The sequence below is a fragment of the Amycolatopsis sp. lyj-109 genome (assembly GCF_046548995.1).
GTDB lineage: Bacteria > Actinomycetota > Actinomycetes > Mycobacteriales > Pseudonocardiaceae > Amycolatopsis.
On sequence record NZ_JAJPWR010000022.1, the window covers coordinates 57,672 to 152,075 of the forward strand.

A 94,404-nucleotide genomic window follows, 5' to 3' on the forward strand; every position below is an offset into this window, starting at 1 on the left:
CAACAAGGGTTTGCGGCCGATCCGCCTCGGCAAACGTGCTGAGAGCGCTCCCAATTCGGGGCCAAAAGGGGGCCGCGGTGATCTTGGTGCGGATTTCCGGAATCCACCCCAACGGCGGCGTCCGGCCTCACCGCGTGGTGGCGCAGCGCGACCGGGACAAGTCCTGCACCCCCAAGGCATTCGGCCGTTCAGGAACGTTCAGTCGGGAGGCCGGACGCCCCGGCCGCGGAAAACGGACCACCGGATCGGTGCGCGTCCGGGTCGCTCTTTACAAGCACGACACACCGGGGTTACCTTTCCGGCGGCTGGAAGCGCTCCCATGCCAGGTCGCCTCGCCAGAACGCGGCCACCACCCAGGGGCGTCGTGGCGCAGGCCACGGCGCCCCTGTCCGCGTCCCCACGAGGAGCCACCCCATGAACAGGTTCGCCGGCGCCCTGGCCGCGCTCTGCCTCGCCGCGGCGGGCACCACCGCGATCGTCCTGGCCGGGCCGGCCGCCGCCGCGCCCGCGTGCTCGGTCGCCTACCGCGTCAACCAGTGGCAGACCGGGTACACCGCCGACATCACGGTCACCAACGGCGCCACCGCGGTCTCCTCCTGGACGCTCACCTGGCACTACGCCGGAAACCAGTCCGTCACCTCCGCCTGGAACGCCACCGTACGCCAGACCGGGACCGCGGTCACCGCGCAGAACCTGTCCTACAACGGCGCGGTGCCCGCCGGCGGCACCGTCTCCTTCGGCCTCCAGGGCACCTACAGCGGGTCCAACGCCACGCCCACGGACTTCGCGCTCAACGGCGTCTCGTGCGGCGACCCCGCTCCCCCGACTTCGACCACACCGACCACACCCACCACACCGACCACGCCCACCACCACACCGACCACGACGACGTCCGGGCCGCCGCCCGCCGGCTGCACGGGTGCCACGATCTGCGACGACTTCGAACAGCAGACCGGCAGCACCCCGGGCGGCCGCTGGACCATCGGCGCGGCCAACTGCCAGGGCACCGGCACGGTCGCCGTCGATACCGCGGTCGCGCACTCGGGCAGCCGCTCGGTCAAGGTCACCGGCCAGGGCGGCTACTGCAACCACGCGTTCCTCGGCACCAGCCTCACCGGCACCGGTTCCGGCCCGCTCTTCGGCCGGTTCTGGGTCCGGCACACCACGCCGCTGCCCACCGGGCACGTCGCCTTCATGGCGCTGCGCGACACCGCGGACGGCGGCCGCGACCTGCGGGCCGGCGGCCAGAACCGGGCCCTGCAGTGGAACCGCGAGTCCGACGACGCGACGCTGCCCGCGCAGAGCCCGGCCGGGGTGGCCCAGAGCGTGCCACTGGCGACCGGCACCTGGTCGTGCTTCGAGTTCGAGGTCGACGGCGCCGCGGGCAAGCTCCGGACGTGGCTCGACTCCGCCCAGGTGCCCGGCCTGGTCGTCGACGGCGTCCCGACCCCCGACATCGACCAGCAGTGGCTCGCCAAGACCTGGCGCCCGGCCTTGACCGACCTGCGCCTGGGCTGGGAGAGCTACGCCGGCGACGCCGACACGCTCTGGTACGACGACGTGGCCGTGGGCTCCTCGCGGATCGGCTGCTGACGACGCCCACCTACTTGGTCGTCACCGGAGCAGGAAGGGCCAACTCACCGCTCCCAGCGGCCAACTCACACACCGGAACGGCCAACTCGCCGGGCACGTTGTGAGTTGGCCGTTCCGGGGGGTGAGTTGGCCGTTCCGGCGGAGGTTGTGGTCGGTGTTGCTGCTTGCAGGGGCGGCCGCCGAAGGTCCGCTACCCGCCGAGGACGCGCTCGATCTCGGCCAGCTCCTCGTCGGTGAACTCGAGGTTCGCGGTGGCCGCGACGGTGTTCTCCAGCTGCGCGACGCTGCTCGCGCCGATCAGCGCGGAGGTGACGCGACCCTGCCGCAGCACCCAGGCGATGGCGAGCTGCGCCAGCGTCTGCCCGCGCCGCTTGGCGACGTCGTCCAGCGCGCGGACGGTCGCCAGGGTGTCCTCGGTCAGCCGGTCGCCGGTGAGGAACGGGCTGGCACCGGCCGCGCGGGAGTCGGCCGGGATGCCGTCGAGGTAGCGGTCGGTCAGCAGGCCCTGGCTCAGCGGCGAGTACGCGATCGAGCCGACGCCGTGGGTGTCCAGGGTGTCCAGCAGGCCGTCCTCGACCCAGCGGTTCAGCATCGAGTACGACGGCTGGTGGATCAGCAGCGGCGTCCCCAGTTCCTTCAGCGCGGCGAGCGCGGCCTCGGTCTGCTCGGGCGAGTAGTTCGAGATGCCCGCGTACAGCGCCTTGCCCGAGCGGACGGCGGTGTCGAGCGCGCCCATCGTCTCCTCGATCGGCGTGTCCGGGTCCGGGCGGTGCGAGTAGAAGATGTCGAAGTGGTCCAGCCCGGTGCGGGCCAGGCTCTGGTCGAGGCTCGCCAGGAGGTTCTTGCGCGAGCCCCACTCGCCGTACGGGCCGTCCCACATCAGGTAGCCCGCCTTGGACGACACCAGGATCTCGTCGCGGTACGGGCGGAAGTCGGCGGCGAAGTGCCGTCCGAAGTTCGCCTCGGCCGACCCGGGCGGCGGGCCGTAGTTGTTGGCCAGGTCGAAGTGCGTCACGCCGAGGTCGAACGCCCGGCGCAGCACCGCGCGCTGGACGTCGAGGGGCTTGTCGTCCCCGAAGTTGTGCCACAGGCCGAGCGACACGGCGGGCAGCTTCAGCCCGCTGCGCCCGGCCCGCCGGTACGGCATGTCCGCGTACCGGTCAGCGGCCGCGACGAAAGGCGACATGGTGCTCCTTAACAAGAGGGGCCGGCGATTGCAGCTGTGAATTTACGCAGTCTATCCGCGCGCGAGCAGCGCGCCGGCGAACGACGCCGACGGCGGCAGCTCGGGCAGCAGGGTCGCCTGATAGGCGTGGTAGACGTCCGGTTTGCCCGCCCACACTGTCGCGGCAGGACGGTTCTCCGGGTTGAGTTCGTGGTGCCACGAACCGAGTTCGCGGTCGACGAAGCAGGCTTCGGCGTGCGCGCACCATTCCTCGAACCGCGCCAGGTAGGCCGGGTCGCCGGTCTGCTGGTGCAACGTCCACGCCGCGGCCATCGCCTCGGTGACCACCCAGTGCAGCCGGGTGCGCACCACCGGCGTCCCGGCGAAGTCGGTCGTGTAGACGAAGCCCGGCCGCCCGTCGACGGCCCAGCCGTACCGGACGGCGGTCTCGAACAGCGCGGCCGCGTCGGGCACCAGCCACGGCGGCGCGGCGTCCCCGAGCGCCCGTCCGAGGTGGACGGCCAGCCGCGCCCATTCGAAGAGGTGCCCGATGGTCGCCCCGTACGGACGGAAGGGGTGGGCGGGTTCGTCGCGGTTGAACTCCAGCCGCAGGCGCCAGTCCGGGTCGAAGTGCTCCGGGAGCAGCCAGCCGTGCGCGCGGGCCTCGCCGTGGATCAGACGCTCCACAATGGACAGGGCACGCGCCGCCCACCCGGCGTCGCCGGTGACGTCGGCGGCGGCCAGGAAGGCCTCCACGGTGTGCATGTTGGCGTTGGCGCCGCGGTAGTCCTCCAGGCGCGTCCAGCCGCGGTCCCAGACGTCGGCGACCAGCCCGGGCCCCGGTTCCCAGAACCGGCGTTCGACGATTTCAAGGGCCTCGGCCAGCAGTTGCCGCGCGCCGTCCGCACCGGCCGCGGCCGCGCTCGCGGCCGCCAGCACCACGAAGGCGTGCTCGTAGGCCCGCTTCTCGTCCAGGGCCGTCGAGGCGTACCAGCCGCCGTGCCGGGCGTCCCGCAGCGGGCCGGTGAGCGCCGCGACGCCGTGTGCGACATGCTCGCCGGTGTCCGCGCCCCGCACTGCCGCGAGCGCGAAGACGTGCGTCATCCGGCAGGTGATCCAGGTCTCGACGGGCCGGTCGAGCACCGGCCGCCCGGCGTCGTCGAGCCAGGCGAACCCGCCGCCGGGGTGCGCCGCGCCGCGGGCGAAACCGAGCAGCCGGGCGGGTTCGGCACGCACCCAGGCGGGAACCGAGGAGGGACTGTCCACTCTCTGCCTTTCTCCACGGGCGCGCCCCGTTCGACGGCCCCCGCCAACGTAGGCCAAGGCACCCGCTCCGGCCATCGCGGGCTGTTCCGGAAGTGACCGCCGCCGCGTATTCTGACCTTGGAAGCGCTCCCAGTCTTCGACGCACGCAACCCAATGAAGGGACTGACGTGAACAGGAGACGAAGTACCATCCTCGCCGCCGTCACCGTGCTGCTGGCGAGCCTGACCGCCATCCTGGTGAGCACCGGCACGGCCGAGGCGCACGGCGCCATGATGAAACCGGGCAGCCGGACCTTCCTGTGCTGGCAGGACGGGCTCAGTTCGACCGGCGAGATCAAGCCCATCAACCCGGCCTGCGCGGCCGCGGTGGGCGTCAGCGGGGCCAACTCGCTGTACAACTGGTTCGGCGTGCTGCGCTCGGATGGCGCCGGGCGCACGCGCGGGTTCATCCCCGACGGGAAGCTGTGCTCGGGCGGCAACCCGGGCTACGCGGGCTACGACGGGGTCGGCGCCTGGCCGCTGACCCACCTCACGGCCGGCGCGCAGTTCGACTTCTCGTACAACGCCTGGGCCGCGCACCCGGGCTGGTTCTACACGTACGTGACCAAGGACGGCTGGAACCCGAACCAGCCACTCACCTGGGACTCCCTGGAGGACCAGCCGTTCCTGACGGTGGACCACCCGCCGGTGACCGGCCAGGTCGGCACGGTGGAGGGCCAGTACAAGTGGAGCGGTGCGCTGCCGACGAACAAGTCGGGCCGGCACATCATCTACTCGGTGTGGAAGCGCTCGGACAGCGCGGAAACGTTCTACGGCTGCTCGGACGTCACCTTCGACGGCGGGCACGGCGAGGTCACCGGCGTGAAGGAACCGGGCACCGGCACGACGACGACGCCCACCACCCCGACCACCCCGACCACGCCCACGACCCCGACGACGCCCACCACCCCGACCACACCCACCACGCCGACCACCACGACGACGCCGATGCCGTCGGGTTCGTGCATGGCGATGTACGAGATCACCAACACCTGGAGCGGCGGCTACCAGGCCACGGTGACGGTGATGAACCACAGCACGAGGGCGTACACGAGCTGGCAGGTGGGCTGGACACTGCCCGCGGGCCAGACGATCGCCAGCGTGTGGAACGGCACGCTGAACCAGTCCGGTTCGGCGGTCACGGTCCGCAACGCCAACTGGAACGGCGGCATCGCGGCCGACGGCACGGCCAACTTCGGAATGGTCGTCAACACGACAGGAGGAAGCGCGGCACCGTCGCCGACCTGCCAGGGCACCTGAAACGTCCTGAGTGGACAGTCCAGGAGGGCCGCTTCGGGGAACGTTCCCCGAAGCGGCCCTCACGCGTTGGCGGGGCCGGTGCTGCCCCGGGTGACCAGCCGCGGCCGGGACGTGTGGACGTCACCGGCCCGCTCCCCCGCCAGCACGTCCCGCAGCACGGACGCCGCGAGCGACCCGAGCTCGGCCAGCGGGCGCCGGATCGCGGTGAGCGCCGGGCGGACCAGCCGGCAGAGCGGGGTGTCGTCCCACGACACCACCGAGAGGTCCTTCGGCACCGCGAGCCCCAGTTCCCGCGCGGCGACGAGCGCGGCCACCGCGAGGTCGTCGGTGTCGCACAGCAGGGCCGTGGGCCGGGGGCGCGCGGCCAGCACCCGGCGGACCGCGTCGGCCGAAGGTTCCGGGTGGACGGTGCCCGGGTGCGGCAAGCCCGTCGCCGCCGTGGTGAACGCCCGCCGGCGCGCCGCGGGGTCGGCGAACACCGCCGCACCCGCGATGCGGACCACGCGCCGGTGTCCCAGCGCCGCGAGGTAGGCCAGCGCCTCGGCGGCACCGGTGACGTCGTCCACGAGCACCGAAGGCACCCCCGGCACCCCGCCCGGCCCGCCGAGCACCACCGCCGGCAGGCCGATCCGGACCAGCTCGGCCGCGCAGCCCGGCTCGGTGAGCAGCACCCCGTCGACCTTCCGCTCGGCGCGCCAGCGGCGGTAGGTGGCCAGCGCCGCGTCGCGGCCGTGGGCGACCTGCAGCAGCAGTTCGCCCTCGAAGCCGTCGAGCAGGGCCGGGACGAACGCCTCCAGCCGCCGGTCGAGCACCATGCCGAGCGCCCCGGACCGGCCGCCGGACAGCGCCCGCGCGGTACTGCTGGGCGCCCACCCGAGCTCCCGGGCGATCTCGGTGATCCGCCGCCGGGTGGCCTCCGAGACGCCGGGGCGGCCGTTGAGGGCGTAGGAGACCGCGCCCTTGGAGACGCCGGCCTCCTTCGCGATGTCGGTGATCGTCGGACGCTTCATCGCACCCTCTCTTCGCACCACAAGTCCGGGCACCTCAAGTTCGGGCAGCACCGCTCCGGGTACCGGGGCCGGACCCCGCGGTCCGTGTCCGCACGGACACCCGCCGTCGCGCACCTTGACACCCGCCGCACCGGGAAACGAGACTCGCCCCGGGAGCGCTCCCAGCCAACGGGGGCCGGGCGCGTGCCGCGAATGGGGAGTGCGCGCGCATGAGGCAGATCCGAAGACCGGCGGCCTTCGCCGCCGTCGCCGTCCTGCTCTTCCTGATCGGGGGCTGCGGACCGGGCACGCCGGAGCGGATCACGCTCACGATGGCCACGTTCGGCCAGTTCGGCTACGAGGACCTCATCCCCGGCTACGAATTCACCCACCCCGGGCTCACCATCCGCCAGGTCCGGACCGAGCAGGGCGGACCGTACCACGAGGACCTGCTGGGCAAGCTGCAGAAGAACCAGGACCTCGCCGACGTCCAGGCCGTCGAGGAAGGCCACCTCGCCGACGTGCTCGCCCACGCCGACAGGTTCGCCGACCTCGCCGAGATCGGGCCGCCCGACGTCAAACCCGGCCGGTGGCTGGAATGGAAGTACGAAGCGGGCCGCAGCAAGGACGGCAAGCTCGTCGGCTACGGCACGGACATCGGCCCGCTGGCCATGTGCTACCGCAAGGACCTGCTCGACACAGCCGGGCTGCCGACCGACCCGGGCTCGGTGAAGACGATGTTCGCCACCTGGGACAGTTACTTCAAGGCCGGCGAGAAATACGTCAAGCGCTCGCACGGCAAGCCGTGGTTCGACTCCTCCGCGCAGGTCTTCAACGCCAAGGTCAACCAGCTCCCGGTCGGCTACCTCGACCGCGAAAACCACTCGACACTGGAGACGAACACCGCACTGAGGGACGCCTGGAACCAGGTCACCACCGCGGTGAAGCAGGGGCAGTCGGCGGGGCTCACCGCCTTCGCCGACGACGGCAACAACGGCCTGCGCACCGGCGCCTTCGCGACGAAGGTCTGTCCTTCGTGGATGCTCGGCGCCATCGAACAGCAGGCCGGGGTCGGCAACGCGGGCAAGTGGGCGCTCACCGACGCCTTCCCGGACGGCGGCGGCAACTGGGGTGGTTCCTACCTCACCGTGCCGGCCTCGAGCCCGCACCAGAGGGAGGCCGCCGCGCTCGCCGCCTGGCTGACCGCGCCGGAGCAGCAGCTGCACGCGTTCCGGGTGAGCGGGAACTTCCCCAGCCAGGTCGACGCCTTCACCTCCCCGGACCTGCTCAGCGAGATGAACGGCTACTTCGGCGGGACGCTGAGCGGCCAGGTCTTCGTCGCCCAGGCCCGCAAGGTCGGGAAACCGCAGTACAAGGGGCCGGGTGACGGCAAGATCCAGGAGACGGTGATCGCGCCGTCGCTCAAGGCCGTCGAGCAGGGCGCCGACCCGGCCGTCGTCTGGCAGCAGGTGCTGACCGGGGTGCACCGGCTCGTCCCCTGACCGGAAACCCGCTCGGCGGAGCCCGCCGGACCGGGCAGGGTGAGGGACATGCTCACTCCCCTGCCCGCCCCCTGGCGGCACTTCACGATCCGGCACCCCGGCCCGGACGACCACCTGCCCGTGCTGGCCGTCCTCGACGACTGGTGGGGCGGTCTCGGCGGCGAAGCGGGCTCCCGCCAGCGGGCGCTGCTGCTGCCGAAACTGATGTTCCAGCACTTCACCGACAGCAGTTTCCTGGTGACCGCGGACGCGCGGATCGTCGCGTTCCTGATCGGCTTCCTCTCGCCCTCTCGGCCGGCCGAGAGCTACATCCACTTCGTCGGGGTCGAGCCCGCCGAACGCGGCCGCGGGCTGGGCGCGGCGCTGTACGAGCGCTTCTTCGCCGACAGCGCCGCGCACGGGCGCTCGGTGGTACGGGCGATCACTTCGCCGCAGAACAAGGGTTCGCACGCGTTCCACACCCGGATGGGGTTCGTCACCGAACCAGGGTCGAAGGAGTTCGAGGGGGTGCCGGTCCAGCCCGACTACGACGGGCCGGGACTGGACCGGCTGAGCTTCCGCAAGGACCTCTGACACGCCGGAGGCGCGCCCAGGAGTCCGGCCCGAGGCCTGTGCGGACGCCGGGCCGGACCCCGCCGTCCCACCCCGGACGGTCAGGCGTCCGGGTGGGACGGCGCGGCGAGCGGCCCGGCGGGACGGGCCGCTGCCACCGTGGTGGAGGCCGGGCCGGGCGGCGGCTGCGCGGCACCGCCCGGCCCGGGGTCTTTACTGCACCGGCGGGTAGGCGTTCTGGACCAGCTGCTCGAACTGGGTCTCGAACCACTTGCCGGACAGCGGGGCGTTCGGCAGGGCACCGGTCAGGTTGCCACCGTTGGCCTGGTCACTGCCGTGGAAGGTCGGGTCGCACATCGGGTCCGCGCCCTTGCCTTCGTCGTTGGGGATCTGCTGGCTCGCGCCGTCGGACTCACCCGGCGGCTTGATCCAGACGTAGGCGTCGAAGTGCGGTGCCGGGGAGACCGTCGGACGCAGGCCGAGGCCGGCGCCGCTCTGGTTGCACCAGTTGCCGCGGTGCAGCCGCCGGTCGATCCGGCCCGAGTCGACGTAGGCGTCCACAGTGGACCCCGAAGCCCCGCTGGGCCGGGCCGCCCCGCCCCAGCCGTTGCGCGAGGTGTCGATCAGCATGCCGATGCCGCTCGGCAGGCCCGCCGACACGAACGCGTTGTACATCGCCGTGCCGAACTTCGACTCGTCGAAGTACGGGTTCCACTGGTAGAACTTGGCCGACTTGAGCGGCTGGCCACCCACGTTCAGGTTCGAGTCCGGCAGGTACGGTTCGGTGACCGGGGTGTAGTTGGCCGTGGAGCTGATGAAGCCGTCGATGCTGTTCACCCCGGCGGTCGTGCCCTGGAGCAGTTGCTTGACCTGGTTGACGAACGGGCCGAAGTTGCTGTCCCAGCCGAGCCACGCCGAGTGCGCGATGTCCAGGTAGTTGTAGACGTTGGAGATCGCGTGCAGCTTGTTCAGCGCGTACTGGATGCCCTGCACGTACACCCCGGTCGACTGCGCCTCCGCGCACTTGGGCGTCGAGGTGTTGGTGATCAGGTTCGGCATCGAGTCCGGCTCGACGACCGTGACGATCCGCAGCGGCGCGTACTTCGCGTCGGCCATGATCGACGCGATCGGGTCGATGTACTCCGCCTTGTACCGGGCCAGGCCGTTCTCGGCGGCCTTCAGCTCACCGTTGGACGCCAGCGCCGCGCAGTCGCGGTTGGGCAGGTCGTAGACGACGATCTGGATGGTCACCGGCGTGCCGCCGCTCGCCTGCGCCAGCGCCGCGTCCAGGTGCCCGCGCAGGCCGCGCGAGTCCGCCGTCCCGGCGATGGCCGCGATCCGGTCCAGCCACACCGCGGTCGAGGTGTTCGCCACCTTGGCCATCTGGGCGCCCAGTGTGCCGCCCTTGGCCGCGGCCGCCGCGGACACCTGTCCCGACCAGTCCGGGTTCACGTACCCCTTCGCCCCGGCGTACGGGTTTTCCACGTGGGTCCCGGGCCGGGGCGTGGTGGTGACCGTGGTCGGGGTGGTGGGCGTCGTCGGCGTCGTCGGGGTGGTCGGGGTGGTCGGCGTCGTGGTGACCGTCGTCGGCCCCGTCGGTGTCGTGGTCGTGGGCGTGCCGTCGCAGTGGGCACCGTTGAGCGAGAACGACGTCGGGATGGCGTTCGTGCCCGAGTACGAGCCGTTGAAGCCGAAGTTGGCCGTGGCGTTCGAGCCCAGGTTCCCGCCCCACGACGGGTTCTTCGCGCTGACGTGCTTGCCGCTCTGGCTGAACGTGGCGCTCCAGCCCTGCTGCACCTGCTGGTTGCCGCCGAAGTCCCATTCGACGTTCCAGGACGAAACGGCGTCACCCAGGTTGGTCACCGCGAGGTTCGCGGTGAAGCCGGTGTCCCACTGGTTGACCGTGTAGGTGACCTTGCAGCCGGTGGCGGCGCCCGCCGGACTGCCCCCGGCCACCAGCAAGCCGGCGGTCATCGCCGCCGCCGTCACCGAGGACGCCACGGCGAACCGTGACTTCCTCTTCGCGGACCAGAATTCACTCCTCATCGAGTGCGCTCCTTAGTGTTCATCGGTGGGGTGGGTCAGGTGGTGCAGGCGGTCGCGCCGACGGCGAAGCCACTCGGCGTGCCGGTCGAGGCGCCGGTCGCCTGGATGCCGATCGACACGGATGCCCCGCCGGCCAGGTCGGGCGCCCAGGCGGGCGCCTTGGCGCTCGCCTGCTGCCCGGTCTGCGTGACGGTCGCGTTCCAGCCGCCGGTGATCTGCGTCCCGGACGGCACGGTCCAGCCGAGCGCCCAGTTCTTCAGCGCCGAGCTGCCGGTGTTCTTCACCGTCACCGTGGCGATGAAGCCGCCCTGCCAGGTGTTGTCGACGTGGTAGGTGACCGCGCAGCTCGCCGCGGGCGGCGGGTCGGTCGTGCCGCCGCCCGAGCCCACCGGCGGGATCAGGTACGGCTGCAGGATCGCCTGCTTGGTCTGGTTGACCGTGGTCCAGTCGTCGTTGAGGATGCCGCCGGTGTCCCCGGAGTTCGGGTTCCAGGACCAGTAGGTGAAGCTCATCCCGCTCGTCCCGGTGCCCGCGTACTTCATCAGTTCCTGCAGCCAGACCTTGTCGCGCGGGTCGGCGAGCGTGCTGCCGAACTCGCCGAGCAGCACCGGCGCGATGTTCTGCTTGTGCAGGTAGCCGAAGAAGTGGTCCCACAGCGCGGGCAGGTTCGCCGGGAACGCCGGGTCGGAGAACCACTTCTGGGCGAACACCGACGTCGCGTACTCGTGCGCCGAGTACACCAGCTTGTCCGGCTTGGACAGTCGCACCGGGAACTGTTTCGCCCCGGAGAGGTTGCCGCCCCACCAGCCGCACTGCGGGTCACCGGTGCCGCTGACGCAGTCGACGCCTTCGACGACGATCAGCCAGTCCGGGTTCGCCGCGAGCACGGCGTTGCCGGCCCGTTCGGCGGCGAGCCGCCAGTCGGTCGCGGTGTCGCCGCAGCCCCAGCACGCTCCCCCGCCGCCCTGGATGGCGTGCGGCTCGTTGTGCAGGTCCGCGCCGATCACCGTCGTGTTGCCCTTGTAGTGCTGGGCCAGCATCGTCCAGTCGGAGATCCAGCGGCTCTCCGAATAGGCGCTGGTGTACCAGAGCGGGGACTGCGCGCCGGAGTCCGGCCGGTGCCGGTCCAGGAGCACCCGCATGCCCTTGACGCCGGCGTAGGCGACGATCTTGTCGAGCACCTGCAGCCCGGACAGGCCCTGCAGGTCCGGGTTCTGCACCTGGTCGATGCTGACCGGCTTGGACCCGGCGTCGAAGAGCTGGTTCGAGTACGGCAGCCGGAGCGTGTTGTACCCGAGCCCGGCCATCTGGTCGAGCATGTCCTTGTAGTTGCGGCTCCACAGCCCGTGCGGCGAGTAGTTGCCGGTCTCGGCGCCGAACCAGTTGATCCCGGTCATCCGGACCGCTGCCCCGGTCGCGTCGACCAGCTGGGCGCCGGAAGCGTGCCAAAACCCGGCACCGGTGCCGCCGAGTGCGGCACTTTCACGTGAAAGTGCCGCTCCCAGGTGGGCACTTTCACGTGAAAGTGCCCGGGAGGGGGCCGCGGTGGCCGGGGACGCCGTGAGAACGGCGCCCCCGACCAGTGCGGCGACCACCAGCGAGAGCAGTCGCTTCATCAAGTGCCTCTCAGCCGAACAGGGCGACGTGCGCGGCGAACGCCGTGGCGATCTCCGACTGCGCCCAGAACCGGTGGTAGGTGAACGTCGGCGCGGCGCCGCCGTCCAGGTAGGCCTGGACCTTCGGCCACTGCGGGTCGCTCTTGTAGAACGACCGGATCGACAGGAACGTGGAGTTCGCGTTGATCGGGTCGCCGTTCGGCATCGTGCCCGTCCAGCCCGAGGGCACGTACAGCCCCTGGTCCGTACCGGCGTTGTACTTGTCGTCGAACCGGTCGTAGTCCGACCGGGTCTCCGGCACCGCGATGCCCTTGGTGTCCGTGTTCGCCGAAAGCGCCGTCAGCAGCTGCTCCCCGACCGTCTTGGCCTGGGCGTTGCTCGACCCGGACGCGTAGTAGAGCAGCGTCTTGGCGAGCGAGGCCGCGACCCCGACGTCCTGGCTGTAGTTCTTCACCGCGACGTGCAGGCCGGTGTTCGCACCCGGGCTGGTGGAGCTCCAGGTGTCCGGCTTGCCGCTCCAGGTCAGGTCGGACGGGATCTGGAAACTCCCGCCGGCCCCGACCGTGGTGTTCGCGATCGCCCAGGGCACCCACTTGTCGAGGATCTTCTTGGCCCGGGCGTCGTTCGTCGCCTGGTAGTACTCGGCGATGCGTTCCATACCCCAGGTCTGGAAGCCGAACCACTGGTTGCTCGGCGGGTCGTGCCAGACCGGCTGCCAGTCGTAGTACATGCCGTAGAAGGTCGGCGTGCCCGCGGGCGGGGTGGCGTACGAGCCGTCCCAGCTGTTGGTCGCACCGCCGGCGAGACCGCCTTCGGACGACTGCAGCCACTGCAGGAACTCCATCTGCCGGCCGAGGCTGGTCGCCCAGTCGGTCGCCCCGGTGGCCGAGGTGACCTTCAGGCCGGGATCGGCCGACAACGCGTACGCGGCCAAGGGGTTCTGGTAACCCTGGTGTGCCGCGCCGTCCCCGATCCGCCACGCCCAGGAGCTGGCCGTGTCGGCCGAGCCGCCCCACGCGTAGTACCACGAAATCAGGTAGTGCTCGCTGTCCTTGCCGGTGCCGGCCGGGCAGCTCGACGCGCCGACGCAGTTGCCGATCTTCTTGTAGTACTTGTCGAACAGCGAGTACCGGAGGTAGTCGCCCATCTTCGACGCCTTCTTCAGCACCGGCGCGATGTCGGCGCTCTTGCCCTGCGCCTGGGCCCACTTCTCGGCCTGGAAGGCCACCTGCACCACGCGGGCGTCCGCGTCGGGCGCGTCGGTGTACTTCCACTGCTTGGCGTAGGAGGAGTCACCGGTGAACAGGTCGAGGTACCCGTTCTTGCCGCCGAACTTCAGCAGGTCACAGCTGGGCTGGGTGACCGTCTCCCAGACCGACTCCTGCGAGCCGCGCTGGAAGGTGTTGATGAACGCCGGCGCGGTGTTGGTGCCGTCCTCGCAGTGGCCGAACTTGTAGATGTTGTCCACGTCGAGCAGCCAGTGCATGCCGTAGACGTCCGGCGAGCCGTAGGCCGCCTTCAGTTCCGCCGCGATCGGGTCGGCCCCGACCGGGACACCGGTCTGCAGCTGTGACGGGTAGGACTTCGGGCTCGGGTACTCCGCCGCGTACGTGGCCGGCTTGCTCGCGTTGTAGCCGGAGTTGCCCGGCTGGTCCGCCGCCGACGGGATCGCGTACGTCTCGATCGACGTCCAGGCCTGGTTGAACGGGGCCCAGTCGCCGGTCACCCGGCCGTAGGACGCCTCCAGCCACAGGTAGTAGCTGAACGCCTCCGACGTCGTCTCGTGCCCGTGGTCGGGCGCCTCGACGATCAGCGTCTCGATCGAGTGGTAGGGCACCAGGATGCTGCCGAACTTGCGGAAGTAGCCGTTGTTCGGGTCCTTGATCTTGTTGTACTGCGTGAGGAACGCGAGCTGGTAGTCCGAAGTGGACGACGAGATCTCGTTGACCGCCACCGTGGCCGCGGTGTAACCGCTGCTGCTCGCGGTGAAGGTCGCGCTGCCCAGCGCGCCCCCGTTGTCGGCACTGGTGACCGTGACGTTCTGCGGCACGTTCCAGTTCGCCGCGGTGAACGTCAGGGTCGCCGGGCTCGCGGTGAGGTCCGTGCTCCCCGCCGTCCGCGCGACGGCGACGGCGACCGAACCCGTCGGGGCGCCGGCGAGGGAGACGGCGAAGGTCGTCGTGCCGCCCTGCTTGACCTGCGCGGTCGCCGGGGTGGCCACGATCGTCGGCCCGGAGAGCACCTTCACGCTGACCGGGCTGGACGTCGTGCTCGCGCCCTTGTTGTCGTACGCCTTCGCCGAGATCGAGTAGGTCCCGGCCGGGACGCTGCCCCAGCTGCCCTCGAACGGCGCGGCCGTGTCGGTGGCCAGCAGCGTGTCACCGGCGTAGAACTCGACCTTGCTGACCGTGCCGTCGCTGTCGGCGGCCGTCGCGGCCAGCGGGATCGTCGCCGGGGCGTAGTAGGTGCCGGTCGAGGACGGCGCCGTCAGGGTGACGGTGGGGGCTTTGTTGGCCCCGGTGCACGAGGTGCCGTTCACCGAGAAGTCGGTTGGAGGGCGGTTGGCCGAGCCCTTCGAGCCGTTGAACCCGAACGACGTGCTCGCGCCCGTGTCGAGGTGGCCGTTGTAGGACATGTTCGTCGCGGTGACCGCGGCGCCGGACTGGGCGAACGTGGCGCTCCAGCCCTGCTGGACCTTCTGGCCGTCGAGGAACGTCCAGCCGACCTTCCAGCTGTCGAAGGGAGCTCCGTCGTTGCGCAGCGAGACGTTCGCGGTGAACCCGGTGTCCCAGTCGTTGGTGGTGTAGGTGACGGAACAGGCGATGTCGGCGCCGAGCGCCGGTGGTGGGGCGACCACCGCACCCGTGACCGCCAGCACGGCCGAGGCCAGTGCCAGCGCACGGGCGCGCTTTCGAGGAGAGGAACGCATGGCTGCGGAACTCCTTTGTCCGTAGGGAGCCAGCGATCTGGGAGCGCTTCCAGGCGCAGACGGTAGCCAGCCGGAAACCTGGATGTAAAGAATCGAGTCAGAAGGACACCGAGGTCCGGAACGTCACTTCTGCGCGTCCGGCGAGCGGTGGCGCACTGAACACTCCTGAACAGCCGCCCCCGATGGTTGTCACGTCACTCTTTCGGAGCAGCGAAGTGGTGACACACCGTTTCATGAAACGTTATTTAGCGCCGAACGTGTACACCTGGGTCGGAAAGCTCCCACCCACCGGGGAATGCCCGCCGATCGAGCACACGAGGAGCTCGCCGCGACCGGGCACCCCGGCACGCGCCCAGGTGGACGACACGCGTGTCCGGATGGACGACACGCGTGTTCGGCCGGGCACGGCGGGTCAGCTCGAGGCGCGGACCGCCAGGGAGACCGGGAGGATGTGCTGCCGCGGCTTCAGGTTCTGGTCGTCGAGCAGCCGCATCAGGGTCTCGACCATGGCGTGGACCTGCTCGCGCGGGTCCTGGTGGACCGACGTCAGGGGCGGGTCCATGGCCGGAGCGAGGGTCACGTTGTCGTCGAAGCTGACCACCGCGACGTCGTCGGGGATGCGGCGGCCCGCGCCGCCCAGGGTGCGCAGCGCGCCCACCGCCATCATGTCGCTGGCGACGAACACCGCGTCGAGGTCCGGGTGCCGGGACAGCAGGGCCGACATCGCGTTCGCGCCGCCCGAAAGGGTGAAATCGGCCTCTTCGACCAGGTCGGCGGGGTCGATCCCGGCGTCGAGGAGGGTCTTGCGCCAGCCGGCGAGGCGATCGATCGGGGCGCTCTGGTCCTGGGGGCCGGCGATCGTCGCGATCCGGCGGCGACCGGCCGCGACCAGGTGCTCGACCGCCAGGCGGGCGCCGCCCTCGTTGTCGAAGTCGACGACGTGCACCCCGCGGCGGATGCCGGCCGCCTGGCCGCCGAACACCACCGGGATGCGCAGCAGCCGCAGCGCCTTGGGCAGCGGGTCGGCCCGGTGCGGGGCGAACACCAGTGCTCCGTCGACGTGACCGCCCTCGAGGAACCGGACCGTCCGGCTCAGGTCCTCGCGGATGTCACTGAAGATCAGCACCATCTGGCGGCCGACGTCGGCGAGCTCCCGGTAGCCGGCCCGCATGACGGCCGCGCGGTACGGGTCGTCGAGCAGCCGGGACTCCGGCTCCGACAGCACCACCGCGACCGCGCCGGTCCGCCGCGTGACCAGCGACCGCGCCGCCTGGTTCGGGGAATAGCCCAGGTCACGGGCCGCGGCCAGGACCTTCTCGCGCGCCGCCGCGCTGACGTACGCGTCGTCGTTCAACGCCCGTGACGCCGTCGACCGCGACACACCGGCGAACGCCGCGACGTCCTCCAGTGTCGGCCGTTCTTCATCCCCTGCTCGAGGCCCCACGGCACCGCCCTCGCTCACCCTCTGCAACTCTGACGGACTCAGCTTAACGTTCACGCTCCTCCGCGTCCGGGAGCGCTCCTCGCAGGAAACACTCCGGTTACGAACCCTTGACACCGGTGAACGCCCCCAGCAGACTCTGCCACACCTGGGAGCGCTCCCAGATCGGCTCCCAGCAGTGAGAGCGCTCATTCCCGTCAACAAGGTGGTTGGACACGTGAGAACGATCCGGAACGGCCTGGTCCTGGCACTGGGCATCACGATGACGGCGCTCGGCGCCTCGGCCTGCAGCGGGGGCGGTGAACAGCAGCCCCCGGCAGCGGCGAACCCGAACGAGCACGTCGACCTGACGCTGGCGACGTTCACCGAGTTCGGCTACGAGGGCCTCATCCCGGAATACGAGCGGCTGCACCCCAACATCAAGATCACCCACCGCAAGACCGGTCAGGGCGGCCCCTACCACGAGGAACTCGTCACCAAGATGGCCGCGGGCTCGGGCCTCGCCGACGTGACGGCCCTCGAAGAGGGCCACCTGTCGGACTTCCTCGACAAGGGTTCGAAGTTCAACGACCTGAGCAAGATCGGGCCGGCCGACGTCACCCCCGACCGCTGGCTGAACTGGAAGTACGACGCCGCCAAGACCAAGGACGGCAAGCTCATCGGCTACGGCACCGACATCGGCCCGCTCGCCATGTGCTACCGCAAGGACCTCTTCAAGGACGCCGGTCTGCCGGACGACCCCGAAGCGGTCAAGCCGCTGTTCGCCACCTGGGACAGCTACTTCGCCGCCGGTGCGGACTTCGTGAAGAAGAGCAACGGCAAGGCCTGGTTCGACTCGGCCTCGCAGAATTTCAACGCCATGGTCAACCAGCTCCCCGAGGGCTACATCGGCACCGACGACAAGCTGGCCGTCGAGAAGAACCAGGGCCTCAAGGACGCCTGGACCAAGGTCACCGACGCGGTCGCCAAGGGCGAGTCGGCCAAGCTCACCGCGTTCAGCCCCGAATGGGAAGCCAGCTTCAAGCAGAGCGCGTTCGCCACGAAGGTGTGCCCGGCCTGGATGCTCGGCGTGATCAAGGAACACGCCGGCCCGGAGCTCCAGGGCAAGTGGGCGGTCACCGCGGCGTTCCCCGGCGGCGGCGGCAACTGGGGTGGCTCGTACCTGACCGTCCCGACGCAGTCGAAGCACCCGAAGGAGGCCGCCGAACTCGCGGCCTGGCTGACCGCGCCCGAGCAGCAGATCAAGGCGTTCCAGGCCAAGGGCACCTTCCCCAGCCAGGTCAAGGCGCTCACGGACCCGGCGCTGCTGAACTACACCAACCCCTACTTCGGCGACACGAAGGTCGGCCAGCTGTACGCCGAGCAGGCGAAGAAGGTCCAGAAGCCGCAGTACAAGGGCCCCGGCGACGGCCAGATCCAGGAAAACGCGTCCAGCCCGGCCCTGCAGGCGGTCGAACAGGGCAAGCCGGCGGCGGACGCGTGGAACCAGATGGTCGAAGCCGCGAAGAAGATCACGCGCTGAGCCGATGACCGTCCTCGACAAGGTCGCGCCAGAAGGGAGTAAGGCCGGGGAGCGCGTGTCTCCCCGGCCCACCTTCCGTCATCGGTTGAGCCGGTGGGACGTCAAGGTCTCGCCGTACCTCTACATCGCGCCGTTCTTCGTCCTCTTCGGGATCGTCGGCCTGTTCCCGCTGCTCTACACCGCGTACGTCTCGATGTTCAAGTGGGAGGCCGGGGCCGACCACCCCGACTTCCTCGGCATCGGCAACTACACGGAGCTGTTCGCCGACACGCAGTTCTGGAACGCGCTGGTCAACACGATCAGCATCTTCCTGCTCTCCAGCATCCCGCAGCTCGTCATCGCGATCCTGCTGGCGGCAATGCTCGGCGCCCGGCTGCGCGGCGCGACCGGCTGGCGCGTGGGCATCCTGCTCCCGTACGCGGCCAGTCTCGTCGCCATCGGCATCATCTTCGCCAACCTGTTCGGCTCGAAGTACGGGCTGATCAACGGCGTGCTGCAGACCATCGGGCTGGACCCGGTCGACTGGCAGGCCAGCCGCTTCGGCAGCCACGTCGCGATCGCGATCATGGTGAACTGGCGCTGGACCGGTTACAACGCCCTGATCGTGCTGGCGGCCATGCAGGCCATCCCGAAGGAACTGCACGAGGCGGCGTTGATCGACGGCGCCGGCACGTGGCGCCGCTTCTGGAACGTCACCTTGCCGCTGCTGAGGCCGACGCTGATCTTCATCACCATCACCTCGACGATCGGTGGCCTGCAGATCTTCACCGAGCCGAAGCTGTTCGACGCCATGCCCGGGTCGAACAACGGCGGCTCCACCAACCAGTTCCAGACCGTGACGCTGTACCTCTACCAGACGGCGTTCCAGAACGCCGACCTCGGCTACGCCTCGGCGATCGCCTGGGTGCTGTTCCTGATCATCGTGCTCATCGCGCTGGCGAACTTCTTCATCACCAGCCGGATCGCCAGCACCCCGGCGGTGAAGGTGAAGAAAAAATGACCACAATCCAGAGTGGACTGCGCAGGAGCGTCGCCACGCTCGGCAAGCCACGCAAGTCGACCTACATCGTGCTGGCGATCTTCGTGCTCGGGTCGCTCTTCCCGTTCTACTGGTCGTTCCTGGTGGCCAGCCGCGACAACGGGATGCTCACCGACCGCATCCCGCCGTTCGTGCCCGGCGGAAACTTCTTCGCCAACGCCGCGCGGGTGTTCGACACCGTGCCGTTCTGGAAGGCCCTGGGCAACAGCGTCATCGTCTCGGGCACCGTAACGCTCACTACGGTGCTGTTCTCCTCGCTGGCCGGGTTCGCCTTCGCGAAACTCCGGTTCCGGGGGAGCAACAAGCTGTTCGTGTTCATCGTCGTCACGCTCGCGGTGCCCACCCAGCTGGGCATCATCCCGTTGTTCATCGCGATGTCCGAACTGGGCTGGACGGGGAGCCTGGCGGCGGTGATCGTGCCCAACCTGGTCACCGCGTTCGGCGTGTTCTGGATGCGGCAGTACACGCTGGACGCGCTGCCGTACGAGCTCGTCGAGGCCGCGCGCGTCGACGGCTGCAGCATGATCCGGATCTTCTGGAACGTCTGCATGCCCGCGGTGCGCCCGGCCGCGGCGATCCTCGCGATGTTCACGTTCATGATGTCGTGGAACGACTTCCTGTGGCCGCTCGTCGTGCTGGACGCCGGCAACCCCACCGTCCAGGTGGCCCTGGAAAAGCTGCAGAGCGGCTACTACGTCGACTATTCGCTCGTCCTGGCCGGCACGACCCTGGCCACCATCCCCATCCTCATCGTCTTCGTCCTCCTCGGCCGCCAGATCGTGGCCGGGATCATGCAAGGTGCCGTGAAAGGGTGAACATGTCCGTACATCCCGACAGCGTTCGGGCGGAGACCGCGTTGATGTTCCCGCCTGGCTTCGTCTGGGGCGCCGCCACCGCGGCGTTCCAGGTGGAAGGAGCCACGACGGCCGACGGGCGCACCGATTCGGTCTGGGACGTCTTCGCCCGCCGCCCGGGTGCGGTCCGGGGCGGCGACAACGGCGAACCGGCGGCCGACCACTACCGTCGGTACTCCGAAGACGTCGGGCTGATGCGCCGGCTCAACCTCGGTGCCTACCGCTTCTCGCTGGCCTGGCCGCGGGTGCGGCCGGACGGCGGCGAGGCGAACACCGCCGGGCTCGGCTTCTACGACCGGCTGGTCGACTGCCTGCTCGAGTCCGGGATCCAGCCGTGGGCGACGCTGTACCACTGGGACCTGCCGCAGGCGCTGGAGGAGAAGGGCGGCTGGACCAACCGGGACACCGCCTACCGGTTCGCCGAGTACGCCGAAACGGTGCTGGAGCGGCTGGGCGACCGCGTCGCCAGCTGGTCGACGCTCAACGAGCCGTGGTGCGCGGCGATGCTCGGCTACGCGGGCGGCATCCACGCGCCCGGCCACACCGACCACCCGGCGGCCGTGGCCGCCACGCACCACCTGCTGCTGGGCCACGGCCTGGCGATGGACATCATCCGGCGGCACGCCCCGGACGTCCCGGCCGGCATCACGCTGAACCTGTACCCGGTCGTCCCGCACGACCCGGCGAACGTCTCCGACGTCTCCGCGGCCCGGCGGATCGACGGCCTGCAGAACCGGTTGTTCCTCGACCCGGTGCTGCGCGGCGGCTACCCGGACGACCTGGTCGCCGACCTCGAGCCGTTCGGGCTCGGCTCGGTCGTGCGCAACGACGACGCCGCGGTCATCGCCGCGCACGTCGACTGGCTGGGCGTGAACTACTACCGCGACTACCGCGTCGCGGGCCGTCCGGTGCCGGGCAGCGAGCCGGCGGGCCCCGAGTGGGTCGGCGCCGGCGACGTGCACTTCGTCCCGGACCCGGCGGCGCCCCGCACGGACTCCGGCTGGGAGGTCCAGCCGGCCGGGCTGACCGAGTCCCTGCTGCAGGTGCACCGCGGCTACCGGTCGCTGCCGCTGTACATCACGGAGAACGGCGCGGCCTACCCCGACGTCGTCTCCGACGGCGGTGACATCGTCGACACCGACCGCGTCGCGTTCCTCGACTCCCACCTGCGGGCCTGCCACGACGCCATCGCGGCCGGGGTCGACCTGCGCGGGTACTTCTACTGGTCGCTGCTGGACAACTTCGAGTGGGCCGAGGGCTACGCGAAGCGGTTCGGCCTGGTCCACGTCGACTACGCGACCCAGCGGCGGACGCCGAAGCAGAGCGCCCACTGGTACTCCCGGGTGATCGGCCTCAACGGGATCGGCTGACCCAAGCGCCCCAAGGCGGCCTTGGTTGCGTCTGACGCACCGAAGGCCGCCTTGGGTGCGTCAGACGCACCGAAGGCCGCCTTGGGGCGCTTGAGCCGGGGCGTGCAATCCGGGATCGCCGTTGCCAGACTGGCCGGTATGGGACTGCGCAGCGAAGCTTGGTTCAACAATCCCGCCGACCCCGGCATGACCGCCCTCTACCTCGAGCGGTACCAGAACTGGGGCCTCACCCGGGAGGAGCTGCAGTCCGGCCGGCCGATCATCGGGATCGCGCAGACGGGCTCCGACCTCACCCCCTGCAACCGCCACCACCTGCAGCTGGCCGACCGGACGCGCGAAGGCATCCGCGAGGCGGGCGGGATCGCCATCGAGTTCCCGGTGCACCCGATCCAGGAGACCGGCAAGCGCCCGACCGCCGCCCTCGACCGGAACCTTGCCTACCTCGGCCTGGTCGAGACGCTCTACGGCTACCCGATCGACGGCGTCGTGCTCACCACCGGCTGCGACAAGACCACCCCGGCGTGCCTGATGGCCGCCGCGACCGTCGACATCCCGGCGATCGTGCTGTCCGGCGGCCCGATGCTCAACGGCTGGTTCAACGGCGAGCGCACCGGGTCCGGCACGATCATCTGGAAGGCGCGGGAACTGCTCGCCACCGGTGAGATCGACGACGCCGGGTTCATGGACCTCGTCGCGTCGTCCGCGCCGTCGCCGGGGCACTGCAACACGATGGGCACGGCGTCCACGATGAACGCGCTCGCCGAGGCACTCGGGATGAGCCTGCCCGGCTGCGCCGCCATCCCGGCCCCGCACCGCGACCGGGCGCGGATGGCCTACCGGACCGGGCTGCGGATCGTCGAGCTGGTCCGCGAGGACCTCAAGCCGTCCGACATCCTGACGCGCGAGGCGTTCGAGAACGCCATCGTCGTGAGCTCCGCGATCGGCGGCTCGACCAACGCGCCCATCCACCTCGGCGCGATCGCCCGGCACATCGGCGTCGACCTGCCGCTGGCCGACTGGCAGCGGCTCGGCCACGCCGTCCCGCTCCTGGTCGACCTGCAGCCCGCGGGCAAGTACCTCGGCGAGGAGTTCCACCGCGCGGGCGGCGTCCCGGCCGTGGTGCACGAGCTAATGCGGCACGGGCTGATCCACGAGGACGCGCCCACCGTCAACGGCCGCACCCTCGGCGACAACTGCCGCGACGCCGAAGCCGGCGACCGGGACGTCATCCGGACCTTCGGCACCGCCCTCACCCCCGACGCCGGGTTCCTGGTTCTCAAGGGCAACCTGTTCGACGCGGCGATCATGAAGTCCAGCGTGATCTCGCCGGAGTTCCGGCGGCGGTACCTGGCCGGGGGTGTCTACGAAGGCACCGCGGTCGTGTTCGACGGCCCCGAGGACTACCACGCCCGCATCGACGACCCGGACCTCGGCGTGGACGAGCACACGCTGCTGGTGATGCGCGGCACCGGCCCGCTCGGCTACCCGGGTTCGGCGGAGGTGGTCAACATGCGGCCGCCCGCGGAGCTGATCAAGCGGGGCGTGCACGAGCTGCCCTGCCTCGGCGACGGCCGCCAGTCGGGCACCTCCGGCTCGCCGTCGATCCTCAACGCCTCCCCCGAGGCTGCCGCGGGCGGCGGCCTCGCCGTGCTGCGGACCGGGGACCGGGTCCGGATCGACCTCGGCGCCGGCACCGCGGACGTGCTGATCCCCGACGACGAACTCGCGCGGCGCCACCGGGAACTGGCCGAGGCCGGCGGCTACCCGGTACCGGAATCGCAGACGCCGTGGCAGGAGATCCAGCGGTCGATGACCGACCAGCTGTGCGACGGCATGGTGCTGCGCCCGGCCGTGGCGTACCAGCGCATCGCGGCGACGAAGGGAATCCCCCGCGACAACCACTGATTCCGTGCTTCGCCCCCGCGAAAAAGGGGTATCCCCACCGATAGCCGAGGCGAGGAGACCGCCATGCTCCCGGATCGAGAACGCCACGCCCTACGTGAAATCGAGGCGGAGCTGCGCGCCAGTGATCCCGCGTTCGCCGCCGCCTTCAACGGCCGCAAGCTGCACTCGCCCAAGCGGCCGAGCCTGCTGCTGGTGCTCTGCGACGTCACGGCGGTGATGATGCTGCTCGTCGGGCTGTTCGCCCGCGACGCCGCTCTCGTGCTCTGGGGCACGGTGAGCGCGGGTGCGCTGGTGGCCTGGCACATCGCCCGCGCCGAGTCGATCCGTGAGTCCACTGAGGACGGTGCCGCGCCGGCCACCGGAGCACGCTGAGGCCTTCTGATGCAGTATGGCCGCCCCCGGGAACTCGCACCGGGGGCGGCCGTACTGCGTCAGGGCGCCACTCAGTCGTAGGAGAGGGCCTCGACCAGCTCGCCGGTGCTCGGGTTCGACAGCGCCCGGGCCACGTCGGCCTGCGCGACGATCCCGACGAGGTCGTGCCCGTCGATCACCGGCAGCCGGCGGACGCGGTGCTCGGACATCGTGCGCAGGATCTCCTGGGCGTCGTCGTCCGCGCCGATCGTCACGACCTCGCCCTGGGCGAGCTCGCCGGTGTGGACCGCGCGCGGGTCCTTGCCCTCGGCCAGCACCTTCACCACGATGTCACGGTCGGTGATCATGCCCTTCAGCCGGTTGTCCTCGCCGCAGATCGGCAGGGCACCGACGCCTTTCTGCGCCATCGTGACCGCGGCGTCGTGCACGGTGTCGGACTCACGGGCACAGGTCACGTCCGACGTCATGATGTCGCGTGCGGTGGTCATCGTGAACTCCTTCCTCTGGGCTCCGGTGCCGGCTACCCGGGCCGGGCACGTTTACCCGTGCCCCGGACGGGAAATTCCGGGCACATGCCGGATTCCCGCGGCGCCGATCCGCCGGACACCACCGACCTCGGCCGGTTGCGGTCGGCGGCGTCCTGCTGCCAGGGCTGCCCCCTGTACCAGGACGCCACGCAAACCGTCTTCGGCGAAGGTCCCGCCGGGGCGAAGGTCCTCGTCGTCGGCGAGCAGCCGGGCGACCAGGAGGACCTCGCGGGCGAGCCGTTCGTGGGCCCCGCCGGGAAGCTGCTGGACCGCGCCTTCGAAGAGGCCGGCTTCGACCGGCGGTCACTGTATGTCACCAACGCGGTCAAGCACTTCAAGTTCAAGCGCGCCGAACGCGGGAAGCGCCGGATCCACCAGAAGCCGGGCCGCACCGAAGTCCTCGCGTGCCGCCCCTGGCTGCTCGCGGAACTGCGGGCGGTGGGCCCGGACCTGGTGCTGCTGCTGGGTGCGACGGCCGCGCAGTCGTTGCTGGGTGCGAAGTTCCGGTTGACCGCCCACCGGGGCGAGCCGCTCGAGCCGCCGGAGGAGCTGGCCGGGCTGGTGCCGTCGGCCATGGCGACGGTCCACCCCTCGGCGGTGCTGCGGGCCCCGGACCGGGACGACGCCTACGCGGCCTTCGTCGCCGACCTGCGGGCCGCGGTGAAGCTGCTCGGCTGAAGCCGGGGCGACGAGGATCCAGGGCCGCCCACGACGCACCTCAGCCCAGGTGTTTCAGCGCCCACGCGCCGGGCGACCGCACGCAACTCGGCGACCGGCGTGCCGTCCGGCGGGTCGAGGTCGAGCACCAGCCGGTCGGGCCGATCCGGTGCGTCCACAGTGGACAGCCAGGTGTGGAACACCGGCCAGGGTCGGCTCGCGCCCGGTCACGACGCCTTCAAGGCCTTCTCGAGTTCGGCGCGCGTCATCTTCGACCGGCCCTTCACGCCCTGTTCGCGGGCGAGCTTCTCCAGATCGGACTTCGACAGCTCGGACAAAGGAGGCTTCTTCGCGGCCTTCTTCTTCGGTTCCTTGCCGCCGCTCTTGCGGTTCTTCACGCTGCGCGACAGCGCCTCGAACAGGTCCACGACGTCAGCCGAGGGCTCCGGCTCCTCTTCGTGGGTGATCTCCTTGCCCGCTTCCTTCGCCTTGAGCAGCTCTTCGACGCGCTTCGAGTACTCGTCGCGGTAGTCCTCGGGCTTCCACGGCGCCGTCATCTCGTCGACCAGCGCGAGTGCCATGTCGAGTTCCTTGGGCCGCGGCTTCGGCAGGTCCGGCAGCGTGCCCATGACGTCCTTCGGCTTCCGCAGGTCCGCGACGAAGTGCAGCGTGTTGAGCACCATGACGTCTTCACCGGCACGGACGGCCGCGAGGTATTCCTTGCCGCGCAGCACGAACTTCGCGATGCCGGCCTTCTCGCTGCGGTCCATCGCCTGCAGCAGCAGGCCGTACGCCTTGGCGAAGTCCTCCTTCGCCGGCTTGAGCCAGTACGTCTTGTCGAAGAACCACGGGTCGATCTCGTCGAGCTTGACGAACTGCTCGATGTCGATCCGGCGCGATCGTTCGGGCGCGATCTCGTCCAGCTCGTCCGGTTCGACGAGCACGTGGTCGCCGCCGCCGAGGTCATAACCCTTGACGATCTCGTCCTGGGTGACCTCGTCACCGGTCCGCTCGTTGACGCGGCGGTTGCGGATCCGGTCCGATGTCCCGCGTTCGAACTGGTGGAAGTGGATCGTGTGGTCCGCCACCGCCGGGTACAGCTCCACCGGCACGGTGACCAGCCCCAGGCTCAGCGCGCCGCTCCAAACCGGTCGGGCCATGTCGTCCTCCTCGCCCTCAGGCGACGTCGCTGCTGCGCTGCCCGCTCCGGTGCAGCCCCAGCATGTCCAGCAGCCGCGCGCAGTCCTCGGGGTCCTTGGCCCGCGCCGCCACGGTCAGCGCCGCCTTGTGGCGCGTGCGCTCCAGCTCCGCCGGGTCGCCACCGTCGACGAGGAGGTCCGCCACCGGTCGCAGATCGTTGCGCTTGTCTCGCATGTTCGCTCCCCTCGGCAATTCCGTTCCCGTTCGCGGGCGGGTTACCCAGGATCACCGCAGGCCACACAGCTGTCACCGACGGAGTCACGAAGATCCGGTCCCACTAGGCCGAACGAGTGAATTCAACCAGCTTCGGGCCCGGACACAGGCAAGGTGGTGAGATCCACGTCACAGCAGGAGGCCGGATGGGCACCCAGATCCGCATCAGTCGCGAAGACGGCTCACTGCCCTGCGAGGTCTGCGGCTTCCCGACGATGCACGTGGCCCAGGTCGTCGCCGACGACGGCACGATCCTGGGCCGCACCCTGGTCTGCACGACGTGCCAGCGCAGCAAGCACCGCCCGGACCCGGCGCCGGTCGAGTCCGAGGCACCCCCGGACGAGGTCCCGGCCGGCTAACACCCTGCCGCGGCCCTCGTGAGTGGTAAGTCGGGTTAGAACCCGACTTACCACTCACGAGGGGTCACGTCGTCGTCGCCACCGCCGCCACGAACTCCGCCGCCACCTCGTGCAGCTTCCGGTTGCCGTCCTGCGAACGCTTCACCAGCCGCTGGAAGGCTTCCTCCGCCGTGATCCGGTGCGCCGCCATCAGGATCCCCTTGGCCTGGTCGATCACCGCGCGAGTCTCCAGCGCGCGGTTGAGCTGGTCGACCAGCTCGCGGGCCGCGAAGTACCGCCGGGCGCTGCGCAGGCCGATGACCACCGTCGCCGTGTACAGCTCGAGGATCTTGGTGCCCAGCTCGCTGAAGCCGTGCTCGCCGAAGCCGAACAGGTTCACCGCCCCGGACATGTCCTCGTCCACGGTCAGCGGCGCGGCGAGGAAACTGGCCACGCCCAGCTGCTCGGCCGACGTGACGAACTGCGGCCACAGGTCCCCGACCGCGCCGATGCCGACGCGGACCGGCTGACCCGTCTCGGCGGCGCGCAGGCACGGCCCGTCGCCGATCCGGTACTGCTCGCGGTCGAAGTTCACCGCCCGCTGGTCGGTGCTGGCCACCGTCTCCGGCACGCCGTCGCGCACCAGGGTGATGCTGGCCATGTCGGCCCCCGGCACCACCTGCACGACGTGATCGCACACCGCCTGCAGCATCTGGCCGAGGTCGAGCTCGCCGTCCAGCATCGCGGTCAGCGACTCCATCGCGAGCGTGACTTCGTCCAGCCGCGCGGTGAGCAGCTCCTCATGGCCGCCCGTCATCCTGGTGACGCCCCTCTTCTTTCGTCAGGGCGCTCTCAACCAGGGGGGACCCGGGCGCGCGCCACTAGTGGGCCGCTAGCGCTTTAACGGGTCCAGCGCGAGATTACTGCATCCCGATCAGGCCGGGCACGAGCGGTCACCGCCGCGGCGCGCCGCACGTCCGTTCGGAGCAACGACGGTTGCGAGCCGTGAACGCACGGTTAGGCTCGGTGGCACGGTTCAACCAGCAGCCGCCTCGAACCCCGGAGCGCGGCGCTGCGGCCGCGCCGTATCAGGACGGTGGCGAACCGGCATGAACCTTCCCCGACCCCGGAATTCCCGCTTGCGGCTGCGCACTACGTGGCCGGCCCCGCACGCGGTCCTGGTGACCGCGCGCGGCGACCTCGACAGCACGACGGCCCCCGATCTGGCCACGCTGCTCTCCGACCGCCTCTGGGCGACGCCGGAACGGCTGGTGGTCGACCTGTCCGAAGTGGACTTCCTCGGCGTGGCCGGGATCCGGGTGCTGCTGCACGCGGCGCTGCAGGCCGGGCAGGGCGGCACCGAACTGCTCGTGGTCACCGGGACCAACCGGGTGGTCCGGCGTGCTCTGCAGGTGACCGGGACGGACCGCCGCATCGCGCTCGCCGATCGACGGCCCGCCCCCGCACCCGCCTGACCGGCGGCGCGTGCTCAGCCGCGCAACGCCGGGAGCAGCTCCTTCTCGGCGAAGTCGAGGAAGCCCTCCTGCTGGTCACCGCCGATCTGGACCAGCGCCACGTCGGTGAAGCCCGCCTTCTCGAATTCCTGCACGGCTTCGGCGATCGGCTCGATGTCCGGGCCGCACGGTATCGAGCCGGCGACGTCGTCTTCGCGGACGAACTGCGTCGCGCCGGCGAACCCGGCCGGTCCCGGGAGCTCGGCGTTGACCTTCCAGCCACCGGCGAACCACCGGAACTGCTCGTGCGCGCGCCGCACCGCGGCGTCGCGGTCGGTGCCCCAGGACACGGGCAGCTGCCCGATCTTGCGGCTCGGCTCGCCGCCGAGCTTCGTCGCGTCCCACTCCTGGGAGAGCTCCGCCTTCGGCTCGACGGCGATCATCGCGTCGGCGACCGGGGCGAACCGCCGGACCGACTGCGAACCGGACACCGCGACACCGATCGGCGTCCGCTTCTCCGGCAGGTCCCACAGCTTCGCCGAGTCGACGCGGAAGTGCTTGCCGTCGTAGTCGAAGTAGCCGCCGTCGAACAGGCCGCCGATGATCTGCACCGCCTCGGCGAGCATTTCGTGCCGGACGTTGGCCGGCGGCCAGCCGCGGCCGATGACGTGTTCGTTGAGGTTCTCCCCCGCGCCGAGGCCGAGGGTGAACCGGCCGCCCGACAGGGCCTGCACGGTCGCCGCCTTCTGGGCGACCACCGCCGGGTGGTAGCGCATGGTCGGGCAGGTCACGTAGGTCATCAGCTCGGCGCGCTCGGTCACCTGGGTGACCGCGCCCAGCACGGCCCAGGCGTAGGGCGCGTGCCCCTGTTCGTCCAGCCAGGGCGAGTAGTGGTCGCTCATGACCTCGAAGTCGAAGCCGGCCCGTTCCGCTCCGGCGGCGAACCGGACCAGGTCGCCCGGGCCCGCCTGCTCGGTCATCAAGGTGTAGCCGATCCGCATCGGCGCCTCCTCTCGCTCGGGGGTTCCGGGTGGCGAACCCCCGGTTGGCACAGCTCTCCGCGTACCCCTGCCCTGCCGCCGGAAACCACCACGACCGCACGTTTACGCCGTGATCGAACGGGTACCCGCCCGCGAGACGAAGGGAGCGGACATGCCTCAGTCGTGGAGCGGCAAGCGCGAACGCCAGTACGAGCACATCAAAGACTCGGCCGAGGACCGTGGCGCGAGCACGAAACGGGCCGAGGAGATCGCCGCCCGGACGGTGAACAAGAACCGCGCGCGGTCGGGTGAGTCCCGGCAGGCGAGCAGGACGTCTCTGCAGGACAAGTCGCCGCAGAAGCGCGGCGGCGAGCGGTCCGGCAACCGCAAGGGCCCGGGCGGTCCGACGAAGGACCAGCTCTACAACGAAGCGAAGAAGAAGAACATCGACGGCCGCTCGAAGATGACCAAGAAGGAACTCGAACAGGCGCTGGGCCGGTGACCGTTCCCGAAATCCCTGATCACGAAGTGTCAGCATTACACCGGATGGGTAATACCTCACGCATGGAAGAAACTCGAAGCGACAGCTCGTTCGGCGGCAAGCCGACCGTCGACGAGCTGCTCGACGAACTCGTCGAGCTGCGGCTCCCCGCGATGGCGGAGCAGATCCCGCTGGTCCGGATGCTCACGCACGGTGTGGTTTCACGCGCCGACTTCGGGCTGGACGCCATCGCCGACGCCAAGATGGCCGTCGACGAGGCGTGCGCGCAGCTGGTCCAACTGGCCGAACTCGGCTCGCAACTGCAGTGCCGCTTCCGCCTGGCCCCCGACGGCCTGCACGTCATCGTTTCGACCCGATCGAGCGACCCGCGGCCGCCGAGCGACCGCACCTTCGGCTGGCACGTCCTGACCACCTTGAGCCGGTCGGTGGCCGCCCACTGCGATGTGCTTCCCGGCGGAGGTGCGGGCATCGTCACGATCGAACTGGTGCTCAACCCGGGAACGAGCGCGTGAGCAGCGAGCGGAAAACCGTCCTCCACCGCCCGGACGAATATGCCCACTGCGAGCCGCTGTTCGAGGAACTGGGCGGCCTCGACCCCGGCGACCCGCGGCGGGAAGTCGTCCGCAGCCGGCTCGTCACCGAACTCCTCCCGCTGGCCGAGCACATCGCGACCCGGTTCTCCGGCCGCGGCGAGCCCCGCGAAGACCTGGTCCAGGTGGCGCGGATCGGCCTGATCAACGCCGTCGACCGGTTCGACCCCGCCCGTGGCCACGACTTCCTGTCCTTCGCGGTCCCGACGATCATGGGCGAGGTCCGCCGCCACTTCCGCGACACCGGCTGGTCCGTCCGGGTCCCGCGGCGGCTCAAGGAACTGCACCTTTCGCTGAGCCAGGGCTCGGCGGCGCTCTCGCAGCGCCTGGGCCGCGCCCCCACGCCGACCGAGCTGGCGGAGCACCTGAGCCTGGACGTCGACGAAGTCCGCGAAGGCCTCCTCGCGGGCAACGCCTACCAGGCACTTTCGGTCGACAAGCCGGTCCACGACGACGCCGAGGCGTTGTCACTGGCGGACACCATGGGAGAACCGGACCACGAGATGGCCATGGTCGAGAACCACGAGGCCCTCCAGCCTTTGTTGCAGGAACTCCCGAAGCGCGAGCGGGCCATCCTGGTGATGCGCTTCTTCGGCGGCCTGACGCAGACCCAGATCGCCGACCGCGTCGGCATCTCCCAGATGCACGTCTCCCGGCTGCTGTCCCAGACGTTGGAGCAGCTGCGCGGCAAGCTCACCGGCGAAGCCTGAGCCCCGCTCCCCTCCCGAAGCTCCCCCAGGTCTCGCTGACGGCGGATCGGGCGAGAATTCGATGTCGCGAATGACTCATTCGGGACCCCGGAGGTCCCCAATGACTCATTCGCGACGTTGCCCCCGCCGGCAGCGCGGACTCACCCGGACTCAGCTCAGCCAACCAGGCCGCGCCCCCTTCCGAACCCGCCGCCACTCCCCCGCGAACCTCTCCCGCAACTCCGCGGCACGCTCCCCATCCCGGCCATAAAGCACCCCGAACGTGAACGTGTTCTGCCCCTCACCATGCCCGGCAATCGCCAGCCGCCGCAGCACATCCCGCCCCACCACGGTGTCCTGGTGCTCCCCCAGCGTCTCCTGCACGGCCTTGACGTTCCCCCGCCACTTCCGCAGCTTCTTCCCGTACACCGGCTTCACGGTGTCGGCGGCGTAGCGAGCCCGTTTGGCCTTCTTGCGGACCTCGTGCAAAGCCTCACCCAGGTCAGCACCGGCCAACCCCCGGGTAGCCACTTCAGCGCGCCTCAGCTTCCTGGCCGCCTTCCGCAGCGGCTTGCGCAACCCGGCCTTCGCAGGCTTGCGCGCCTCCGCCGTCAACGGCGGATCCTCCAGCAAAGCGTCCAACGCGCACAGCAGCTGCAGATAGCGCTTGCCGGTCAGCGCCGCCAGCGCACCGGTCCGCCCTTCCTCGGCCTCGCGGGCGAAGTGACGCGTGAGGAACTGGCGCAGCGGCCCGAGCACCAGCTCCGAAGGAACGTCGTCGAGCTGTTCACTCAGTCGCGCCTCGGTGACTTCGCTGTCCCTGGCCGGGGACAACCGGCGGCCGAGCCATTGCAGTTCGGTCGCGAGGGAGGCGGTCTTCTTCTCGTCGACGACGGACCCGAAGGTGCGAAGCGTGCTCCGCAGCTTCCGGATCGCGACGCGCATTTGGTGCACCGCATCGTCGGCGTCCAGCCGCACCCCGACGTCCGCCCGGCGCAACCGGGCGTAGTGCTCGTGCAACGCCGCCACCACGACGTCCCCCGCGGACGGCTTCTTTCCCAGCGTGGGCGGTGCGGGGACGCGGTCGCCGATCAGGCGGCGCAGCTTCGACGGCCACGGCGACGCCGAGGCGCCCGCCTCGGTCATCGCGCGGTCGAACTCCTCGAGCAGCCCGGGTTCGGCCGCGGGGTCCAGTTCGAGCTCCAGTTCGCGCCACTCGTCGAGACGCGCGCTCGCACCGCCGGCTTCACCGGTCACGTGGTCGTCGGTCAGCGTCGCGATGGTGCGGCCGTCCGCGTCGGCGAGCCGGTGGGCGAACCGGTCGGTGCGCAGGTGGGCGATCGGCACCAGCTTCTCCCCCAGCGTGTACGCCCGCACCAGGCGCCGGAGCCGGCCGGGCACCTTGTGCGGGTCGCCGCCCAGCGGCAGCTGCAGTTCCTGCCGCTCGTCGGCCGACACCGGCAGCTTCAGGTGCCAGCCGGCGTCGGGGCCGCCGACGCGCCGCCGCAGCGTGATACCGCTGCGGGCCAGCCGGAACGTCTCCGTGTCGTAGTAGGACGCGTCGAGGACGTGCTCCACCGGGTCGTCCTGGGTTTCGACGCCGCCGACGCCGACCAGGCGGGGCACGCCGCTGCCCGCGACGATCTCGTACTTGCGTTCGCGCTCGGTCACCGGTGTCGGCGCTGCCATGGTTGGTCCTCCCTGGGGCCCGGTTGTCCTTGTGGATACCCGGACGACGCGTGACCGACACGGGATTCGGCACCGGACCGGCGGGTATCCCCTTCTGCGAACCCCGAGCCCGGACCAGGAGAGTGCATGAACGGCAAGCAACCCGCAACCGACCTGACGACCGTCCTCGCCGCCGACCACCGCGAACTCGACCGGCTCTGCACCGAGCTCGAGCTCGGCCAGGGCAGCCCGGAGAACCGCAAGGACCTCGCCGATCACCTGATCGCGGAGCTGGTCCGGCACTCCGTCGCCGAAGAGCCCTACCTCGACGACGAGGGCGACCTCGCCGAAACGGACCAGCTGATGCGGCAGCTCGAAGGCGTGGGACCGCAGGAAACGCGGTTCGAGCGCCTGCTGGGCGGGCTGATCCGCGCCGTCCGGCGGCACGTCCGCGAGGAAGGGCCCGCGGCCGTGCGCGAGATCCGGCGCACCTGCTCCCCCGAGAGACAGGCCGAACTGGGCCGGGAAGTCGTCGAAATCCGGGAATCCGCGCCGACGCTCCCGCACCCGGACCTCGCCGATCGCGTGCCGCAGGCCGACCAGCTGTGGCCGGGACCGGGGTTCGTCGACCGGGCCCGTGCCGCCCTGCGCGCCCCGGCATCGGGTTGAATGGGCAGTCGGCATCCCGATCCGGAAGACAGCACCATCAGAACAGCGAGGACCCATGAGCGTCGGCGAAGAGGAGTGGGCCCGGGAACGGGCCGGGTTCGGGCAGGACGGTGAACCGGCGCCGGGCCTCCTGGCGGCGCAGTTCGCCGACCTCACGCGAACGCTGCTCGACGCGACACCGACGGTCGGCGGGGTGCTCAAGCTCGTCGTCGGGGCCGCGATCGCGCTCGTCCCGAACGCCGACCTGGTCAGCGTCACCCTGCGGGACGCCGATGGCACCTTCCACACCCCGGTCGGGACGGACCCGATCGCCGAGCGGCTCGACCAGGTGCAGTACGACCACCGGGAAGGCCCCTGCGTGGAATCGGCCCGCCCGGACGGCCCGGCCGCCGGCTGGTCGCAGGACCTGGGCCGGGACCCGCGCTGGCCGGCGTTCGGCCCGGCCGCCGCCCGCCACGGCTACCACTCGGTGCTGGCCACCGCCCTGCTCCCGGACGCCCGTCCGCCGCGGCTGTCCGGCGCGCTCAACATCTATTCGCGCACCCCGGACGCGTTCGACGTCCGGGCGATCGACATCGCGCTGCTGCTGGCGACGCACGCGTCACTGGCGTTGGCCCACACCCAGGCCGTGGCGTCGGCCGAGCTGGAGTCGGCACACCTGCGCCGGGCGGTGGACGGCCGCGACGTCATCGGCCAGGCGAAGGGCATCCTGATGCAGCGCCGCGGCATCACCGCCGACGAGGCCTTCGACGTGCTGCGCCGCGCGTCGCAGGACCTCAACGTCAAGCTCGCCGATCTGGCGAAGACCCTCGCCTCGCGGCACACCGAAGTCGATCTGCCGGCCGCCGAAGGCTGACCGCACGCCGGGAGCGCCGCTTTCACGTGAAAGCGGCGCTCCCGGTGTGCCGGCGCGGCTGGTTACGGGGCGGAGTACGGGGACCGGTTCTCCAGCGGCGGGCTCGCGGCCGGGTACCGGCCGTCCTGACCCGGCACCGGCGTGACCGGGGCGACCGTGGTGCCCTGCTGCTCCGCCTCCAGCCGCGGCCGGGGGCCGCGCTGGACGACCGCCTCCACCTCCTGCTCACCACGGATGCGGGCCAGCGCGCCGAGGGTGATCGCGTGGGCCAGCGCGAGGATCAGCAGCAGCACGCCGATCCGCCCGACCACGCCGGGCAGGTCGCTGCCGCCCATGTCGATGGTCGAGACGAGCGCCAGCACGCCCAGCGTCGCGAGGTGGAACAGCACCGTGACCAGGCGGGTCATCGAAGCGCCCGCCGCCGGATCGCCGTAGGAGTTCTCCAGGTACCGGCGGCCGCTGCGGTAGATGATCTGCCCGTCTATCAGGACCAGCGCAACGCCGATCGCGAGGAACGACAGGTACGCGTTCGTGGTCATGCCGGACGCTCCTTCCTGGGGGACCTTGCGGGAGGAATACCCGGCAGGTCGCGCGGGGAAACGCCGCCGTCACGCGGTGCGGGGGCGAGGCGGGTGATCCCCGCCTCGCCCCCGCCGCGACAACTCACTCCGGACAGGTCAGTGCCCCGGGCGGTCCACGTCACCGCGCCAGCCGCCGGTCTCCCGGCCGCGATCCTCGATGAACTCCTTGAACCGCTTGAGATCGCCCTTCACCCGGCGGTCGAGCACGCCGAGCTTGTCGGCGACGTTCTCCGCGAAGCCCTCCGGGTCGATGTCCATCTGCGCGGTCACCCGGGTGTGCGTGTCGTCGAGTCGGTGGAAGGTGATGACGCCGGCGTGGTCCGGCCCGGAGTCCGACGTCCAGGCGACCCGCTCCTCGGGGTGCTGCTCGGTGATCGTCGCGTCGAATTCGCGCGTCACGCCGCCGAACCGCGTCACCCAGTGGGTGTGGGTGGCGTCCACCTGGCGGATTTCCTCGACGCCCTCCATGAACTTCGGGAATTCCTCGAACTGCGTCCACTGGTTGTACGCGGTCGAAACGGGGACTTCCACGTCCACGATTTCGGTGATCGTGCTCATGCACTCCTCCTCGTCGATGGTCGGTGCTCAACTCGTCGTTGAGGGCGCACAACGGCTACCCGGCGCACGAGCGGCCAAACCCGGCGCGATTGGCCCCCGGCCTCGCCGGGTACCCGGCGACCAGGCAAGGAGGTGTTCCGTGATCGAAGAAGCAAACCGGAAAGCGGCGGCCGAGCGTTCGGTCGGCGAGCTGGTGACGGATCTGACCGACGAGGTCAAGCGGCTCGTCCGGGACGAGATGCGGCTCGCGGTTTTCGAACTGCAGCGCAAGGGCAAGAAGATGGGCCTCGGCGCCGGGTTGTTCGGCGCGGCGGGCCTGTTCGCGTTCCTCGGGGCCGGCACGCTGGTCGCGGCCGCCGTGCTGGCGCTCGCGCTGGTGGTGCCCGGCTGGCTGGCGGCGGTGCTCGTCGCCGTCGCGCTGTTCGTGGTGGCCGGAATCGCGGCGCTCGTCGGCAAGAAGGAAGTGACGCAAGGGGTGCCGCCGGTGCCCGAGGAGGCGATCAGCGGCGTCCGCGAAGACGTGGCGACCGTGAAACAGGGAGTGCGGACATGAGCGGGGACTTCCCGAAGAACGCCGAGGAGGCGCGGCTCGATCGGGACACCACCCGGGAAGAGCTGACCGAGACCTTGGAGGCGCTCGGGCAGAAGCTCGACGTGAAGACCAGGGTCAGGGAGAACGTCGACGAGAAGCTCGACCAGGCGACCGCGAAGGTCGCCGACGTGACGAACGCGCCGACCGCGGTCAAGTTCCGGCAGGGCGCCGACGCCGTCCGCGCCAACCCGGTACCGGTCTTCGCCGGGGTGCTGGGCCTGCTGATCCTGATCCGCCTGATCCTGCGCCGGAGGAACTCGTGAACAAAGCGCTCTACAAGCCGCTGAGCTGGGTGGTGGGTGCGCTGGGCGGCATCCTCGCCGGCCAGGTGTTCAAGCAGGTCTGGAGCCGCGTGGCCGGCGAAGACGACGCCCCCGACGCCACCGACCGCGACTACACCTGGCGGCAGGTGGTCATCGCGGCGGCGGTGCAGGGGGCGATCTTCGGTGCCGTCAAGGCCGCCACCGAACGCGCCGGTGCCGTCGGTTACCGCAAGGCGACCGGCGACTGGCCGGGCGACGACTGACCACGCCTTTATGTCCACTGTGGACGGCGGGAGGCGGGCCGCGGAAGCGGTCACGCCTCCCGGCCGGGCTCGGGGGTCAGGCCGGCGAGAGCGGCGCCGACACGGGGGTGGATCTTCAGCGTCAGGTCGGCGCCGGTGACTTCGAGCGAACGGGCGACCGCGTGGCCGCCGAGCACGAGGGCGAGTTCGGTGCGGGCGTTCGCCCGCAGCAGCGCCCGGACTCCGGCGCAGCTCAGGAAAGCGACCCGGGACAAGTCGACGACCAGCCGCTCACCGGTGGCGAGAGCGTCGTCGAGGGTGCCGGCCGTGGCGGCGTCGATGTCGCCGACCAGGGTGATCAAGGTGATCCCGCCCGGTCGTTCGGTCGTGGTGACAGTGAGGCCGGACGGTTCGTAGATCGTGCGGAAACAGTCGTACATGGCGCTCCCTATTTCAGCGTTGCAGGGGCGCTGACCGGAGCACGTGTCTGAACAACAGCCAACCCCCTGACCGTACGCCACTGGGCGGTGAGGTCAACCCCGCGGGTTTCCCGGCTCCGACCTCGGGTAATCCGTTCGGGACGGATATCCGGCCCGGAGGGAGATCCATGCGTGTCGTGATCGTCGGTGGCGGTTTCGCCGGATACCACGCGGCGAAAAGCGTCCGGCAACGGCTCGGTCGGCACGTCGAAGTCGTCGTGCTGAACCCGACGGATTATTTCCTCTACCTGCCGTTGCTGCCCGAAGTGGCGGCCGGGATCCTGGACCCGCGGCGGGTCGCGGTTTCGATTCCCGAAACGCTGCGCGGGGTTCGTCTCGTGCTCGGCGTGGCCACCGGCGTCGACTTCGATTCCCGCCAGGTCGCCTACACCGATCCCGAGGACAACGAGCACCGGATCGGGTACGACCGGCTGGTGCTCGCCGCGGGCAGCGTCAACAAGCTCCTGCCGATCCCCGGCGTCCCCGAATACGCACACGGGTTCCGCGGTGTGCCGGAAGCGCTGTACCTGCGCGACCACATCACGCGGCAGATCGAACTGGCCGCCGCGGCGGAGGATCCGGCCGAGCGCGCCGCCCGCTGCACGTTCGTGGTGGTCGGCGCCGGCTACACCGGTACCGAGGTCGCCGCGCAGGGTCCCGCCTTCACCGACGTGCTCGCCGCGCGCCACCCCGAACTCGCCGGGCAGAAGATCCGCTGGCTGCTGCTGGACGTCGCCGAGCGGGTGCTGCCCGAGCTCGGCAAGCGGCTCGGCCGGACCGCCGACCAGGTGCTGCGCGCCCGCGGGGTCGAGGTGCTCATGAAGACTTCGGTCGACCACGCCGACGCCAAGGGCGTCACGCTGACCAACGGCCACGCCGTACCGGCCCGCACGCTCGTGTGGTGCGTCGGCGTGCGGCCGGACCCGCTGGTGGCCGAACTCGGGCTCGAAACCGCGAAGGGCCGGCTCGTGGTCACCGAGCAGCTGAACGTGCCGGGCCGCGACGACGTGTTCGCCTGCGGCGACGCGGCCGCGGTGCCCGACCTCACCCGCCCCGGCGAGTACACCGCGATGACCGCCCAGCACGCCGAGCGGCAGGGCAGGCTCGCCGGGCGCAACGTGGCGGCGTCACTCGGGCACGGCCGCACGCGCACCTACCGCCACCACGACCTCGGCTTCGTCGTCGATCTCGGGGCCGGTGCCGCCGCGGCGAACCCGCTGCACATCCCGCTGTCCGGGCGGCCCGCGAAGGCCGTGACGCGCGGTTACCACCTCATGGCGATGCCGGGCAACCGCGTGCGCACGATCGCCGACTGGGCCCTGGAGGCGCTGCTCGGCCGCCAGACCGTCCAATTGGGACTCGTCCGGTCCGGCGCCGTGCCGCTCGACACCGACAGCCCGGAACTCCCCCGTCGTTGAGCCGAAAGGAACGCCCATGCCCGCCGAACCCGAACACGTCCGCTCCGAAGGCCCGTCCGTCGTGACCGCCGGGGACCCGTCGGGCCCCAAGGTGATCGTGCTCGACCCGGCGGGTGCCGGGAAGCACGACGAGCTGCCCGCGACCTGGCGGCCGCTCGCGGAGAAGCGGGCCGTCTTCTGGGGCCGGATGCCCGCCGGCGGCGCCCTGACCGAAGCCGACGACCTGCTCGGCGACGCCGGCCCCGGCGATCCGGAGATCGCCGTGGTGGCGAGCGGTCCCTTCGCGGCGGAGGCGCTGCAGCTCGTCGAGCGGCACCCGGGCGCGGCGACACACTTGCTGCTGGTCGACCCCGCCTCGGACGCGTTCCTCGCCTCCGGCGACGCCGCTCAGGCCAACGAGGCCTGGCTGGCCGAACACGCCGACGTCGTCTCGAAGCTGCGCGAGGCCGGCACGGACGTGCGGGTGGTCGCGTCGAGTACCGAGGGCCCGCAAGACCGCGTCCCGCCGCCGCTGCCGCTCGGCCACCCCGAGGTCGTCACGGCGGTGCGCTCGGTCCTCGGCGAGAACTAGCGCAAGCCCGGCCCCAAGGTCCTGAATGACTCATTCAGGTCTTGGGAGGTCCTGAATGAGTCATTCAAGACCTCCGCACCGGCCGCGGCGAGGGCCACGAAGGCCCGCACCACCGGGGACGCCGAGCCGGCCCGCCAGGCCAGGCCCAGGTCGATCCTCGGGGGCGGGTCGTCCAGGCGCCGCAGCACCACGCCCCGGCGGCGCAGCGCCCGCGCCCGGTGTTCCGGGACCGCGGCGAGGCCGGCTCCTTCGGCGACCGCGCGCATCAGCTGCTCGTCCTCCGGTTCTTCGCGGACGATCGGCGGCAGCCCGCCCGGCCAGACCTGGCTGCTGATCGCGTCGTACTGGCCAGGACCGTTCTCCCGCGGCCAGAACACCACCGGCTCGGCGGCGATCGCGGCGCGCCGCACCCGGCCGCGGCTGCGCGCGAGCGGGTGGCCCGACGGCAGGACCAGCAGGACCTCCTCCGACCCGACCACCGCGACCTCGATCCCGGGGGCGGTGACCGGCGGCCGCACGAATCCGGCGTCGATCTCGCCCGCCGCCAGCCGCGCCAGGTTGAGGCTGGTCCAGCCCGTCTCCAGGGCGAGTTCGACGTCCGGGTACCGCGCGCGGTACGCCGCGACCAGGTCGCCTGCCTGCGGGCCGGGCGCCGACCGCGTGTAGGCGATCCGCAGCCGCCCGGCGTCGCCCCGGCCGGCCGCGGTGATCGCGCCCCGGGCCCGGTCCAGCCGGTCGAGCAGGTCGCGTGCTTCGGCGGCGGCCACGCGGCCGGCCTCGGTCAGCGCGAAGCGCGGCCCCGTGCGGTCGAGCAGCGCGACCCCCAGGTCCGCCTCGAAGGCGCGGATCTGCTGGCTCAGCGACGGCTGGGACACGAACAGCCGAGCGGCCGCCTTCGTGAAGTGCAGCTCCTCGGCGAGCACGGCGAAGTAGTGCCATCGGCGCAGGTCCACCCGGTGATTATAGGGCGTTCCTATGATCTGATCAGGACGAAGTCTTGGACCGTTCACCCCCGCCGCTGCTGTCCTGGATCCCGTGACCACCACCAGCGCGCCCCTGACCCGCACCGACCGCAAGCTGCTGGCCATCGCCGCGGCCGCGGACCGCCGGCTCGCCGCCCCGATGGCCGGGTTCGTCGACCTCACCACCGTCCGGGAAGCCGTCGACGACCTGACGACGGCGTTCGCGCCGCTCGGGCGCGTCCAGCACACGGTCGCCGCCAAGGCGTGCGGGCTCGCGCCGCTCCTGCGGTTCCTCGGCGACCTCGGGATCGACGCCGAGGTCGCGAGCCCGGGCGAGACGGCGGTCGCCGAAGCCGCCGGCCTGCGCGGCCCGCGGCTGGTGCTCGACTCCCCCGCCAAGACGACCGCCGAGCTCGCGCACGCACTGGCCGAGGGCACCGCGGTCAACGCCGACAACTTCCAGGAGCTGGCCCGGCTCGACCGGCTGGTCGGCGCGACGCCCCCGCGTTCGGTGCTGGGTGTGCGGGTCAACCCGCAGGTCGGCGCCGGCCGGATCGGCGACACCAGCACCGCCACGGCGGTGTCGAAGTTCGGCATCCCGTTGCGGGACCACGGAAACCGGGGGCTGCTGCTCGAATCCTTCGCGCACCGGCCGTGGCTGACCCGGCTGCACGTCCACGTCGGCTCGCAGGGCTGCCCGCCGGAGCTGATGGCCGAGGGCGTCGCCGCGGTGCACGAGCTCGCCGAGCAGATCAACGCCGAAGCCGGGTACCGGCAGGTGACCAGCCTGGATCTCGGCGGCGGGCTGCCGGTGGACTTCACTTCCGACGAGCCGGGCCCGTCCTACGCCGGCTACGTCGCGACGCTGCTGGCCCGGGTCCCGGCGCTGGCCGGCGGGCGCTACGCGTTCGTCACCGAGTTCGGCCGGTCCCTGCTGGCCAAAAGCGGCTTCCTCGTCAGCGCGGTGGAGTACACGAAGGTCGCCGGCGGCCGGCACATCGCCGTGACGCACGCGGGCGCCCAGGTGGCCGCCCGCACGGTGCTCCAGCCGGAGCACTGGCCGCTGCGGATCGGCGCGTTCGACGCGACCGGCACCCCGAAGACGGGGCGCGAGGTGGCGCAGGACATCGCCGGTCCGCTGTGTTTCGCCGGCGACCTCCTCGCCCGGCAGCGGCCGCTGCCCTTGCTGGAACCGGGCGACCTCGTCGTCGCCCACGACACCGGCGCGTACTACTTCGGCGCGCACTACGCCTACAACACGCTGCCGCGCCCGGCCGTCCACGGGTTCACCGTGTCGCCGCGCGGTGACGTCGAGTTCACGCCGCTCCGCCGCGCGCAGACCCTCGCCGAGCTGGTCGCCGACGCCGGCGGCGAATTCCTCGGAGCGCTCCCGGAAGCGTGATCACCGGCGTACGATCCCGGGCACGCCGAGGGGAGGCTGTTGTGGGGGATGATCGGGAACTGCCGCGGTTCGCTGCGCTGCCGGTGGGAATTGTCGTTGCCGTGCAAGCCGTCGTACTGACGGCGTTGTCCGGGCGGTACGGCTTCCACCGTGACGAGCTGTACTTCGTCGCCGCCGGCCGCCGGCCGGACTGGGGGTACGTCGACAACCCGCCGATCACGCCGTGGCTCGCGCGAGCGTCAACGGCGGTGTTCGGCGAGACGCCGAGCGGCCTGCGGGTGATCGCGACCCTGCTGGGCATGGCGACCGTCGTGGTCGTCGCGCTGATCGCCCGCGAGGCCGGCGGCGACCGCGGTGTCCAGCTGTTCGCCGCGATCGCGACGGCGTTGTCGTCCTACGTCCTGGTCGTGTCGCACATGCTGGCGACCAACTCCGCGGACGTGCTGCTGTGGTCGCTGATCGCGCTGTCCGGCCTGCGGCTGCTGCGCACCGGCGACGGCCGCTGGTGGCTCGCCGTCGGTGCCGCCGCGGGGCTCGGCCTGGCGAACAAGTGGCTGGTCCTGCTCTTGCTGTCCGGGCTCGGCATCGGCGTCGCCGTGGCCGGGCCGCGCCGGGTGCTGCGGACCTGGTGGCTCGCGGCCGGCGTCGGGATCGCCGCCGTCCTGGCCGCGCCGGTGGTGCTCTGGCAGGCGTCGCACGGCTGGCCGATGCTCACCGTGGCCGGCGGGATCAGCGAGGACGACGGCGCCGAGAACCGCCTCCTGTTCGTGCCGATGCAGCTGGTGCTGCTCTCGCCGGTCCTGGTGCCGGTGTGGATCGCCGGGCTGGTGCGGCCGTGGCGCGACCCCGGCCTGCGCTGGGCCCGCGCGCCGGCGATCGCCTACCCGGTGGTCTGCGCCGAGCTCCTGATCCTCGGCGGCAAGCCGTACTACTCGGTGCCGCTGCTGCTGCCGCTGGTGGCGCTGGGCGCGGAACCGGTGCTGCGGTGGCTGGGCCGGGGCGGGACGGTCCGGCGGGCGCTCGGGGGCGCGGCCGCCGCGGTGTGCGTGGCCGTGTCCGTCCTCATCGGACTCCCGGTGGTGCCGGCATCGGCGTTGAACGGCCCGCTGCTGGCGATGAACAAGGAACCGGGCGAGCAGGTCGGCTGGCCGGGCTTCGCCGGCACCGTCGCCGGTGCGTGGCAGCGGATCCCGGCCACCGAGCGCGACACCGCGGTGATCCTCGCCGGCAACTACGGCGAGGCCGGGGCGCTCGAACGGTACGGACCCGAGCACGGGCTGCCGCAGCCGTACTCGCCGCACATGTCGTACGCGGACTGGGGCCCGCCGCCGGACCGGCTGGTCGGCCCGGTCCTCCTCGTCGGGCGGATCCATCCGGGCTCGCCCGCGGCCCGGCTGATCACCGGGTGCCGCCTGGTCGCCAAGCACCACACCGCCGAGGGCGTCGACAACGAAGAGGACGGCGTCGCGCTTTCGCTGTGCACGCTGACGCGGCCGTGGTCCGAGGCGTGGCCGCAGCTGCGGCAGTACTACTGAGCGGTTCACGCCCCCGACCCCGGCCTCCGTCAGCTCCAGGCGATCTTGAACACCCAGGTGTAGCGGCCCGCCTGCCGGGCCGCGGCCGGGACGTCGATCACCAGCGCGCCGTTCTCCACGGTCCAGTGCAGGGTGCCGCGGTACCCGAGCAGCGTCACCCGGTCACCCTTGCGGATCGGGACCGGCGCGTCCACCACCACCCGGCTGCCCGGCGCGGTCAGCGAGTGGACGTAGAAGGCCTCGTTCTGCTTGACCGTGAACCGCAGGTCGCCGAGCTGCGCCATCCGCGACCAGTACGTGGTCCCGTAGATGGCTTCGCCGTTGACCTTCAGCCACGCACCCGCGTCCCGCAGGTGTTTCCGCATGACGTCCGGGATCGTGCCGTCGAAGTCCGGGCCGATGTCGAGCAGGAAGTTGCCGTTCTTGGAGACGATGTCGACGAGCGTCCGGACGACCTCCTCCGCCGTCATGTACTTCTCGTCGGGGGTCGCGCGGTTGTAGCCGTAGGAGAACGGGTCGAGGCCGCGGCTCGCCTCCCACTTCGCCACCACGGTGTTCGGGTAGGTCGTGTACTCCGGCGTCGTGAAGTCGTGGTCCGGGATGCCGCCGCGGTCGTTGTAGGTGACGTCCTTGGGGCGCTTGCGGTTCTTCGCGCGGTTGAAGTACTCGGTGAGCACGGCCCGGCTGTCGTTGACGCCGCCGATGTCGAACCACAGGACGTCGGGGTCGAACTGCGAGATCAGCTCGAGGACCTGCGGCGCCTGGTAGTCGCGGACGAAGTCCTTGCCCGCGGTGTAGCCGGTGTAGGGCAGCGGCGCGCCGGTGTAGGGGTTGCGCGGCGGGTGGCCCATCCACGGGTTGTCCGGGTTGAACCATTCCGGGAGGGAGAAGTACAGGCCGTTGCGGAGCTGCGGTGTGTACTTGCGCGAAGCAGCGAACAGTTCGGCGACGACGTTGCGCTTCGGCCCGAGCTTCACCGAGTTGCGGTCGCTGACCTTGGTGTCCCACAACGCGAAGCCGTCGTGGTGCTTGGACGTCAGGACGTAGTATTCGGCGCCCGCGTCGGCGATCAGGTTCAGCCAGCCGCGCGGGTCGAACTTCGCCGCGGTGAAGAGCGGGATGAAGTCGTCGTAGGTGAAGTTTTCGCCGTACTTCTGCCGGTGGTAGGCGTAGGTCGCGCCGTTCGGGTCCTGCTGGTTCTGCCAGTACCACTCGGCGTACTGCTGCCCCACCGGCGCCCACGCGGGCACGGCGTACACGCCCCAGTGGATGAAGATGCCGAACTTGGCGTCGGTGAACCAGTAGGGCGCGCGGTGCGTCGAGAGGGACGCGTCGGCCGGGCGGAAGTCCGGGACGCCGAGGGTGATCGGCACCTGCTGCGTGGCGAGCGTGCCGCGGCCGGCGGTGACGCGGATCTGGCCGTTCGTGGTGGTGCCGGGCGGCACGGACGCGTTCGGGGCGAGCCCGAGCCGGACCGTCGCCTGCTCCCCGGGCGCCAGCGCGCGGATGGCCGCGGGCACGGTCGTCCGGCCGCCGGGGACGTCGACGGTGACGCTCACCCGGTCGCCCGCGCCGAGCCACACGGTCCCGGCGTTGACGATGGTCGCTTCGGCGGCCTGCGGGCCGCCGTCGGTCAGCAGGTTGGCCGTCGAGCGGCCGTCCAGGACCAGCGCCGAGCGGCCCACCGCGGCCGGCTGCAGGGTGAGCGCGAAGACGTGCAGGCTGGAGACGTTCGGCGCCGGGTTCGCCGTCGTGGGCAGGGTGAGCCCGACGGCCTCGCGGGCCGGGTCGATCCAGACCTGGCCGATGGCCACGGAGACCGGGTTGTTGTCGACGACGCCGCCGGGTGCGTAGCGGAACGGCGAGACGAGCGCGCCGCTGCCGGTGTACCAGTCGGGGCCGGAGAGGGAGCCGGTGCTCGTGCCGCCGTCGGCGTAGTGCACGGTCGCCGGGCCGCCTGCCGCGCCGTAGCTGGCCGCGACCAGGAAGTAGGCGACGAAGTAGCGGCCCTTCGGCAGGTCGATCCGCTGGCCGGTGGCGGCGATGTTGTTCTTCGCGCCGGCGGCCGCGGACCCGAGCTTGAACGGGAGGCCGCCCGCGGTGACGGTCTGCCCGGCCGGCAGGTGCTCGGCCGGGAAGGTGTAGCCCGAGCCGTCGAAGTCGCCGCCGGTGGCCGAGGCGCTGTCGATGCCGTCGTTGGTGAACCAGGTGTCGAGGGTGACCGGCACGGGTGGCGGGGGCGGGACGATCGGGGTGTCGGCGCGGTCGGGGGCGGCGTCCACGGGCACGGCGGCGCCGGCGGGTGTCAGGCCGGCCGCGCCGAGCGCGACGGCACCTCCCAGGGCGATACCGAGGGCTTGACGGCGGGGGAAGGTCGGCACAAAACCTCCAGGGATCGGATGACTACGGCGGAATGACGACAGAGTTCGACCCTAGATTCGACTCCAGTAGGCCCCGGCTGTCGCTGGCGGAACTGATTCATCCGATGAATGACCCTGCTCGTTGACCCGTGTCGTGTCAAGAGGCCAACCGGACCGATCGAACTGAACCGCCCTCGTGTTCGCCGCGTATCCCTAGGTAACGAGCTGCAGCACTCGCCGCCGAACCCAGCCGCACCGAAAGGCCAGACCGATGTCCACCGTCCCGAACGCGCTGAGCCGCCGCGCGATCGCCATGCTCAAGGCGATCGCCGACGGACGCGCCGAGCTCCGCTGCAGCTGCGAACCCGACCTCCGCGTCGACGGGCTGTCGTGCTGCGACCAGACCACCGCCCACGACCTCGCCCGCGCCGGCCTGGTCAGAGCCACCCGGCTGGTCGCCCCCGGCCAGTGGGCGCCCGCCGAACTGACCGACGCCGGACACCGCGCCCTGAGCGGAATGCCCGCCGCCGCAGCCTGAGCCTCCCGCTCGGAAAGCCGTGAAGGCCACCTTCAGGAACTACAAGTTCCTGAAGGTGGCCTTCACGCTTTTCCGGGGGTGGGCGAGAAAAGCTCGGGGCTGAGCTGAACCGGGACGGGCCGGGGGCCGTGCTTGGGGTGAGGGCGTCTCGCACACGCCCTCCGGGGTCACCACGACGCAACGATCCGGGCCAGCCTCCGCCCGATCGGGACCGGGTAGCCCCGGCGAGCGGCCGTCGCGGCAACGGCCACCTCGCGCGGGCCCGTCCGGCATCCCCAGAATCCCGGACGGGCCCGCCCCATTTCTCGCGAACCCTGTCTCGCGAACCACTGTCTCGCGAACCGCTGTCTCGTAAACCACTGTCTCGCGAACCACTGTCCGGGATCTTGTCCGATGCCCTCACCTGATCAGCGGTCGCCGCCCCGCGGACCCGCACGCGACGGTGAGGACATGCGACGATTCGTGGCCGTGAGCGCGGCCGTCCTGGCAGGCATCGGGCTCCTGACGACGTCCGGCAGCGCGCACCCGGAAAGCGCTGTCCCGGTGCTCGCCCAGCACGCCGTCGGTGGCTGGGTGGGTACGTGGGCCGCGGCCCCCGCGGCCGCCGTCCCGAACACCCCGGACGGCTACCCGGGCTACTCGATCCGCAACGTCGTGCACACCAGTGCCGGCGGCGGGCGCGCCCGCGTCCACCTGTCGAACGCCTTCGGCGCCGCTCCCCTGACCTTCGGGCACGTCACCGTCGCGGTCCAGGGCACCGGGCCGGACGCCGTGCCGGGCACCCTGCGGTCCCTGACCTTCGGCGGTGCCCCGGGCGTCGTCGTCCCCGCCGGCGCCGAGGCCTTGAGCGATCCGGTGAACCTGCGGATCCCCGCCGACGCCAACCTGCTCGTGACGACGTACGTGCCGGCGAAGTCCGGGCCGGTGACCTACCACCCGGCCGCGGCGCAGACGTCGTACTTCACCCGCGACGGCGACTTCGCCGCCAGTGAATCCGGCGCCCCGTACACCGAGCAGACGTCGGTGTGGCACTACCTTTCCGGCGTCGACGTCCAGGGCGGCGCCGACGCCTCGATCGTGACGCTCGGCGACTCGATCACCGACGGCGTCGGCTCGGCCTCCGGGGCCAACCACCGCTGGCCGGACTACCTCGCCGACCGGCTGCACGGCCGCTACGGCGTGCTCAACGCCGGCATCAGCGCCAACCGGCTGCTGCTCGACGTCCCCGGCTCCGGCGCCGGCCAGAACGCGCTCTCCCGCTTCGACCGCGACGTGCTCGGCGTCGGCGGGGTGCGGACGCTGATCGTGCTGGAGGGCATCAACGACATCCAGCAGACGCCGCACCAGACCGACCCGGCCGCGATCACGTCGGCGTACCGCCAGCTGGTGGCCCAGGCGCACGCGCGCGGCATCCGGGTCCTCGGCGGCACGCTCACGCCGTTCAAGGGTTGGCGCGTCTACGACGACACCCTCGAAGCGACCCGCCAGGCGGTGAACACGTTCATCCGCACCGGCGGGGTCTTCGACGGCGTCGTCGACTTCGACGCGGCGGTCCGCGACCCGGCCGACCCGCTCCGGATGCTGCCCGCCTACGACTCCGGCGACCACCTCCACCCCGGCGACGCCGGTTACGAGCGGATGGCCGCCGCCGTCCGGCTCGACCGGCTCTGATCACGCGGGATGAACAGCACCGCGACCAGGCTCAGCACCGCCACGGCCACCAGGTAGAGCGAGACTGAAAGCGAAGTGCCCGTGGCGGTCTGCAAGGCTGTCGCGATCAACGGCGCGAAGCCACCGCCCAGCACCGCGCCCACGGCGTAGGAGAACGAAGCCCCGCTGTAGCGGTAGCGCGGCTCGAACAGCTCCGCGAACAACGCCGACTGCGGCCCGTAGGTGGCACCGAGGCCGATGTTGAGCACCACCACCGCGACGATCAGCCACCCCGTGGCCTTCGTGTCCACGAGCAGGAAGAACGGGATCGGCCAGACGACCAGGAGCACCGATCCGGCCAGGTACACCGGTTTGCGGCCCACGCGATCGGACCACGCCGCCGCGACGAGGATGCTCACCAGCCAGGTCACGCTGCCGACGATCACGACCACCAGCAGCGTGGTGCGGTTGATCTTGAGCACCGAGGTGCCGTAGGACAGCAGGTAGGCCAGGAAGATGTACCCGATCGCGGTGTTGGCGATGAAGCTGCCGGACGCCACCAGCAGCGCCCGCGGCCGCTCGCGCAGCACCTCGACCATCGGACGGCTGCTGCGCTCCTCGGCCTCCCGCAACCGCGAGAACACCGGGCTTTCCTCGATCCGCAACCGGATCACCAGGCCGACTCCGACGAGCACGATGCTCGCCAGGAACGGCACCCGCCAGCCCCACGACGCGAACTGGGCGTCGGTCAGCGAGCGGCCGAGGACGAAGAACATCAGCTGCGCCAGGATCAAGCCGGCCGGGACGCCGATCTGCGAGAACGCGCCGTAGCGGCCGCGGTGGCCCTCGGGCGCGTGCTCGACCGCCATCAGCGCGGCCCCACCCCACTCGCCGCCCGCGCTCAGCCCCTGCAGCAGCCGCAGCACGAGCAGCAGGATGGGCGCCCAGACGCCGATCGCGGAGTACGTCGGCAGGAGCCCGACGCCCACGGTGGCGAAGCCCATCAGCAACAGTGACAGCACCAGCATCGCCTTGCGGCCGACGCGGTCGCCGAAGTGCCCCCAGAGGATCCCGCCGACCGGGCGGGCCAGGAACCCGACCCCGAGCGTCGCGAAGGCGGCGAGGGTGCCGGAAGCGGGCGACAGCGTCGTGAAGAACAGCTTGCCGAACACCAGCGCCGTCGCCGTGCTGTAGATGAAGTAGTCGTACCACTCGATGGTGGTCCCCACCGCGCTCGCCACAGCAACCCGCCGCAAGGGCCGGGCCGCGACCGCGCGGCCGCTCACGAGCCGGTCAGTGCGGCTGCCGGGACCAGGTCGTCCACGAGCAGGTCCATCAGCAGCCCGTCGTGCCAGCTGCCGTCGGGACCGCGCTCGTAGGACCGCATCGTGCCGACCGGCCGGAAGCCGAGCGACCGGTACAGCCGGATCGCCGCCTCGTTGCCGGCCGCCGGGTCGATCACCAGCCGGTGGTGCCCGCGCGTCGTGAACAGGTGTTCGGCCAGCGTGCGAATGGCGTCCGAGCCGAGACCCCGCCCCTGGAAGTCCGGGTGCATCGCGATGTCGATCCCGGCGTGGCGGTACTGCGGGTCGGCCTCCTCGAAGGCGAGTTCGATGCCGACGATGACAGTGTTCCCGACGTCGTCGTACTCGATGGCGTAGGTCGTGGTGCCTTCGTCGGGGTCCAGCAGATAGGACACCTGGGCGGCCACCGGCTCCTCGGCGTCGGCCCACCAGCGGGCGACTTCGGGGTGCGACAGGATCTCCTCGAACCGGGCGGTGTCCGGGGCGGCAGCTGGCCGCAGCCGGACACGGCTTCCGGTGATCAGGCCGGTCATCGGCCCAGTGTCGCCCGCCCGGGCGCCCGCTGTCGAGACCCCGAACGGGCCGCTCAGCCGTACACGGTGACGACGTCCTGCCCGGCCTCGGCCACCTTGCGCAGGGCGGCGAGCACGGCGTCGATCACCTGGGCGTCGTCCTCGTCCAGGTCGCCGGGGCGGGCCTCGCCCGCTTTCGCGAGGGCTTCGGCGAGCTCATCCGCCGGCACGAACCCGACCATCGGGTAGTCGTACCAGACGATGCCTTCGAAGTTCCGCGAGAGCAGGTGGTCGGCCACGTCGGCGCCCAGCAGCCCGGCGAGGACGCCATCGAACAGCTCTTCGCGGAACCGGTCGCCGCCCGCGGAGGAGTGCCCGGTCCGGCCGGCCTCCTCGCCCAGTTCCAGGGCCGTGCGCACGACCGCGTCCGCCACCTCGGGCGGAGGTTCGCCCCCTCCTGCGTCGCGGAACGCCGCGACCACCGGGTCGGCCGCGACCCGCGCCCGGAACTCGGCGACCGGCATCGCGCGGAAGACCAGCGCGTAGCTCATGACCTACTCCCCGTACCCCGGCGTCACCTTGACGACGGCCTTGCCGTCCGGGCCGACCGTCGTGTTGACCGGAACGTACTTCACCGGTGGGTTCTTGTTGTGGATGGCGTTCCAGATCGACTCGCCGACCTCGCCGCGGCCGTCGTAGGTGGCGTTCTCCGGCTTGCTGTTCTTCATGTTCGCGGCGACGTCCTTGAGGTACTCCGTGCTGCCCTGGTCCATCCGGTAATCGTTGGGCCGGTTCGCGGGCGGCACCGGGGCACCGGTGTCCGGGTCGAACTTCTGCACCCGGCCGTGCATCGGGCCGCCGGTCAGCGTCGAACCGTTGCCCTTCGCCTCGACGACGTGCAGGGTCTTGCCGTCCCAGTAGGCGACGTCGGCGACGTTGTTGCCGTTGAAGGCGACCGCGTTCGGCCACGGCTCGCCCGGCTTGGTGCCGTACTTGCCCGCCGGCAGCGGGTTGGCCTTCGTCGGCGTGATCATGTCGAGGTCGTCCTTGCCGGTGACCTTCTTCAGGTAGTCGTGCGCCCCGGCCTCGCCGACGTCCTCGGACCGCTTGACCTTCGTCTTGCCCTCGTCGTCCTTCAGGCGCCTGCCGAGCGGGTTGTCCGGGTCGTCCTTCGGGAAGTTCTTGTACTTGTCGATCGCCGGGTCCTTGAGATCGTCGTTGACGATGTCCCCGGGCTTGTAGTCCTTGCCGGTGTTCGGCTTCTTGTTCGAGCCCGAGCCGGACGCGTTCGTCGAGTCGTCCTCGGAGCGCTTGCGCTTCGGGACCCGGTCGTCGTTGACCTTCCCGCACGGCGACACCGTCGCCGTGAGCCCCAGCGGGTCCGCCGCGACGAGCGGGTTCGCCACGTACGCGACCGGGTTCGGCGCCGGGTCGAGGCCCAGCGGGTCCGGGCTCAGGTACCGCCCGGTCGCCGGGTCGTAGTAGCGGTAGACGTTGTAGTGCAGGCCGGTTTCGGCGTCGCGGTACTGGCCGGGGAACCGCAGCGGCGTGCCGCCCGGGTCGCCTTGGTCGGCACCCCACAGGTCCGCCTGCCCGCGCCACAGCAGCGATCCGGCCGCGTCGACGAGCTCGATCGGCGTGCCCACCTGGTCGGTGACCACGGTGGCCAGCCGCCCGGCGGCCAGCTGCGCCAGGGGCTTCCCGTCGTCCGGGTGGTACTCCCAGGTGGTGACCCGGGTGCCGGCCTGTTCCTCGACGAGCGTGGTGCCGTCCCAGGTGAACAGCACCTGCTCGGCCACCACCGGGGCGCCGCCCTGGCCGGCGGTGATCCGCTGCTTCGCGGTGCGCCGGCCGAGCGGGTCGTACCGGTAGCGCCAGTGGCTGCCGTCCGGCGTGACCACGCCGATGAGCCGGCCCAGGGCGTTCCACGTGTAGTGCCAGCCGGCGCCCGCGGCGTCCCGGCGCGACACGAGCCGGCCGTGGGCGTCGTACTCGTAGGCCGCGCTCTGGTGATCGGCACTCCTGGGATCGGCGCTCCTGGAATCGGCGCTCCTGGAATCGGCGCTCCTGGAATCGGCACTGTCCGAGGCGGTCAGCCGGGTGCCGGTGTAGAACCGGCGTTCCCGGGCCGTCCCGGTGATGTTGCCCGCGCCGTCGTAGCGGTACTGCTCGGCGCGGTTCGGGCCGGTGACCGTGGTGACCCGGCCGGCGGCGTCGAGCTGGTAGCGCACCGGGCCGGTGACGTCGTCGTCGACGCCGGCGAGCTCGCCGTCGGGCCGGTAGTCGTAGCCGCGCGTGTGCACCCGCCGCCCGGCGACCGTGACGGCCTGCCCGGTCAGGCGCTCCCCCGCGTAGGCCTGTTCGAGCACGACGTCACCGAAGACGCGCCGGGTTTCCGCGCCGCCGTCGTGCCCGAAGCGGATCGACTGGCCGGCGGTCTCCAGTGCGACCGGGACGCCGTCCGGGTCGAACCGCCACACACTGTCCACTCCGGACGGGGTGCGGCGGCGCACGAGGTGGTTCTTGTCGTCGTAGCCGAACGAAAGCGTCCGGCCGTCGACGGTGTGCACGAGGACGCGGCCCTGGTCGTCGCGTTCGATGTCCACCCGGGACTCGGCGTTCGCCGCGCCGGCGAGCCGGCCGACCGGGTCGTGGGCGAACGTCGTGAGCTCGTCGGCCGTGCGGCGGGAAACGACGTTGCCGAGCACGTCGTAGGTGTACTCGACGACCAGGCCGCCGGACTCGGAACGCACCAGGCGTCCGGCCGCGTCGTGGGTGTACCGGGTCACCCGGCCGTCGAAGTCGGACTCGGCGGCGAGCCGCCCGGCCGGGTCGTAGGTGTAGTGCCAGGTCAGCCCGGCCGGGTTGGTCACCGCGACCAGGCGCAGCTCGGTGTCGTAGGCGTACGTGGTGCGCGCGCCGGTCGGGTCGGTGACCGCGGTCAGCAGGTCGAACGGGCCGTACTCGCGGGCTTCGGCCTGGCCGAGCAGGCCGGTGTGGCCGAGTTCGTTGCCCTGCCGGTCGTAGCGCCAGGCTTCCTGGACACCGGACGGCGTCGTCCTCGCCAGGAGCTTGCCTTCGACGCTCCAGCGCAGCGCGGACCGCCCGCCCGCGGCGTCGACGACGGCTTTCGGGCGGCCGAACAGGTCGGTGCCGTCCCCGCGCTCGCGCACCTCCGCGGCGGTGGCTCCCGCGGTGCCGGGCTCGTCGGTGGCCGGTGCTTCTTCGGCGGAACCGTCGGCGATACCGGGCAGCGTCGTGTACGGGTCGGGCGCGGAGCCGGCCGGGTAGTGCCGCCGCCAGACCCGGCCGGCGGCTTCGACCGCGATGTCGAGGGCGCCGTCGAGGTGCCGGGTGACGGCGACGCGGCTGCCGTCGGGCCGCACGACCGCCTGCAGTTCGCCGGCTTCGCCGTGCTCGAACAGCGTCGTGTGGCCGAGCGGGCCGGTCCGGCTCTGCAGGCGGTCGTAGCGGTCCCAGGTGTAGGCGGTGACCGCGCCGAGCGGGTCGACGTCGCGCACGAGCTGGCCGAGCTCGTTGAAGTGGTGTTCGCTGGTGTGGCCGAGCGAGTCGGTGAACTTCGTGACCCGCCGGCCGCTGTCGTAGGTGAACCGGCCGTCCAGGAAGCCGCCGTCCCCGACGGTGACCACGCACCGCCCGCTGCCGTCGTAGACGTAGCGGTACCAGACGCCGTTGCGGTCGTGCCAGCCGGTGATCCGGCCGGCGTCGTCGTACTCGAACCGGACCGGGGTCTCCGACGAGTCGACCACCGCGACCAGCCGCCCGCGCGGGTCGTAGTCGTAGCGGACGGCGCGGACGCGGTAGCCGGTGTCGCGGTCGACGACGTCCACCGCCAGCACGCGGCCGCGGTCGGTGGTGAGCGCCACCTCGTAGCCCGCCGAGTGCGTCAGGCGCGACGGCTCACCGGAAGGCGTGTAGGCGCACGAAAGGACGGCGCCACCGGCGTCCTCGACCTGCTGCAGCGGCTGCAGCGCGCGGCCGCGGCCGGGCAGCGGTGCGAAGGTGAGCGTGCGCCGGGCCGGCGGGTCGTGCAGCGTGTAGCCGGTCGGCGTGCGGGTCAGCGGCCGTCGCGGGCCTTCCAGCGGCAGCACCGGGACGCCGGGCTCGGCGTGCGGGTAGACCAGGATCAGGCCGTCGGCGGAGAAGTAGCAGACGTGCTCGTCGTCGAGCTCCAGCCGCTGGTCCACAGTGGACGTCCACGTGGGACCGAACCACTGCCCGGCCCGGTAGGACGAGATGTGCGTCCGGTCGAGCACGAGCGGGAGCGGGTCCGGCAGCTCGAGGTCGCGCTGTTCCAGCACGACGTCGCCGTTCGCGACGTCCACCGGGTCGGACTTGCAGACCCGGTCGTCCGGGCCGACGCCGCGGTCGCGCGGGTTGTCCGGCTTGTTCGACGAGCCGCCGCCCTTTCCGCCGTCGCCCTTGCCCGCGCCCGACGGCGTGGTCGAGCCGCCGCCGGGTGTGGTGTCGGGGCCCTTCGGGTTGTCGTCGGGTCCCTTCGACGCCGGCGGCGGGTCGGTCTTCGGCGGCGGATCGCCCTTCGCGCCGGAGGGCGTGGTGCCGTCACCCTTCGCTCCCGACGGTGTCGTGCCGTCACCCTTCGGATTGCTCTTGATGTCACTGTGCTTCGGCGGCGGCGCCGACTTACCCGGCTTGATCTTCCGCAACGCCTTCGCCGCATCCGAAAACAGATCACCCGCCCGCTTCAACAGCGGAACCAGCGCCTTCAACGCCGTCACCAACCGCTTCACCAGATCCGCGATCTTCGACGCCGTCTTCGCCACCGCAGTGATCACCTGCGGCACCACCCAGGTCATCCCGATACCCAAAGTGAACAGCACCTGCAACGCCCAGCTGATCAAATGCCCGACCAGCTCCGCGATGATGTCCCGCACCAGGGCGCGCACCGCCGCGACAACCTCACCAGCGGTCTTCACCCCACTGGAGGCGCCTTCGCAGCCCTTCTGCGCCGTCTCCAGCAACGTCACCGTGTCCTGCGCCCGCTGCCGGTACGTATCAGCCGCCGCGCCGGTCCACGACACCGTGTCCGCCTTGACCATCCCGGTCAAATCCTCACCGACACTGCCCAGCTCGGTGGCGATGTTCTTCCACGTCTCCGACTGCGCCGCGATCTCATCAGCATTACCGGTGAGACCGTTCAGAGCCTCCTTCAACGGCCCGACATGCTCGATCAACCACCCCACCCCGGCCGCGAGAATCGCCCCGAACGGATCCATCGCCATCGACAACGCATCCAACGCCGTCCCGACAGCCCCGAGCGCCACCGACGCCCAGTCCCCGCTCTCGATCGCCGACTTCAGATCATTCGCCGACTCCAGCAGCGAAACACCCGAATACGCCTTCGTGGAATCCTTCGTTTCCGCGACGAGCGGATTCACCACGGATTGTTGTCCTCATCGTCGGGAGCAGCGGGCCGCCGCGGCGGTGGTGGCGGGGTTCCGGGGGCCGGCGGGGTCGCCGCGCCGGCCGTCGGGGCCGGCGGCACCGGAGCCGGCGGCGCGGGCGGCTGCTCGTCCGGTTCGTCCGGGTCGGGGAACCGGCCACGCAGATTGTCGAGCAGCACGCCGCGGGTTTCGCGGTCCTCGTCGCCGAGCTGCTCGGCCATCACGCCGGCGACGCGGTCGGCGATGCCGGCCTGCGCCCGGCGCATCGTCGTCAGGATCTGCCGCGACAGCTCTTCGAGGGGGAACGACTTGACCTTGTTCGAGAACGTGAGGTCGCTGACGGTGCCGTCCGCGCCGACGGTCACGCTGACCGCGCCGTCGGAGCTGGTCGCGGTCAGCCGCAGCCGTTCGGTCTGCTCCTGCGCCGCCTGGTAGCGCTGCGCCTTCGCCGCGAACCCGGCCGCCCAGTCGTCCATCCGGCGGATCGTCTCGTCGGGGTCCTGGATCAGGTCCCCCAGTCCTTGGGGTCCCGTCATGACCGCACCTTCACTTCCGCCGAGCGCGACGACGCCGCGAGCTGACGCTCGAACGGCTGCGCGTTGCCTTCTTCGCCTTCCCGGTAGGTCTTCGCGGCCGACGTGACGTTGTCCGCCAGCCCGCGCACGCCTTCCGCCGACGCCGTCAGCGCGTCCTTCGCCTCCTGACCCGTGGGCCGGATGATCGGCGGGAGGAAGGCGCACAGCAGCCCGTAGGCGTGGTCGGACATCGCCGAGTCGGCCGCCGAGCTCGCCGTGTTGAGCCGGTCCACCAGGCTCTCGACGTGACTCGCGTGCGCGACCAGGTCGTCCGGTTCGACCTCGAAACCGGGGGCTGTCATGCCGTCACTTCCAATCCTGGTTCTTCCAGTCGCCGATCACCGGCGGCGCGACGGCCTCCTCGCCCGCGAAGAAGTTCGGGTCGTCGCTTTCGAGGTAGTCGGCTGCCTTGTGTTCCTTGTCGTCTTCCTGCTTGCCGCCCTTGCCGGCGCCCATGCCGCCCATGCCCGGCGATCCCGCCGCGCCGGCCGCACCGCGGCCCGACATCGCGTTGCGCGCCGCCGCCGCTTCGGCTTCCGCGGCCGCGCCGGAGGCGGCACCGCCGCTGAAGCTGCCCGAGCCGCGCAGGCCTGCGCCACCGGCCCCGGCTCCACCAGCACCGGCTCCACCGGCCCCCGAGCCGCCGATCCCGCCGAGGGAGCCGCCGCCACCGCCTCCGCCGCCGCTCAGCCCGCCGAGCCGGCTGGCGATGCTGTCGCCGTTGATCCCGCCACCGCGGCCGATGGTCGGCATCTTCGCCCCGCCGGGGGTGTTGAGCCCGCCGCTGCCGGTGGGCAGCCCGGTGATCGGGTCGATGCCGGGTGGGGTGAACCCGGGGATCGGGCCGCCGACGCGGCCGCCGCCCCCGCTGCTCGGGATGTCCGGGATGTTCGGGATCGGCGGCGGGGTGAAGCTGCTGCCACCGGTGCCCCCGCCGCTCGGGATACCGGAGGGTGAGAAGCCGGAGGACGTCGTCGAGTCGTCGAAGTGCGGCAGCGAGGAGCCGGGGATGCCGGCGCCGCTGAAGTTGCCGCCGGCGGGCGTCCCGGGGACGTCGAAGTTCGGCGGGGTGAAGCCCGCACCGCCACCTGCGCCACCCGAGCCACCACCTGCACCACTGCCGGCGCCACCGCCGCCGGGGATGCCGGAACCGGAAAAGCCGCTGGAACCACCGGCCCCCGGGATGCCACTGCCGGAGAACCCGGAGCCACCGGCGCCCGAGCCGTCACCGGGGATGCCCGCGCCACCGGCCCCACCCGCGCCACCGAAGGCGGCGGCCGCGTTGGCGTCGATCGGGGTCTGCGGGGTCACGCCGTCCATCGCGGTCCGCGCCATCAGCGGCTGCACGTCGCCACCTGCCCCGGCGCCGCCACGCGCGACGACGTTCTGCCTGGTCGCCGTCGCCGTCGGCAGCTTCGGCGGGGCCGGGAACCGCGGGGTGGCGACCGCGCCGCCGATGGTCTCGTCGTACTGCGTCATGATCTGCGCGGCGTGGTCGCGCGCGGCCTGCTGCGCCCGGTAGGTCTGCACGGCTTCGCCCGCGGCCGCGGCGTACTGCACCGGGTCGGTCATGGACATCAGACGCTGGTTGGTCGACTGCAGGTCGAACTGGACCGGCGGGTTCGCGGCCATCTGCCGCTGGGTCTCGTTGAGCGCCTGGGAGTGGATCTCCTGCTGGCGCCCGGCGAGCGTCGCGCCCTGTGCCGTCGCGCCGAGCCACTTGCCGACGCCGGCGAGGTGCTCCCGGACGGCGTCACCGGCGTCGCCCTGCCAGTTGTTCGTGCTCGCGTTGATCGCGTCGGCCAGCGTCTTCTGGTGCGTTCCGAGGTCGTTGCCGACCCGCACCCACTCTTCCGAAGTCTCCGCGACGGTCGCCGGGTTGGCGTCCAGCGTGATGGCATCGTTCATCTGTTCGTGGCTGGCGTTGTTCCACAGCGTGCGCGGCGCCCCGCCGGTCTCGCGCATGGCGAGGCCCTCGTCGAGGCCGTGCTTGGCGTCGTTGAGGTGCTGCTGGTAGAGCTCCTGGATCTTCTTGTCACGCAGCACCGGGTCGACGACGGGGCCGAGCCAGCCGGCCCGGATCTCGTCGTCGACCTGCCTGGTGGCCATCTCGCGGATCTGGTCGCCCGACGGCGACTCGTCCGTGGTCAGCGGCCCGACGTAGTACTTCGACGACGAATCGGCGGTCACGTCGTAGAGCGGACTGCGCGGGTCGTAGTCCGGCGACGACGGGTCCGAGACGGACTCGGCGGTGGGTGCCACGGTCTCCCTCAGCTCTGGTCGGCGGTCGGGAGCGAGGTCAGCGTCGTGCGCGTGGTCTCTTCCCGGGACTTGTAGTTCTTCTTGGCGAGCTTGATGGCTTCGATGTAGGTTGGGAACTCCTGCCGCGCGGCCTGCAGCTGGGTGACCAGGCCCTGGTCGTCGGCGGCGGTGCTGACCATGTGCGCGGACACCCATTGCCCGGTGGCGGTCCGGCTCATCGCCGGCGCGTCGTGCAGCCGCTGCAGGTTCACCCACCGCTGCTCGAGCGACTCGAGCACGCCTTCGAGCGCCTCGATCAGCTGGTTCCCGGTGGTGTCGTCGATGGCGAAGCCACCGGTCTGGGCCAGCCGCTTCAGCTGCGCCCCGGCCAGCCCGACCCGCACGGCGGCCATCGTCTTCGCCTCGGGGGTCGCCGCGGCCTGCATCTGCATGGTGGCCTGGACGGCCTGCGCCGCCGCGTCGGTCTCTTCCGTCGTCATCAGGACTGCTCCTCCCCGGTCAGTAGACAGCCGCGATCGCGTCGCGGATGGCGCGCGCGAGATCGGCCCGCCCGGCCGGCACGTATTCGGCGGTGAGTTCCCCGGCCTCGCCGGTCCGGGTGTGCACGAGGTACCGGCCATCGGCGGTGTCGAGCCAGCTCAGCGGCTCGTTGGTCAGCCGTTCACCCCGCCGCCCCTGAGCACTGACGGCAATGTGCCCGCCCCCCAGCCGAGGTTCGGCCAGCACCCGTTCGAGCACGGCGACATCGGACGGTTTCGGAGCAGGCGGCCGCCGCCCGGGCCGCACGACGGCCTTGACCTCGATCATCCCGAAGGCATCGGTCTCTTCTTCGTCGAACTCGGCGTCGGCGATCCGTTTCGCGGCCATGGCGGAAACCTCCCGCCCGGCGGCCCGGTGCACCACGTGCCGTCCGGTGCCGGCGGCGGGAGCCGGCGGAAGCACCCCGGTGACGACCTCGACGAGCTCTTCGTCGGCGAACAGCGAGAACAGCAGTTCATCGGTGTCCGGAGCCTGCGTGATCCCGAGAGCTTGAGCCCCGTCGCTGACGACGAGCACGGCCACATCGGCCCCCAGCCCGTCAACCCCGCTCACGGCAACCGAGATCCGGGGTTCGGCGAGGAGTTCGAAGGCCATCCGGACGCCGGGGTGCAGCTCACCGGAGACGGAGAGCCGCCGTTCCTCGAGCGAGTCGTAGACCTGCCGCGCAACGTGCACGAACCGCACCGGATCGGCGGGCAGGTTCCCGGTCCGCAGCGGGTACCGCCGAACATCGCCCCCGGTAGCCCGCCCGACGACGAGTGCTTCGAAGACCTCGAGGTCGAACTCGAACCGCTCCGCCATTTCCCCTCGCCGGATCCTTTTCGTCAAACCTTCAAGCAAGTTCTCCGATGAACATTAGCAGTGCGGCGGGGCGGGGCGTCGGCACCGCCACCCGGATGCCCGAAAGACCACGATCCCCTGGACCAGCCGGGCAAAGGCCTGTCGCCCGAAGGAGTGGTGGGCGGGCCGAGGTACTCGCTCGGGCGCGGTGATCGAGTTCGGCCGGAGGGCTTGCACGGGTACGACCGGCCGGCACCGTCGACGATCACCACCGGGCGGGGCGGCGATCGTCGGCGGGCGAGGTCGGCGGCAGCGAACGCGCGGGGAATCAGCACCACCGACCACGACGCAAGCCCCTAGACAGCAACCCCCCGAGCCCGCTCGATGTCCGGCCCTCGGTACAGCCGCTCAGGAATCCGGGACAGGGTGGAAGGATGAACCTGCGCCCCCAGCCCGTAGAACTTCTGAAAGCTCATGATCAACGGCCGCCAGGCGTCCGGATCGATCCGATCCTCGGCACCGGCCGCCCGAATCGACTCGTGCACGAAGACCCGCTGGACCCGCACCTCGAAGGAAACAACTCCCCCATCGTCCCCGACCGGGTGCACCGCCTCGACCACGACCTCCATCGCCACCGGGCACTCGCCGACCCGAGGCGGCCCGACAGTCGAAGACGCCACTGCGGTCAACCCGGCCCGCCCGAACTTGTCCGCCACGTGGAAGTACCCGCGCTTCTGCTTTCCGTCGGGCACCGGATCCGACCCGGTCGTCAGCGCCAGCCGGTCGACGGCCGGGGCCATCGACTCGGATGGGAGATTCAGGACGCCTTCCCGGGTGCGCACCAGGTTCTGCGCGGTCTTCGACCGGACCCCGAGGCCGAGCACCGCCCGCCACCCGAGCCAGAACGCCGATGACATCGGTGCCAGATTGGCCGAACCGTCTTCATTGGTACTGGAAATCAACACCACCGGCGTACCGAAATACAGGATACCCGGCTCGATGGGCGTGTGCGCAACAGTCTTCACGCCATCGATCCTGCCGTCCACACAGGACCGGCGCTGGCGGGAATCGGCCGTCGCGATCAAGGGGGCGGCACCTACGAAGAGGTACCGCCCCCGTCAGCTCAACGCAGAGCCTGCGTCAACGCCCGCCGGGTCAGCACGCGGGCCAGGTGACGGCGGTACTGCGCCGTCGCGTGGGGCTCGTCCGGCGGGTTCGTCCCGTCGGCCGCCAACGCCGCCGCGTCCTCGATCGACGCCCCGGCCGCCAGTGCTTCCTCCGTGGCCGTTGCCCGCAGGGGTACTCCGCCCATGTTCACCAGGCCGACGCGGCCGCCCACGACCGTCACCCCGACCATCGCCCAGTCGATCGCGCGGCGGGTGAACTTCTCGAAACCCCAGCCCTGGCCCGTCTGGGCCGGGACGCGGATCTCCGTCAGCAACTCGGCCGGCTCCAGCGGTGTCGTGAACGGGCCGAGGAAGAACTCGGCCGCAGGGATGCGCCGCTCCCCCGACGGGCCCCGGGCCACCAGGACCGCGTCCGAGGCCAGGATCGCCGCCGGGAGGTCCGCCGCCGAATCGGCGTGGACCAGGGAGCCGCCGATCGTGCCGCGGTGGCGGACCTGGCGGTCGCCGACCTCGCCGGACACGTGTGCCAGCAGGGGCGCGTGCTCCAGCAGCACCGGGTCCTGGACCAGCGCACTGTACCGGGACAACGCGCCGATGACGACCTCGTCGCCTTCCAGGCGGACGTAGCGCAGCTCGTCGAGCGGGCCGATGTCCACCAGGTACTCCGGCGCGGCCAGACGCAGCTTCATCAGCGGCAGCAGGGAATGCCCGCCCGCCAGCACTTTCACGTCGTCGCCGTGCGAGGCGAGCAACGCCAGTGCTTCGTCCACTGTGGACGCACGCAGGTACTGGAACGATGCGGGGATCACCGGTCCACCTCCTGTCCCGAAGCGTCGATCACGGCGCTGACGATGTTGTGGTACCCCGTGCAGCGGCACAGGTTCCCCTCGAGCCCGGCGCGGACCTCGTCGCGCGTCGGCTTGGGGTTGTCGGCCAGCAACGACACCGACGCCATGATCATCCCCGGCGTGCAGAACCCGCACTGCAGGCCGTGCTGCTCCTCGAACGCCCGCTGCACGGGGTGCAGCGAACCGTCCGAAGAGGACAGTCCCTCGGCGGTGGTGACGGCGTGGCCGTCGGCCTGCGCGGCCAGCACCGTGCAGGACTTGACCGACTCGCCGTCGAGCAGCACCGTGCAGGCGCCGCAGGACGTCGTATCGCAGCCGACGTTCGTGGCGGTGAGGCCGGCTGTGTCGCGCAGGAAGTGCACCAGGAGCGTCCGGTCCGGCACCTCCTCGGTCAGCGACCGCCCGTTGACCTCGATCGAGACCTTCACTGCGCGCTCTCCTTGGTTTCTTCGAGTGCGGCCCAGACCCGGATCGGGGTCGTGGGCATGTCCAGGTGCTTGACCCCGCGGGTCGAAAGGGCGTCCACCACCGCGTTGTGCACCGCCGGCGTCGAGCCGATCGTCGCCGCTTCGCCGATCCCCTTGACGCCCAGCAGGTTCCGGTCGGTCGGGGTGACCATGTCGACCAGCTCGAAGTCCGGCAGCTCGACGGCGGTGATGAACGAGTAGTCCGCCAGCGTCGAGGTCGTCGGGTTGCCGTCCTCGTCGTAGGTGACGACTTCCATCAGCGCCTGCGCCGCGCCCTGCCCGAGCCCGCCGTGGCGCTGGCCGCGGAAGGTGAGCGGGTTGACGATCGGGCCGGCGTCGTCGACGGCGACGATCCGGCGCAGCACGACCTTGCCGGTCTCGGTGTCGACCTCGACGACGGCGAGGTGCGCGCCGAATGGGAACGTCGGGCTGCCGCCGCCGAACCAGACGTCGGCCGAGAGCTTGCCCTCGTCGGCCCTCTCGGCGACCTGCGCCCAGCTGAGCACCGTGCTCGACGGCGCGCCGCGGACCTGCCAGACGCCGCGCCCGGCGTCCAGTTCGAGGTCGTCCGCTGCCGCTTCCAGCAGGTCGGCCGCCAGCTCACGGGCCTGCGCGATCACCTCTTCGGCCGCCTGCCGGATCGCTGAGCCGCCCAGCTGCAGCGACCGGGAGCCGAAGGTGCCGACCGCCTTGGGCACCTCGTCGGTGTCGCCGTGCCGGACGGTGATCTTCTCCAGCGGAACGCCGAGCTGGTCGGACAGCAGCATCGCCAGCGACGTGCCGAGGCCCTGCCCGTGCGGCGAGCTGCCGGTCCACGCGACGACCGAGCCGTCCGGGTGGATGTCGACGCGGCCGCTCTCGCCGGCGCCGTCGCCGCCGGTGATCTCGACGTAGGCCGCGATGCCCAGGCCCAGCTCGACCGGGTCGCCCGCCTCGCGCCGCCGCTGCTGCTCGGCGCGCAGTTCCGCGTACCCGGCGGCTTCCAGGGCCTTGTCCAGCGCCGCCGCGTACTCGCCCGTGTCGTAGGACGCTCCGGTCGGCGACTGGTAGGGGAACTCCTCCGGCCGGATGAAGTTGACCCGGCGGACTTCGGCCGGGTCCAGCCCGATCTCGGCGGCGAAGCGGTCCATCGCGCGTTCGACGGCGGCCGTCGCCTCCGGGCGGCCCGCGCCGCGGTAGGCCCCGATCGGTGTGGTGGTGGTGACGACCGCGCGGCTGCGCGTCTCGACCCGGGGGAACCGGTAGACGCCGATGGCCATCAGCTCGGTCAGCGTCGGCAGCAGCAGCATCCGGGGGTAGGCGCCGGCGTCCTGGACGACGTCGAGGCGGTACGCCAGCACCGTGCCGTCGCGGTTCCCGCCGATGGTCACGGTGTTCTGCTGCGCGCGGCCGTGGGTCATGGCCGTGAGGTTCTCGCTGCGCGACTCGACCCAGCGCACGCCTCGCCCGAGCTGTTTCGCGGCCCAGCCGAGCACGGTCGCCTCGGGGTCCGCGCCGATCTTCGCGCCGAATCCGCCGCCGACGTCCGGTGCGATCACCCGCACCGACTCTTCGCCGACGCCGAGGCCCGCGGCCAGCTGGCCGCGGGCCATCTGGGCGTTCTGCGTCGACAGCCAGGCCGTCAGCCTGCCGTCCTCGCCCCACACGCAGGCGGCGCCGCGCACTTCGAGGGGCGCCGGTGCGACGCGCTGGTTGAGGATGGTCTCGGTGACGACGACTTCGCAGCCTTCGAAGATCGCGTCGTCGAATTCCGCGGCGCCCTTGACCTGCACGATGTTGCTGCCGTGCTCGGGAAACAGCAGTGTCTCGCCCGCCAGGGACGCGTCGATCGTCACGACGGCGTCCAGCGGCTCGTAGTCGACGTCGACCAGCTCGGCCGCGTCGGCCAGCTGGTAGCGCTCTTCGGCGACGACGAGCGCGACCGGTTCGCCGACGTAGCGCACCACCTCGCCGGCCAGCCACGGTTCCGGCACCGGCCCCGCGGGGTGCGGGGCGAGCCCGAGGTCCGCGGCGGTGAAAACGCCGAGCACGCCCGGCGCCTCCTTCGCCGCACTCACGTCGATGCCGCCGATCCGCGCGTGCGCGATCGGACTTCGCACGAAAACCGCGTGCGCGGCACCGGAAAGCGCTTCCGCCCGCAGATCGTCCACGTAAGTGCCGCCCGCGGTGATCAGATTCCGGTCCTCCCGGCGGACCACCCTGGTCCCGACAATGCTCATCTGGTCTCCTGCTCGCCGATATCCGCCGATCATGCCCGTATGGCGAGGACGACCGCCAGGCCCAGTCCGCCGATCCCGATCCCGATGCGCAACGGCGTGGCCGGCAACCGGCGCACGAGCTTGGACCCCAGCCACGAGCCGCCGAGCGAGCCGAGGCAGACGGCGAGCGCGGCCGGCCAGACGACCTTGCCGGTGACCGAAAAGACGATCGCGGCGAGGAGGTTCGCCGAGCCGGTGATCAGGTTCTTCGCCGCGTTCGTCCGGGCCAGCGGCTGGCTCCAGGCCGTGACCAGCAGCGCGAGCATGAGCACGCCCGCGGCGGCGCCGAAGTAGCCGCCGTAGATCCCGATGAGGAACGCGATCACGCCGGTCGCCGGGCTGAGGCCGTGGTGTTCGGCGCCTTCGGCCAGCCGGCGCAGCCGCGGTCCCGCCATCAGCACCAGCGACGCCCCGCCGATCAGCCACGGCACGATGACGGTGAACGCGCCGGACGGCGTCAGCAGCAGGATCAGGCCGCCGCACGCGCCGCCGACGGTGGTGACGGCGCAGAGCGGGACGAGCCGGTGCCGCTGTCCGGCCAGTTCGGGCCGGGCTCCGGCCGCGGCGCCCACGGTGGTGCCGAGCATGGCGACGGTGTTGGTGACGTTGGCGGTCACCGGCGGCAGCCCGGCGGCGAGCAGCGCGGGGTAGGACACCAGCGACGCGAGCCCGGCGGTCGCCCCGGTCAGCCCGGCCCCGACGCCGGCCAGCACGAGCAGGAGCAGCACCCACGGGTCGATGATCACGTTGTCATCTCACCACGCCGCCGTGGCTGCCGGTCCGGCTGTCGCCGTTCGCAGGGTGTCCGACGGTGTTGTCCGAAACCGGACGGGATCCGGCGGCGGCCTTGCCCGATACTGCGGCGGCATCCCAAAATCCGCGCTGACAAGGTTGTCAACGAGCGGGAGGCCGGGCATGGGCGAGCTGGACCGGCGGGGAGCGCTCCGCCTGCTGGGCGCGGGCGGCGCGGCGGCCGCGCTGGCCTCGGGCCTGCTCCCGGGCCTCGCACGCGCGGCGGCCGGTGGCCCGCCGGACCCGGTCGCCGCGACCTACCTGCGGGTGCTGCTGCGGCACACGCGCTGGGCCGAGCAGCAGTTCGACCCGGTCGCCGGCACCTACCCGGCCCGGGACTTCACCTTCGCCGTCGTCCTCGGCAACGCCGTGCTGCTCACCCGGGACGGCTACGACGCCACGATCGCCGGGGTCGACCGGGAGACCCTCCGGACGCACACCCTCGCCACGATCCGGCGCTTCGCCGCGTCGAACCGGCTGGCCGGGGGCACCGAGTGGGGCCGGAAGCTGTTCTTCGACACCACTTTCCAGTCGTACTTCGTGCTCGCCGCCCGTCTCCTGTGGACGGACCTCGACGACACCACCCGGCAGCACGTCGAGCGCATCACCACCGGGCAGGCCGCCTACACCACCGCGCTCGGCACGGGCGACGACCCGGACTCGGGCAGCTGGACGCCCCACGGCCTGCGCGGCGGCCACGTCGGCGACACCAAGCTCGAAGAGATGGGCGTCTACGCCCAGTCGCTGGCCCCCGCGCTCGCGTGGGCGCCCACGGACCCGGGGGCGGGCGACTGGCGGGCCGCTTTCGGCGCCTGGAGCCGCAACGAGGCCGGGCTGCCCGCCGCCGACCTGGCCAACCCGACGCTCGTCGACGGCCGTCCCATCAGTGCGAACACCGCCACGAACCTCTACGACACCTTCCTCGTCGAGAACCACGGTTCGTTCGGCCCGCACTACCAGGAGGAGCTCTGGCGCACCTCCGGCCGCAACGCGATGCACTTCCTCGCCGCCGGCACGCCGCTGCCGGAAGTGCTCACCGCGCAGCCGAACGGCGAACTGCTCTGGCGCACGATGCTGCTGATGACCAGCGACGCCGGCGAGCCGCTGATGCCGATGGTCGCCGACCGCGAGCACCTCTACGGCCGGGACGTCATCCCGCTCGCCTTCCGCGCCCAGGTGCTCGGCGATCGCCACGCCGCCCGCGCCGAGGCCGACCTCGCGGCCCGCCTCGAGCCCTACCAGGCCTACCCGCCCGCCGACCGGATCACGAAGTTCTCCGGCGAGCCGAAGTACGAGCCGGAGGCCCGCGCCGAACTCGCCATCAGCTACCTGCTGCACGAGTGGCGCGCCGCGCACGGCGGCCCGGTCGTCCCGGTGAGCGAGCCCGAGTTCGCTGCCCACGCCGCCGGAGTCGCCGACTTCGGTCCCGGGCCGGGCCTGCTGGCCCACCGCTCCCCGGCCGCCTGGGCGGGCACGATCAGCAAGCCCGGGTTCGTCAAGTTCGCCTGGCAGCCGCGCCACGACGACTGGCTGTTCGTGCTCGGCGGCGCCGATCCGATGCTGCTTCCCGCCACGAACTTCGCGGTGCGGGACCGGCACGCCACGACCTACACGAAGGTCCGCGACGGCTTCGACGGCACGCTCGGCGTCCTGCGCTTCGACAGCGGGTACGCGGCACTCGCCACCCTGCCCACCGGTGCCGCCGTCTACGCCAGCAGCGGCGTCGCCACGGGCGAAGGCGTGCTGAACGTCCACAACCTCGCGATGCCCGGCGTGCCCGGCCTCGACGGCGACCGGACCTACACCGCCGCGGAAGGGACCGTGACGGTGCCGGCGGCGACCGCGCCGGCCGGCGCCCGGACCGACGAGCTGACCTTCGCCCCGGTCACCGCGCGGCACGTCCGCATGCTCGGCGTCGAGCCGGACCCGCAGTACGGTTACTCGCTCTGGGCGTTCGAGGTCCGCGTCGGCGGCGGACCGGATCTCGCGCGGGCCGGGACCGCGTCGGCTTCTTCGGCGTCGGCCGGCAAGGAGGCGAAGTACGCCGTCGACGGCAACGCCGCGACGAGGTGGGCAGTGTCCACATCGGACCGGACGCGGGCGGACAGCAGCCTCGCCGTCGACCTCGGCGCGCCGGCCGCCTTCGACCGCGTGCGGCTGAGCTGGGAAGCGGCCGCCGGCCGGAAGTACCGGATCGAAACCTCGCCCGACGGCCTGGCCTGGACGCCGGTGGCGACCTACCCGGTCCCCGCCCTGCGGAGCACCGGCGGCCGACTGGACGTCGACGGCCGCGCCGGGATCGTCGTCGCCGGCCCGAATCCGATCACCGTCGCCGGCAACCGCGTCACGCTCTCCGACGGCCCGCCCGCGCCGCTGCTCGCCGAGCTGTACCCCGGGCCGGCCGGCGCGCGGCCGTCCGGGCGCCGCACGACCACCGCGCCCGCGGTGCAGGCGAGCGTCACCGACGGGTTCCTCGTGCTGGTCAACCTCTCCGGCAGCGCGGTGCGCGGAACGGCGATCCTCCCGGGGGAAACCCGGCTGTACCGCGGCGAGCAGATCGTCACCCGGACCGGGACGGAACTTTCCTACACGCTGGTTCCGGCGGAAGGCCGTATCGAACCGTCCCGGTTCACCGTGCGGGGCCCGGCCGGGCTGAAGGCGGTCGTCCGCGACGCGAGCCGGGTCGAGCTCACCCCGCCGGCCGGGGTGCTGCCCGTGCTGGTCACCGTGACGCCGAACGGCGGGCGCGCGCGGCCGGTGCTGCTGCCGCCGCGGCGGACCGTGCCGGTCGTCTTCGGTGAACTCCGCCCCTACCCGCTGGCCGACCGCGCCCTCGGCGCGACCACCTTCCCCGCCGACCCCCGGCCACCGGGGATGTCCAGCCCCGCGGCGGCCGTCGACGACGACCCGGCGACGGCGTGGCGTCCGGGCCCGGACGGCCGGATGGTCGTCGATCTCGGGGCGGTGCTGGAGGTTTCCGCGGTCGAGCTGGCCTGGACCCGCGGCCGCGTCCCCGTCGCGACCGTCGAAACCGGCGTCGACGGCGTCACCTACGCGACGGCACGTACCGGGCCGGCCCGGTACGTGGCGGTCCGGACGCGCTGGCGGCCCGGCGATGCGAGCCTCACGCGGCTGTCCGTCCGCACTTGATCGATCTCGCACACCTCGCGGCGGGCCCGCGGGCGAGTACCTTGGCACCACGGAGCTTTCCACCGCCCGATCGGGAGGACGGATGCGCGTCACGATCGCCGAGGTCGCCCGCCGCGCCCGGGTGAGCAAGACGACCGTGTCGCGGGTGCTCAACAACAAGGCCGACGTGGACGCGGCGACCGCGATCCGGGTGCGCGAGGTGATCGCCGCGACCGGGTACATCCCCAGCGCCGGGGCGGTCGGGCTGGCGCGCGGGGTGACGCGCACCGTCGGGATGCTGGTGCCGGGCCTGACCTGGCCGTGGATGGGCGAGGTGCTGCAGGGCGTCGCGGACGTCGTGGAGTCGAAGGGGTACGGCCTGCTGCTGTCCACCGCCAACCGCGGCGCCGACTCCCTCGGCGAGTTCTCGCGGCAGGTGTCGGCGAAGGCGTTCGACGGTCTCCTGCTGGTGGAACCGCCGGACGCGGTGCGGCACCTGCGCGTGCTGCACGACTCCGGGCTGCCGGTGGTGGTGATCGACGACCGCGGCCGCCGTCCGGCGTTCCCGTCGGTGGGCACGGACAACCGGCAGGGCGGCGCGTCCGCGGCCCGCCACCTCCTGGAGACCGGCCGCACCCGGCTGGCCACGGTCACCGGGCCGCACGACTTCGGCTGCACCGCCGATCGCCTCAACGGCTTCAACGAGGCCGTCCTCGACGCGGGCCTGACCCTCGACCCGCGGCTGATCATCGAAGGCGACTTCACGAGCGAAAGCGGCGAGGCGGCGATCCTCCAGCTCCTCGGCTCGGGCCCGGAGTTCGACGCGGTCTTCGCGCACAACGACCTCACGGCGGCGGGTGTGCTGGCCGGGCTGCGCAAGGCGGGCCGCGCGGTGCCGGCGGACGTCGCCGTGGTCGGTTTCGACGACATTCCCCTGGCCTCGCACACCCAGCCGCCGCTCACCACGATCCGCCAGCCGCTGCGGCAGATGGGCGAGACGGCGGCCGGCCTGCTGCTGGACCGCCTGGCCGGCGCGCCGGCCCCGGGGAGTCCACTGATCGTCCCGACGACCCTGGTGGTCCGCGAGTCGACCCGGGTGCGCTAGGCGTCCGTCCATTGTGGGCAGTGCCGGTCAGCCACCCGTGGCGCGCCTCAGCGCCCGGCCGATCTCTGTCGGGTCCCGGGCCACCGCGGCGACGTACGCGTCCGGGCGGATCAGCCAGGCTTCGCCCGGACGCGCACCCAGGGCCCCGCCCACCGGGATTTCCGCCGACCGCAGGCCCACCGCGGGCACGCCCGGCGTCGTCAGCACCAGGAATCCCGGCCGCGCCAGGTCGCGCAGCCGGGCTCCCGCGACCGTGACGTCCGGCAGCAGGATCCCGGGGCCGGGCGGCGGCACCGCCCCGCGTGGCGGGCGGCCGGCGAACGGGCGGCCCGGATCCGGGGTGGTCAGCGGCGATCCGGTGTACCAGAACGGCTCGGCCAGCCGCCCCGAGTCGACTTCCGCGTGCGCGGCGGGGTCCTGCGCGGCCCTGGCCAGCACCTCGGCCCGGTGCCGTCGCTGCTTGTCGTCCTGCGGGACCAGGAAGTCCATCGTCGCCGTCGTCACCTCGGCGTTCTCGACGGCCGCCGCGTGCCGCTCGGCGTGGTAGCTGTCCAAGAGCCCGCCCGAGGCTTCGCCGCGCAGCACGGACGCCAGCTTCCACGCGGCGTTTTCCGCGTCCGCGACCCCCGAGTGCAGCCCGCGTGCCCCGAACGGCGCGACCAGGTGCGCGCAGTCCCCGGCCAGCAGCACGCGGCCGACGCGCATCCGGCGGACGAGCCGGGTGTGGAAGCGGTAGACAGACCGCCACCGGACCTCGTACGGCCGGTCGCCGATGATCGTCCGGATCCGGCGGTCGAGTGCTCCGCCGTTCTCCTCGGCGGCGAGGTCGTAGTCGTCGGGCACCTGCCAGTCGATCCGGAACCGCGAGCCGGGGCACGGGTGGATCAGCACCTGGCGGCCGGGATTCCACGGCGGGTCGAAGAAGAACCGCCGCTCGGCCGCCCAGCCCGGGAGGTCGGCGCGGATGTCGCAGATCAGGAAGAGCTCGGCGAACGAGACGCCGGCCAGCCGCTCACCCACCGCGCGCCGCACCACGTCGCCGTGGGCACCGGTGCACGCGATCGCGTAGTCGGCCTCGATCCGGCGTGTTCCCTCCGCCGTTTCGCAGTCGACCACCACGCGGCCGGGCTGGGTCAGGCCGGTGACCCGGTGGCCGCGGCGGACGTCGATCAGCGGCTGCCGCGCGATCAGCTCGTCCAGGACCTCCTCGACGCGGGCCTGGGACAGGTTCACGAACGGCGGGAGCGCGGACCCCGCGTCCGGCAGCGTCAGCGAGAACAGCTCCCGGTCCTGGTGGAACGTCCGCGCGGTCGTCCAGGTGAGCCCCTCCTCGGCGAGTCGGCCGGCACCGAGCGACGCCCAGACGTCCAAGGTGTCCCGCTGGTGGCAGATGGCCTTGGACCCGACGGGGTCGCGCACCTCGTGCTCGTCGACGAGCACGACCGGCACGCCCTGGCGCGCGAGCAGCAGCGCGGCCGTCTGGCCGACCGGGCCGCTGCCGAGGACCGCGACCGTCATCCCTGGAGCTGGTCCCAGACTTCGCGGTCGCGCTCGGCCGTCCACACCACCGGCCGCTCGATCCCGGACAGCTCGTCCCACAGCCGCGAGACGTCGAAGGGCAGGCAGTGCTCGAAGATCGGCCAGTGGCCGTACCGGTCGTTCAACGCCGCATGGGTACGCTCGAAGGCTTCCTTGAGCGTGCCGCCGGCGTCCCGGACCGCGCCGACCTCGCGGAGCATCGTGTCCAGGAAGTGGCGGGTCTGCGCGATGGCGGCGTCGACCGCCTCGCGGCCGCGGCTCACCCCACCGCGGCCGCCGATCAGGGTCTCCGCCCCGAAGGCCGCCACCCGGTCCAAAGTGGACGACGCCCAGTCGCGGTGGAACGCGTCGCCGGTGTACAGCGCGGCTTCGGCTTCCACCAGGTCGCCGGCGTAGAGGATCTTCCGCCGGGGCAGCCAGGCGACGATGTCGCCCTCGGTGTGGCCGCGCCCGCAGTACTGCAGCTCGAGGTCGCCGCGGTCGCCGCCGAGGTCGATCGTGAGCCGGTCGGAGAAGGTCAGCGTCGGCCAGGTCAGCCCGGGCACCGATGCCGCCCCCTTCGCCAGCCGCGGCATCCGGCCGAACTCGCTCTCCCAGTCCTCCTTGCCGCGCTCGGCGACCAGGGCGCGGGTGTTCTCGTGCGCGACGATCACGTCGGCGCCGAACGCGGACGCGCCCAGCACGCGCACGGCGTGGTAGTGGCTGAGCACCAGGTAACGCACCGGTTTGTCGGTGTGCTCCCGCAGCTTCGCGAGCCACTCCCCCGCCACGACGGGCGTGGCCAGCGCTTCGAAGCAGACGAGGAAGTCCTCGCCCTCGATCGCGCCGATGTTCGGGTCCCCTTCGGCGGTCAGCGCGTAGACGCCGTCCGCGAGGACTTCCAGGGTCTGCGCTTTCTCCGCCAGGTCGGCCGAAGAGGCGAAGGCTTTCTTCGTCACGGCGAGCGCTCCTTGATCGTCAAAGGCTTGACTACCTCGGGGGCGAGGTTAGCCCGCCGAGCCGCCGCGCGGAACCCTCTCGCCCGGCCTGACCTGCCGCGCCGGAGCATGCGCGGCGAGGCGGGCCGCTCCGCCCGGCTCTTGCCAAGGACGCTGCTCACGATCGGTGCCGCGCCCGGGGCCGGAGCCCTAACCTGGGCGGCATGACCGACCGACCGGCCGACCTCGACTACCTCTCGTTCGTCGACTACGCGATCGGGAAGACGCAGGCCGAGCTGCCCGCGACCGACCCGGTGGCGATGCGCCTCGGCCTGACGCTGCACCGGCTGGCCGGCGCCCTGGTCTACGACTGGGAGTCGACGGTCCACCGCCCCCGCGGCTGGAGCTGGGGCGGCTTCCGGGTGCTGTTCGTGCTGTGGCTGGCGGGCCCCCTGGAGTCCCGCCACGTGGCCCGCCTCGCCGGGATGAGCCGTGCGGCGGTGTCGGCGCTGGTCAAAACCCTGGAGCGGGACGGCCTGGTGACGCGCACCCCGGTCCCCCACGACCGCCGCGCGGTGGAGCTGGCGCTCACCGAACCGGGCCACACCGCGGTGACCGACGCCTACCAGGAGCACAACCGGCGCGAGCAGGCCTGGGTCGCGTCCCTGACCCCCGAGGAGCGCACGGTCCTGAGCGGGCTCCTGGAGAAACTGACCACGAGCCCGGCCGCGGCGGCGGCCCAGCGCCTCACCTGAGGCGACCCGGCCGCGCGGGTCAGCTGGCCAGGCCGGGCAGGCTCAGCGTGTGCCCGGTCTGCTCGGCCTTCGCCCGCAGGTACCGCACGTTGTTCTCCGTCGCGAACACGCCCGTCGGCACCCGCTCGCGCACCGCGATGCCGGCCGCGCGCAGCTGCGCCGCCTTGTCGGGGTTGTTCGACAGCAGGTCCACCTTCGCCACCCCGAGCGCGCCGAGCATCTGCGCCGCGACCGTGTAGTCGCGGGCGTCTTCGGGCAGGCCGAGCGCGGCGTTCGCGGCGTAGGTGTCGAGCCCGCCGTCCTGCAACGCGTACGCGTCGAGCTTGTTGTACAGCCCGATCCCCCGGCCCTCCTGGCGCAGGTACAACAGGTACCCGCCCGCTTCGGAGATCCGCGTGACGGCCTCGGCCAGCTGCGGGCCGCAGTCGCAACGCGCCGACCCGAAGACGTCGCCGGTCAGGCATTCCGAATGCGGCCGCACCAGCGGCACCTCGCCGGGGGTGCCCAGGACGAACGCCAGGTGCTCGCCGCCGTCGGCCAGGCCACGGAACGTCACGGCTTCGGCGTCGACCGCGATGCCGCCGTCGAACCGCAGCGGGATCCGCACCCGCGTCCGCACCTCGGCCGGCCTGTCCTCGCCCCTGGAATCACCCACAAGATCGACCCTACACGAGGTTCAAATTCGAACTTCCAGGGGAAAAACAGTGGCGGCCGGGTCGTATTCTCGGCCCATGATCCCCGGTGCCACCGCCGCCTCGTTCCTGCTGGTCGTCGTGCTCGGGGCGATGTCGCCCGGCCCGGACTTCGTCGTCGTGACGCGCTCGGCGCTCAGCGGCGGGCGGCGGGCCGGGATCGCCGCCGGCACCGGGATCGCGCTCGGGGTCTTCGCCTGGGTGGTCGCGATCGCCCTGGGGGTCGCCGCCGTGCTCACCGCGTCGGCGGTCGCCTTCACCGTCGTCAAGCTGGCCGGGGCGGCCTACCTCGTCGTCCTGGGCGGCAAGGCGTGGCTGGCCGTGCGCCGCGGCGAGTACCGGGACCTCGCGGTGGCCGGCGAGGCCCGGCAGCTCGCCGCCGGGCCGCGTTCCGCCAGGGCTTGGTGACGAACCTGCTCAACCCCAAGGTGGCCGTGTACTTCCTGGCCCTGCTCCCCCAGTTCCTGCCCGCCGACGGCTCCACCCTGCAGACGCTCGAACTCGCCGCGATCGCGACCGCCGGCACGGTCCTGTGGTTCGGCGCCCTCGCCCTCGTCGTCGGGGCGCTGAAACGGTTCTTCGGCGCCGGCCGCGTGCGCCGGGTCCTCGACGGCGTCCTGGGCACCGTGCTCGTCGCCCTCGGGCTGAAGGTGGCCGCCGAGGCGGCGTGAGCCCGGGGGCGGGCTCACGCCGTTCGCTCAGCCGAGTTTCTCCGACGCCAGGCGCGTGCCCTCGACCCGGGCGGCGATCTTCGCGAACGCGATGTCGCGCGAGGTCGACGTGTCGTCGGCGAACGGCGAGAACCCGCAGTCGTCGCAGGTGCCGAGCCGGTCGGCCGGCAGGTACTTCGCCGCGGTGAGCACCCGGTCCCGGACCTCGTCCGGGGTCTCCACCCGCGGGTCGATCGGGTCGGTGACGCCGACGAACACCCGCTGGTCGGCCTTGAGGTGCTCGGCGATCACCCGCAACGCGCGCTCCGGGTCGGCTTCGCTGGCCAGCTGGACGAAGAAGCGGCCGGCCTTGAGGTCGAACAACGCCGGCAGCAGGCCCGCGTAGTCGACGTCGAGGCTGTGCACGGAGTCCTGGTCGCCGCCCGGGCAGGTGTGGACGCCGATCTTCGCGCGCTCCTCGGCGGTGAACCGGTCGAGGACGGCGTTGTTGAGCTCGACGAACTGGCGCAGCAGCCCGCCGGACGGGTCGAGTTTCAGCGACAGCCGTCCCTCGGTGAAGTCGATCTGCACGCTGTCCGCGCCCGCGTCGAGGCTGCCGCGGATGTCCGCCTCGGCCTCGTTGACCAGGTCGGCGACGAACTGCTCCTGCGGGTACCCCTCGATGCCGTCGCCCGGGTAGATCAGCGAGAGCGCGGACGCGGCGATCACCGCCTGCTTGACGGGCCGGTCGGTCAGCGTCTTCGCCCGCGTCAGGTACGAGCCGGCGTGCGTCGCGTAGCGGAACGGGCCCGCGGTGAGCCGGGGCAGCTGGCGGGTGTGCCCGTCGGCGAACGGGATGACGACGCCGTCGGGCGCCAGGGCTTCGAGCCCGGCCAGCGGGTACGTCGCGAAGCTCGGCTTGCCCTGCTCCCCGTCGGTCAGCACCGGCGAGCCGGTCTCCTCGAACCGGCGGATGGTGTCGGCCACCGCCCGGCTCTCGAGTTCGGCGAGCGCGGCGGCGTCGATCCGCCCGGCCGCGAACTCGCCGAGGCCTTCGACGAGGTAGGCGGGACGCGGGATGCTGCCGATCGGTTCGGTGGGCAGGGTCATGAAGTCCTCCGGCTGTTTGAAGGGCTCGACCGGCCGTCGGCACGACGACAGGACGTGGCCACCCGGCCGCCCCCACCCACCGTCGGCCATGACCGGCCACGTTCAGAGGGCAACTTAACGTGGCCGGAGCCGGTCACGGAGCGCGGATCACCCGGTCGGCCCAGAGAAGAGCACGAAATCAGAAGGCGTTCGGCGGTTAGCAAGGAGGACGATTGGGTATTCGCTACGGCGAGACGGCGGGTTCGGCGCCGAAGGAGGCCCGATGCTCAGTCACCACGACCGCACCGAGCTCGAGAAGATCGAGCGCAGCCTGGAGCTCAGCGACCCCGATCTGGCGGCCGCGTTATGCGATGGCCGGCGCCCGAAGTCGCGCGCGCTCCGCAGCGCCGTCTTGATCTTCTTCGACATCGCCGCCGTGACGCTGCTGGTCCTGGGCCTGGTGCTGCCCGACCCGGGCGTGACGCTGTGCGGGATCATCGCGCTCACCGGCACCGTCTGGACCCACGTGGCGCGACATCGGATCTGAACCGGGTTTTGCGGCAGACTGGGCGGCGTGAAGTGGGTCCTGCACGTCGACCTCGACCAGTTCATCGCCGCGGTCGAGATCGCCCGTCACCCGGAGCTGCGTGGGAAGCCCGTGGTGGTCGGCGGCAACGGCGACCCCACCGAACGCGCCGTCGTCGCGACGGCGTCGTACGAAGCCCGCGAGTTCGGCGTCCAGTCCGGCATCCCGCTGCGGATCGCCGCCAAGCGCTGCCCGGACGCCGTCTTCCTGCCCAGTGACCCCGACGCCTACCTCGAGGTGTCGGCCCGGGTGATGGCCGCGGTGCGGGAGCTGCCGGTGGTGGTCGAGGTGCTGGGCTGGGACGAGGCGTTCGTCGGGGCGGAGACGGCCGACCCCGAGGCGCTGGCCGTCGCGATCAAGGACGCGGTGGCGCGCGAGACGGGTCTGTCGTGCGCGGTCGGGATCGGCGACAACAAGCTGCGGGCCAAGCTCGCCACCGGGTTCGGCAAGCCGGGCGGGATCTACCGGCTGACGGAGGAGAACTGGTGGGACGTGATGGCGGCCCGCCCGACCGACGCGCTGTGGGGCATCGGCGGCAAGACGGCCAAGAAGCTCGCCGAACTGGGCATCGCCACGGTCCTGGACCTGGCCGGCGCCGACCCGGCGGAGCTGGCGGCCCGGTTCGGCCCGAAGACCGGCCCGTGGCTGCGGCTGCTCGGCGGCGGCATCAGCGACGCCGAGGTGAGCGCGACCCCGTGGGTGGCCCGCTCCCGCAGCCGCGAGACGACCTTCCAGCGCGACCTGACGGACCCGGCGGACATGGCGGCCGAGGTCTCGGCGCTGGCGAAGCGCGTCGCCCAGGACGTGCTCGAAGAAGGCCGCCCGGCGGCGCGGGTGGCGGTCAAGGTGCGGTTCGTGCCGTTCCTGACCCACACGCACAGCATCACGCTCCTGGAACCGACGTCGGACGCGGACGAGCTGGACCGCGCGGCGCGGGAGGTGCTCGGGATGTTCGAGCTCACCCGCGCGGTGCGGCTGCTGGGCGTGCGGGCCGAGTTCCCGCGCGAAGAGTCGTGAGCGGTCTGCCGCGGCCCTCGTGAGTGAGAAACAGTGTTAGAGCCGACGGTCACTTGACTACCTACGGCGCGGCGGGCGTCTGCGCCGCCCGGAAACGCACCCAGGCAGCCCCCGGCGGCCAACTCACCAACCGGAACAACCAACTCACCCGCGGGAACGGCCAACTCACCACACCGCCGGCGAGTTGGCCGTTCCGGTGCGTGAGTTGGCCGTTCCGGGCGGTGAGTTGGCTCGACTGACAACGTGGGTCGGCAAAGACCGTTCGCCAGAACACTGTTTCTCACTCACGACCGGGGCGGGAGGTTGTCCGGGAGGGGCAACGGGCGGTCCGGGTCCAGTTCCACCCCGCCCGCCCGCAGCGTGTGGTCCAGCATCGCCCAGATCGTGCCGGTGAGCTGGGCCGTCAGCTGGGGCAGGGTGAGCGTGCCCGGGTGGTCGAGCCAGCGGGTCGTCGCCGATTCGACGTAGCCGACCAGGCCGAACGCGATCGTGTCCGCCGGGGCCGGGTCCAGGCCGAACGCCGTCAGGTAGCCGGTGAACAGGCGGCTGAGGTGGCGGGCGATCGCGCCGCGGACGTCCGGGCGGTCGTCCGGGGCGCCCGGCTGCCCGCGGGCGAGGTAGCGGTGCAGGTGGGCGTGCTCGGTCAGCCAGCGCAGGTGCGTCGCGATCACCGTCGAGATCATCTCGTTCGGCGAGCCCTCGGGGTGCCAGAGCGGCGCCAGGTCGGCCGTCACCAGCTCGGCCGCCCGCTGCGCGATCGCCCGCCGGAGGTCGTCCGCGCCGTCGAAGTGCCGGTACAGGCGGGTGCGGGCGACGCCGGCGCGTTCGGCGATCTGCTCGGTCGAGACGTCCGCGCCGTGCTCGGCGATGGCGGCCAGCGCGGCGTCGACGAACTCCGCGCGCCGTCGTTCCTGCTGGCCCGCCCAGCGCGTCGCCCGTCCGTCGACCTTGGTCACGGCGAAAGCCTACTCAGGCACCGCCGGGCGGTGTACGCTCCCGAACTAGCTAGTACAACGCGTACCCCTTACTTTTCGGAGGTCGCCATGGGCGTCGAGGCCCAGGACCGGGACGTCACCGCGGCTCGCCTGCTCAGGAGCTCCGCGAAGAACTCCTACGACCCGTACGTCGACATCGACTGGGACGCGCCGCTCGCCGAGGACAAGGCCTACATGCCGCTCGAACGCCTCTCCCTCTACGGCACCGACCTCTGGGCGAAGCTGAGGCCAGAGCAGCGGATCGAGCTGTCCAAGCACGAGATCGCCAGCATCATGAGCGTCGGCCTGTGGTTCGAGATCGTCCTGATGCAGCTGCTCGCCCGGTACGTCTTCGACCTCGACGCGCGCACCGAGCACGCGCAGTACGCGATGACCGAGATCGGCGACGAGACGCGGCACTCGGTGATGTTCGCGCGCACCGCCGAGCGGCTCGGCGTCCCGCGCTACGGCGTCCCGAAGGTGGTCCACCGGGCCGCGAAGGTGTTCGGCGCGACCGCGGCCGGGCCGTCGATGTTCGCCAGTGTGCTGGTCGCGGAGGAGACCACCGACCGGCTCCAGCGGTCGATGATGGACGACGACGGCATCCAGCCGCTGATCCGCTCGGTCAACCGCATCCACGTGGTCGAGGAGGCCCGGCACGTCCGGTTCGCCAAGGAGGAGGTGCTGCGCGAGACGCCGAAGCTATCGAAGGCGGCCCTGCAGCGGCACCGGCTGCGGACCGCACTGGTCGCGTTCGGCGTGATCGACAGCATGGTCGACCCGCGGATCTACCGCAGCGTCGGCATCGACCCACGCGAAGGCCGCGCCGCGGCGCTGGCGAACCCGCACTTCCACGAGACGCGCCGCTGGATGGCCGGGAAGATCGTGCCGTTCCTGCGCGACGCGGGGCTGATCGGCGGCCGCTCGGAGGGCATCTGGCGGCGTGCGCACCTGCTCTGATCGCCAGCCGTAAAAATCCCCTTTCCGCGACGTTCCGGACTGCGCCACGATGGCCCGGTGACTGCCGAACCGCCGCAGGACCTCCCGCTCGAACCCGCGCCCGCACACCCGGCCCCCACCCCGGCCCCCACCCCGGCGCCACGCCGTTCGCTGCTCGCCCGGCCGGCCGTGACCGGCCTGATCGGCTTCCTGGCGGGCGCGGCGCTGGTCGGCGTGCCGTGGCTGGTGCTGAGTCTGTTCGCCGGGACGCCGAGCGGCCGGTCGCTCGCCGCGCCGCCCCGGCTCGGCGACCTGAGCCGGGCCCAGGACGCGATCGCGAAGCTCGACTCGGTCAAGGGCCAGTCCACGATCGCCCGCATCGACAAGACCGACCGGGAGACCGCGGCCCGGACGTCGGCGGCCTACGGCGGGGCCGGCACCATCGTCCAGCAGTACCAGGACGACGGGCTGCGGCGTGGGGTCCAGCTGATCGCCGTGCGCGCGCCCTCCCCCGAGCTAGTGGCCCCGTACGAGGACATCGAGGCACTCGGCCTGGCCGTGCCGGGCACCGAACTCGTGCGCGCCGGCGCCGTGCAGTGCCTGCGGCACAACCCGTCCACCCCCGTCGGCTCGGAACCGGACCCCGAGCAGTCCTTCGTCGTGAACTGCCAGCGCACCGGCCCCGGCCTGACCGTCACGCTGCGGAGCCTCAGCTCCCAAGGCAACCGTGACCCGCGGGAGCTCACCGCGATCGTCAACGAGGCCTGGGAAATACTGAGCCGGTGATCACCATCCGCCTCGCCCGCGCCGAAGACGAAGCCGTGCTCGCCGAGATCGACGCGCGAACCTGGAGCTCTGCCGTGTCCCCCGCGCCCCCACCGGAGCCGGGCACGCCCTTCTTCGGGGAGGGCGCGCGGCCCGGGAACTTCCTCGTCGCGGAGCACGAGGGCGTGGTCGCCGGGTACGTCCGGCTCTCCCCGGGGTTCGACATCGACGCCCACCGGCACGTGCTGGTGCTCGGCGGGCTCGCGGTCGACCCGGACCGGCAGCGGCTCGGCATCGGGCGGCAGCTCGTGGACGCCGCCGTGTCCGTGGCGCGGCACCGCGGCGCCCGCAAGCTGACCCTGCGCGTGCTGGGTCACAACACCGCCGCCCGGCGGGTCTACGAAGAGTGCGGATTCGTCGTGGAAGGCGTGCTGCGGGGCGAATTCCGCATCGACGGCCACGACGTCGACGACGTGCTCATGGCCCACTCGCTCGCTTGACAGCCTCACCGCGGCTTTGCCATCCTGGTTCCGGGCCGAGAGGCGCTGCGACGGAATCGACTTCCGCCACGCTCGGCCCGTAACCATGACTCCAAGGGCGCCTCCCGCGAGGGAGGTGCCTTCTTCTTTGTCTCCCGTGGACTTCCGTGCTGCCTCCCGAGCGTTTCGCCGACGACTCCGGAGTGCATCGAAGCATGAGTGACAAACTGCAGACCCGTAATGGCCTCGACTTCGCCGTGGCCGACCTCGCGCTGGCCGACGCCGGCCGTACGCAGCTGCGGCTGGCCGAGCACGAGATGCCCGGCCTGATGGCGATCCGCCGCGAGTACGCCGCCTCGCGGCCGCTGAAGGGCGCGCGCATCGCCGGATCGCTGCACATGACCGTGCAGACCGCCGTGCTCATCGAGACCCTGGTCGCCCTCGGCGCGCAGGTGCGCTGGGTGTCCTGCAACATCTTCTCCACCCAGGACGAGGCCGCCGCCGCGGTCGTCGTCGGCCCGGAGGGCACCGTGGACGCCCCGGCGGGCACCTCGGTGTTCGCGTGGAAGGGCGAGACGCTCGAAGAGTACTGGTGGTGCACCGACCGGCTCTTCGCCTTCCCCGGCGGGCAGGCCCCGAACATGATCCTCGACGACGGCGGCGACGCCACCCTGCTCGTCCACAAGGGGGTCGAGTTCGAGGCGGCGGGCGCGGTGCCGCAGCCGTCCGAAGAGGACCCGGAGGAGTACCGGATCGTCCTCGAGACGCTGCGCGCGAGCCTGGCGGCCGACAGCGACCGGTTCACCCGGATGGCCAAGGAGATCCGCGGCGTCACCGAGGAGACCACCAACGGCGTCAAGCGGCTCTACAAGCTCGCCAAGGACGGCGAGCTGCTCTTCCCCGCGATGAACGTCAACGACTCCGTGACGAAGTCCAAGTTCGACAACAAGTACGGCATCCGGCACTCCCTTGTGGACGGACTGAACCGGGCCACCGACGTCATGATCGGCGGCAAGCGCGTGGTCGTCTGCGGTTACGGCGACGTCGGCAAGGGCGCGGTGGAGGCACTGCGCGGCCAGGGCGCCCGGGTCTCGGTCACCGAGATCGACCCGATCTGCGCACTGCAGGCGGCGATGGACGGCCTGGACGTCGTCGAGCTCGACGACGTGGTGGCCACCGGCGACATCTTCATCACCACGACCGGCAACTTCGGCATCGTCTCGGCCGGCCAGATGAGCCGGATGAAGCACAACGCGATCGTCGCCAACGTCGGCCACTTCGACAACGAGATCGACATGGCCGGGCTGGCGAAGCTCCCCGGTGTCACGAAGAACGAGATCAAGCCGCAGGTGCACGAGTGGACGTTCCCGGACGGCCACGCGATCATCGTGCTGTCCGAGGGCCGGCTGATGAACCTCGGCAACGCGACCGGGCACCCGTCGTTCGTGATGTCGAACTCGTTCACCAACCAGGCGATCGCGCAGATCGAGCTGTTCGCCAAGCCCGGCGAGTACGCCACCGACGTCCACCGGCTGCCGAAGCACCTCGACGAGAAGGTGGCCCGCCTGCACCTCGACGCGCTCGGGGTGAAACTCACCAAGCTGACGAAGCAGCAGGCCGAGTACATCGGCGTCGACATCGAGGGTCCGTACAAGCTCGATCACTATCGGTACTGACCTGACTCTGATCCAAGGTTGCTCCATTCGCCGTAGTTTGGTTTATCGGGAAACTGGCCATCCTCCCGTCGAGAGAAGCGCATCCGCCCGGACGGCACGGAGCCGGGCCGGGTCTCGTGCGAAGGAGTGTGTCAAGTGATCGTTCTCGGTGTAATTCTCCTGGTCATCGGGTTCATCGTCGGTATCCCGGTGCTGTACACCATCGGCATCATTCTCGCGGTGGCCGGTGTGGCACTGGCCATCCTGGGCGGCACCGGCCGCCGGATCGGCGGGCGTGCGCACTGGTACTGATCTCGAGACTCCCCACGGCCTGGCGCGTCGGCAGCAATGCTGACGCGCCAGGCCGTTCGGCCTTCGCGGCCGGGGAATCGGGGGCGGTGCACGGCGCAGCCGACGTCTCCACAACGGACACCCCGGAAGTGAAAGGGTCCTTCGGCTCCGAGGGGGAGGGAGAGCCGAAGGACCCCGTTAGTGTTAGCACATCGCCAAGCCGCTGTACACAGCTGCATACACGATCGTGTTACGGCCTTGACGACCCCCGCACGCCACGAAAGCCTCCCCGGCGGGCGGGAACCCGGCCGGGAAGGCCTTCGCGGATCCTGGCGGGAGGCTCAGGAAACTTGGCGCAGCAAGGATTTACGGCACGAGTCAGCACAGCCGCACCCACCGCCGACGCCCTGGCAGTCGACGATCAGCGCGTGGCGCACGCGGTCACCATCCGCACAGTCCGGATCGGTGCACTCGGCGAATCCGCCTTCCGGGTGCACCACCAGCGTGCCGTGGCAGTGATCGATCCCGGCGCCACAAGAAGCGCATTTCATGACCGGCCGCCTTTCGCGCTCGTGGACGACGTGCACCCACGGTAGGACCGGGAAGCGCGCGGGCACGGCACTCCGGCGGCGTGTCGGCACAACCACCCGTCCGAGGCGGCTCAGGCGGACTTCGGTGCCCGCTTGCGGGCGGCCGGCTTCTTCTTCGCCGGCTTCTCGTCCTCATCGGACGCCGTGGCCGCCTCCGAAGAGGACTGTCGCGACTTCTTCGCGGCGTCCACACTGGCCTGCAGCGCCGCCATCAGGTCGACGACGTCGGCCTTGGCGGTGACGGCGGCGGGCTTGGTCGTGTCGTCGCCCGCGACCTTGGCCTCGATCATCTCTTCGAGGGCCTCGCGGTAGTGGTCGTGGTACTTCTCCGGCTCGAACACCGGCTCGGCCAGCGAGTCGATCAGCGACCCGGCCATGGTGAGCTCCTGTGGCCGGATCTGCGGCGGGTCGTCGCGCAGGAACGGGAAGTCGGGCTCGCGGACCTCGTCCGGCCACAGCATCGTCGTCATCACCAGCACGTCGGCGTGCACCCGCAGCACCGCCATGCTCTCCCGCTGCCGGACCGCGACCTTCGCGATGGCCACCTGGCTCGACTTGTGCAGTGCGTCCCGCAGCACGACGTACGGCTTCACCGCGTTCTTCTGCGGCTCCAGGTAGTACGTCCGGTCGTACTGGATCGGGTCGATCGACTCCAGGGGCACGAACTCCAGCACGTCGATCGTGCGCTGGGTGGACAGCGGCAGCTCGGCCATCTCCGCGTCGGTGATCACCACCATCTCGCCGTCGGGCAGCTCGTAGCCCTTGGCGACCTCGGCGTAGGGCACCTCGGCGCCGTCGATCGTGCAGAACCGCTTGTACTGGATGCGGCCGCCGTCGGCCTCGTGCACCTGGCGCAGGGAGACGTTCTTGTTCTCGGTGGCCGCGTACATCTGGATCGGGATGCTGACCAGCCCGAAGGACACCGAGCCCTTCCACATCGCCCGCATGCCACGCACCTCCGAGGTCGTCTTCACGCTCGGTAGTTACCGTAGCCCGAATCGTCCCCCGGCGACACCCCGCCGCGGCCGCGATCTAGACCTCTGCCAGGTATTTCTCCCAGAGTGCCGGATCCATGAACCAGTGTTGAAAGTCGGCCGGGTCGGTGAATCCGTTGGCGAACCGGCGGGCGACCGCCGGGTTCTGCCCCGCCACCCCGAGGATCTGGAGCACGTGCGGAGGCGGCGGCAGGAGCAGTGCGTTCGTCCATTCGGTCACGTGCCGGGCGTACTCCCAGTAGCGCTCGAACGTCGCTTCCATCCAGGCCGCGTCGAACGGCCGGTCACCGCGCTCCACGATCGCGTCGAGGTAGGTCGCCGCGCAGTGGCTCGCGTTGTTCGAGCCCTGCCCGGTGATCGGGTCGTTCGCCACGACGACGTCGGCCATGCCCAGCACGATCGCCCCGCCCGGCAGCGCGCCGACCGGGTGGCGGACCACCGGCGGGTAGCCGCCGGCCAGGGTCGCCTTCGCGTCGGTCAGCTCCGCGTCGCGGCAGCGGTCGTACTCCCACGGCACGAACTGCCGCATCAGGTCCAGCACGCGCCGGAAGTGCTCGTCCGGCCCCGGGTGGTCGTCGAAGCAGTCCAGCGGCCCGCCGGGCACGCCTTCGAAGAACAGGATGTCGCAGTTCCCGCTCAGCGTGTACGCCGGGATCATGAACAGCTCGCCGACGCCGGGGACGATGTTGAACCGCACCCCCATCTTGTCCGGGTGCTCCGGCCGCCGGCCCACGCCGTGGGCGTAAACCAGGGAAAGCGCGCGCATCGGCCGCGTGTACGGCGAGCGCTCGGGCACGCGGTCGAACAGCTGGACCAGCTCGCCCTTGCCGGCCGAGATGATCACCAGGTCGTAGAGGCGGGCCAGCGCGTCCAGCTCGGACGTCATCACGCCGTGGATGACGAGTTTGCCGCCGCGGTCTTCGAACAGCTCCAGCCAGCCGGCCATCTTCACCCGCTGGTCCACCGACTGGGCGGGGTGGTCGAGCTCGGCGAACCAGTCGAGCGCGCGGCCGCCGTCCGGGGCGGCCACCGAGACGCCGAGGCCTTCGACGTTGACCGTCTCGGCCTCCCACAGGTCGATCCCGAGGTCGCGCTCGTGCTGCAGCGCGTCGTGGAACATGCACTGCGTCGACATCACCCGCCCGGCCCGGATCTCCTCCGGCGTCCGCGCGGACATCACGGTGACGTCGTAGTCCTTCGCCTGCAGCCCGAGGGCCAGCTGCAGGCCGGACTGCCCGGCGCCCACGACCAGGACCTTGCGCATGAAGCTCTTCACCTTCCGGGGCTGAGTCGTGCAGGAATTCAGTCGTGCAGGAATTCAGTTCGTGCGGGAATTCAGGCGTGCGGGATGCTGCCGGCGAGCTCGCGGCCCGCCGGACCGGAGAGCACCGCCAGCGACAGCGTGTGACCGACCAGTTCGGTCAGGGTGGCGATGGTCGACGCGCGGTCGCGGGCGTCGCAGGTCACCAGCGGGACGGCCGGGTCGAGGGCCAGCGCGTCGCGCACCTCGTCGAGGTCGTGCACCGGTTTGCCCTCGAACTGGTTGACCGCCACGACGAACGGCAGCTCCGAGTCGTTCTCGAAGTAGTTGATCGCCGCGAACGACTCGTCGATCCGGCTGGTGTCGACCAGCACGACCGCGCCGAGCGCACCGCGGCTCAGGTCGTCCCACAGGAACCAGAACCGCGCCTGGCCCGGCGTGCCGAACAGGTACAGCAGCAGGTCCGGGCGCAGCGTGATCCGCCCGAAGTCCATCGCGACGGTGGTGGTCGACTTGTTTCCCGGCGGGAGGTCGTCGACGCCTTCCCCGGCCTCGGTCATCCACGCCTCGTTGCTCATCGGCGGCACTTCCGACACCGCACCGACGAAGGTGGTCTTGCCGACACCGAAGCCCCCGGCGACGACGATCTTCGCGGAGATCGTCAGCAGATCGCCCTCAGGCGGGGAGCCGCTTGAGCCCATCAAGGATCCTCTCGAGGACGTTGGTGTCGTGGTGGTAGGCGTGCGCGGTGGGGTGGACGAACACCGCGCCCTGGGAGGCGAGGTCGCCCAGCAGCACCCGCACCACACCCAGCGGCAGGTCCAGCCCGACCGACAGCTCGGCGACCGAGCACCGCGCCCGGGCGCGTTCGTAGAGCGAGCGCGACTCGGGCATCAGCGTGTCGCTCAGCGCGGGGTCGTACTGCGGCACCGAGATCAGCGTCTCCACCAGCAGCTGGTGCCGGGTGCCGGTGCGGCCGCCGGTGAGCGCGTAGGCGCGGATCCGGCGGCTCCGGCGGGGCAGTGTGGTGTCCGGCGTGGTGTCCGGCGGGGTGTCCGGCGGGGTGTCCGACGGGGACCCGGTCGTCACTGGCATCACATCCTCGTGCGGCACGGGCGTCACATCCGGGGCCGGCGCGCGGTCAGGACCTGCCGCAGCTCCGCGCGCACCTCGGGGGTGAGCGCGTGGCCGGCGTTGGTGATGAACTGGGTCATCTCGTAAGCGACCACCTTCATGTCCGCCTCGCCCGAGGTCAGCACCGCGAGCCCGGCACCGGAACCGATACCCATGAACAGGAAGTAGCCGTGGGTGAGCCGGATGATGATCTGCTCGCAGGAGCCCTTCCCGAACAGCGCCGCGCTGTTGCCGGCCAGCGAGAGCAGGCCGCTGGCGATGGCGGCGAGCTGTTCGGCCTCGGCCTCGCCGACCGAGTCCGACGCGGTGAGCGGGAAGCCGTCCACGCTCATGATCAGCGCGTGACTGACGCCGTGGACCTTGCGCACGAAGTCATCGAGCAGCCAGGCGAAGTTCGCCGTGGCCGGGTGGGGGGCGCTCACCGGGCGGTTCCTCCGGGCGTCTCGTCCTGCCGGGTGCGGTTCTCCGCCAGCGCCGCCTGCTCGCCGTCGGCGAACGCACCGAGATCGGCGAGCAGCCGCTCGTGGCCGGCCGCGCCTTCGGCCGGTGGCGACGGCGGAGGTGGCGGTGGTTCCGGCGCGGCCCCGCGGATGCTGCCGGGCACGCGGCGCGGCAGGCCGTTCGCCGTGGTCCCGCCGGCGGTGGCCTCGACCGGGCGAGGCCGCGGGCTGGGCTTGCGCACCGCCACCGGCTCCGGCGTCTCCCGGGGGAAGGCACCGGCGCGGCGGCGCGGCAACCCCCCGACCGTGGTCGGCTCACGGCCGGCCCCGCTCTTGACCGGTTCGACCGCAACGGTCCGAGTGCCCGACCACGCGTGCTCGGCGAGCTCGGTGACGACGCCGGTGGGCAGCAGCACGGTGGCGACCGTGCCGTGCGGGCTGCGCCGGTCGAGCCGCACGGTGGCGCCGTGCCGGGCGGCCAGGCGGGCGACCACGGCGAGCCCCATGTGCCGCGCCGAAGCGTCGTCGAGGTCGCCGCCGGCGGCGAGTCGCTCGTTGAGGTCCCCGATGCGGTCGGCGGGGATGCCGATGCCCTCGTCCTCGATCCGGACGAGCACGCTGCCCTGCTCGGTCAGGTGCGCGCTCACGTGCACCGGCGAGCTGGGTGAGGACTGGTTGGCCGCGTTGTCGAACAACTCGGCCAGCACCCGCCCCAGGTCCTCCGCGGCGAAGCCGACGACACCGAGATTGACCACGCGGCCGATGGTGATCCGGGCGTAGTGGTTGATCGAGGACATCGCCTCGCGCATCAGGTCGAGCACCGAAGTCGCGCGAGCGGCGTCGCCGGCGGTGTCCTGCCCGGCCAGCACGCGCAGGTTCTCGGCGTTGCGCCGCAGCCGCGTGGCGAGGTGGTCGAGCTGGTAGAGCTCGGCGAGGCGGTGGTGGTCCTCCTCCCCCGCCTCCAGCTCCTCCAGCCGCGCGAGGAGCTGGTCGAGGAGGTTGAGGTCACGCAGGGCGACGCTGGCGCAGATCTCGGCCAGCACGCCTTCCCCGGCCGGTGCCGCCACCGGCTCGGGACGGGTCAGCTCGACGAAGGCCGGCCCCGCGGGCGGCAGATGTCCGGGGTGCTTCGGAGGCGCGGTGAGGTACTGCGCGGCAGCGACCCGCGAGCGGTCCAGCAGGACGCGTGATCGATCCAGGAGTTCCCGGGCCCGGCTCGCCATGTGGTCCCACTTCTTCCTTGATCGGGTGTTCAACGAACGACTGTGCTGCGCCGACCCCCGGCGGCGATGCGGGACATGCAAGCAGAAAGGTTCGTGGGATGTCCACACGCCGTCCCCGTCCGATCGCCCTGCGTGACCACGATTTCGGGCCGTCGCTGCTGGTGAGCGCAGCGGATTAGGCCATTCGGTTCAATTTTGCAAATTGCGGGTCGCAACAGAGCGCACACGCGCCGATCCCGCATCCGCACCGGCGGCGGCAAGCCGGAACCGGGTGTAACCGATCCGGCGCCCCGAGCGACTGGGACGGCATGACAAAGGCGCCTCCGGCAGAGATCCGCATCGACAAGCGAACGGTCCACCTCGGCAACGCCGTCTACTCGCTCGCCACCATTTCGCGAGTGCGGGTCAAGCGCATCGTCCCGTCCGGACCCGCGCCGGTCTACCGGCTGCTGGAGATCCTCGGCTACGTCGTCGCGTTCCTGATCTTCGTCCTCGCCGTGAAGGTGTTCCAGCTGTGACGATCATGTACGTCGTCATTCCGACGCTGGCCGCGATGCTGCGCATCCTCTACCTGCTCGGGGTGTTGGCGTACGGACGGCTCCGGTCGCGGTACGCGCTGATCATCGAGACCCCGGGTGCGGAGTTCACCGCGCTGACCGGCCGGGACCCGTACGAGCTGGAACAGCTCAAACGCGAAATCACCCACGCGATCGAAAATCCGCCGGCGGGCGAGCGAGTCTGCACGCCGGCGGCGATATCGTCTTCGGCGATCAATACCGGCAGCGCGGCACGCACAACACGATGGTGGTCGACCGCACCGGAGGAATCTCGCAGGCGGAACTGGACGCGGCAGTCGCGGAGCTGCAGTCGTTGGTGACCCGGCTGAAATCCGACGGCGTGGTCCGCCCGGACGGTTCCGTCACGAACCCGGCTGCGGTCGTCGATGCGGTCAAGGCCCGGGCCGGAAGGCTCACGGCTCTGGGCAACGCGGTGAAGGGCGGGGCCGAGGAGGCTCTCGTGTCGGCCGTGAAGGGCGGCGTGGCCCAGCTGGTCGTCGCCCTGCTCGCAGGCGTATCGGAGTAACCGCGCAGCGTCCGCCGGCAGCCGCCGGGCCCCGCGCGCCGAAAGCAGCCACGGCCGCTCCCCAGGTCCGTTCACCGCGAGCGTCCGACCCATGTCCGCTTCGTCCCAAACTTGCGGGCCACGCACTTTTTTGCGCGGCACGCAAATTTTTCGCTACATTCTGCACATGCCGCCGGAAGAACCACCGAAGCTCACCCTGCGCGAGCGGAAGAAGCGCGAGGCCCGCCGGGCGCTCGCGCAGGCCGCCCTGCGGCTGACGCTGGAGCGGGGGCTGGAGAACGTCCGGGTCGAGGACATCGCCACCGAGGTCGGCGTCTCCCCCCGCACGTTCAACAACTACTTCTCCAGCAAGGAGCAGGCGGTCTGCGCGGTCGTCGTCGACCGGCACGAGGGGATGCGCGAAGCCCTGCTCGACCGGCCGGAGGACGAGCCGCTCTGGGAATCCGTCAAGCAGGCCGTGCTCGAGCAATATTCACGTGAAGGCGAGCCGGATCGCGCGTATGTTGCGCGTATCCGGGAGCTGATGGGCCAGCTCATGCTGCGTGGCGAATTCCTGAACGCCCACGCGGCGGTCGAGCGGGTCCTCGCCGAAACGATCGCGAAACGGGTGGGCGGTGTGGACCACCTGCTGTGCCGGCTGATGGCCTCCTCGGTGGAAAGTGCCGTCCGCGTCGCCTTCGTCAACTGGTTCACCGAAGGCGAGCCGCTCCTGTCGACGCTGGAGCGGCTGCTGGACGAGCTGTCCGCCGGGATGCCGACCCTGACCGGTGGCACCACCCCGAAACCCGAATCGAACACCACCACCATGGGGGAATCGTTGTGCTAGTCAAGCTCCTGCGCAGCCACCTGCGCCCGTACCGGAGCACACTGTGGGTGATCGTCGCACTCCAACTGGTGCAGACGATCGCCATGCTCTACCTGCCGACGCTGAACGCCGACATCGTCGACAACGGCCTGATCAAGGGTGACATGCCCTACATCCTGCGGATCGGCGTGGTGATGCTCGCGGTCACGCTGGCCCAGATCGCCGGCTCGATCGGCGCGGTGTACTTCGGCGCGCGCACGGCGATGGCGATCGGCCGGGACATCCGCGCCGGGGTCTTCCACCGGGTGCAGGACTTCTCGGCCCGCGAGGTCGGCCAGTTCGGCACGCCGTCGCTGATCACCCGCACCACCAACGACGTCCAGCAAGTCCAGATGCTGGTGCTGATGACGCTGACGCTGATGGTGTCCGCGCCGATCATGTGCGTCGGCGGCATCATCCTGGCGCTGAACCTCGACGTGCCGCTCTCGTCGCTGCTGCTGGTCATCGTGCCGGTGCTGGCGGTCGCGGTCGGCACGATCATCGCCAAGATGCGGCCCGCGTTCCGGCTGATGCAGGTGCGGATCGACCGGATCAACCAGATCATGCGCGAGCAGATCATGGGCATCCGGGTCATCCGCGCGTTCGTGCGCGACACCCACGAACGCAAGCGCTTCGACGTCGCGAACGACGAGCTGCTCACCGTGTCGCTGCGGGTCGGGCGGCTGATGGCGCTGATGTTCCCGATCGTGATGCTGGTGATGAACGCCTCCAGCGTCGCGGTGCTGTGGTTCGGCGGCCAGCGGATCGACTCCGGCAGCATGCAGATCGGCGCCATGACGGCGTTCCTGTCCTACCTGCTGCAGATCCTGATGGCCGTCATGATGGCCACGTTCATGTTCATGATGGTGCCGCGCGCAGAGGTCAGCGCCGAGCGGATCAGCGAGGTGCTCGACACCGAGTCGAGCGTCCGCCCGCCGGTGTCGCCGATCCGCCCGGGCGCGGTGCGCGGGCACCTGGAACTGTCCGGGGTGGAGTTCCGCTACCCCGGCGCGGAAAAGCCGGTGCTGTGCGACATTTCGCTGATCGGGCGGCCCGGGGAGACCACCGCCGTGATCGGGTCGACCGGCACCGGCAAGACCACGCTGCTCAACCTGATCCCCCGGCTGATGGACGCCACCACCGGCACGGTGAAGGTCGACGGCGTCGACGTCCGCGACCTCGACCCGGACGTGCTCGCCCGCGCGGTCGGGCTGGTGCCGCAGAAGCCGTACCTGTTCGCCGGGACGGTGGCGAGCAACCTGCGGTACGGCAATCCGGACGCGACCGACGAAGAGCTGTGGCACGCGCTGGAGGTGGCCCAGGGCAAGGAGTTCGTCGAAGCGATGGCCGAGGGCCTCGACGCACCGATCGCCCAGGGCGGCACGAACGTCTCGGGCGGGCAGCGGCAACGGATCGCGATCGCCCGGATGCTGGTGCACAAACCGGAGATCTACCTGTTCGACGACTCGTTCTCGGCGCTCGACTACGCGACCGACGCGGCCCTGCGCCGCGCGCTGGTGTCGGAGACGAAGGACGCGACGGTGGTCATCGTCGCGCAGCGGGTCAGCACCATCCGGGGCGCCGACCGCATCATCGTCCTCGACGAGGGCCGCGTCGTCGGCACCGGCACCCACCACGAACTCATGGACGGCAACGAAACCTACCGGGAGATCGTGCTGTCCCAGCTCACCGAACAGGAGGCCGCGTGACCGAGCCTGCGAGGTCCGCAATAGACACAGCAGTGCCGCTCGCGGCGCCGCCGAGCGCCAGCGAGGAGGCGGCGTGAGTACGACGGAATCGCCCGAAGCCGCCGTGACCGAGGCCGGGGAACGGCCGACCGCCGAGCGGCACAAGAACACCGGTGCCGCGGCCGCCGGACCGGCGGCCCGCTGGATGAGCGGCGGCGCGCCGGCGGAGAAGGCGCTGGACTTCAAGGGTTCCCTCAACCGGCTGCTGCAGCTGCTGAGACCGCAGCGGGCCGCCCTGATCGGCGTCCTCGTGCTCGGCGCGGCCAGCGTCGCGCTGACCGTGATCGGGCCGAAGATCCTCGGCCAGGCCACCGACGCCATCCTCGCCGGTGTGCTCGGCAAGCAGGTGCCACCGGGGGTCACCAAGGAGCAGATCGTCGCCGGCCTGCGGGCCCGCGGCGACAGCACGCTCGCCGACATCTACAGCCGGGTCGACCTCGTGCCCGGCGTCGGGATCGACTTCGACAAGGTCGGCCAGATCCTGCTGACCGTGCTGGCGCTGTTCGTCGTCTCGTCGTTCTTCGGGCTCATCCAGGCCCGGCTGACGACGACCCTGGTGCAGCAGGCGGTGTACCGGCTGCGCCAGGAGGTCGAGGAGAAGTTCGCGCGGCTGCCGCTGAAGTACTTCGACCGCCAGCCGCGCGGCGAGGTGCTTTCCCGCGTCACCAACGACATCGACAACCTGGCGCAGTCGCTGCAGCAGACGCTGTCGCAGATCGTTTCGTCGCTGCTGACGGTGATCGGCGTACTGATCATGATGTTCCTGATCTCGCCGCTGCTGGCGCTGATCGCACTGCTCACGGTGCCGCTGTCGGCCGTCGTGGCCGCGAAGGTCGGGAAGCGGGCGCAGCCGAACTTCATCAAGCAGTGGTCGACGACGGGCAAGCTCAACGCCCACGTCGAGGAGATGTACACCGGGCACTCGCTGGTCAAGGTGTTCGGCCGCCGCGACGAGTCCGCGGCGATCTTCGACAAGCAGAACGAAACGCTGTACCAGGCCAGCTTCAAGGCGCAGTTCATCTCCGGCATGATCCAGCCGGCGATGATGTTCATCGGCAACCTGAGCTACGTGCTGGTCGCCGTGATCGGCGCGCTGCGGGTCGCGTCGGGCAACCTCACGCTCGGCGAGGTGCAGGCGTTCATCCAGTACTCGCGCCAGTTCAGCCAGCCGGTGACGCAGATCGCCAGCATGGCGAACCTGCTGCAGTCCGGCGTCGCTTCGGCCGAGCGGGTCTTCGCCCTGCTCGACGCCGAGGAGCAGGCGCCGGAACCGGTGAACCCGGAGCGGCCGTCCGTCATCCGCGGGCGCGTGGAGTTCGAGGACGTCTCCTTCCGCTACCTCGCGGACAAGCCGCTGATCGAGGACCTCTCGCTGACCGTCGAACCCGGTCAGACGGTGGCGATCGTCGGCCCGACCGGGGCGGGGAAGACGACGCTGGTCAACCTGCTCATGCGGTTCTACGAGCTCGACGGCGGGCGGATCACCCTCGACGGCGTCGACATCGCGAAGATGAACCGCGAGGAGCTGCGCGACCAGACCGGCATGGTGCTGCAGGACGCGTGGCTGTTCGGCGGCACGATCGCGGAGAACATCGCCTACGGCGCCGACGACCCGACCCGCGAGGAGATCATCGAGGCCGCACAGGCGACCTACGTGGACCGCTTCGTGCGGACCTTGCCGGACGGGTACGAAACGGTGCTCGACGACGAGGGCGGCACGGTCAGCGCGGGTGAGAAGCAGCTGATCACGGTGGCGCGGGCGTTCCTGGCCAAGCCGGTGATCCTCATCCTCGACGAGGCGACCAGCTCGGTCGACACCCGCACCGAGGTGCTCATCCAGCGGGCGATGAACTCGCTGCGCAGCGGCCGCACCAGCTTCGTCATCGCGCACCGCCTCTCGACGATCCGCGACGCGGACGTGATCCTGGTGATGGAGCACGGGCAGATCGTGGAGCAGGGCGACCACGAGACGCTGCTGCACAGCGGTGGCGCGTACGCGCGGCTGTACGCCGCGCAGTTCGCGGAAGCCGTGGCGGAAACGGACTGACGGTGCCGATCGTGGGTCGCCGCGCTCGCCGCGGCGACCCACGACGTCAGCCGGCCTCGGCCGGGGCGGACCGCCGGGCCGAGAGCCAGGTGTGGACGAGCAGGCCGGCGGCGAGGAACAACGTGCCCTGGTAGACCGCCGCGTAGCTGGCCCCGGCGATCAGCCACACCGACACGGCGAACGAAACCCCGGCCACGGTGACGTCCAGCGCCAGGCGGCCGCCGCGGACCTTCTCGCGGTCTCCGCGCGCCAGCCAGTGCAGCTGGGCGGCCGCGGACAGCAGGTAGGGAACGGCCGCGGTGAAGCTCGTGATCAGCACCAGGACCCGGAAGACCTCCGCGGTCCCGCTGAGGTAGTTGAACAGGATCAGCACCGAAGCCAGGACGACGCCGATCAGCGCCCCGGCCCAGGGGACGTCCCGGCGCACCCGGGTGAACACCCGTGGGAAGAGCCCGTCGACGGCGGCGGCGTAGGGCATCTGGGCGCTCATCAGGATCCAGCCGTTGAGGGCGCCGACGATCGACAGCACCGCCGCGCCGGCCATCACCACGCCACCGGCCGTTCCGCCGAACATCGCGTCCAACGCGTCGGAGAACGGGGCCGTCGAGCCGGCCAGCGCGGTGTGCGGGACCAGGCCGAACACGGCGACGGTGCCCAGCACGTAGACCACCGCGGAGGCGACCGTGCCCAGGACGCCCGCCCGGATGACGGTGCGCGCCGGGTTCCGCACCTCGCCCGCGCTGACCGCCGCCGACTCCACGCCGAGGTAGGAGTACAGCAGGAGCGCCGCGGCGGCCGTCATCGAGGGCAGCACGCCCTGGCCGGTCGCGTCGAACGGCCCGAAGTTGTCCGCGTGGACGAAGAACGGCCCGACGACGGCGACCACGGCCAGCGGCAGGAACTTCAGGACGGTCGAGACGATCTGGGCGGCCGCGACGTACTTGAGTCCGGCGAAGTTCGTGATCGCGGGCAGCCACAGCACGGCCAGTGCGAGGAAGGCCTGCCAGCCCGCGCCGCCGGGCACCGGGAGCAGCACCTGCAGGTACCCCACGGCCGCGACCGCCAGCGCCGCGTTGCTGGCCCAGGTCATCGTCCAGTAGGACCAGACCGACACGAACCCGGCGAAATCGCCGAACGCCTCGCGTGGGTAGACGTAGAGCCCGCCGGTGACCGGCGTGCGGGCGGCGAGCCTGCCGAAGAGCACCGCCAGCGCCACCGCGCCCACGGTCAGCACCCCCAGCGCCAGGATGCTCACGGTGCCGTACGGCGCCACCGTCGCGGGCAGCAGGAACACCCCGCCGCCGATGATGTTGCCGGTGACCAGGCACACCGCGGTCAGCAGGCCGAACCTGCGCTTCGCAGGCGGTTCGGCGGGACTGTCGGGGCTCCGGCCGGACTGCGGCTCGGCGGGGTTCGGCGACATGCTCACTCTTCCGGGTGGGGACGTCCCTTGTGGACGTTCGGCGGCGAGTGGATCTTACGAGCCGGGAAGGCCGGCTCCCACGGACTGGGAGTGCTACGTTCGCCCACGTGCCCATCGATGGTTCTCTCGCAAGCGCGCTGTCCCGCGGCCCGGTCGTCATCGACGGCGGGCTGTCCAACCAGCTGGCGGCCGCCGGGCACGACCTGTCCGACGAGCTGTGGACCGCACGCCTCCTGCGTGACGATCCCGCGGCCGTCGCCGATGCGCACCTCGCCTACTTCGCGGCCGGGGCGAGCGTCGTCCTCACCGCGAGCTATCAGGCCAGTTTCGCCGGGTTCGCCCGCCACGGCATCCCCGCCGAAGAGACCGCGAGGTTGTTGCGCCGCAGCGTCTCCCTCGCTCGGACGGCCCGGGAGCGGTACGCGGGCCCGGACCGTCCACTGTGGATCGCCGCGTCGGTCGGACCGTACGGCGCGTCCCTGGCCGACGGCTCGGAGTACCGGGGGCGGTACGGCTTGAGCGCGACGCAGCTCCGCGACTTCCACCGGCCGCGGCTGGAGGCCCTCGCCGAGGCCGGCCCGGACCTGTTCGCCGTCGAGACCATCCCGGACGTCGAGGAAGCCGAGGTGCTCGTCCGGATCGCCGAGGAGCTGGACATCCCGGTGTGGCTGTCCTACACCGTGGACGGGACGTCGACCCGGTCCGGCCAGCCACTCCGCGACGCCTTCGCGCTCGCCACCGGCGTCCCCCAGGTGATCGCCACCGGGATCAACTGCAGCGCACCGGGCGACGTGCCGGCCGCCGTCGCGCTCGCGGCGGACGTCACCGGTAAGCCGGTGGTCGTGTACCCCAACAGCGGCGAGGTGTGGGACGCCGCGGGCCGCCGGTGGACCGGCCGGCCGAGCTTCGCGCCGGAGGACGTCCGCGGCTGGGCCGATGCCGGCGCCAGGCTGATCGGGGGCTGTTGCCGCGTCGGTCCGGCCGAGATCGCCGAACTGGCCGCCGCCGTCGCGACGCCCGCGACCTGAGTCCACCCTCGCCTGCCCGGACAGCCGCGGCCGCCGGTGTCGCGAATGACTCATTCGGGACGTCCGAGGATGCTGTTGGCGAATTCGGTTTCATGCCAACCGGAGCGGCCAACTCGCCCGCCGCAACGGCCAACACGCCGGAGAACCCGGGCGAGTTGGCCG

The 94,404-nt window shown here is 71.4% G+C and carries 92 protein-coding genes and 1 riboswitch; of the genes, 46 read left to right on the forward strand and 46 right to left on the reverse strand.

Going from position 1 to position 94,404, the window contains the following annotated elements; translation table 11 throughout:
- Window positions 1-414: 414 nt before the first annotated feature.
- Complete coding sequence (locus tag ACLJQF_RS37185; RefSeq protein WP_410614967.1) at window positions 415-1,593, forward strand: cellulose-binding domain-containing protein; 1,179 nt, start codon at window positions 415-417, stop codon at window positions 1,591-1,593.
- Window positions 1,594-1,783: 190 nt separating this feature from the next.
- Here the strand turns inward: ACLJQF_RS37185 and mgrA are convergent, their stop codons facing one another.
- Both mgrA and ACLJQF_RS37195 read right to left on the reverse strand, forming a co-directional pair.
- Window positions 1,784-2,779, reverse strand: coding sequence for an L-glyceraldehyde 3-phosphate reductase (gene mgrA, locus ACLJQF_RS37190; RefSeq protein WP_410614968.1), 996 nt, complete (start codon window positions 2,777-2,779; stop codon window positions 1,784-1,786).
- A gap of 51 nt (window positions 2,780-2,830) precedes the next feature.
- Window positions 2,831-4,024: an AGE family epimerase/isomerase gene (locus tag ACLJQF_RS37195; RefSeq protein WP_410614969.1), complete on the reverse strand. Its 1,194-nt coding sequence runs from the start codon at window positions 4,022-4,024 to the stop codon at window positions 2,831-2,833.
- 167 nt (window positions 4,025-4,191) lie between these two features.
- Here ACLJQF_RS37195 and ACLJQF_RS37200 point away from each other — a divergent pair, with 167 nt between their 5' ends.
- On the forward strand, window positions 4,192-5,322 hold the full coding sequence (locus ACLJQF_RS37200) for a lytic polysaccharide monooxygenase (protein WP_410614970.1): 1,131 nt from the start codon (window positions 4,192-4,194) through the stop codon (window positions 5,320-5,322).
- A gap of 59 nt (window positions 5,323-5,381) precedes the next feature.
- Here ACLJQF_RS37200 and ACLJQF_RS37205 read toward each other — a convergent pair whose 3' ends face one another.
- On the reverse strand, window positions 5,382-6,332 hold the full coding sequence (locus tag ACLJQF_RS37205; RefSeq protein ID WP_410614971.1) for a LacI family DNA-binding transcriptional regulator: 951 nt from the start codon (window positions 6,330-6,332) through the stop codon (window positions 5,382-5,384).
- Window positions 6,333-6,541: 209 nt separating this feature from the next.
- On the opposite strand from ACLJQF_RS37205, the gene ACLJQF_RS37210 reads away from it, so the two are divergent.
- On the forward strand, window positions 6,542-7,813 hold the full coding sequence (locus ACLJQF_RS37210) for an extracellular solute-binding protein (protein ID WP_410614972.1): 1,272 nt from the start codon (window positions 6,542-6,544) through the stop codon (window positions 7,811-7,813).
- A gap of 48 nt (window positions 7,814-7,861) precedes the next feature.
- On the forward strand, window positions 7,862-8,386 hold the full coding sequence (locus tag ACLJQF_RS37215) for a GNAT family N-acetyltransferase (protein ID WP_410614973.1): 525 nt from the start codon (window positions 7,862-7,864) through the stop codon (window positions 8,384-8,386).
- A 192-nt stretch (window positions 8,387-8,578) separates the two neighbouring features.
- Here the strand turns inward: ACLJQF_RS37215 and ACLJQF_RS37220 are convergent, their stop codons facing one another.
- The 4 genes from ACLJQF_RS37220 to ACLJQF_RS37235 form a co-directional block, all read right to left on the reverse strand.
- Window positions 8,579-10,411 (reverse strand): glycoside hydrolase family 6 protein, encoded by a 1,833-nt coding sequence (locus ACLJQF_RS37220; RefSeq protein WP_410614974.1) that lies wholly within the window; start codon window positions 10,409-10,411, stop codon window positions 8,579-8,581.
- Between the two features lie 35 nt (window positions 10,412-10,446).
- Window positions 10,447-12,027 (reverse strand): cellulase family glycosylhydrolase, encoded by a 1,581-nt coding sequence (locus ACLJQF_RS37225; protein ID WP_410614975.1) that lies wholly within the window; start codon window positions 12,025-12,027, stop codon window positions 10,447-10,449.
- Window positions 12,028-12,037: 10 nt separating this feature from the next.
- Window positions 12,038-14,956 (reverse strand): glycoside hydrolase family 48 protein, encoded by a 2,919-nt coding sequence (locus tag ACLJQF_RS37230; RefSeq protein WP_410614976.1) that lies wholly within the window; start codon window positions 14,954-14,956, stop codon window positions 12,038-12,040.
- A gap of 412 nt (window positions 14,957-15,368) precedes the next feature.
- Window positions 15,369-16,364, reverse strand: coding sequence for a LacI family DNA-binding transcriptional regulator (locus tag ACLJQF_RS37235; protein ID WP_410615051.1), 996 nt, complete (start codon window positions 16,362-16,364; stop codon window positions 15,369-15,371).
- Window positions 16,365-16,614: 250 nt separating this feature from the next.
- Between ACLJQF_RS37235 and ACLJQF_RS37240 the strand changes: the two genes are divergently transcribed.
- From ACLJQF_RS37240 to ACLJQF_RS37265, 6 genes are all read left to right on the forward strand, one after another.
- Window positions 16,615-17,919, forward strand: a complete 1,305-nt coding sequence (locus tag ACLJQF_RS37240; RefSeq protein WP_410614977.1) for an ABC transporter substrate-binding protein — start codon at window positions 16,615-16,617, stop codon at window positions 17,917-17,919.
- A gap of 4 nt (window positions 17,920-17,923) precedes the next feature.
- The gene (locus ACLJQF_RS37245) at window positions 17,924-18,919 is read left to right on the forward strand and encodes a carbohydrate ABC transporter permease (protein ID WP_410614978.1); all 996 of its coding nucleotides are present in this window, start codon (window positions 17,924-17,926) and stop codon (window positions 18,917-18,919) included.
- Window positions 18,916-19,773, forward strand: a complete 858-nt coding sequence (locus ACLJQF_RS37250; RefSeq protein ID WP_410614979.1) for a carbohydrate ABC transporter permease — start codon at window positions 18,916-18,918, stop codon at window positions 19,771-19,773. The genes ACLJQF_RS37245 and ACLJQF_RS37250 overlap by 4 nt, the downstream gene beginning before the upstream one ends.
- Window positions 19,770-21,182 (forward strand): GH1 family beta-glucosidase, encoded by a 1,413-nt coding sequence (locus ACLJQF_RS37255; RefSeq protein ID WP_410614980.1) that lies wholly within the window; start codon window positions 19,770-19,772, stop codon window positions 21,180-21,182. Before ACLJQF_RS37250 ends, ACLJQF_RS37255 begins: the two co-directional genes overlap by 4 nt.
- A 138-nt stretch (window positions 21,183-21,320) precedes the next feature.
- Window positions 21,321-23,087, forward strand: a complete 1,767-nt coding sequence (locus tag ACLJQF_RS37260) for an IlvD/Edd family dehydratase (protein WP_410614981.1) — start codon at window positions 21,321-21,323, stop codon at window positions 23,085-23,087.
- 63 nt (window positions 23,088-23,150) lie between these two features.
- Window positions 23,151-23,459, forward strand: a complete 309-nt coding sequence (locus ACLJQF_RS37265; protein WP_410614982.1) for a DUF3040 domain-containing protein — start codon at window positions 23,151-23,153, stop codon at window positions 23,457-23,459.
- 71 nt (window positions 23,460-23,530) lie between these two features.
- On the opposite strand, the gene ACLJQF_RS37270 is transcribed toward ACLJQF_RS37265, so the two are convergent.
- Window positions 23,531-23,947 carry a CBS domain-containing protein gene (locus tag ACLJQF_RS37270; RefSeq protein WP_410614983.1) on the reverse strand — a complete coding sequence of 139 codons (417 nt, stop codon included), beginning with the start codon at window positions 23,945-23,947 and terminating at the stop codon, window positions 23,531-23,533.
- Window positions 23,948-24,031: 84 nt separating this feature from the next.
- Between ACLJQF_RS37270 and ACLJQF_RS37275 the strand changes: the two genes are divergently transcribed.
- On the forward strand, window positions 24,032-24,664 hold the full coding sequence (locus ACLJQF_RS37275; RefSeq protein WP_410614984.1) for a UdgX family uracil-DNA binding protein: 633 nt from the start codon (window positions 24,032-24,034) through the stop codon (window positions 24,662-24,664).
- Here ACLJQF_RS37275 and ACLJQF_RS37280 read toward each other — a convergent pair.
- Genes ACLJQF_RS37280 through ACLJQF_RS37290 form a run of 3 tightly spaced genes read right to left on the reverse strand, consistent with a single transcriptional unit; the run spans window position 24,613 to window position 26,017 of the window.
- Entirely contained in the window at window positions 24,613-24,846 is a 234-nt protein-coding gene (locus ACLJQF_RS37280) for a hypothetical protein (RefSeq protein WP_410614985.1), read from the reverse strand. The two genes, ACLJQF_RS37275 and ACLJQF_RS37280, sit on opposite strands and share 52 nt — an antisense overlap.
- Before the next feature lie 24 nt (window positions 24,847-24,870).
- The gene (locus ACLJQF_RS37285) at window positions 24,871-25,803 is read right to left on the reverse strand and encodes a Ku protein (protein WP_410614986.1); all 933 of its coding nucleotides are present in this window, start codon (window positions 25,801-25,803) and stop codon (window positions 24,871-24,873) included.
- A gap of 16 nt (window positions 25,804-25,819) precedes the next feature.
- A complete protein-coding gene (locus tag ACLJQF_RS37290; protein WP_410614987.1) occupies window positions 25,820-26,017 on the reverse strand; it encodes a hypothetical protein in 198 nt (65 codons plus the stop codon).
- A gap of 185 nt (window positions 26,018-26,202) precedes the next feature.
- Between ACLJQF_RS37290 and ACLJQF_RS37295 the strand changes: the two genes are divergently transcribed.
- Window positions 26,203-26,415, forward strand: coding sequence for a hypothetical protein (locus ACLJQF_RS37295; protein WP_410614988.1), 213 nt, complete (start codon window positions 26,203-26,205; stop codon window positions 26,413-26,415).
- A 64-nt stretch (window positions 26,416-26,479) separates the two neighbouring features.
- Here the strand turns inward: ACLJQF_RS37295 and ACLJQF_RS37300 are convergent, their stop codons facing one another.
- Entirely contained in the window at window positions 26,480-27,211 is a 732-nt protein-coding gene (locus ACLJQF_RS37300) for an ANTAR domain-containing response regulator (RefSeq protein ID WP_410614989.1), read from the reverse strand.
- A 322-nt stretch (window positions 27,212-27,533) separates the two neighbouring features.
- Here ACLJQF_RS37300 and ACLJQF_RS37305 point away from each other — a divergent pair, with 322 nt between their 5' ends.
- Window positions 27,534-27,869: an STAS domain-containing protein gene (locus ACLJQF_RS37305; protein ID WP_410614990.1), complete on the forward strand. Its 336-nt coding sequence runs from the start codon at window positions 27,534-27,536 to the stop codon at window positions 27,867-27,869.
- A gap of 14 nt (window positions 27,870-27,883) precedes the next feature.
- On the opposite strand, the gene ACLJQF_RS37310 is transcribed toward ACLJQF_RS37305, so the two are convergent.
- The gene (locus ACLJQF_RS37310; protein WP_410614991.1) at window positions 27,884-28,849 is read right to left on the reverse strand and encodes a TIGR03557 family F420-dependent LLM class oxidoreductase; all 966 of its coding nucleotides are present in this window, start codon (window positions 28,847-28,849) and stop codon (window positions 27,884-27,886) included.
- Between the two features lie 151 nt (window positions 28,850-29,000).
- Between ACLJQF_RS37310 and ACLJQF_RS37315 the strand changes: the two genes are divergently transcribed.
- The 3 genes from ACLJQF_RS37315 to ACLJQF_RS37325 all read left to right on the forward strand — a co-directional run bounded on the left by ACLJQF_RS37315 (window position 29,001) and on the right by ACLJQF_RS37325 (window position 30,630).
- Window positions 29,001-29,330 carry a plasmid stabilization protein gene (locus ACLJQF_RS37315; protein ID WP_410614992.1) on the forward strand — a complete coding sequence of 110 codons (330 nt, stop codon included), beginning with the start codon at window positions 29,001-29,003 and terminating at the stop codon, window positions 29,328-29,330.
- Between the two features lie 62 nt (window positions 29,331-29,392).
- Window positions 29,393-29,842, forward strand: a complete 450-nt coding sequence (locus ACLJQF_RS37320) for an ATP-binding protein (RefSeq protein WP_410614993.1) — start codon at window positions 29,393-29,395, stop codon at window positions 29,840-29,842.
- Window positions 29,839-30,630 (forward strand): SigB/SigF/SigG family RNA polymerase sigma factor, encoded by a 792-nt coding sequence (locus tag ACLJQF_RS37325; protein ID WP_410614994.1) that lies wholly within the window; start codon window positions 29,839-29,841, stop codon window positions 30,628-30,630. Before ACLJQF_RS37320 ends, ACLJQF_RS37325 begins: the two co-directional genes overlap by 4 nt.
- 150 nt (window positions 30,631-30,780) lie before the next feature.
- Here the strand turns inward: ACLJQF_RS37325 and ACLJQF_RS37330 are convergent, their stop codons facing one another.
- On the reverse strand, window positions 30,781-32,298 hold the full coding sequence (locus tag ACLJQF_RS37330) for a CHAD domain-containing protein (RefSeq protein WP_410614995.1): 1,518 nt from the start codon (window positions 32,296-32,298) through the stop codon (window positions 30,781-30,783).
- A 126-nt stretch (window positions 32,299-32,424) separates the two neighbouring features.
- On the opposite strand from ACLJQF_RS37330, the gene ACLJQF_RS37335 reads away from it, so the two are divergent.
- Both ACLJQF_RS37335 and ACLJQF_RS37340 read left to right on the forward strand, forming a co-directional pair.
- Window positions 32,425-32,946 (forward strand): hemerythrin domain-containing protein, encoded by a 522-nt coding sequence (locus ACLJQF_RS37335; protein ID WP_410614996.1) that lies wholly within the window; start codon window positions 32,425-32,427, stop codon window positions 32,944-32,946.
- A gap of 55 nt (window positions 32,947-33,001) precedes the next feature.
- Window positions 33,002-33,802, forward strand: coding sequence for an ANTAR domain-containing protein (locus ACLJQF_RS37340; RefSeq protein ID WP_410614997.1), 801 nt, complete (start codon window positions 33,002-33,004; stop codon window positions 33,800-33,802).
- Window positions 33,803-33,864: 62 nt separating this feature from the next.
- Here the strand turns inward: ACLJQF_RS37340 and ACLJQF_RS37345 are convergent, their stop codons facing one another.
- On the reverse strand, window positions 33,865-34,341 hold the full coding sequence (locus ACLJQF_RS37345; RefSeq protein ID WP_410614998.1) for a hypothetical protein: 477 nt from the start codon (window positions 34,339-34,341) through the stop codon (window positions 33,865-33,867).
- A 138-nt stretch (window positions 34,342-34,479) separates the two neighbouring features.
- The gene (locus tag ACLJQF_RS37350; RefSeq protein ID WP_410614999.1) at window positions 34,480-34,941 is read right to left on the reverse strand and encodes an SRPBCC family protein; all 462 of its coding nucleotides are present in this window, start codon (window positions 34,939-34,941) and stop codon (window positions 34,480-34,482) included.
- Window positions 34,942-35,080: 139 nt separating this feature from the next.
- Here ACLJQF_RS37350 and ACLJQF_RS37355 point away from each other — a divergent pair, with 139 nt between their 5' ends.
- From ACLJQF_RS37355 to ACLJQF_RS37365, 3 genes are read left to right on the forward strand one after another with little or no spacing between them, the layout of a single operon-like run.
- Window positions 35,081-35,494, forward strand: a complete 414-nt coding sequence (locus tag ACLJQF_RS37355; protein WP_410615000.1) for a phage holin family protein — start codon at window positions 35,081-35,083, stop codon at window positions 35,492-35,494.
- On the forward strand, window positions 35,491-35,796 hold the full coding sequence (locus ACLJQF_RS37360) for a DUF3618 domain-containing protein (protein WP_410615001.1): 306 nt from the start codon (window positions 35,491-35,493) through the stop codon (window positions 35,794-35,796). The genes ACLJQF_RS37355 and ACLJQF_RS37360 overlap by 4 nt, the downstream gene beginning before the upstream one ends.
- Window positions 35,793-36,059, forward strand: coding sequence for a DUF4235 domain-containing protein (locus ACLJQF_RS37365; RefSeq protein WP_086853791.1), 267 nt, complete (start codon window positions 35,793-35,795; stop codon window positions 36,057-36,059). Before ACLJQF_RS37360 ends, ACLJQF_RS37365 begins: the two co-directional genes overlap by 4 nt.
- 50 nt (window positions 36,060-36,109) lie before the next feature.
- Here ACLJQF_RS37365 and ACLJQF_RS37370 read toward each other — a convergent pair whose 3' ends face one another.
- The gene (locus tag ACLJQF_RS37370) at window positions 36,110-36,478 is read right to left on the reverse strand and encodes an STAS domain-containing protein (protein WP_410615002.1); all 369 of its coding nucleotides are present in this window, start codon (window positions 36,476-36,478) and stop codon (window positions 36,110-36,112) included.
- 167 nt (window positions 36,479-36,645) lie between these two features.
- Between ACLJQF_RS37370 and ACLJQF_RS37375 the strand changes: the two genes are divergently transcribed.
- On the forward strand, window positions 36,646-37,935 hold the full coding sequence (locus ACLJQF_RS37375; RefSeq protein ID WP_410615003.1) for an NAD(P)/FAD-dependent oxidoreductase: 1,290 nt from the start codon (window positions 36,646-36,648) through the stop codon (window positions 37,933-37,935).
- Window positions 37,936-37,951: 16 nt separating this feature from the next.
- Window positions 37,952-38,506 (forward strand): hypothetical protein, encoded by a 555-nt coding sequence (locus ACLJQF_RS37380; protein WP_410615004.1) that lies wholly within the window; start codon window positions 37,952-37,954, stop codon window positions 38,504-38,506.
- Here the strand turns inward: ACLJQF_RS37380 and ACLJQF_RS37385 are convergent.
- Window positions 38,503-39,459, reverse strand: coding sequence for a LysR family transcriptional regulator (locus tag ACLJQF_RS37385; RefSeq protein ID WP_410615005.1), 957 nt, complete (start codon window positions 39,457-39,459; stop codon window positions 38,503-38,505). The genes ACLJQF_RS37380 and ACLJQF_RS37385 overlap by 4 nt on opposite strands.
- A gap of 82 nt (window positions 39,460-39,541) precedes the next feature.
- On the opposite strand from ACLJQF_RS37385, the gene ACLJQF_RS37390 reads away from it, so the two are divergent.
- Together ACLJQF_RS37390 and ACLJQF_RS37395 are read left to right on the forward strand one after the other, a co-directional pair.
- Window positions 39,542-40,870: a diaminopimelate decarboxylase gene (locus ACLJQF_RS37390; protein WP_410615006.1), complete on the forward strand. Its 1,329-nt coding sequence runs from the start codon at window positions 39,542-39,544 to the stop codon at window positions 40,868-40,870.
- Window positions 40,871-40,971: 101 nt separating this feature from the next.
- Window positions 40,972-42,405: an ArnT family glycosyltransferase gene (locus ACLJQF_RS37395; protein WP_410615007.1), complete on the forward strand. Its 1,434-nt coding sequence runs from the start codon at window positions 40,972-40,974 to the stop codon at window positions 42,403-42,405.
- 29 nt (window positions 42,406-42,434) lie between these two features.
- On the opposite strand, the gene ACLJQF_RS37400 is transcribed toward ACLJQF_RS37395, so the two are convergent.
- Window positions 42,435-44,786: an alpha-L-fucosidase gene (locus ACLJQF_RS37400; RefSeq protein ID WP_410615008.1), complete on the reverse strand. Its 2,352-nt coding sequence runs from the start codon at window positions 44,784-44,786 to the stop codon at window positions 42,435-42,437.
- A gap of 250 nt (window positions 44,787-45,036) precedes the next feature.
- On the opposite strand from ACLJQF_RS37400, the gene ACLJQF_RS37405 reads away from it, so the two are divergent.
- Both ACLJQF_RS37405 and ACLJQF_RS37410 read left to right on the forward strand, forming a co-directional pair.
- On the forward strand, window positions 45,037-45,303 hold the full coding sequence (locus tag ACLJQF_RS37405; protein ID WP_410615009.1) for a hypothetical protein: 267 nt from the start codon (window positions 45,037-45,039) through the stop codon (window positions 45,301-45,303).
- Between the two features lie 450 nt (window positions 45,304-45,753).
- Window positions 45,754-46,974, forward strand: coding sequence for an SGNH/GDSL hydrolase family protein (locus tag ACLJQF_RS37410; protein WP_410615010.1), 1,221 nt, complete (start codon window positions 45,754-45,756; stop codon window positions 46,972-46,974).
- On the opposite strand, the gene ACLJQF_RS37415 is transcribed toward ACLJQF_RS37410, so the two are convergent.
- From ACLJQF_RS37415 to ACLJQF_RS37480, 14 genes are all read right to left on the reverse strand, one after another.
- A complete protein-coding gene (locus ACLJQF_RS37415; RefSeq protein WP_410615011.1) occupies window positions 46,932-48,239 on the reverse strand; it encodes an MFS transporter in 1,308 nt (435 codons plus the stop codon). The two genes, ACLJQF_RS37410 and ACLJQF_RS37415, sit on opposite strands and share 43 nt — an antisense overlap.
- Window positions 48,236-48,790 (reverse strand): GNAT family N-acetyltransferase, encoded by a 555-nt coding sequence (locus tag ACLJQF_RS37420; RefSeq protein ID WP_410615012.1) that lies wholly within the window; start codon window positions 48,788-48,790, stop codon window positions 48,236-48,238. The genes ACLJQF_RS37415 and ACLJQF_RS37420 overlap by 4 nt, the downstream gene beginning before the upstream one ends.
- A gap of 53 nt (window positions 48,791-48,843) precedes the next feature.
- Complete coding sequence (locus tag ACLJQF_RS37425) at window positions 48,844-49,320, reverse strand: hypothetical protein (protein ID WP_410615013.1); 477 nt, start codon at window positions 49,318-49,320, stop codon at window positions 48,844-48,846.
- A 3-nt stretch (window positions 49,321-49,323) separates the two neighbouring features.
- Window positions 49,324-54,192, reverse strand: coding sequence for a DUF6531 domain-containing protein (locus tag ACLJQF_RS37430; protein WP_410615014.1), 4,869 nt, complete (start codon window positions 54,190-54,192; stop codon window positions 49,324-49,326).
- Window positions 54,186-54,731: a YbaB/EbfC family nucleoid-associated protein gene (locus tag ACLJQF_RS37435; protein ID WP_410615015.1), complete on the reverse strand. Its 546-nt coding sequence runs from the start codon at window positions 54,729-54,731 to the stop codon at window positions 54,186-54,188. Before ACLJQF_RS37435 ends, ACLJQF_RS37430 begins: the two co-directional genes overlap by 7 nt.
- Window positions 54,728-55,072: a type VII secretion target gene (locus tag ACLJQF_RS37440; protein ID WP_410615016.1), complete on the reverse strand. Its 345-nt coding sequence runs from the start codon at window positions 55,070-55,072 to the stop codon at window positions 54,728-54,730. Before ACLJQF_RS37440 ends, ACLJQF_RS37435 begins: the two co-directional genes overlap by 4 nt.
- A 4-nt stretch (window positions 55,073-55,076) precedes the next feature.
- On the reverse strand, window positions 55,077-57,032 hold the full coding sequence (locus ACLJQF_RS37445; protein ID WP_410615017.1) for a hypothetical protein: 1,956 nt from the start codon (window positions 57,030-57,032) through the stop codon (window positions 55,077-55,079).
- 8 nt (window positions 57,033-57,040) lie between these two features.
- The gene (locus tag ACLJQF_RS37450; RefSeq protein ID WP_410615018.1) at window positions 57,041-57,511 is read right to left on the reverse strand and encodes a hypothetical protein; all 471 of its coding nucleotides are present in this window, start codon (window positions 57,509-57,511) and stop codon (window positions 57,041-57,043) included.
- Between the two features lie 19 nt (window positions 57,512-57,530).
- Window positions 57,531-58,373: an ESX secretion-associated protein EspG gene (locus ACLJQF_RS37455; protein WP_410615019.1), complete on the reverse strand. Its 843-nt coding sequence runs from the start codon at window positions 58,371-58,373 to the stop codon at window positions 57,531-57,533.
- Between the two features lie 335 nt (window positions 58,374-58,708).
- Window positions 58,709-59,377, reverse strand: a complete 669-nt coding sequence (locus tag ACLJQF_RS37460; protein WP_410615052.1) for a flavin reductase family protein — start codon at window positions 59,375-59,377, stop codon at window positions 58,709-58,711.
- 98 nt (window positions 59,378-59,475) lie between these two features.
- Complete coding sequence (locus ACLJQF_RS37465) at window positions 59,476-60,288, reverse strand: FAD binding domain-containing protein (protein WP_410615020.1); 813 nt, start codon at window positions 60,286-60,288, stop codon at window positions 59,476-59,478.
- Complete coding sequence (locus ACLJQF_RS37470) at window positions 60,285-60,755, reverse strand: (2Fe-2S)-binding protein (protein WP_410615021.1); 471 nt, start codon at window positions 60,753-60,755, stop codon at window positions 60,285-60,287. The genes ACLJQF_RS37465 and ACLJQF_RS37470 overlap by 4 nt, the downstream gene beginning before the upstream one ends.
- On the reverse strand, window positions 60,752-63,013 hold the full coding sequence (locus ACLJQF_RS37475) for a xanthine dehydrogenase family protein molybdopterin-binding subunit (RefSeq protein ID WP_410615022.1): 2,262 nt from the start codon (window positions 63,011-63,013) through the stop codon (window positions 60,752-60,754). The genes ACLJQF_RS37470 and ACLJQF_RS37475 overlap by 4 nt, the downstream gene beginning before the upstream one ends.
- Window positions 63,014-63,042: 29 nt before the next feature.
- Entirely contained in the window at window positions 63,043-63,798 is a 756-nt protein-coding gene (locus ACLJQF_RS37480; RefSeq protein WP_410615023.1) for a sulfite exporter TauE/SafE family protein, read from the reverse strand.
- A gap of 169 nt (window positions 63,799-63,967) precedes the next feature.
- Between ACLJQF_RS37480 and ACLJQF_RS37485 the strand changes: the two genes are divergently transcribed.
- Together ACLJQF_RS37485 and ACLJQF_RS37490 are read left to right on the forward strand one after the other, a co-directional pair.
- Complete coding sequence (locus ACLJQF_RS37485) at window positions 63,968-66,994, forward strand: discoidin domain-containing protein (RefSeq protein ID WP_410615024.1); 3,027 nt, start codon at window positions 63,968-63,970, stop codon at window positions 66,992-66,994.
- An 82-nt stretch (window positions 66,995-67,076) separates the two neighbouring features.
- Window positions 67,077-68,078, forward strand: coding sequence for a LacI family DNA-binding transcriptional regulator (locus tag ACLJQF_RS37490; protein ID WP_410615025.1), 1,002 nt, complete (start codon window positions 67,077-67,079; stop codon window positions 68,076-68,078).
- Between the two features lie 27 nt (window positions 68,079-68,105).
- On the opposite strand, the gene ACLJQF_RS37495 is transcribed toward ACLJQF_RS37490, so the two are convergent.
- Window positions 68,106-69,596 (reverse strand): FAD-dependent monooxygenase, encoded by a 1,491-nt coding sequence (locus tag ACLJQF_RS37495; RefSeq protein WP_410615026.1) that lies wholly within the window; start codon window positions 69,594-69,596, stop codon window positions 68,106-68,108.
- Window positions 69,593-70,555 (reverse strand): MBL fold metallo-hydrolase, encoded by a 963-nt coding sequence (locus ACLJQF_RS37500; protein ID WP_410615027.1) that lies wholly within the window; start codon window positions 70,553-70,555, stop codon window positions 69,593-69,595. The genes ACLJQF_RS37495 and ACLJQF_RS37500 overlap by 4 nt, the downstream gene beginning before the upstream one ends.
- A gap of 203 nt (window positions 70,556-70,758) precedes the next feature.
- Here ACLJQF_RS37500 and ACLJQF_RS37505 point away from each other — a divergent pair, with 203 nt between their 5' ends.
- Window positions 70,759-71,289 carry a MarR family winged helix-turn-helix transcriptional regulator gene (locus tag ACLJQF_RS37505; RefSeq protein ID WP_410615028.1) on the forward strand — a complete coding sequence of 177 codons (531 nt, stop codon included), beginning with the start codon at window positions 70,759-70,761 and terminating at the stop codon, window positions 71,287-71,289.
- 19 nt (window positions 71,290-71,308) lie between these two features.
- Here the strand turns inward: ACLJQF_RS37505 and ACLJQF_RS37510 are convergent, their stop codons facing one another.
- The gene (locus tag ACLJQF_RS37510; protein ID WP_410615029.1) at window positions 71,309-71,944 is read right to left on the reverse strand and encodes a GTP cyclohydrolase II; all 636 of its coding nucleotides are present in this window, start codon (window positions 71,942-71,944) and stop codon (window positions 71,309-71,311) included.
- Window positions 71,945-72,020: 76 nt separating this feature from the next.
- On the opposite strand from ACLJQF_RS37510, the gene ACLJQF_RS37515 reads away from it, so the two are divergent.
- Together ACLJQF_RS37515 and ACLJQF_RS37520 are read left to right on the forward strand one after the other, a co-directional pair.
- Window positions 72,021-72,389: a LysE family translocator gene (locus ACLJQF_RS37515; protein WP_410615030.1), complete on the forward strand. Its 369-nt coding sequence runs from the start codon at window positions 72,021-72,023 to the stop codon at window positions 72,387-72,389.
- The gene (locus tag ACLJQF_RS37520) at window positions 72,386-72,652 is read left to right on the forward strand and encodes a LysE family translocator (protein ID WP_410615031.1); all 267 of its coding nucleotides are present in this window, start codon (window positions 72,386-72,388) and stop codon (window positions 72,650-72,652) included. Before ACLJQF_RS37515 ends, ACLJQF_RS37520 begins: the two co-directional genes overlap by 4 nt.
- Window positions 72,653-72,679: 27 nt before the next feature.
- Here the strand turns inward: ACLJQF_RS37520 and ACLJQF_RS37525 are convergent, their stop codons facing one another.
- Entirely contained in the window at window positions 72,680-73,741 is a 1,062-nt protein-coding gene (locus tag ACLJQF_RS37525; RefSeq protein ID WP_410615032.1) for a cobalamin-independent methionine synthase II family protein, read from the reverse strand.
- A gap of 262 nt (window positions 73,742-74,003) precedes the next feature.
- Here ACLJQF_RS37525 and ACLJQF_RS37530 point away from each other — a divergent pair, with 262 nt between their 5' ends.
- Both ACLJQF_RS37530 and ACLJQF_RS37535 read left to right on the forward strand, forming a co-directional pair.
- Window positions 74,004-74,267 carry a DUF3040 domain-containing protein gene (locus ACLJQF_RS37530; RefSeq protein WP_410615033.1) on the forward strand — a complete coding sequence of 88 codons (264 nt, stop codon included), beginning with the start codon at window positions 74,004-74,006 and terminating at the stop codon, window positions 74,265-74,267.
- A gap of 27 nt (window positions 74,268-74,294) precedes the next feature.
- Window positions 74,295-75,323: a DNA polymerase IV gene (locus ACLJQF_RS37535; RefSeq protein ID WP_410615034.1), complete on the forward strand. Its 1,029-nt coding sequence runs from the start codon at window positions 74,295-74,297 to the stop codon at window positions 75,321-75,323.
- A 284-nt stretch (window positions 75,324-75,607) separates the two neighbouring features.
- Here ACLJQF_RS37535 and ACLJQF_RS37540 read toward each other — a convergent pair whose 3' ends face one another.
- Entirely contained in the window at window positions 75,608-76,279 is a 672-nt protein-coding gene (locus ACLJQF_RS37540; RefSeq protein WP_410615035.1) for a TetR/AcrR family transcriptional regulator, read from the reverse strand.
- Between the two features lie 87 nt (window positions 76,280-76,366).
- Between ACLJQF_RS37540 and ACLJQF_RS37545 the strand changes: the two genes are divergently transcribed.
- The 5 genes from ACLJQF_RS37545 (at window position 76,367) to ACLJQF_RS37565 (ending at window position 80,447) form a co-directional block, all read left to right on the forward strand.
- Complete coding sequence (locus ACLJQF_RS37545) at window positions 76,367-77,257, forward strand: AurF N-oxygenase family protein (protein WP_410615036.1); 891 nt, start codon at window positions 76,367-76,369, stop codon at window positions 77,255-77,257.
- A 57-nt stretch (window positions 77,258-77,314) separates the two neighbouring features.
- Window positions 77,315-78,022, forward strand: coding sequence for a hypothetical protein (locus ACLJQF_RS37550; protein ID WP_410615037.1), 708 nt, complete (start codon window positions 77,315-77,317; stop codon window positions 78,020-78,022).
- Window positions 78,019-78,501, forward strand: coding sequence for a GNAT family N-acetyltransferase (locus tag ACLJQF_RS37555; RefSeq protein ID WP_410615038.1), 483 nt, complete (start codon window positions 78,019-78,021; stop codon window positions 78,499-78,501). Before ACLJQF_RS37550 ends, ACLJQF_RS37555 begins: the two co-directional genes overlap by 4 nt.
- A 31-nt stretch (window positions 78,502-78,532) precedes the next feature.
- Window positions 78,533-78,611: riboswitch (S-adenosyl-L-homocysteine riboswitch) on the forward strand.
- An 84-nt stretch (window positions 78,612-78,695) separates the two neighbouring features.
- Complete coding sequence (gene ahcY / locus ACLJQF_RS37560) at window positions 78,696-80,156, forward strand: adenosylhomocysteinase (protein WP_410615039.1); 1,461 nt, start codon at window positions 78,696-78,698, stop codon at window positions 80,154-80,156.
- Between the two features lie 135 nt (window positions 80,157-80,291).
- Window positions 80,292-80,447, forward strand: coding sequence for a hypothetical protein (locus tag ACLJQF_RS37565; protein WP_285996763.1), 156 nt, complete (start codon window positions 80,292-80,294; stop codon window positions 80,445-80,447).
- Between the two features lie 320 nt (window positions 80,448-80,767).
- Here the strand turns inward: ACLJQF_RS37565 and ACLJQF_RS37570 are convergent, their stop codons facing one another.
- The 7 genes from ACLJQF_RS37570 to ACLJQF_RS37600 all read right to left on the reverse strand — a co-directional run bounded on the left by ACLJQF_RS37570 (window position 80,768) and on the right by ACLJQF_RS37600 (window position 86,069).
- The gene (locus tag ACLJQF_RS37570) at window positions 80,768-80,977 is read right to left on the reverse strand and encodes a hypothetical protein (RefSeq protein WP_410615053.1); all 210 of its coding nucleotides are present in this window, start codon (window positions 80,975-80,977) and stop codon (window positions 80,768-80,770) included.
- Window positions 80,978-81,087: 110 nt separating this feature from the next.
- Entirely contained in the window at window positions 81,088-81,963 is an 876-nt protein-coding gene (locus ACLJQF_RS37575; RefSeq protein WP_410615054.1) for a Ku protein, read from the reverse strand.
- An 85-nt stretch (window positions 81,964-82,048) separates the two neighbouring features.
- Window positions 82,049-83,275 (reverse strand): styrene monooxygenase/indole monooxygenase family protein, encoded by a 1,227-nt coding sequence (locus ACLJQF_RS37580; protein ID WP_410615040.1) that lies wholly within the window; start codon window positions 83,273-83,275, stop codon window positions 82,049-82,051.
- A 71-nt stretch (window positions 83,276-83,346) separates the two neighbouring features.
- Entirely contained in the window at window positions 83,347-83,973 is a 627-nt protein-coding gene (locus ACLJQF_RS37585) for a GTP-binding protein (protein ID WP_410615041.1), read from the reverse strand.
- Window positions 83,948-84,295 (reverse strand): DUF742 domain-containing protein, encoded by a 348-nt coding sequence (locus ACLJQF_RS37590; RefSeq protein ID WP_410615055.1) that lies wholly within the window; start codon window positions 84,293-84,295, stop codon window positions 83,948-83,950. Before ACLJQF_RS37590 ends, ACLJQF_RS37585 begins: the two co-directional genes overlap by 26 nt.
- A gap of 95 nt (window positions 84,296-84,390) precedes the next feature.
- Entirely contained in the window at window positions 84,391-84,828 is a 438-nt protein-coding gene (locus tag ACLJQF_RS37595; protein WP_364246230.1) for a roadblock/LC7 domain-containing protein, read from the reverse strand.
- On the reverse strand, window positions 84,825-86,069 hold the full coding sequence (locus ACLJQF_RS37600) for a sensor histidine kinase (protein ID WP_410615042.1): 1,245 nt from the start codon (window positions 86,067-86,069) through the stop codon (window positions 84,825-84,827). The genes ACLJQF_RS37595 and ACLJQF_RS37600 overlap by 4 nt, the downstream gene beginning before the upstream one ends.
- Before the next feature lie 308 nt (window positions 86,070-86,377).
- Here ACLJQF_RS37600 and ACLJQF_RS37605 point away from each other — a divergent pair, with 308 nt between their 5' ends.
- From ACLJQF_RS37605 to ACLJQF_RS37630, 6 genes are all read left to right on the forward strand, one after another.
- The gene (locus ACLJQF_RS37605; protein ID WP_410615043.1) at window positions 86,378-86,587 is read left to right on the forward strand and encodes a hypothetical protein; all 210 of its coding nucleotides are present in this window, start codon (window positions 86,378-86,380) and stop codon (window positions 86,585-86,587) included.
- Between the two features lie 5 nt (window positions 86,588-86,592).
- Window positions 86,593-86,946 carry a DUF6232 family protein gene (locus tag ACLJQF_RS37610; RefSeq protein WP_410615056.1) on the forward strand — a complete coding sequence of 118 codons (354 nt, stop codon included), beginning with the start codon at window positions 86,593-86,595 and terminating at the stop codon, window positions 86,944-86,946.
- Window positions 86,943-87,152 (forward strand): hypothetical protein, encoded by a 210-nt coding sequence (locus tag ACLJQF_RS37615; protein WP_410615044.1) that lies wholly within the window; start codon window positions 86,943-86,945, stop codon window positions 87,150-87,152. Before ACLJQF_RS37610 ends, ACLJQF_RS37615 begins: the two co-directional genes overlap by 4 nt.
- 166 nt (window positions 87,153-87,318) lie before the next feature.
- On the forward strand, window positions 87,319-87,978 hold the full coding sequence (locus ACLJQF_RS37620) for a TetR/AcrR family transcriptional regulator (protein WP_410615045.1): 660 nt from the start codon (window positions 87,319-87,321) through the stop codon (window positions 87,976-87,978).
- Complete coding sequence (locus ACLJQF_RS37625; RefSeq protein ID WP_410615046.1) at window positions 87,972-89,705, forward strand: ABC transporter ATP-binding protein; 1,734 nt, start codon at window positions 87,972-87,974, stop codon at window positions 89,703-89,705. The genes ACLJQF_RS37620 and ACLJQF_RS37625 overlap by 7 nt, the downstream gene beginning before the upstream one ends.
- Before the next feature lie 73 nt (window positions 89,706-89,778).
- Window positions 89,779-91,791 carry an ABC transporter ATP-binding protein gene (locus ACLJQF_RS37630; protein WP_410615047.1) on the forward strand — a complete coding sequence of 671 codons (2,013 nt, stop codon included), beginning with the start codon at window positions 89,779-89,781 and terminating at the stop codon, window positions 91,789-91,791.
- 46 nt (window positions 91,792-91,837) lie between these two features.
- On the opposite strand, the gene ACLJQF_RS37635 is transcribed toward ACLJQF_RS37630, so the two are convergent.
- Window positions 91,838-93,214, reverse strand: coding sequence for an amino acid permease (locus ACLJQF_RS37635; RefSeq protein ID WP_410615048.1), 1,377 nt, complete (start codon window positions 93,212-93,214; stop codon window positions 91,838-91,840).
- A 107-nt stretch (window positions 93,215-93,321) separates the two neighbouring features.
- Here ACLJQF_RS37635 and mmuM point away from each other — a divergent pair, with 107 nt between their 5' ends.
- A complete protein-coding gene (gene mmuM, locus ACLJQF_RS37640) occupies window positions 93,322-94,242 on the forward strand; it encodes a homocysteine S-methyltransferase (protein WP_410615049.1) in 921 nt (306 codons plus the stop codon).
- The last annotated feature ends 162 nt before the right edge of the window (window positions 94,243-94,404 follow it).

Bases quoted from the DNA above. Each gene is read 5' to 3' on its own strand.
- ACLJQF_RS37185 (WP_410614967.1), top strand. From the start codon at position 415: ATGAACAGGTTCGCCGGCGCCCTGGCCGCGCTCTGCCTCGCCGCGGCG.
- mgrA (WP_410614968.1), bottom strand. From the start codon at position 2,779: ATGTCGCCTTTCGTCGCGGCCGCTGACCGGTACGCGGACATGCCGTAC.
- ACLJQF_RS37205 (WP_410614971.1), bottom strand. From the start codon at position 6,332: ATGAAGCGTCCGACGATCACCGACATCGCGAAGGAGGCCGGCGTCTCC.
- ACLJQF_RS37210 (WP_410614972.1), top strand. From the start codon at position 6,542: ATGAGGCAGATCCGAAGACCGGCGGCCTTCGCCGCCGTCGCCGTCCTG.
- ACLJQF_RS37215 (WP_410614973.1), top strand. From the start codon at position 7,862: ATGCTCACTCCCCTGCCCGCCCCCTGGCGGCACTTCACGATCCGGCAC.
- ACLJQF_RS37220 (WP_410614974.1), bottom strand. From the start codon at position 10,411: ATGAGGAGTGAATTCTGGTCCGCGAAGAGGAAGTCACGGTTCGCCGTG.
- ACLJQF_RS37225 (WP_410614975.1), bottom strand. From the start codon at position 12,027: ATGAAGCGACTGCTCTCGCTGGTGGTCGCCGCACTGGTCGGGGGCGCC.
- ACLJQF_RS37230 (WP_410614976.1), bottom strand. From the start codon at position 14,956: ATGCGTTCCTCTCCTCGAAAGCGCGCCCGTGCGCTGGCACTGGCCTCG.
- ACLJQF_RS37245 (WP_410614978.1), top strand. From the start codon at position 17,924: ATGACCGTCCTCGACAAGGTCGCGCCAGAAGGGAGTAAGGCCGGGGAG.
- ACLJQF_RS37250 (WP_410614979.1), top strand. From the start codon at position 18,916: ATGACCACAATCCAGAGTGGACTGCGCAGGAGCGTCGCCACGCTCGGC.
- ACLJQF_RS37260 (WP_410614981.1), top strand. From the start codon at position 21,321: ATGGGACTGCGCAGCGAAGCTTGGTTCAACAATCCCGCCGACCCCGGC.
- ACLJQF_RS37265 (WP_410614982.1), top strand. From the start codon at position 23,151: ATGCTCCCGGATCGAGAACGCCACGCCCTACGTGAAATCGAGGCGGAG.
- ACLJQF_RS37270 (WP_410614983.1), bottom strand. From the start codon at position 23,947: ATGACCACCGCACGCGACATCATGACGTCGGACGTGACCTGTGCCCGT.
- ACLJQF_RS37275 (WP_410614984.1), top strand. From the start codon at position 24,032: ATGCCGGATTCCCGCGGCGCCGATCCGCCGGACACCACCGACCTCGGC.
- ACLJQF_RS37285 (WP_410614986.1), bottom strand. From the start codon at position 25,803: ATGGCCCGACCGGTTTGGAGCGGCGCGCTGAGCCTGGGGCTGGTCACC.
- ACLJQF_RS37290 (WP_410614987.1), bottom strand. From the start codon at position 26,017: ATGCGAGACAAGCGCAACGATCTGCGACCGGTGGCGGACCTCCTCGTC.
- ACLJQF_RS37295 (WP_410614988.1), top strand. From the start codon at position 26,203: ATGGGCACCCAGATCCGCATCAGTCGCGAAGACGGCTCACTGCCCTGC.
- ACLJQF_RS37300 (WP_410614989.1), bottom strand. From the start codon at position 27,211: ATGACGGGCGGCCATGAGGAGCTGCTCACCGCGCGGCTGGACGAAGTC.
- ACLJQF_RS37310 (WP_410614991.1), bottom strand. From the start codon at position 28,849: ATGCGGATCGGCTACACCTTGATGACCGAGCAGGCGGGCCCGGGCGAC.
- ACLJQF_RS37315 (WP_410614992.1), top strand. From the start codon at position 29,001: ATGCCTCAGTCGTGGAGCGGCAAGCGCGAACGCCAGTACGAGCACATC.
- ACLJQF_RS37320 (WP_410614993.1), top strand. From the start codon at position 29,393: ATGGAAGAAACTCGAAGCGACAGCTCGTTCGGCGGCAAGCCGACCGTC.
- ACLJQF_RS37330 (WP_410614995.1), bottom strand. From the start codon at position 32,298: ATGGCAGCGCCGACACCGGTGACCGAGCGCGAACGCAAGTACGAGATC.
- ACLJQF_RS37335 (WP_410614996.1), top strand. From the start codon at position 32,425: ATGAACGGCAAGCAACCCGCAACCGACCTGACGACCGTCCTCGCCGCC.
- ACLJQF_RS37340 (WP_410614997.1), top strand. From the start codon at position 33,002: ATGAGCGTCGGCGAAGAGGAGTGGGCCCGGGAACGGGCCGGGTTCGGG.
- ACLJQF_RS37345 (WP_410614998.1), bottom strand. From the start codon at position 34,341: ATGACCACGAACGCGTACCTGTCGTTCCTCGCGATCGGCGTTGCGCTG.
- ACLJQF_RS37350 (WP_410614999.1), bottom strand. From the start codon at position 34,941: ATGAGCACGATCACCGAAATCGTGGACGTGGAAGTCCCCGTTTCGACC.
- ACLJQF_RS37360 (WP_410615001.1), top strand. From the start codon at position 35,491: ATGAGCGGGGACTTCCCGAAGAACGCCGAGGAGGCGCGGCTCGATCGG.
- ACLJQF_RS37370 (WP_410615002.1), bottom strand. From the start codon at position 36,478: ATGTACGACTGTTTCCGCACGATCTACGAACCGTCCGGCCTCACTGTC.
- ACLJQF_RS37375 (WP_410615003.1), top strand. From the start codon at position 36,646: ATGCGTGTCGTGATCGTCGGTGGCGGTTTCGCCGGATACCACGCGGCG.
- ACLJQF_RS37380 (WP_410615004.1), top strand. From the start codon at position 37,952: ATGCCCGCCGAACCCGAACACGTCCGCTCCGAAGGCCCGTCCGTCGTG.
- ACLJQF_RS37405 (WP_410615009.1), top strand. From the start codon at position 45,037: ATGTCCACCGTCCCGAACGCGCTGAGCCGCCGCGCGATCGCCATGCTC.
- ACLJQF_RS37410 (WP_410615010.1), top strand. From the start codon at position 45,754: ATGCGACGATTCGTGGCCGTGAGCGCGGCCGTCCTGGCAGGCATCGGG.
- ACLJQF_RS37420 (WP_410615012.1), bottom strand. From the start codon at position 48,790: ATGACCGGCCTGATCACCGGAAGCCGTGTCCGGCTGCGGCCAGCTGCC.
- ACLJQF_RS37425 (WP_410615013.1), bottom strand. From the start codon at position 49,320: ATGAGCTACGCGCTGGTCTTCCGCGCGATGCCGGTCGCCGAGTTCCGG.
- ACLJQF_RS37435 (WP_410615015.1), bottom strand. From the start codon at position 54,731: ATGACGGGACCCCAAGGACTGGGGGACCTGATCCAGGACCCCGACGAG.
- ACLJQF_RS37440 (WP_410615016.1), bottom strand. From the start codon at position 55,072: ATGACAGCCCCCGGTTTCGAGGTCGAACCGGACGACCTGGTCGCGCAC.
- ACLJQF_RS37450 (WP_410615018.1), bottom strand. From the start codon at position 57,511: ATGACGACGGAAGAGACCGACGCGGCGGCGCAGGCCGTCCAGGCCACC.
- ACLJQF_RS37455 (WP_410615019.1), bottom strand. From the start codon at position 58,373: ATGGCGGAGCGGTTCGAGTTCGACCTCGAGGTCTTCGAAGCACTCGTC.
- ACLJQF_RS37475 (WP_410615022.1), bottom strand. From the start codon at position 63,013: ATGAGCATTGTCGGGACCAGGGTGGTCCGCCGGGAGGACCGGAATCTG.
- ACLJQF_RS37485 (WP_410615024.1), top strand. From the start codon at position 63,968: ATGGGCGAGCTGGACCGGCGGGGAGCGCTCCGCCTGCTGGGCGCGGGC.
- ACLJQF_RS37490 (WP_410615025.1), top strand. From the start codon at position 67,077: ATGCGCGTCACGATCGCCGAGGTCGCCCGCCGCGCCCGGGTGAGCAAG.
- ACLJQF_RS37495 (WP_410615026.1), bottom strand. From the start codon at position 69,596: ATGACGGTCGCGGTCCTCGGCAGCGGCCCGGTCGGCCAGACGGCCGCG.
- ACLJQF_RS37505 (WP_410615028.1), top strand. From the start codon at position 70,759: ATGACCGACCGACCGGCCGACCTCGACTACCTCTCGTTCGTCGACTAC.
- ACLJQF_RS37515 (WP_410615030.1), top strand. From the start codon at position 72,021: ATGATCCCCGGTGCCACCGCCGCCTCGTTCCTGCTGGTCGTCGTGCTC.
- ACLJQF_RS37525 (WP_410615032.1), bottom strand. From the start codon at position 73,741: ATGACCCTGCCCACCGAACCGATCGGCAGCATCCCGCGTCCCGCCTAC.
- ACLJQF_RS37530 (WP_410615033.1), top strand. From the start codon at position 74,004: ATGCTCAGTCACCACGACCGCACCGAGCTCGAGAAGATCGAGCGCAGC.
- ACLJQF_RS37545 (WP_410615036.1), top strand. From the start codon at position 76,367: ATGGGCGTCGAGGCCCAGGACCGGGACGTCACCGCGGCTCGCCTGCTC.
- ahcY (WP_410615039.1), top strand. From the start codon at position 78,696: ATGAGTGACAAACTGCAGACCCGTAATGGCCTCGACTTCGCCGTGGCC.
- ACLJQF_RS37570 (WP_410615053.1), bottom strand. From the start codon at position 80,977: ATGAAATGCGCTTCTTGTGGCGCCGGGATCGATCACTGCCACGGCACG.
- ACLJQF_RS37575 (WP_410615054.1), bottom strand. From the start codon at position 81,963: ATGCGGGCGATGTGGAAGGGCTCGGTGTCCTTCGGGCTGGTCAGCATC.
- ACLJQF_RS37580 (WP_410615040.1), bottom strand. From the start codon at position 83,275: ATGCGCAAGGTCCTGGTCGTGGGCGCCGGGCAGTCCGGCCTGCAGCTG.
- ACLJQF_RS37585 (WP_410615041.1), bottom strand. From the start codon at position 83,973: ATGGGCTCAAGCGGCTCCCCGCCTGAGGGCGATCTGCTGACGATCTCC.
- ACLJQF_RS37600 (WP_410615042.1), bottom strand. From the start codon at position 86,069: ATGGCGAGCCGGGCCCGGGAACTCCTGGATCGATCACGCGTCCTGCTG.
- ACLJQF_RS37605 (WP_410615043.1), top strand. From the start codon at position 86,378: ATGACAAAGGCGCCTCCGGCAGAGATCCGCATCGACAAGCGAACGGTC.
- ACLJQF_RS37610 (WP_410615056.1), top strand. From the start codon at position 86,593: ATGTACGTCGTCATTCCGACGCTGGCCGCGATGCTGCGCATCCTCTAC.
- ACLJQF_RS37620 (WP_410615045.1), top strand. From the start codon at position 87,319: ATGCCGCCGGAAGAACCACCGAAGCTCACCCTGCGCGAGCGGAAGAAG.
- ACLJQF_RS37635 (WP_410615048.1), bottom strand. From the start codon at position 93,214: ATGTCGCCGAACCCCGCCGAGCCGCAGTCCGGCCGGAGCCCCGACAGT.